The organism is Lelliottia nimipressuralis, assembly GCF_041464075.1.
GTDB lineage: Bacteria > Pseudomonadota > Gammaproteobacteria > Enterobacterales > Enterobacteriaceae > Enterobacter > Enterobacter nimipressuralis.
Genome location: NZ_CP167172.1, coordinates 3,035,433 through 3,150,775 on the forward strand (window position 1 = coordinate 3,035,433; position 115,343 = coordinate 3,150,775).

The 115,343-nt window shown below is 55.3% G+C and carries 103 protein-coding genes and 1 tRNA gene (2 of these 104 cut by a window edge); 37 read left to right on the forward strand and 67 right to left on the reverse strand.

The window, feature by feature from the left end; genetic code table 11:
- The 8 genes from ACB496_RS14535 to yejF form a co-directional block, all read left to right on the forward strand.
- Positions 1-507: the 3' portion of a GTP-binding protein gene (locus tag ACB496_RS14535; RefSeq protein ID WP_312068774.1), read on the forward strand. It extends 480 nt beyond the left edge of the window; only the last 507 of its 987 coding nucleotides appear in the window; the start codon falls outside the window, past its left edge; its stop codon occupies positions 505-507.
- Positions 508-540: 33 nt separating this feature from the next.
- The gene (locus ACB496_RS14540) at positions 541-1,254 is read left to right on the forward strand and encodes a phosphatase PAP2 family protein (protein ID WP_371975238.1); all 714 of its coding nucleotides are present in this window, start codon (positions 541-543) and stop codon (positions 1,252-1,254) included.
- Positions 1,255-1,670: 416 nt separating this feature from the next.
- Positions 1,671-2,240 carry a bifunctional murein DD-endopeptidase/murein LD-carboxypeptidase gene (mepS, locus tag ACB496_RS14545; RefSeq protein WP_100779505.1) on the forward strand — a complete coding sequence of 190 codons (570 nt, stop codon included), beginning with the start codon at positions 1,671-1,673 and terminating at the stop codon, positions 2,238-2,240.
- A 201-nt stretch (positions 2,241-2,441) separates the two neighbouring features.
- Positions 2,442-3,998, forward strand: a complete 1,557-nt coding sequence (locus ACB496_RS14550) for a cyclic di-GMP phosphodiesterase (RefSeq protein WP_371972921.1) — start codon at positions 2,442-2,444, stop codon at positions 3,996-3,998.
- An 89-nt stretch (positions 3,999-4,087) separates the two neighbouring features.
- Positions 4,088-5,893 (forward strand): extracellular solute-binding protein, encoded by a 1,806-nt coding sequence (locus tag ACB496_RS14555; protein ID WP_371972922.1) that lies wholly within the window; start codon positions 4,088-4,090, stop codon positions 5,891-5,893.
- A 9-nt stretch (positions 5,894-5,902) separates the two neighbouring features.
- Positions 5,903-6,997: a microcin C ABC transporter permease YejB gene (locus tag ACB496_RS14560; RefSeq protein WP_100779503.1), complete on the forward strand. Its 1,095-nt coding sequence runs from the start codon at positions 5,903-5,905 to the stop codon at positions 6,995-6,997.
- Positions 6,997-8,022, forward strand: coding sequence for an ABC transporter permease (locus ACB496_RS14565; RefSeq protein ID WP_371972923.1), 1,026 nt, complete (start codon positions 6,997-6,999; stop codon positions 8,020-8,022). The genes ACB496_RS14560 and ACB496_RS14565 overlap by 1 nt, the downstream gene beginning before the upstream one ends.
- Position 8,023: 1 nt before the next feature.
- Entirely contained in the window at positions 8,024-9,613 is a 1,590-nt protein-coding gene (yejF, locus tag ACB496_RS14570) for a microcin C ABC transporter ATP-binding protein YejF (RefSeq protein WP_371972924.1), read from the forward strand.
- Between the two features lie 3 nt (positions 9,614-9,616).
- On the opposite strand, the gene ACB496_RS14575 is transcribed toward yejF, so the two are convergent.
- The 3 genes from ACB496_RS14575 to rsuA form a co-directional block, all read right to left on the reverse strand.
- Positions 9,617-9,961, reverse strand: coding sequence for a YejG family protein (locus ACB496_RS14575; RefSeq protein WP_100779500.1), 345 nt, complete (start codon positions 9,959-9,961; stop codon positions 9,617-9,619).
- A gap of 335 nt (positions 9,962-10,296) precedes the next feature.
- Positions 10,297-11,493, reverse strand: a complete 1,197-nt coding sequence (locus ACB496_RS14580) for a Bcr/CflA family multidrug efflux MFS transporter (RefSeq protein WP_100779499.1) — start codon at positions 11,491-11,493, stop codon at positions 10,297-10,299.
- 15 nt (positions 11,494-11,508) lie between these two features.
- Entirely contained in the window at positions 11,509-12,216 is a 708-nt protein-coding gene (rsuA, locus tag ACB496_RS14585) for a 16S rRNA pseudouridine(516) synthase RsuA (RefSeq protein WP_371972925.1), read from the reverse strand.
- A 150-nt stretch (positions 12,217-12,366) separates the two neighbouring features.
- On the opposite strand from rsuA, the gene ACB496_RS14590 reads away from it, so the two are divergent.
- Together ACB496_RS14590 and rplY are read left to right on the forward strand one after the other, a co-directional pair.
- Positions 12,367-14,127 (forward strand): DEAD/DEAH box helicase, encoded by a 1,761-nt coding sequence (locus ACB496_RS14590; protein WP_371972926.1) that lies wholly within the window; start codon positions 12,367-12,369, stop codon positions 14,125-14,127.
- 124 nt (positions 14,128-14,251) lie between these two features.
- A complete protein-coding gene (gene rplY / locus ACB496_RS14595; protein ID WP_100779496.1) occupies positions 14,252-14,536 on the forward strand; it encodes a 50S ribosomal protein L25 in 285 nt (94 codons plus the stop codon).
- 50 nt (positions 14,537-14,586) lie between these two features.
- Here the strand turns inward: rplY and yejK are convergent, their stop codons facing one another.
- Positions 14,587-15,594 carry a nucleoid-associated protein YejK gene (gene yejK, locus ACB496_RS14600; protein WP_231276643.1) on the reverse strand — a complete coding sequence of 336 codons (1,008 nt, stop codon included), beginning with the start codon at positions 15,592-15,594 and terminating at the stop codon, positions 14,587-14,589.
- Positions 15,595-15,728: 134 nt separating this feature from the next.
- Between yejK and ACB496_RS14605 the strand changes: the two genes are divergently transcribed.
- From ACB496_RS14605 to ACB496_RS14625, 5 genes are all read left to right on the forward strand, one after another.
- Positions 15,729-15,956: a YejL family protein gene (locus ACB496_RS14605; protein ID WP_100779494.1), complete on the forward strand. Its 228-nt coding sequence runs from the start codon at positions 15,729-15,731 to the stop codon at positions 15,954-15,956.
- Between the two features lie 19 nt (positions 15,957-15,975).
- Entirely contained in the window at positions 15,976-17,736 is a 1,761-nt protein-coding gene (yejM, locus tag ACB496_RS14610; protein WP_371972927.1) for an LPS biosynthesis-modulating metalloenzyme YejM, read from the forward strand.
- A 72-nt stretch (positions 17,737-17,808) separates the two neighbouring features.
- Positions 17,809-17,885: transfer RNA gene (locus ACB496_RS14615), tRNA-Pro, on the forward strand.
- 123 nt (positions 17,886-18,008) lie between these two features.
- Positions 18,009-18,248, forward strand: a complete 240-nt coding sequence (locus ACB496_RS14620; RefSeq protein WP_100779492.1) for a DinI family protein — start codon at positions 18,009-18,011, stop codon at positions 18,246-18,248.
- Between the two features lie 162 nt (positions 18,249-18,410).
- The gene (locus ACB496_RS14625) at positions 18,411-19,055 is read left to right on the forward strand and encodes a helix-turn-helix domain-containing protein (protein ID WP_129036033.1); all 645 of its coding nucleotides are present in this window, start codon (positions 18,411-18,413) and stop codon (positions 19,053-19,055) included.
- 70 nt (positions 19,056-19,125) lie between these two features.
- Here the strand turns inward: ACB496_RS14625 and ACB496_RS14630 are convergent, their stop codons facing one another.
- Both ACB496_RS14630 and ACB496_RS14635 read right to left on the reverse strand, forming a co-directional pair.
- Complete coding sequence (locus ACB496_RS14630; protein ID WP_371972928.1) at positions 19,126-20,052, reverse strand: hypothetical protein; 927 nt, start codon at positions 20,050-20,052, stop codon at positions 19,126-19,128.
- Between the two features lie 351 nt (positions 20,053-20,403).
- Positions 20,404-20,664 carry a DUF2534 family protein gene (locus ACB496_RS14635; RefSeq protein WP_100779489.1) on the reverse strand — a complete coding sequence of 87 codons (261 nt, stop codon included), beginning with the start codon at positions 20,662-20,664 and terminating at the stop codon, positions 20,404-20,406.
- Between the two features lie 204 nt (positions 20,665-20,868).
- Here ACB496_RS14635 and eco point away from each other — a divergent pair, with 204 nt between their 5' ends.
- Complete coding sequence (gene eco, locus ACB496_RS14640; protein WP_100779488.1) at positions 20,869-21,378, forward strand: serine protease inhibitor ecotin; 510 nt, start codon at positions 20,869-20,871, stop codon at positions 21,376-21,378.
- Between the two features lie 46 nt (positions 21,379-21,424).
- Here the strand turns inward: eco and mqo are convergent, their stop codons facing one another.
- The gene (gene mqo / locus ACB496_RS14645) at positions 21,425-23,080 is read right to left on the reverse strand and encodes a malate dehydrogenase (quinone) (protein WP_102104882.1); all 1,656 of its coding nucleotides are present in this window, start codon (positions 23,078-23,080) and stop codon (positions 21,425-21,427) included.
- Positions 23,081-23,270: 190 nt separating this feature from the next.
- Here mqo and ACB496_RS14650 point away from each other — a divergent pair, with 190 nt between their 5' ends.
- On the forward strand, positions 23,271-24,572 hold the full coding sequence (locus ACB496_RS14650) for a SulP family inorganic anion transporter (protein WP_371975239.1): 1,302 nt from the start codon (positions 23,271-23,273) through the stop codon (positions 24,570-24,572).
- Here ACB496_RS14650 and mgtE read toward each other — a convergent pair.
- From mgtE to ACB496_RS14680, 6 genes are all read right to left on the reverse strand, one after another.
- Positions 24,535-25,971 (reverse strand): magnesium transporter, encoded by a 1,437-nt coding sequence (gene mgtE, locus ACB496_RS14655; RefSeq protein WP_102104884.1) that lies wholly within the window; start codon positions 25,969-25,971, stop codon positions 24,535-24,537. The genes ACB496_RS14650 and mgtE overlap by 38 nt on opposite strands.
- 158 nt (positions 25,972-26,129) lie before the next feature.
- Complete coding sequence (locus ACB496_RS14660) at positions 26,130-27,773, reverse strand: multidrug ABC transporter permease/ATP-binding protein (protein ID WP_100779484.1); 1,644 nt, start codon at positions 27,771-27,773, stop codon at positions 26,130-26,132.
- A 75-nt stretch (positions 27,774-27,848) separates the two neighbouring features.
- Positions 27,849-28,499, reverse strand: a complete 651-nt coding sequence (gene alkB / locus ACB496_RS14665; RefSeq protein ID WP_371972929.1) for a DNA oxidative demethylase AlkB — start codon at positions 28,497-28,499, stop codon at positions 27,849-27,851.
- Positions 28,499-29,563: a bifunctional DNA-binding transcriptional regulator/O6-methylguanine-DNA methyltransferase Ada gene (gene ada / locus ACB496_RS14670; protein ID WP_371975240.1), complete on the reverse strand. Its 1,065-nt coding sequence runs from the start codon at positions 29,561-29,563 to the stop codon at positions 28,499-28,501. Before ada ends, alkB begins: the two co-directional genes overlap by 1 nt.
- A gap of 72 nt (positions 29,564-29,635) precedes the next feature.
- A complete protein-coding gene (apbE, locus tag ACB496_RS14675) occupies positions 29,636-30,691 on the reverse strand; it encodes an FAD:protein FMN transferase ApbE (RefSeq protein WP_371972930.1) in 1,056 nt (351 codons plus the stop codon).
- A gap of 116 nt (positions 30,692-30,807) precedes the next feature.
- Entirely contained in the window at positions 30,808-31,926 is a 1,119-nt protein-coding gene (locus ACB496_RS14680; protein WP_100779480.1) for a porin OmpC, read from the reverse strand.
- Positions 31,927-32,679: 753 nt separating this feature from the next.
- Between ACB496_RS14680 and rcsD the strand changes: the two genes are divergently transcribed.
- Positions 32,680-35,352, forward strand: coding sequence for a phosphotransferase RcsD (gene rcsD / locus ACB496_RS14685; protein WP_102104889.1), 2,673 nt, complete (start codon positions 32,680-32,682; stop codon positions 35,350-35,352).
- A gap of 16 nt (positions 35,353-35,368) precedes the next feature.
- The gene (gene rcsB / locus ACB496_RS14690; RefSeq protein WP_015959795.1) at positions 35,369-36,019 is read left to right on the forward strand and encodes a response regulator transcription factor RcsB; all 651 of its coding nucleotides are present in this window, start codon (positions 35,369-35,371) and stop codon (positions 36,017-36,019) included.
- 49 nt (positions 36,020-36,068) lie between these two features.
- Here rcsB and rcsC read toward each other — a convergent pair whose 3' ends face one another.
- Positions 36,069-38,915 (reverse strand): two-component system sensor histidine kinase RcsC, encoded by a 2,847-nt coding sequence (rcsC, locus tag ACB496_RS14695; RefSeq protein ID WP_371972931.1) that lies wholly within the window; start codon positions 38,913-38,915, stop codon positions 36,069-36,071.
- Positions 38,916-39,046: 131 nt separating this feature from the next.
- Positions 39,047-41,683, reverse strand: a complete 2,637-nt coding sequence (gene gyrA / locus ACB496_RS14700) for a DNA topoisomerase (ATP-hydrolyzing) subunit A (RefSeq protein WP_102104891.1) — start codon at positions 41,681-41,683, stop codon at positions 39,047-39,049.
- Positions 41,684-41,829: 146 nt separating this feature from the next.
- On the opposite strand from gyrA, the gene ubiG reads away from it, so the two are divergent.
- The 4 genes from ubiG (at position 41,830) to yfaE (ending at position 46,704) form a co-directional block, all read left to right on the forward strand.
- Positions 41,830-42,558 carry a bifunctional 2-polyprenyl-6-hydroxyphenol methylase/3-demethylubiquinol 3-O-methyltransferase UbiG gene (ubiG, locus tag ACB496_RS14705; RefSeq protein ID WP_371972932.1) on the forward strand — a complete coding sequence of 243 codons (729 nt, stop codon included), beginning with the start codon at positions 41,830-41,832 and terminating at the stop codon, positions 42,556-42,558.
- A gap of 357 nt (positions 42,559-42,915) precedes the next feature.
- Entirely contained in the window at positions 42,916-45,201 is a 2,286-nt protein-coding gene (nrdA, locus tag ACB496_RS14710; RefSeq protein ID WP_371972933.1) for a class 1a ribonucleoside-diphosphate reductase subunit alpha, read from the forward strand.
- Positions 45,202-45,319: 118 nt separating this feature from the next.
- A complete protein-coding gene (gene nrdB, locus ACB496_RS14715) occupies positions 45,320-46,450 on the forward strand; it encodes a class Ia ribonucleoside-diphosphate reductase subunit beta (protein WP_100779473.1) in 1,131 nt (376 codons plus the stop codon).
- Complete coding sequence (yfaE, locus tag ACB496_RS14720; RefSeq protein ID WP_015959801.1) at positions 46,450-46,704, forward strand: class I ribonucleotide reductase maintenance protein YfaE; 255 nt, start codon at positions 46,450-46,452, stop codon at positions 46,702-46,704. The genes nrdB and yfaE overlap by 1 nt, the downstream gene beginning before the upstream one ends.
- Before the next feature lie 41 nt (positions 46,705-46,745).
- Here the strand turns inward: yfaE and glpT are convergent, their stop codons facing one another.
- Positions 46,746-48,098, reverse strand: coding sequence for a glycerol-3-phosphate transporter (gene glpT / locus ACB496_RS14725; protein ID WP_100779472.1), 1,353 nt, complete (start codon positions 48,096-48,098; stop codon positions 46,746-46,748).
- Between the two features lie 256 nt (positions 48,099-48,354).
- On the opposite strand from glpT, the gene glpA reads away from it, so the two are divergent.
- From glpA to glpC, 3 genes are read left to right on the forward strand one after another with little or no spacing between them, the layout of a single operon-like run.
- Positions 48,355-49,983, forward strand: coding sequence for an anaerobic glycerol-3-phosphate dehydrogenase subunit A (gene glpA / locus ACB496_RS14730; protein ID WP_371972934.1), 1,629 nt, complete (start codon positions 48,355-48,357; stop codon positions 49,981-49,983).
- The gene (gene glpB, locus ACB496_RS14735) at positions 49,973-51,232 is read left to right on the forward strand and encodes a glycerol-3-phosphate dehydrogenase subunit GlpB (RefSeq protein ID WP_371972935.1); all 1,260 of its coding nucleotides are present in this window, start codon (positions 49,973-49,975) and stop codon (positions 51,230-51,232) included. Before glpA ends, glpB begins: the two co-directional genes overlap by 11 nt.
- Positions 51,229-52,419 carry an anaerobic glycerol-3-phosphate dehydrogenase subunit GlpC gene (gene glpC / locus ACB496_RS14740; RefSeq protein WP_129036043.1) on the forward strand — a complete coding sequence of 397 codons (1,191 nt, stop codon included), beginning with the start codon at positions 51,229-51,231 and terminating at the stop codon, positions 52,417-52,419. The genes glpB and glpC overlap by 4 nt, the downstream gene beginning before the upstream one ends.
- Positions 52,420-52,448: 29 nt before the next feature.
- Here the strand turns inward: glpC and ACB496_RS14745 are convergent, their stop codons facing one another.
- The 10 genes from ACB496_RS14745 to ACB496_RS14790 all read right to left on the reverse strand — a co-directional run bounded on the left by ACB496_RS14745 (position 52,449) and on the right by ACB496_RS14790 (position 62,364).
- Positions 52,449-53,648, reverse strand: a complete 1,200-nt coding sequence (locus ACB496_RS14745; RefSeq protein ID WP_100779468.1) for a nicotinamide mononucleotide deamidase-related protein YfaY — start codon at positions 53,646-53,648, stop codon at positions 52,449-52,451.
- A gap of 93 nt (positions 53,649-53,741) precedes the next feature.
- The gene (locus tag ACB496_RS14750; RefSeq protein WP_100779467.1) at positions 53,742-54,284 is read right to left on the reverse strand and encodes a YfaZ family outer membrane protein; all 543 of its coding nucleotides are present in this window, start codon (positions 54,282-54,284) and stop codon (positions 53,742-53,744) included.
- A 159-nt stretch (positions 54,285-54,443) separates the two neighbouring features.
- Positions 54,444-55,805, reverse strand: coding sequence for an o-succinylbenzoate--CoA ligase (gene menE, locus ACB496_RS14755; RefSeq protein ID WP_371972936.1), 1,362 nt, complete (start codon positions 55,803-55,805; stop codon positions 54,444-54,446).
- The gene (gene menC, locus ACB496_RS14760; RefSeq protein WP_371972937.1) at positions 55,802-56,767 is read right to left on the reverse strand and encodes an o-succinylbenzoate synthase; all 966 of its coding nucleotides are present in this window, start codon (positions 56,765-56,767) and stop codon (positions 55,802-55,804) included. Before menC ends, menE begins: the two co-directional genes overlap by 4 nt.
- The gene (gene menB / locus ACB496_RS14765; protein ID WP_100779464.1) at positions 56,767-57,624 is read right to left on the reverse strand and encodes a 1,4-dihydroxy-2-naphthoyl-CoA synthase; all 858 of its coding nucleotides are present in this window, start codon (positions 57,622-57,624) and stop codon (positions 56,767-56,769) included. The genes menC and menB overlap by 1 nt, the downstream gene beginning before the upstream one ends.
- On the reverse strand, positions 57,621-58,397 hold the full coding sequence (gene menH, locus ACB496_RS14770; RefSeq protein WP_371972938.1) for a 2-succinyl-6-hydroxy-2,4-cyclohexadiene-1-carboxylate synthase: 777 nt from the start codon (positions 58,395-58,397) through the stop codon (positions 57,621-57,623). Before menH ends, menB begins: the two co-directional genes overlap by 4 nt.
- Positions 58,394-60,064 carry a 2-succinyl-5-enolpyruvyl-6-hydroxy-3-cyclohexene-1-carboxylic-acid synthase gene (gene menD, locus ACB496_RS14775; protein WP_371972939.1) on the reverse strand — a complete coding sequence of 557 codons (1,671 nt, stop codon included), beginning with the start codon at positions 60,062-60,064 and terminating at the stop codon, positions 58,394-58,396. Before menD ends, menH begins: the two co-directional genes overlap by 4 nt.
- Before the next feature lie 88 nt (positions 60,065-60,152).
- Positions 60,153-61,448, reverse strand: coding sequence for an isochorismate synthase MenF (gene menF / locus ACB496_RS14780; protein WP_371972940.1), 1,296 nt, complete (start codon positions 61,446-61,448; stop codon positions 60,153-60,155).
- A gap of 96 nt (positions 61,449-61,544) precedes the next feature.
- Positions 61,545-61,850, reverse strand: a complete 306-nt coding sequence (gene elaB, locus ACB496_RS14785; RefSeq protein WP_100780844.1) for a stress response protein ElaB — start codon at positions 61,848-61,850, stop codon at positions 61,545-61,547.
- Between the two features lie 52 nt (positions 61,851-61,902).
- Positions 61,903-62,364: a GNAT family N-acetyltransferase gene (locus tag ACB496_RS14790; protein WP_100779460.1), complete on the reverse strand. Its 462-nt coding sequence runs from the start codon at positions 62,362-62,364 to the stop codon at positions 61,903-61,905.
- A 71-nt stretch (positions 62,365-62,435) separates the two neighbouring features.
- On the opposite strand from ACB496_RS14790, the gene rnz reads away from it, so the two are divergent.
- Complete coding sequence (gene rnz, locus ACB496_RS14795) at positions 62,436-63,353, forward strand: ribonuclease Z (protein ID WP_371972941.1); 918 nt, start codon at positions 62,436-62,438, stop codon at positions 63,351-63,353.
- A 64-nt stretch (positions 63,354-63,417) separates the two neighbouring features.
- Positions 63,418-64,422, forward strand: coding sequence for a chemotaxis protein (locus ACB496_RS14800; protein WP_100779458.1), 1,005 nt, complete (start codon positions 63,418-63,420; stop codon positions 64,420-64,422).
- Positions 64,423-64,503: 81 nt separating this feature from the next.
- Here the strand turns inward: ACB496_RS14800 and nuoN are convergent, their stop codons facing one another.
- The 14 genes from nuoN to lrhA all read right to left on the reverse strand — a co-directional run bounded on the left by nuoN (position 64,504) and on the right by lrhA (position 81,108).
- Positions 64,504-65,961 (reverse strand): NADH-quinone oxidoreductase subunit NuoN, encoded by a 1,458-nt coding sequence (nuoN, locus tag ACB496_RS14805; RefSeq protein WP_100779457.1) that lies wholly within the window; start codon positions 65,959-65,961, stop codon positions 64,504-64,506.
- Positions 65,962-65,967: 6 nt separating this feature from the next.
- A complete protein-coding gene (gene nuoM / locus ACB496_RS14810; RefSeq protein ID WP_100779456.1) occupies positions 65,968-67,497 on the reverse strand; it encodes an NADH-quinone oxidoreductase subunit M in 1,530 nt (509 codons plus the stop codon).
- Between the two features lie 165 nt (positions 67,498-67,662).
- Positions 67,663-69,504 carry an NADH-quinone oxidoreductase subunit L gene (nuoL, locus tag ACB496_RS14815; protein WP_371972942.1) on the reverse strand — a complete coding sequence of 614 codons (1,842 nt, stop codon included), beginning with the start codon at positions 69,502-69,504 and terminating at the stop codon, positions 67,663-67,665.
- Complete coding sequence (nuoK, locus tag ACB496_RS14820; protein ID WP_003861496.1) at positions 69,501-69,803, reverse strand: NADH-quinone oxidoreductase subunit NuoK; 303 nt, start codon at positions 69,801-69,803, stop codon at positions 69,501-69,503. Before nuoK ends, nuoL begins: the two co-directional genes overlap by 4 nt.
- Positions 69,800-70,354 carry an NADH-quinone oxidoreductase subunit J gene (gene nuoJ, locus ACB496_RS14825; protein WP_100779454.1) on the reverse strand — a complete coding sequence of 185 codons (555 nt, stop codon included), beginning with the start codon at positions 70,352-70,354 and terminating at the stop codon, positions 69,800-69,802. The genes nuoK and nuoJ overlap by 4 nt, the downstream gene beginning before the upstream one ends.
- Positions 70,355-70,364: 10 nt before the next feature.
- On the reverse strand, positions 70,365-70,907 hold the full coding sequence (gene nuoI, locus ACB496_RS14830; RefSeq protein ID WP_000172742.1) for an NADH-quinone oxidoreductase subunit NuoI: 543 nt from the start codon (positions 70,905-70,907) through the stop codon (positions 70,365-70,367).
- 13 nt (positions 70,908-70,920) lie between these two features.
- The gene (gene nuoH, locus ACB496_RS14835; RefSeq protein ID WP_095282746.1) at positions 70,921-71,898 is read right to left on the reverse strand and encodes an NADH-quinone oxidoreductase subunit NuoH; all 978 of its coding nucleotides are present in this window, start codon (positions 71,896-71,898) and stop codon (positions 70,921-70,923) included.
- The gene (gene nuoG, locus ACB496_RS14840) at positions 71,895-74,621 is read right to left on the reverse strand and encodes an NADH-quinone oxidoreductase subunit NuoG (RefSeq protein ID WP_123427200.1); all 2,727 of its coding nucleotides are present in this window, start codon (positions 74,619-74,621) and stop codon (positions 71,895-71,897) included. The genes nuoH and nuoG overlap by 4 nt, the downstream gene beginning before the upstream one ends.
- A 57-nt stretch (positions 74,622-74,678) precedes the next feature.
- Entirely contained in the window at positions 74,679-76,016 is a 1,338-nt protein-coding gene (nuoF, locus tag ACB496_RS14845) for an NADH-quinone oxidoreductase subunit NuoF (RefSeq protein WP_100779452.1), read from the reverse strand.
- Positions 76,013-76,513, reverse strand: coding sequence for an NADH-quinone oxidoreductase subunit NuoE (gene nuoE / locus ACB496_RS14850; protein WP_095282749.1), 501 nt, complete (start codon positions 76,511-76,513; stop codon positions 76,013-76,015). The genes nuoF and nuoE overlap by 4 nt, the downstream gene beginning before the upstream one ends.
- A 2-nt stretch (positions 76,514-76,515) precedes the next feature.
- Positions 76,516-78,318: an NADH-quinone oxidoreductase subunit C/D gene (gene nuoC, locus ACB496_RS14855; protein ID WP_100779451.1), complete on the reverse strand. Its 1,803-nt coding sequence runs from the start codon at positions 78,316-78,318 to the stop codon at positions 76,516-76,518.
- Between the two features lie 89 nt (positions 78,319-78,407).
- Positions 78,408-79,082: an NADH-quinone oxidoreductase subunit NuoB gene (nuoB, locus tag ACB496_RS14860; protein WP_003861482.1), complete on the reverse strand. Its 675-nt coding sequence runs from the start codon at positions 79,080-79,082 to the stop codon at positions 78,408-78,410.
- A 15-nt stretch (positions 79,083-79,097) separates the two neighbouring features.
- Positions 79,098-79,538 carry an NADH-quinone oxidoreductase subunit NuoA gene (gene nuoA, locus ACB496_RS14865; protein WP_102104904.1) on the reverse strand — a complete coding sequence of 147 codons (441 nt, stop codon included), beginning with the start codon at positions 79,536-79,538 and terminating at the stop codon, positions 79,098-79,100.
- Between the two features lie 631 nt (positions 79,539-80,169).
- Complete coding sequence (gene lrhA, locus ACB496_RS14870; protein ID WP_100779449.1) at positions 80,170-81,108, reverse strand: transcriptional regulator LrhA; 939 nt, start codon at positions 81,106-81,108, stop codon at positions 80,170-80,172.
- An 883-nt stretch (positions 81,109-81,991) separates the two neighbouring features.
- Here lrhA and alaA point away from each other — a divergent pair.
- Positions 81,992-83,206: an alanine transaminase AlaA gene (alaA, locus tag ACB496_RS14875; protein WP_100779448.1), complete on the forward strand. Its 1,215-nt coding sequence runs from the start codon at positions 81,992-81,994 to the stop codon at positions 83,204-83,206.
- A gap of 94 nt (positions 83,207-83,300) precedes the next feature.
- A complete protein-coding gene (yfbR, locus tag ACB496_RS14880) occupies positions 83,301-83,900 on the forward strand; it encodes a 5'-deoxynucleotidase (RefSeq protein ID WP_102104905.1) in 600 nt (199 codons plus the stop codon).
- Positions 83,901-83,972: 72 nt separating this feature from the next.
- Here the strand turns inward: yfbR and ACB496_RS14885 are convergent, their stop codons facing one another.
- From ACB496_RS14885 to yfbV, 4 genes are all read right to left on the reverse strand, one after another.
- Positions 83,973-85,805, reverse strand: coding sequence for an SLC13 family permease (locus ACB496_RS14885; protein WP_231276628.1), 1,833 nt, complete (start codon positions 85,803-85,805; stop codon positions 83,973-83,975).
- Positions 85,806-85,881: 76 nt separating this feature from the next.
- Positions 85,882-86,541: a sugar phosphatase gene (locus tag ACB496_RS14890; protein WP_100780843.1), complete on the reverse strand. Its 660-nt coding sequence runs from the start codon at positions 86,539-86,541 to the stop codon at positions 85,882-85,884.
- A 10-nt stretch (positions 86,542-86,551) separates the two neighbouring features.
- Complete coding sequence (locus ACB496_RS14895) at positions 86,552-87,046, reverse strand: YfbU family protein (protein ID WP_095282756.1); 495 nt, start codon at positions 87,044-87,046, stop codon at positions 86,552-86,554.
- A gap of 90 nt (positions 87,047-87,136) precedes the next feature.
- Entirely contained in the window at positions 87,137-87,592 is a 456-nt protein-coding gene (gene yfbV, locus ACB496_RS14900; RefSeq protein WP_100779445.1) for a terminus macrodomain insulation protein YfbV, read from the reverse strand.
- 337 nt (positions 87,593-87,929) lie between these two features.
- Here yfbV and ackA point away from each other — a divergent pair, with 337 nt between their 5' ends.
- A complete protein-coding gene (gene ackA, locus ACB496_RS14905) occupies positions 87,930-89,132 on the forward strand; it encodes an acetate kinase (RefSeq protein ID WP_100779444.1) in 1,203 nt (400 codons plus the stop codon).
- A 76-nt stretch (positions 89,133-89,208) separates the two neighbouring features.
- A complete protein-coding gene (pta, locus tag ACB496_RS14910) occupies positions 89,209-91,353 on the forward strand; it encodes a phosphate acetyltransferase (protein ID WP_100779443.1) in 2,145 nt (714 codons plus the stop codon).
- A gap of 80 nt (positions 91,354-91,433) precedes the next feature.
- Here pta and ACB496_RS14915 read toward each other — a convergent pair whose 3' ends face one another.
- The 5 genes from ACB496_RS14915 to ACB496_RS14935 all read right to left on the reverse strand — a co-directional run bounded on the left by ACB496_RS14915 (position 91,434) and on the right by ACB496_RS14935 (position 95,427).
- A complete protein-coding gene (locus ACB496_RS14915) occupies positions 91,434-92,387 on the reverse strand; it encodes a transketolase family protein (protein ID WP_371972943.1) in 954 nt (317 codons plus the stop codon).
- Positions 92,380-93,210 (reverse strand): transketolase, encoded by an 831-nt coding sequence (locus tag ACB496_RS14920; RefSeq protein WP_123427189.1) that lies wholly within the window; start codon positions 93,208-93,210, stop codon positions 92,380-92,382. The genes ACB496_RS14915 and ACB496_RS14920 overlap by 8 nt, the downstream gene beginning before the upstream one ends.
- A complete protein-coding gene (locus ACB496_RS14925) occupies positions 93,207-94,598 on the reverse strand; it encodes a PTS ascorbate transporter subunit IIC (protein WP_107703186.1) in 1,392 nt (463 codons plus the stop codon). The genes ACB496_RS14920 and ACB496_RS14925 overlap by 4 nt, the downstream gene beginning before the upstream one ends.
- Before the next feature lie 27 nt (positions 94,599-94,625).
- Entirely contained in the window at positions 94,626-94,904 is a 279-nt protein-coding gene (locus ACB496_RS14930; RefSeq protein WP_371972944.1) for a PTS sugar transporter subunit IIB, read from the reverse strand.
- 79 nt (positions 94,905-94,983) lie between these two features.
- The gene (locus ACB496_RS14935) at positions 94,984-95,427 is read right to left on the reverse strand and encodes a PTS sugar transporter subunit IIA (RefSeq protein WP_107703185.1); all 444 of its coding nucleotides are present in this window, start codon (positions 95,425-95,427) and stop codon (positions 94,984-94,986) included.
- A gap of 237 nt (positions 95,428-95,664) precedes the next feature.
- Here ACB496_RS14935 and ACB496_RS14940 point away from each other — a divergent pair, with 237 nt between their 5' ends.
- Entirely contained in the window at positions 95,665-96,684 is a 1,020-nt protein-coding gene (locus ACB496_RS14940) for a LacI family DNA-binding transcriptional regulator (protein WP_100779437.1), read from the forward strand.
- 3 nt (positions 96,685-96,687) lie between these two features.
- Here ACB496_RS14940 and yfcD read toward each other — a convergent pair whose 3' ends face one another.
- From yfcD to yfcF, 3 genes are read right to left on the reverse strand one after another with little or no spacing between them, the layout of a single operon-like run.
- Entirely contained in the window at positions 96,688-97,242 is a 555-nt protein-coding gene (gene yfcD, locus ACB496_RS14945) for an NUDIX hydrolase YfcD (RefSeq protein ID WP_100779436.1), read from the reverse strand.
- 55 nt (positions 97,243-97,297) lie between these two features.
- Positions 97,298-97,849, reverse strand: a complete 552-nt coding sequence (gene yfcE / locus ACB496_RS14950) for a phosphodiesterase (RefSeq protein ID WP_371972945.1) — start codon at positions 97,847-97,849, stop codon at positions 97,298-97,300.
- A gap of 55 nt (positions 97,850-97,904) precedes the next feature.
- Positions 97,905-98,549, reverse strand: coding sequence for a glutathione transferase (yfcF, locus tag ACB496_RS14955; protein ID WP_371972946.1), 645 nt, complete (start codon positions 98,547-98,549; stop codon positions 97,905-97,907).
- 138 nt (positions 98,550-98,687) lie between these two features.
- On the opposite strand from yfcF, the gene yfcG reads away from it, so the two are divergent.
- The 4 genes from yfcG (at position 98,688) to ACB496_RS14975 (ending at position 101,231) form a co-directional block, all read left to right on the forward strand.
- Positions 98,688-99,317, forward strand: a complete 630-nt coding sequence (gene yfcG, locus ACB496_RS14960; protein ID WP_100779434.1) for a GSH-dependent disulfide bond oxidoreductase — start codon at positions 98,688-98,690, stop codon at positions 99,315-99,317.
- A 72-nt stretch (positions 99,318-99,389) separates the two neighbouring features.
- Positions 99,390-99,752: a dihydroneopterin triphosphate 2'-epimerase gene (gene folX / locus ACB496_RS14965; RefSeq protein ID WP_100779433.1), complete on the forward strand. Its 363-nt coding sequence runs from the start codon at positions 99,390-99,392 to the stop codon at positions 99,750-99,752.
- An 18-nt stretch (positions 99,753-99,770) separates the two neighbouring features.
- Positions 99,771-100,664 (forward strand): TIGR01777 family oxidoreductase, encoded by an 894-nt coding sequence (locus ACB496_RS14970; RefSeq protein ID WP_371972947.1) that lies wholly within the window; start codon positions 99,771-99,773, stop codon positions 100,662-100,664.
- A gap of 57 nt (positions 100,665-100,721) precedes the next feature.
- Entirely contained in the window at positions 100,722-101,231 is a 510-nt protein-coding gene (locus ACB496_RS14975) for a GNAT family N-acetyltransferase (protein WP_371972948.1), read from the forward strand.
- Between the two features lie 81 nt (positions 101,232-101,312).
- Here the strand turns inward: ACB496_RS14975 and hisP are convergent, their stop codons facing one another.
- The 15 genes from hisP to pdxB form a co-directional block, all read right to left on the reverse strand.
- Positions 101,313-102,086 (reverse strand): histidine ABC transporter ATP-binding protein HisP, encoded by a 774-nt coding sequence (gene hisP / locus ACB496_RS14980; protein WP_102104912.1) that lies wholly within the window; start codon positions 102,084-102,086, stop codon positions 101,313-101,315.
- A gap of 7 nt (positions 102,087-102,093) precedes the next feature.
- Positions 102,094-102,810, reverse strand: a complete 717-nt coding sequence (locus tag ACB496_RS14985) for an ABC transporter permease (RefSeq protein WP_100779429.1) — start codon at positions 102,808-102,810, stop codon at positions 102,094-102,096.
- Positions 102,807-103,493 (reverse strand): histidine ABC transporter permease HisQ, encoded by a 687-nt coding sequence (locus tag ACB496_RS14990; RefSeq protein ID WP_102104913.1) that lies wholly within the window; start codon positions 103,491-103,493, stop codon positions 102,807-102,809. The genes ACB496_RS14985 and ACB496_RS14990 overlap by 4 nt, the downstream gene beginning before the upstream one ends.
- A gap of 85 nt (positions 103,494-103,578) precedes the next feature.
- A complete protein-coding gene (gene hisJ, locus ACB496_RS14995) occupies positions 103,579-104,361 on the reverse strand; it encodes a histidine ABC transporter substrate-binding protein HisJ (RefSeq protein WP_100779427.1) in 783 nt (260 codons plus the stop codon).
- Between the two features lie 210 nt (positions 104,362-104,571).
- Entirely contained in the window at positions 104,572-105,354 is a 783-nt protein-coding gene (gene argT / locus ACB496_RS15000) for a lysine/arginine/ornithine ABC transporter substrate-binding protein ArgT (RefSeq protein ID WP_095282776.1), read from the reverse strand.
- A 290-nt stretch (positions 105,355-105,644) separates the two neighbouring features.
- The gene (locus ACB496_RS15005) at positions 105,645-106,214 is read right to left on the reverse strand and encodes a UbiX family flavin prenyltransferase (RefSeq protein ID WP_102104915.1); all 570 of its coding nucleotides are present in this window, start codon (positions 106,212-106,214) and stop codon (positions 105,645-105,647) included.
- An 88-nt stretch (positions 106,215-106,302) separates the two neighbouring features.
- On the reverse strand, positions 106,303-107,820 hold the full coding sequence (gene purF / locus ACB496_RS15010) for an amidophosphoribosyltransferase (RefSeq protein ID WP_100779425.1): 1,518 nt from the start codon (positions 107,818-107,820) through the stop codon (positions 106,303-106,305).
- Positions 107,821-107,856: 36 nt separating this feature from the next.
- Complete coding sequence (gene cvpA, locus ACB496_RS15015; protein WP_100779424.1) at positions 107,857-108,345, reverse strand: colicin V production protein; 489 nt, start codon at positions 108,343-108,345, stop codon at positions 107,857-107,859.
- Positions 108,346-108,578: 233 nt separating this feature from the next.
- On the reverse strand, positions 108,579-109,274 hold the full coding sequence (gene dedD, locus ACB496_RS15020) for a cell division protein DedD (RefSeq protein ID WP_123427178.1): 696 nt from the start codon (positions 109,272-109,274) through the stop codon (positions 108,579-108,581).
- The gene (gene folC / locus ACB496_RS15025) at positions 109,264-110,532 is read right to left on the reverse strand and encodes a bifunctional tetrahydrofolate synthase/dihydrofolate synthase (RefSeq protein ID WP_102105009.1); all 1,269 of its coding nucleotides are present in this window, start codon (positions 110,530-110,532) and stop codon (positions 109,264-109,266) included. Before folC ends, dedD begins: the two co-directional genes overlap by 11 nt.
- A gap of 138 nt (positions 110,533-110,670) precedes the next feature.
- Positions 110,671-111,576, reverse strand: a complete 906-nt coding sequence (accD, locus tag ACB496_RS15030) for an acetyl-CoA carboxylase, carboxyltransferase subunit beta (RefSeq protein ID WP_100779422.1) — start codon at positions 111,574-111,576, stop codon at positions 110,671-110,673.
- A gap of 154 nt (positions 111,577-111,730) precedes the next feature.
- Positions 111,731-112,390, reverse strand: coding sequence for a DedA family protein (locus tag ACB496_RS15035; RefSeq protein WP_107703177.1), 660 nt, complete (start codon positions 112,388-112,390; stop codon positions 111,731-111,733).
- Positions 112,391-112,417: 27 nt separating this feature from the next.
- Positions 112,418-113,230: a tRNA pseudouridine(38-40) synthase TruA gene (gene truA / locus ACB496_RS15040; protein WP_107703176.1), complete on the reverse strand. Its 813-nt coding sequence runs from the start codon at positions 113,228-113,230 to the stop codon at positions 112,418-112,420.
- A 2-nt stretch (positions 113,231-113,232) separates the two neighbouring features.
- Positions 113,233-114,243, reverse strand: a complete 1,011-nt coding sequence (locus ACB496_RS15045; RefSeq protein WP_371972949.1) for an aspartate-semialdehyde dehydrogenase — start codon at positions 114,241-114,243, stop codon at positions 113,233-113,235.
- A gap of 67 nt (positions 114,244-114,310) precedes the next feature.
- Positions 114,311-115,343: the 3' portion of a 4-phosphoerythronate dehydrogenase PdxB gene (pdxB, locus tag ACB496_RS15050; RefSeq protein WP_371972950.1), read on the reverse strand. It continues 104 nt past the right edge of the window; the window shows 1,033 of its 1,137 coding nt (coding positions 105-1,137); its start codon lies beyond the right edge, outside the window; its stop codon occupies positions 114,311-114,313.

Below are 115,343 nucleotides of genomic sequence, written 5' to 3' on the forward strand. Positions count from 1 at the left end.
AGCCGTGATGCCTTTGACTTCTGGTGGCAGAATTTTGGTCACGATCGCCAGTTCGTGCTGGCCACCCAGGGGAAAATTGATAATGCCCTGCTCGACCTGCCACGTCGGAATTTGACCGAACTGCCTGCCAGTGCCGCGCACTCACACGCGCATGTGGCGCAAAAAGGGCTGGCAGCCCTGAGCCTGCCTGAACATCAGCGCTGGCGTCGCAGCCTCAACAGCGGGCAGGGTTATCAGGCCTGTGGCTGGATTTTTGATGCCGATACCTGCTTTGACACCATAGGCATTCTGGAATGGGCACGCCTCGCGCCGGTGGATCGCGTGAAAGGCGTGATGCGCACACCGGACGGGCTGGTGCGCATTAACCGTCAGGGTGCCGATTTTTTCATTGAAACGCAAAATGTCGCCCCGCCCGACAGCCGAATAGAGTTAATTAGTGCGGTTAATACGGACTGGAACGCACTTCAGGCCAGCTTGTTGAAGCTTCGTTTAAGTTCGAGCCACTAACGTTGCCGGGACTTAACTGCTATGCATATGACGATGATTAAAAAAATCCCCCTGATATTACTGCTTAACGCCGCCGGTCTGGCGCTCTTCTTATCCTGGTATTTACCAGTGAACCATGGTTTCTGGTTCCCGGTGGATTCCGGTATTTTCCACTTCTTCAATGAACAGCTGGTGAAGAGCAAGGTGATCCTGTGGCTGGTGGCAATCACCAACAATCGCGCCTTCGATGGCTGTTCTCTGCTGGCTATGGGCTGCTTAATGCTCTCATTCTGGCTGAAAGAAGATACGACAGGACGCCGCCGAATCATCCTGATTGGCCTGGTGATGCTGCTCACCGCCGTGGTGATTAACCAGCTGGCGCAAGGTCTGATGCCGGTCAAGCGCTCCAGCCCTTCACTCTTCTTCCCAAATATTCATCGGGTGAGTGAATTACTGAATATCTCGACCAAAGACGCATCGAAAGACAGTTTCCCGGGCGATCACGGAATGATGCTGCTTATTTTTGCCTCTTTCATGCTGCGCTATTTTGGCAAAAAAGCCTTTGCGGTTGCCCTGATTATTGTTGTGGTTTTTGCCTTCCCGCGCGTAATGATCGGCGCTCACTGGCTAACGGATATTGTCGTGGGTTCACTTTCTGCTGTGCTGATTGGTGTACCGTGGGTCTTAATGACACCACTCAGCGACCGTCTGATTGCGCTATTTGATCGCTATCTTCCGGGCAAAATGCAACAAACAGAAAACAAATAACCAACCTAAATTAACATCATCCATCAGGGATCATTTTCGATCCCTGATGTTTTTCCCGCCACCGCCGCCCTATTTTGTCATCTTCTCGTAATATCATTCATCAGCTAAATGAATGCGTTGCGTGAGTTTTAACCTAAACTGCCGCTATTTTAAGCAATCCCGGTTAATCACTTTCTCTATCACAATTTCTTATAAAAAATCGGATATTTTTGCTCGCATTGACTAAGGCGATCGGGTAATCTCGAACTCGTTTTGCCTCACAGAGATAATTATTCTCAGGGTGAATAAGTTTGTGCGTTAGAGCACAGATTTGACCATAAAGAATTGTCTCATTGTGCGCAGGTATTTAGTCTCGTCACGTTTGGCATTTTTATAACGATATTTATCGTTAAGGACTTCAAGGGAAAATAATCAAAATGGTCAAATCTCAACCGATTTTGAGATATATCTTGCGGGGAATCCCGGCAATAGCAGTTGCGGTACTGCTGTCTGCATGTAGTTCGACAAACACCGCGAAGAATATGCATCCTGAGACGCGTGTTGTGGGCATGGAAGATGCCTCGTCACTGCAAGCCTCTCAGGATGAATTTGAGAATATGGTACGTAATCTGGACGTGAAGTCCCGCATTATGGACCAGTATGCTGACTGGAAAGGTGTGCGCTATCGTCTTGGCGGCAGCACCAAAAAAGGTATCGATTGTTCCGGTTTTGTACAGCGTACATTCCGCGAGCAGTTTGGCTTAGATCTGCCTCGTTCGACTTACGAACAGCAGGAAATGGGTAAATCCATCTCGCGTACAAAATTGCGTACCGGTGATTTGGTTCTGTTCCGTGCAGGTTCTACGGGCCGACACGTGGGTATCTACATCGGCAACGACCAGTTTGTTCATGCCTCCACCAGCAGCGGTGTCACGATTTCAAGCATGAATGAGCCCTACTGGAAGAAGCGCTACAACGAAGCGCGCCGTGTACTGAGTCGCAGTTAATCTGTTGTGTTGTTGGTTATCCCTTGGCTGGCAACACAATAAAAAATAAGCACTGCTTCGGCAGTGTTTTTTTTTGCCCGTTTAACCCCGTGCGCTCTGCCTTCACAGATGACTGGTTGCAAAAAACCAGGCTATAGTCTTGTAAATAAGTAAGATTAGTCGTCCTGCCGGAATCACGACGATCCAGGAACAATGACGTTTATGCTCACTCGTTTCTTTTCCACCAGCCGCAAAGTTCTGACAGGCAGCATCCTCGCGGGCATTATCGTTGCCCTTCTCTGCGGAATGTTGCAGTTTTTTCTGAGCTATCATAAGCGGGAAGCGAAATTCGATACCCTGATCGTTGACCTTCGGGTCTACATGGAGAGCTATTTCTCTGAGCTGAAAACCTCGATTGATACCCTCCAACCCTTCACGCTGAGCAGTTGCCAGGATGTGAGTGCGGAGCTAACGTCCCGCGCCGCCTTTAGCGTTAACGTGCGCGCATTTTTACTGGTCCGCGATAACATCGCATTTTGTTCTTCCGCCACCGGGCCAATGCGTGTCCCGATGAAGGAGCTGATACCCGATCTGGATACCACCAAATCCGTTGATATGGCCCTGCTGCCCGGCACGCCAATGCTGCCAGACAAACCCGCTATCGCCATCTGGTATCAGAACCCGCTGGTCAAAGGCGACGGGGTATTTACGTCAATCAACATCAATTTAACGCCCTATTTGCTCTATACCTCACGTCAGGATGAGTTTGCCGGTATTGCGGTGATGATTGGCAATAAGGCGTTATCCACCTTCTCGAACCATCTGCTGAACGTTCAGGATATGCATGAAACCGCTATCCGCACCGCTATGCTGAAAACGGTTCCGCTCACCATCAAGGTGTATGCGCAAAAGTGGACGCCCTATGAAATTCTGTTCGCCCTGCTCTTCGGCCTGATATGCGGTATTGCGGCGGGAACCCTCTCTTTTTATATTCTCACCATCCGTTTGCATCCCGGGAAAGAGATCCTTTCAGCTATCAAGCACGGTCAGTTCTATGTGGTGTATCAGCCGGTTGTTGATACAAAAGAGCTGAAGATGCAGGGCTGCGAAGTGCTGATGCGCTGGAAACACCCGACGATGGGTGAAATACCGCCGGATGCCTTTATCAATTTCGCTGAAGCGCAAAGGCTGATTGTCCCGCTGACGCTGCACCTTTTCGATCTGATCATCCGCGACGCGGCGCTGCTGCAAACCGTGCTGCCGCCGGGCGCCAAGCTGGGCATTAACATCGCACCGGGCCATCTGCATTCGGACAGTTTTAAAGATGACATGCGCAACTTCGCGGCGTCGCTGCCGCCAGACCACTTCCAGGTGGTTCTGGAAATTACCGAACGCGACATGATTAATCAGCTCGAAGCGGCCCCGTTATTCGAATGGTTGCATCATGAAGGCTTTGAAATCGCGATAGATGATTTTGGTACTGGCCACAGTGCGCTGATTTATCTGGAGCGGTTCACGATGGATTACCTGAAAATCGATCGCGGTTTTGTGAACGCTATTGGTACGGAAACGGTCACGTCTCCGGTGCTGGATGCCGTGCTGACGCTCGCCCGACGGCTGAACATGGTCACCGTTGCTGAAGGTGTCGAAACGCCGGAGCAGGCCGCCTGGCTGCGCCAGCATGGGGTAAACTACCTTCAGGGCTACTGGATCAGCCGCCCAATGCCGCTGGCACAATTCCTGAAATGGCAGCCCGATTTCGTCAAGGACAGTGAATAATTTCACAATGACCGTTTCGTCACTTATGATTCAGCTACATCAGACGCCTCACTATGGGTGAGCCAGAATAAAAGAGGGATACGCTGCCAATGACTATGCGCTTTGTTTTGCTGTTAATGGCGTTATTCAGCGTGACGTGCCAGGCGCAGAGTATTAAAGAGAGCTACGCGTTCGCCGTGCTCGGCGAGCCGAAGTATGAAGCGAACTTTACCCACTTCGATTACGTCAATCCTGCGGCTCCTAAAGGCGGAACCCTCACCCTCTCCGCCCTCGGGACGTTTGATAACTTTAACCGTTTCGCCCTGCGCGGTGTCGCCGCCGAACGCACCGATGCCCTGTATGACACGCTGTTTGTCACTTCAGATGATGAGCCAGGCAGTTACTACCCGCTGATCGCCGATTCCGCGCGCTACGCGGATGATTTTTCCTGGGCGGAAGTCACCCTCAACCCGCGCGCCCGTTTTCACGACGGTTCCCCGGTAAAAGCCAGCGATGTGGCCTTCACCTTCCATAAGTTTATGACCGAAGGGGTGCCGCAGTTCCGCCTGGTATTCAAGGGGGCGACCGTAAAAGCCATCGCCCCGCTGACCGTGCGCATCGAGCTGGCAGAGCCGGGTAAAGAGAGCATGCTGAGTCTTTTCTCACTCCCGGTAATGCCTGAATCGTTCTGGAAAAATCATAAGCTGAGCGACCCGATCGCCACGCCTCCGCTGGCGGGTGGCCCTTACCGCATCACCCACTGGAAGATGGGGCAATATCTGGTCTATTCCCGCGTCAAAGACTACTGGGCGGCTAATTTGCCGGTCAACCGGGGGCGCTGGAATTTCGATACGATTCGCTACGACTACTATCTGGACGATAATGTCGCCTTCGAAGCCTTCAAGGCCGGGGCGTTTGACCTGCGTGCAGAAGTCAGCCCGAAAAACTGGGCGACGCGCTATATAGGCAAGAATTTTTCTAACCATTTCATCGTCAAAGACGAGCAAAAAAATGAATCCGCGCAGGACACGCGCTGGCTGGCATTCAATATTCAGCGTCCGGTCTTTGCCGACCGGCGCGTGCGTCAGGCAATCACGCTGGCGTTTGACTTTGAATGGATGAACAAGGCGCTGTTTTACGGGGCTTACAGCCGCACCAACAGCTATTTCCAGAATACGGAATACGCAGCCCGCCAGTATCCCGATGCCGCCGAGCTGACCTTGCTTGCGCCGCTGAAAGCTGAAGTGCCGCCGGAAGTTTTCACCAGCATCTTTGAGCCACCAACCTCAAAAGGGGATGGCTACGACCGTGACAACTTGCTGAAAGCCAGCAAACTGCTCGACGATGCGGGCTGGGTGCTTAAAAATCAGAAACGGGTGAATACCCAGACCGGTAAACCCCTCAGCTTTGAGCTGCTGCTCTCCTCCGCCGGTAATAATCAGTGGGTATTGCCGTTCCAGCACAATCTGGAGCGTTTGGGCGTCACCGTGGAGATTCGTCAGGTCGATAACGCGCAAATCACCAACCGAATGCGCAACCGCGATTACGACATGATGCCGCGCGTCTGGCAGGCACAGCCGTGGCCAAACACCAATCTGCGCATCTCGTGGGCGTCGGAATACATCAACTCGACCTACAACGCACCGGGCGTTAAAAGCCCGGTCATCGACAACCTGATAAACCAAATCATTGCCGCGCAGGGCGATAAGTCGAAGCTGGTCCCTCTGGGCCGCGCGCTCGATCGCGTCCTGACCTGGAACTACTACATGCTGCCGATGTGGTTTATGGGGGAAGATCGACTGGCCTACTGGGACAAATTCTCTCAGCCATCCATTCGCCCGATCTATTCTCTGGGGCTAGATAACTGGTGGTATGACGTCAATAAAGCCGCCAAACTGCCCGCTGAACGGCGTTAAGGAATACATATGGGTGCTTACCTGATTCGCCGTTTACTGCTGATAATCCCCACCCTGTGGGCGATTATCACCATTAACTTTTTCATTGTGCAGATTGCGCCGGGCGGCCCGGTCGATCAGGCCATTGCCGCCATTGAGTTTGGCAACAGCAGCGGCTTACCGGGCGGCGGAGGCGAAGGCCTGCGCGCCAGCCACGCACAAACCGGCACCGGAAATATCAGTGAAAGCCATTATCGCGGGGGGCGCGGATTAGATCCTGAGGTGATCGCAGAGATCACTCACCGCTACGGTTTCGACAAACCCATTCACGAGCGCTATTTCAAAATGCTCTGGGACTATATCCGCTTCGATTTCGGCGACAGCCTGTTCCGCAGCGCCTCGGTGATCCAGCTTATTAAAGACAGCCTGCCGGTGTCGATCACCCTCGGATTGTGGGGGACGCTGATTATCTACCTGGTGTCGATTCCGCTTGGGATCCGCAAAGCGGTGCACAACGGCAGCCGTTTCGATATCTGGAGCAGCACCTTCATCATTATCGGGTACGCGATCCCGGCATTTCTGTTCGCCGTGCTGTTGATTGTCTTTTTCGCCGGCGGCAGCTATTTCGACCTCTTCCCCCTGCGTGGACTTGTGTCAGCTGATTTCAGCTCGCTGCCCTGGTATCAGAAAATAACCGATTATCTCTGGCATATCACCCTGCCGGTGCTGGCGACGGTGATTGGCGGATTTGCCGCCCTGACGATGCTGACCAAAAACGCCTTTCTGGATGAGATCCGCAAACAATACGTGGTCACCGCGCGGGCTAAAGGGGTGAGCGAAAAACAGATCATGTGGAAACATGTGTTCCGCAACGCCATGCTGCTGGTCATCGCCGGCTTCCCGGCCACTTTTATCAGCATGTTTTTCACCGGCTCGCTGCTGATTGAGGTGATGTTCTCCCTCAATGGCCTCGGCCTGCTCGGCTACGAAGCCACCGTGTCGCGCGACTATCCCGTGATGTTTGGCACACTCTACATTTTCACCCTGATTGGCCTGCTGCTGAATATTGTCAGCGATATCAGCTATACGCTGGTCGATCCTCGTATTGATTTTGAGGGCCGCTGATGCCGCATTTAAGCCCCGTCAACCAGGCCCGCTGGGCACGTTTTCGCCACAATCGTCGCGGCTACTGGTCGCTGTGGATCTTCGCCATCCTGTTTATCCTGAGCCTCTGTTCAGAGCTGATTGCCAACGACAAACCGCTGCTGGTGCATTTCAACGATCGCTGGTACACGCCGGTACTCACCAACTACAGCGAAAGTGATTTTGGCGGGCCCTTTGCCACACCGGCTGACTATCAGGACCCGTGGCTGCGCGATCAGCTCGACAACCACGGCTGGGTGTTGTGGGCGCCCATTCGCTTTGGCGCGAACAGTATCAACTTCTCCACCTCTACTCCCTTCCCTTCTGCGCCCTCCGCGCAAAACTGGCTGGGGACGGATGCCAACGGCGGCGATGTGCTGGCACGCATCCTTTACGGCACGCGGATATCTATTCTCTTCGGCCTGATGCTGACGCTGTTTTCGAGCGTAATAGGAGTTGTCGCGGGCGCGGTACAGGGTTATTACGGCGGTAAAATCGATCTCTGGGGCCAGCGTTTTATCGAGGTCTGGTCGGGCATGCCGACGCTGTTTTTGATTATTTTGCTCTCGAGCGTGTTACAGCCCAACTTCTGGTGGCTGCTCGGTATCACTGTGCTGTTTGGCTGGATGGCGCTGGTGGGCGTGGTGCGCGCCGAGTTTTTGCGCACCCGTAACTTTGATTACATTCGTGCGGCGCAGGCGCTGGGGGTGAGCGATCGCAGCATCATTTTCCGCCACATGCTGCCCAACGCGGTGGTCGCGACCCTGACCTTCCTGCCCTTTATTCTGTGCAGTTCGATCACCACCCTCACCTCTCTTGATTTTCTCGGTTTCGGCTTGCCGCTTGGCTCACCGTCACTGGGCGAGCTGTTGCTGCAGGGGAAAAACAATCTCCAGGCGCCCTGGCTTGGCATTACGGCGTTTCTGTCGGTGGCCATACTGCTCTCGTTACTGATTTTTATTGGCGAAGCGGTCCGCGATGCCTTTGATCCTAATAAGGCGGTATAAGATGACGCAGCCTCTGCTTAGCATCGAAAATCTCTCCATCGCGTTCACTCAGCAAGGTGAAACGCGCGAAGTGGTGAGCGATTTATCCCTGCAAATCCAGGCAGGAGAGACGCTGGCGCTGGTGGGCGAATCCGGCTCTGGCAAAAGCGTCTCGGCGCTGTCTGTTCTGCGCCTGCTCCCCTCTCCGCCGGTGGTCTATCCGCAGGGCGATATTCTGTTTCACGGCCAGTCACTGCTTCACGCCGATGAACACACTCTTCGCGGCGTGCGCGGAAACAAAATCGCGATGATTTTCCAGGAGCCGATGGTCTCCCTCAATCCGCTGCATACTCTGGAAAAACAGCTCTACGAGGTGCTATCCCTGCACCGGGGAATGCGCAAAGAGGCCGCACGCGGCGAGATTCTGGACTGCCTTGAGCGTACCGGGATCCGCAACGCCGCCAGACGCCTGACCGATTTCCCCCATCAGCTGTCGGGCGGTGAGCGCCAGCGCGTGATGATTGCGATGGCGCTGCTGACGCGCCCGGAGCTGCTGATTGCCGATGAGCCGACGACTGCGCTGGATGTCACCGTGCAGGCGCAAATCCTGCAGCTTTTGCGCGAGCTGCGCGAAGAGCTGAATATGAGCCTGCTGTTTATCACTCATAACCTCAGCATCGTGAAGAAACTCGCGGATAACGTGGCGGTGATGCAAAACGGTCGCTGTGTGGAGCAGAACACGGCGACCGCCCTGTTCCACGCGCCGCAGCACCCTTACACCCAGCGTTTGCTCGACAGCGAGCCGTCGGGCGATCCCGTCCCGCTGACCGCGGGCAGCAAACCGCTGCTGAACGTCGAAAACCTGGCCGTCGCGTTCCCGGTGCGTAAAGGCATTTTCCGCCGCGTGGTGGCGGAGAATACGGTGCTGAAGAACGTCAGCTTTTCTCTGCGCCCAGGCGAAACGCTGGGGCTGGTGGGGGAATCGGGTTCGGGAAAAAGCACCACCGGTCTGGCGCTGTTACGCCTGATCAATTCTCAGGGGACGATTCTGTTCGATGGCAAACCGCTTCACAGCTGGAACCGTCGCCAGATGCTGCCCGTTCGCCCACGGATGCAGGTGGTGTTTCAGGACCCGAACTCGTCTCTCAATCCGCGGCTGAACGTACTGCAAATCATCGAGGAGGGGTTGCGCGTTCATCAGCCTGCGCTGAGCGCCCGCCAGCGGGAAGAGGAAGTGATTCGGGTGATGCAGGAGGTGGGGCTGGATCCGGAAACGCGCTATCGCTACCCGGCGGCTTTTTCCGGTGGTCAACGCCAGCGCATCGCCATCTCAAGAGCCCTGATCCTGAAACCGGAACTGATCATTCTGGATGAGCCGACATCGTCCCTGGACCGCACCGTGCAGGCGCAGATTCTGGCGCTATTGAAGGGACTCCAGGAAAAGCATCGCCTGGCCTATATTTTTATCAGCCACGATCTGCAGGTGGTGCGGGCGTTATGCCATCAGGTGATAGTGCTGCGACAGGGAGAGGTGGTCGAGCAAGGGGATTGTCAGCGCGTGTTTGCCGCGCCGACGCATGACTACACGCGTCAGCTGTTAGCGCTGCGCTGACGCTCAGAAAGGATGCTGGCCGGAGAACGGCTCGGCGATCGCGACGCCAAAGTTTTTCAGGCGGCAGGTCGCCGCAAATTCATCCTGGCTGTTCACAAACAGGCAGGGTTCGCCTTCACACTCCAGCACGGAGCTGACGACTTCGATATCGGTCAGTGCCTGGCTCAAACGCTCCATCACCGGCCATGCGTTTTCATCGTCCGGGCTGAGCAATTTCAGCGCCACCAGACAGTTATCGCCCTCTTTTCCACTTTGCGGAATCGGTTCAACTTTCGAACCTGCAAAACCCGCCGACCAGCGATAGCTCTGGGGCAAGCGATGGACTATGGAGAGTTGTAATGTATTCACGTTCTTTCCCCGGAAGCCAAAAAAGCCTTCACAATTTATTTACATTTATAGTAACACATCGTTGCTAACCTGCCGTTATTTTCCTGAAAAACCGTTCACAGCCGTATGTTACGGGCTTTAGCGTCTCATTTTTCAGGGCATTATTTAGTGAGTTACAGGCTCGCTTTGGCGGTATATGTACCCGTTTCTGCGATCTAACTCAACCTTTTTAACTACAACGATGTGACTTTTTACATAAATAGATTTTACATAAAAGAAACAAACAAGGGGTAAACAAACGCAGGTTTGGTTGACGCGTATCAAAAAAAGGGGCCGCATTGGCCCCTTTTCTGTTATCAGCTTGCCGTTTTTCGCGGCCGACTGGCGTAGAGATAGAAGAGAATGGAGCAGGTCGCGCAAAAAGCGATTGACCAAATCATCGGCCAGGCGGTGTTAAAGGTCGCCATGGAGAGCAGCGCCCCGACAATCGCACCAATCCCGAAGCGGAAGGTTCCCGCCAGCGATGAGGCCGTCCCCGCCATATGCGGAAACTCATCAAGGATAACGGCCATCGCATTGGATGACACCATTGACACGCAGCCGACAAACGCCGCCACGCCGACAACCAGCGCCCAGAAACCGACGCCAAAGAAGGCGCTGAGCACCATCCAGACAGCCATCACAAACTGGATCCACAGCCCGGCGCGGAACATATTCAGCGCCCCTGCCCGGCGAACAAAGCGGCTGTTAATGATGGTCATCACAAACAGGAACACGATGTTCAGGGCGAAGTAGTAGCCAAAATGCTGCGGCGAAACGTGGTTGATCTCGATGTAAACAAACGGCCCGGCGCTCAGGAATGAGAACATCCCCGCAAAGCTGAAACCGCTCGCCAGCATATAGCTCAGCACACGTTTATGGCGAAACAGTGAGGCGAAGTTGCCGATGGTGGTGCGAATATGAAACTTCTGCCGACGTTCCACCGGCAAGGTTTCGTCGATAAAGAAGAAGATCATCGCCGACGCCAGCAGCGCTGCGATCGCCAGGATCCAGAAGATGGCGTGCCAGCTAAACCACACCAGCACCGCGCCACCGATCATCGGCGCCAGTAGTGGCGCGATGGTAGTGACCAGCATGACGAAGGACATCATGCGCGAGAACTCTTCTTTCGGATAGATATCGCGCATCAGGGCGTTAATCACCACGCTCGCCGCCGCAGCCGCCAGGCCGTGGAAGAATCGCATGATTATCAGATGATCGATGGTCTGCGCCAGCGCACAGGCCACCGCCGCCCCAGCAAACACCAGCGTTCCCCCGAGGATCACCGGCTTACGGCCAATGCTGTCTGCCATCGGGCCGTACAATAACTGACCGACGGCGAAACCGAGGATATAGGTACTGAGCGTCATTTGCGCGCTGCCTGCCGGAACGCCAAACTGCGCGGAAATCACCGGCAGTGCGGGCAGGTACATATCGATCGACAGCGGCATCAGCATGGCCAGCAGGCCAAGAATAAATACGATGCTAATTGACGAGTGTGGCCTGGTGGTCACAGTGTGCTCCTGAAATTAGCGGGAAGTCATGCCAACGCTGGCAATCTCTTCTTCCGTCAACGGGCGGTATTCACCGGGTTCAAGCTCGGGATCGAGGGCGATTTCACCAATACGTTCGCGGTGCAGCCCAACCACACGGTTGCCGACCGCGGCGAACATACGCTTCACCTGATGGTAACGGCCTTCGCTGATGGTCAGACGCACTTCGGTCGGGGTGATCACGTCCAGCTGCGCGGGTTTGGTCAGATCTTTTTCATTATGCAGCTGCACGCCTTTGGTAAACTGCTCGGCGGTATCGTCAGACACCGGTGATTCGAGCGTAACCAGATAGGTTTTTTCGCAGTGATGACGCGGAGACGTAATGCGGTGCGACCACTGGCCGTCGTCGGTCATCAGCACCAGACCGGTGGTATCAATATCCAGACGCCCCGCCGCATGCAGCTTGTGCGCGACAGGTTCATCCAGGAAATAGAGCACCGTCGGGTGATCCGGGTCATCCGTCGAGCACACGTACCCTTCCGGCTTGTTGAGCATGAAATAGCGCGGGCCATTCTGCTGGGTCAGCGTGTTGCCGTCGTACTCCACCTCATGTTCTGGCTGGAGTTTGAAAGCGCTCTCTTTCACAATATCGCCATCCACGGTAACGCGGCTGGCGCGAATTTCACGCCCGGCAATAGCGCGGCTTACGCCGAGTTGCTGAGCGATAAACTTATCAAGTCGCATGAAATCTTATAGCCTTTATGGTGCTGGAAGTCGGACAACATGTCCGAAAAAGAAGCAGTCAAGAACGGTCCAGTATAGCGGTCTGGTTGCGCCACTCAAGGGAAAAAGTTTCGTGGCATACTATGTGCGTGATAACAAAATCGAGAGCTCATGACTTTTACACTTCGCCCCTATCAGCAAGAAGCCGTTGACGCCACCCTCGCCTGGTTTCGCAAGCACACTGAACCTGCCGCCATCGTCCTGCCCACCGGAGCGGGCAAAAGCCTGGTAATTGCCGAACTGGCACGGCTGGCGCGTGGCCGGGTGCTGGTGCTGGCCCACGTCAAAGAGCTGGTAGCGCAAAACCATGCCAAATACTGTGCTCTGGGTCTTGAGGCAGATATCTTCGCCGCCGGGCTGAAACGCAAAGAGAGCCACGGCAAAGTGGTGTTTGGCAGCGTGCAGTCGGTCGCACGAAACCTGGCGCATTTTCGCAGTGAATTCTCACTATTGATTGTCGACGAGTGTCATCGGATCAGCGATGACGATGAGAGCCAGTATCAGCAAATCCTTAATCATCTGAAAACAGTAAACCCGCAGGTTCGCCTGCTGGGGCTGACCGCTACGCCCTTCCGCCTCGGCAAAGGCTGGATCTATCAGTTCCATTATCACGGCATGGTGCGTGGCGACGAAAAAGCCCTGTTTCGCGATTGCATCTATGAGCTGCCCCTGCGCTACATGATTAAGCACCGTTATCTGACACCACCCGAGCGGCTGGACATGCCGGTCGTGCAGTATGATTTCAGCCGTTTGCAGGCCCAGAGTAACGGGCTGTTTAGCGAAGCAGATATGAACCAGGAGCTGAAAAAACAGCAGCGCATCACCCCGCATATTATCAGCCAGATCGAAGAGTTCGCCCAGACGCGCAAAGGGGTGATGATTTTCGCGGCCACCGTCGAGCACGCCAGAGAGATAACCGGCCTGCTTCCGGCCGACGACGCGGCGCTGATCACCGGGGAAACGCCAGGGCCCGAGCGCGACACGCTGATTGACGCCTTTAAAGCACAGCAGTTCCGCTATCTGGTGAATGTCTCGGTGCTGACCACCGGGTTTGACGCCCCGCACGTGGATCTGATTGCCATTTTGCGCCCGACCGAATCCGTCAGCCTCTATCAGCAGATTGTCGGCCGTGGGCTGCGGCTGTCTCCCGGCAAGACCGACTGTCTGATTCTCGATTACGCCGGGAACCCGCACGATCTCTATTCACCGGAAGTGGGTACGCCAAAGGGCAAAAGCGGGAACGTCCCGGTGCAGGTTTTCTGTCCGGGCTGCGGTTTCGCCAATACCTTCTGGGGAAAAACCACTGCCGATGGAACCTTGATCGAGCATTTTGGCCGCCGCTGCCAGGGCTGGTTTGAGGATGATGACGGTCATCGCGAGCAGTGCGATTACCGTTTTCGCTTTAAAAACTGCCCGCAGTGTAACGCCGAAAATGATATTGCCGCGCGGCGCTGTCGCGACTGTGACACGGTGCTGGTCGATCCCGATGACATGCTGAAAGCCGCGCTGAAGCTGAAAGACGCGTTGGTGCTACGCTGCTCGGGCATGGCGCTGCAACCCGGCGCCGACGAGAAAGGCGAATGGCTGAAAATCACCTATTACGATGAGGACGGGGCGGACGTCAGCGAGCGTTTTCGTCTGCATACGCCCGCCCAGCGCACGGCTTTTGAACAGCTGTTTATTCGCCCGCATACCCGCACGCCAGGTGTGCCATTGCGCTGGATAACGGTCGCCGACATCGTCCATCAGCAGGTATTGTTGCGCCATCCGGATTTTGTCGTCGCGCGCAAAAAAGGCCAGTTCTGGCAGGTGCGCGAGAAGGTCTTCGATTACGAAGGGCGTTTCCGTCGGGCCAATGAATTGCGCGGTTAAGGGCACTTTTGATTGATGTGACGGGCGTTTGAGTATAAAATGCCGCCCGCTTCACATCCGTGAGGCAGAACACTCACCTGCTGCTGGGTCGCCTGTAGCAGGACTTATTTACAGAGAGAAATCAATGTTTACTATCAATGCAGAAGTACGTTCTGTGCAGGGTAAGGGTGCGAGCCGCCGCCTGCGCGCAGCTAACAAATTCCCGGCTATCATCTATGGTGGCGATGCTGCTCCAGTAGCAATCGAGATGGACCAGGACAAAGTCTGGAACCAGCAGACTAAAGAAGGTTTCTACACCGAAGTTCTGACTATCGTTATCGATGGCAAAGAAGAAAAAGTGAAAGTTCAGGCTGTTCAGCGTCACCCGTTCAAGCCAAAACTGTCTCACGTCGACTTCGTTCGCGCTTAATCGCCAACAAGTTGAGAAAAACCCCGCATTGCGGGGTTTTTTTATGGCTGTTATTTACCGCCAGACGTACGGCGTTGCAGCTGATCGCGCAGGTTCGGCGGTGTACCTTTGATGGTTAAGGTGTCCGTCGCCGGGTCCCAGAAAATGCGCTCGCCCAGCAGCATGGCATCGAAGTTCACCGTTAACCCGCCGCCGCTACCGGCAAATTTGGTGAGCTGACGCAGGGTGCTGCGATCCGCCGGGAAGCTCTCTTCCAGCTCGTAGCCTTTATCCGCCGTAAACTCGTGGAAGCTGACCTCGCTAACGCCAGAAAGCTCTTTCGACAGCGACTCCAGCTCAATCTCTTCGCCCGCCTGCAGCTGTTCGTTGCAGTAGCTGTAAACCTGCTGACGCACGTTCTGACGCTCGGATTTATCGAGCTGCGCTTCTGCGGTGAAATCATCTACGGCCTGCAGCAGCCCTTTGTTCTGCGCTTTCGCGTTCAGACCTTCGCTGGCGCCGAGGAAGTCCATGAAGAAATCGGCGACTTTACGGCCCACGCGCCCTTTCAGGAACGTCAGATATCGCGTCGATTCCGGGTTGGTTTCCCATTCGGTCAGATCGATTCGCGCCACGATATCGGCGTGGTTGATATCCAGATAATGTGTGGAGCTGATATCCATCTGCTCGTTAACGCGCATGCTGCTCAGATTGCTGAGCACCGTGACCAGCAGGTACTCCACGGCGAGATAGCGGTACTGACAAAACAGTACGATACCGCCGTCAGCAAACGGATATTTTGCCAGCTCGTCACGCAGACGCCCGGTTGCCGCGCGGCTAAACGCCAGAAAATCCTCTTCGCCCTGGCGTTGCAGACGCAGGCTTTCGGCCAGCTCACTCTCGTCGTTGAACATGCCATAGGCTTTATTTTTAGCGCTGTAGACGCGGTGTAGCTCCGCCATCATTTCCGTAACGGTAGGCGATGGTTCCAGTAACGAATCGCGAAGCACCAGCTCCAGGGTTTGCTCATCACGCTTGATAAGCTGGTGCAAGGCAATCTGGTTGATATCCAGACTCATGATAAACTCTCCTTTAAGACCGGGCGGTATTCAACCACCACCCACGCATGTGTGCAATAGAAGATAAAAAAGGGGAAAAAAAGCTGTTGCTACGGTAATATGTTGCCCTCTCATCAACAAACTGATTTCGATTTATGCCACAACATTCCCGCTATAGTGATGAACACGTTGAACAACTGCTCAGTGAGCTGGTCAACGTACTTGAAAAACATAAAACGCCGACCGATCTCTCCCTGATGGTTCTGGGAAATATGGTCACCAACCTTATCAATACCAGCGTTGCTCCGGCCCAACGTCAGGCGATCGCAAAATCATTCGCCCACGCGTTGCAGTCCTCCGTCAGCGACGACCAGGCGCATTAAGGGAAACGAACGACAGTCTATGGTGACGAATCGTCAGCGCTACCGTGAAAAAGTCTCCCAGATGGTTAGCTGGGGGCACTGGTTTGCCTTGTTCAACATTCTGTTGGCCATGGTACTCGGCAGCCGTTATCTGTTAGTGGCCGACTGGCCGACGACCTTAACCGGGCGCATTTACTCCTGGATAAGCGTTGTCGGGCACTTTAGCTTTTTGGTCTTCGCCACTTATCTGCTGATTCTGTTCCCTCTGACGTTTATCGTGATGTCGCAGAGGCTGATGCGGTTTTTATCCGCAATTCTCGCCACTGTCGGCATGACCCTGCTGCTGATCGACAGCGAAGTTTTCACCCGTTTTCACCTCCATCTCAATCCCATCGTCTGGGAACTGGTGATCAATCCCGACCAGAACGAAACCGCGCGTGACTGGCAGCTGATGTTTATCAGCGTGCCGATTATCCTGCTGATTGAGATGCTGTTTGCCACCTGGAGCTGGCAAAAACTGCGAAGCCTCACCCGCCGTCGCCACTATGCCCAGCCCGTTGCGGCGCTGTTTTTCGTCGCGTTTATCAGCTCCCATATTATGTACATCTGGGCGGATGCGAACTTCTATCGCCCGATTACTATGCAGCGCGCCAACCTGCCGCTCTCTTATCCGATGACGGCACGCCGCTTCCTGGAGAAACACGGCCTGCTGGATGCGCAGGAATATCAGCGCCGTCTGGTGGAACAAGGTAATCCGGAAGCCGTGTCGGTCCAGTATCCGCTGAGCGAGTTGCGTTATCGCGATATGGGTCAGGGCCAGAACGTTCTGCTTATTACCGTCGACGGTCTGAACTACTCCCGTTACGAGAAGCAGATGCCTGCGCTTGCACAGTTTGCCGAGCAGAACATCAACTTCACCCAGCATATGAGCTCGGGAAATAGCACCGACGCCGGTATTTTTGGTCTGTTCTACGGCATCTCCGCCGGCTATATGGACGGCGTGCTTTCCGCCCGAACGCCTGCGGCGCTGATTACCTCCCTGAACCAACAGGGTTACCAGCTGGGACTGTTCTCCTCTGACGGTTTCAGCAGCCCGCTCTATCGCCAGGCACTGCTGTCTGATTTCTCACTGCCGCCTGCGCAAAATCAGACTGACGAACAGACTGCCGGTCAGTGGGTAAACTGGCTCAATCGTTACGCGCAAGAAGATAATCGCTGGTTCTCATGGGTGGCCTTCAACGGCACTAACCTTGATGACAGCAATCAAAAAGGCTTTGTCCGCCGCTACAGCCGCGCGGCCGGCAATGTCGATGATCAGATTGCGCGCGTGATTAACGCCCTGCGCGAATCCGGCAAGCTGGATAATACCGTGGTGATTATCACTGCGGGCCACGGCGTGCCGCTGGGCGATGAAGCGACGGACATGAACTGGTCGCGCCCTAACCTGCACGTTCCGCTGGTCGTACACTGGCCGGGCACACCGGCGCAGCGCATCAATATGCTGACAGATCACAAAGATGTGATGACCACGCTGATGCAACGTCTGCTGCACGTCAGCACACCGGCGAATGAGTATTCTCAGGGTCAGGATCTGTTCAGCGCCACGCGTCGCCATAACTGGGTGACGGCAGCCAGCAACAACACCCTGGCAGTGACTACGCCAGCACTGACGCTGGTGCTCAACAGCAACGGCAATTACCAGACGTATAACCTGCAGGGTGAGAAGATTCACGACCAAAAACCGCAGCTGAGCCTGTTGCTACAGGTGCTCACTGACGAGAAACGGTTTATCGCTAACTGATTAATTTTAAATCAGTTAGCGTGGTACACTCTTGCATTCAGAATGCAAACAGGTAGTATCTTTTTCATACGTCGGCACGTAGCGCAGCCTGGTAGCGCATCGTCATGGGGTGGCGAGGGTCGAGAGTTCAAATCTCTCCGTGCCGACCAAAATAGTAAAAAAAACCAACCTTTTACGGTTGGTTTTTTTATGCCTGAACATCCGGACTGCTTGACTCTTAAGGGCGTAACCGCGAAGATGCTGTATATAAAAACAGTTATCATGAGGCAGTTATGTTTGTTGAACTCGTTTATGACAAGCGCAACGTTGCAGGTTTACCGGGCGCCAGTGACATCATCCTGAATGAATTAACAAAACGCGTGCACCGGATCTTCCCGGAGGCAGTGGTGAAAGTGAAACCTATGCAGGCGAACGGTTTGAACAGCGATGCCAGCAAAAGCGATCGCGAGAAACTCAACCGTATGCTGGAAGAGATGTTTGAAGAAGCGGATATGTGGATGGTTTCTGAGTAACCCCCTGCACTTCTTTCTTACGACTATGACCCCTGGCGATTCATTCCAGGGTTCATTAAACAATGCTCACCATTCGTATAGTTGTTTTATGTCGCAGTGTGAGCATGTGATTGCGCGTTTCACAGCTTCTGCGATAATTACTTAAAAACGCCGGGCACCATCATGAATCCCAAAGCTGCCATGCCAATCCACACACTGACGCGTTTTAAACCGCACGCGCAGATTGACCGATTGATCCATCGCTTTCTTCCCCACGCACAGCTTAAACAATTTTCCGCACACCGTATCCTGCATCTCGATAGCCAGGGTGAGCGTCTGTGCTTAATTCTCCTCGAAGGGCTGGTGGATATTTCTCGTATTGATAACGGAACGCTAAAAGGAACGCTGAAAGCGCCCTTTGTCGCCGGAATATCACATCCAGAATATATGGGGAATGCGTTCCGATTGATGAGCGTCACCGCGGTGAATGTCGCGATTCTGCCTTATAAAACCGCCATGACGATCATTAAAGAGCAGAAAATGTGGGAAGATTACAGTAACTATCTTCTCTACATTATGGGCCTGCACTCTGCCTTGAGTCATTACAGTATAGGGCTACGCTCGCGGGAGATTATCCGTGACTGTCTGGTTGACTTAATGAACGAAAGTGAGCAATACCGGCTGAAAACAAACTCGTGCAAATATATTATGGAAAAGACAGGGCTATCCCGCAGTGGCGTAATGAGTATTCTGGCTGAAATGAAAAGTGAAAATATCATTGGTATTCAGCGAGGTGTATTGACCTTTATTAACGACACCACGCGTTAGCCCTTATTTATTTTTTCTGTCATTAAAAAGGCCATCAATCGATGGCCTTTTTAATTTACATTGATTCCCGTTACATATGGAATCCACCGCCCGCACCCACATGCCCGCCAAAGGCATGGTCATGCGCATTGTCCGCACCGGTTCCGGTTCCATGTTCGGATTGGGAAGAAGCGGTATTACGGTTATTGCCGCCTTTCTTCGCATGCTGGAAAGCACTGTGGAACGGGATACTTACCTGAGTGGATGGGGTCAGCGTCGAAGCCTTAACCACACTTTTATGGCCTGCCGTATCCGTAATCTGGACCTGAGTATCTGGTTTCAGGGTATTTGCCGCGACGTTAATGGTTGCGCCAGTAATGGTTGCGCCAGTGTTTGGGCGCGTCGACGGACCAGAATAGCTGATTACACGCGCTGGTTCCGAATAGGTGGCCGTTCCGGAGCGTTTTACACCGTAATTCGACAGCTCCGCTTCGTGCTGTGCCATCTCCGCTTTCGCCACCGCTGCCGCCTGCTGATCCGCGACACTGCTGTCCAGATGCGTCGCAGGCCCAATCTGATGCGTTGGATAACCCGCAGGATTAGACTCTTTGATGATGCCTGGTGCCATTACCCAGCCCTTGCTGTGGCTGGCAGTGGCAGACGGAGAATTTAAACGCGCTTCAGCGATTTTCGCATCACGTTCAGCATTGGCCTGTGCTTTCTCCGCAGCGGCCTGCGCTTTCTCCGCAGCATCTTTTTGGTTCTGCGCTTCTTGCTCTGCTGCGCGCTGATCGGCATAAGCCTCCGCGCGCATTTGGCCCGCAACATTCATCAGATCACGATCGTCTTGCATTGTAGTGTGAGTCACACTGTGGTTATTGTGAATAACCTGATCGTGGGCTGACTCCACGGCATGCTCAGCTTGAGCGACTTCAGCCTTCGCCTCATCAACTGTCATCGCATGAGCTGAAACAGAAAAAGAATACAGGACCACCAGAGAAATAATTGTTTTTTTCATCACATCACTCACTAAATTTATTCAACAGTAAACCCCGCCTTTAATTAGCGTTACAGGTTTATGATTATTTACGAAGCCAGAAATGTTTACATTTAATCTTTTACGAAACAGAATTAAATTTGTGTGACAGAGGCTATAGATATTAATAACAGAAAGCAATTACGTACCCTAATACAATCAATGAAAGTTTTTTATAGGATTGACTTTATTTAATGTATACATAATACATGTTAATTAATGATATTTTGACATGCATGAGATTAACGCAAACGTAACGTTTTAACATTTTCAGAACGATTCAGGCATAAAAAAACCAACCCGAAGGTTGGCTTATTTATCATGGGCGATTATTCAATGCTTATCAGGGCCACCGAGGAAAAAGATCCCCAGCGGAATCGCCAGTAAAATAGTGAAGACCATGCTGTAAACAAAAATCATCGCCGACTGCAGAACGTACATGCTGGTCGTCCACTGTGAGAGCGGAATATTGTACTGCTCAATCACACCGACGATTGTTGCCCGTCCGACGCCTGCGGCGGCAATCAGAAACACCACAAACAGCGCCAGTAAAAACTTCCTGCCTTCGGGGGTTTTAAGCTTTGCGCGGACCATGTCTCTCTTTCCTTTACAGATGAATAACATTATTTAGCGCTAACCCTAACACGATCTCTCCTTTCATTCCATATCAGCATTTATCTCTGCCATACAACCACAAAAGCAGTGTGATCAACCGAGTGAAATCAAAATATAGGTAAATCCCACCAGGCAGCCGTCTGCACTATGCTAATCTTGCATCGATTGTTTGACATAAAAGGAATGACTGTGAAAAACACACCTAAATTTGCCATCGCCCTTCTGGCTGCTGCCTGCATGAGCACCAGCGCCTTCGCAAGCGAAACGCCGAAAGCGCAGCCTCTGGAAAAGATTGCGCCGTACCCGCAGGCGGAAAAAGGCATGAAGCGTCAGGTTATCCAGCTCCCGGCTCAGGAAGATGAGTCCGCGTTTAAAGTAGAGCTGCTGATTGGACAGAACCTGGAAGTGGACTGCAATCGTCATCGCCTTGGCGGCAAACTGGAAAGCAAAACCCTGGAAGGCTGGGGCTACGACTATTACGTCTTCGATAACGTGACGTCGCCGGTTTCCACGATGATGGCCTGCCCGGACGGGAAAAAAACGCAGCAGTTCGTGACAGCGTATCTCGGCGATAACAGCCTGTTGCGCTACAACAGCAAATTACCGATTGTGGTTTACACGCCCGAGAATATCGACGTGAAATACCGCGTCTGGAAAGCCGACGAGAAAGTCGAAAACGCAGTCGTGCGTTAAAAAAAAGCCGGGTAGTGATACCCGGCTTTTTTGTCCTTCATAGTATTTACAGCGCGATATCCGCGACCGGTTTAGATTCCGGCTGTGGTTTTGCCTGCGGTTGCGCCTGCGGTGCCACATCTGCTGCCTGCGGTTTTTCGTATTTGAGCTGCAGAACACCGCTGGTGTATTCCAGCTCTTGTTCCGTCGCTGCCACGTTACCGTTCAGTTTGGTGCCATAAGACGGAATAATGTTTTTCAGCTTCGCCTGCCATTCCGGGCTGGCAACTTTATCCTTAAACACTTTTTCCATCAGATGCAGCATGATCGGTGCCGCAGTGGATGCTCCAGGCGATGCGCCCAGCAGCGCGGCAATGGTCCCGTCTTTGTCGCTCACCACTTCCGTACCCAGACGCAGAACGCCGCCCTCTTTCGGATCGCGCTTGATGATCTGCACGCGCTGACCCGCCTGCCATAAACGCCAGTCGGCTTTTTTCGCCTGCGGGTAGTACTCTTGCAGGGCAGCAAAACGGTCATCATCGGAGAGCATCACCTGGCTAATCAGGTATTTCACCAGATCGAAGTTATCCAGGCCCACATCCACCATCGGCATAAAGTTCGAGGTGGTGGTGGAACTCAGCAGATCCCACAGGGAGCCGTTTTTCAGGAATTTCGTGGAGAAGGTCGCAAACGGCCCAAACAGCACCACGCGTTTGCCGTCCAGAATACGGGTATCGATATGCGGAACAGACATCGGCGGAGCACCAACTGAAGCCTGACCATACACTTTCGCCAGATGACGGTTCACCACTTCCGGGTTATCAGAGACCAGGAACTGGCCGCCAACCGGGAAGCCCGCGTAGTCGTCGGCTTCCGGAATACCGGACTCCTGCAACAGTTTCAGCGCAGCACCACCGGCCCCGATAAAGACGAACTTCGCCTTGATCACGTGCTCGGCTTCATTGTTTTTCAGATCGGCAACGGTCACGCTCCAGCTGTTATCCGCGTTACGCTTAAAGCCGCGCACTTCGGTGCTGACCTGCAGTTTGAAGTTGTCTTTCTTCTGCAATGCGCCCACCAGCTGACGGGTGATTTCACCGTAGTTTACGTCGGTCCCGATTTCAGTACGGGTCGCGGCCACTTTCTGGTTCGGGTCACGCCCTTCCATCACCAGCGGCGCCCACTCTTTAATCTGCGCATGATCTTCGGAATATTTCATGCCACGGAACAGGCTGCTCTGCTGCAACGCGGCGTAGCGCGCGCGCAGGAAGTTGACGTTGTCGTCGCCCCACACAAAGCTCATGTGCGGAACGGTATTGATAAAGGAGTGCGGGTCGTGCATCACGCCGCTGTTCACCTGATGTGACCAGAACTGGCGGGAGATCTGGAAGGCTTCGTTGATCTCTACCGCCTTCTCGATACTAATGGAACCGTCCTTTTTCTGCGGCGTATAGTTCAGTTCCATGAGTGCCGAGTGGCCCGTACCGGCGTTGTTCCAGCCGTTCGAACTCTCCTGCGCCACGCCGTCGAGGCGTTCAACCATGGTCATCGACCAGTCTGGCTGTAATTCCTGTAAATAGGTGCCCAGCGTGGCGCTCATAATGCCGCCGCCAATTAAAAGGACGTCCGTTTCCTGCTCTTTAGGCGTATCCGCTTTCGCCGCCATTGAGATGGCGCTCAGCCCTACGGCCATAGAAAAGAGCATGGCAGTCATTTTTTTCATCATTTATGCCTTACTTGTAGTCGTGCTTTTTACGTGGAAATTGCAGGTGAAATAAGCTGCGGGGGAACGTTAACAATTTTTAAACATTGTTTAAAGGTTAAGAAATTATTGTAATTGTGAAATTAAATGTTTGAATAATTGTGTGGGTATCAGGATTGCTGGCTGGCACCGCGCGGTTTTTCTGGCTACTATGCTGCACTTTGTGATCGCGCGCACGGAAGCCTGCCCTAACCTGCGAATAGCTATGTCATTACCACACACTTCTGCCCTGACGCCTGACGATGGTCGCGTCTCGAGCGTACTGCGCTCACCTAAAATGTTGATGCGCGAAACCTTAGCCGGCGTGATTACCGCCCTGGCACTTATCCCCGAAGTGATCTCGTTCTCCGTGGTCGCCGGAGTGGACCCGAAGGTGAGTCTCATCGCCTCGGTGGTGCTCTGTCTGGCGATGTCCTTTTTAGGCGGCCGTCCGGCGATGGTTACCGCTGCTGCCGGTTCCGTCGCCCTGGTGATCGGCCCAATGGTGCATCTGCACGGGGTTCAGTACATTTTGCCCGCCGTGATCCTCGCCGGTCTCATTCAGATCCTGTTTGGCGTGCTCGGCATGGCGCGTCTGATGCGCTTTATTCCCCAGTCGGTGATGACCGGGTTTGTGAATGCCCTCGGCATTTTGATTTTCTTTGCCCAGGTGCCCCATTTCTGGACCAAAAGCCCGCTGATCGTCGGCCTGTTTGTGCTGACGCTGCTGATAGTCCTGTGGGCGCCTCGGGTTATCAAAAGCGTTCCCTCCCCGCTTATCGCCATTGTCGTTTTAACCCTCTTTACCGTGACCAGTGGGCAGATTCTGCCGACCGTCGGCGACGAAGGCTCCATGAGCGGCGGGCTGCCGGGTCTGACGCAGCTGCTGGTGCCGCTGAACCTGCACACCCTGAGCATTATCTGGCCCTGCGCGCTCAGCATCGCCTTTGTCGGTCTGATGGAATCGTTGCTGACGGCAAAACTGGTGGATGAACTCACCCTGACGCCGTCGAGTAAACGCCGGGAGAGCATCGGGCTGGGGGTTGCGAATATGATGTCCGGCTTTTACGGCGGTATCGCCGGTTGCGCAATGATTGGGCAAACCATCGTAAACGTGGAGATGGGGAAAGGACGCAGCCGCATATCTACGCTGGCGGCGGGTGTGGTTCTTCTGATTCTGGTCACCGGCTTGAGCGAAGTCATGGCGCACATTCCAATGGCGGTACTGGCCGGGATTATGGCGATTGTGGCGTTCAAGACCTTCAACTGGCACAGCATTCAGCCGGGAACCGTGAAAGACGCACCGATTGCTGAAACCCTGGTCATGGTGGTGACCGTTGCGGCCACCGTCTCAACCGGCAATCTGGCGATAGGCGTACTGGGCGGGATCATCGTGATGGTGATAATCCCGGCCCGACTGAAGCGCAAGCACGCGGCTACAGCAGGAAAATCGTCGCCAGACCAAGGAAAATAAAGAAGCCGCCGGTATCGGTAATGGCGGTGATCATCACGCTCGACCCCACCGCGGGGTCGCGCCCGAAGCGGGTCATCGTCAGCGGAATGATCACCCCCATCATCGACGCCACCAGCAGGTTGAGCACCATCGCCAGCATCATCACGCCACCCAGCGCCATATCGTCGTACAGCCACCAGGTGATGCCGCCCATAATCCCGCCCCACACCAGGCCGTTAATCAGCGCCACGCCCATCTCCCTGAAGATCAGGAACGTAAAGTTCCCAGGCTGGATTTTCTCCAGCGCCAGGGCGCGTACGATCATGGTGATGGTTTGATTCCCGGTGTTACCGCCAATCCCTGCCACGATTGGCATCAGAGAGGCCAGCGCCACCAGCTGTGAAATCGTGTGTTCAAAGCCGTCGATCACCCGGGAGGCAATAAAAGCGGTGCAGAGGTTAATCGCCAGCCACGCCCAGCGCGTTTTGACCGCTTTACCGACGGAGGCATGGACGTCATCTTCGGCGCTCAAACCGCCTAACGCGCGAAGATCGTTGTCGGTCTCTTCGTAGACCACGTCAACGATTTCATCGATCGTCACGCGGCCCATCAGTTTGCCAACGGAATCCACAACTGCGGCGCTGATCAGATTGTCACGTTCGAAGGTACGTGCTGCCTTTTCAGCGTCATCTTCCGGGGAGAAGACCATTGGCTCGTTATTCATCACCTCACTCACCCGACGCTGTGCATCGTTGAGCAGGATGGATTGCAGCGACAGCTCGCCAAGCAGGGTTTTGTCGCGCGCCGTGACAAACAGCTTATCGGTGTTTTCCGGCATTTTCCCTTTGCGGCGCAGATAGCGCTGCACGGTGGCCAGCGTGACGTCCGGGCGCACCATGATCACTTCGAACTCCATGATCGCGCCGACGCTGTCCTGAGCGAAATCCATCACCTGGCGTACGCGAGCACGCTCTTCCGCTGGCAGCGACGCCAGCAGGCGGCCCGTCAGGTTACGCGGCAGGTGTTGAACCAGGTAGATCTGCTCGTCAATATCCAGCGTCTGCACGGCATCAAGCAGTTCGCGGTCGCTCATATCATCGATGAGATCGTCCCAGACGTTCTCCGAGGCCTCCAGGAGTACCTGACCACGCTCATGATCCTGCACCAGTCGCCACAGGGCGTGACGCTCTTCCGAAGGGAGAGACTCGAGGGTATCCGCCAGGTCCGGCGGTGGCAGATGGGCAACCAGCGCCCCTACCTCAGCAATATCGTCGGACAAGGTACCGACGTCATATTGCTCAGCCAGGGTCAATTTTCCGAGTAACGCCGACGTGACCGCTTTATCAGTGGTCAGAAGCCAGATAAGTCGGGCACGCTCCTGATCGCGCAGCCTTGCGCTGTTTTTGTTTATCAACGACATCAATCATAAATCCATGAAATAAGGTGATATCAAGCATAGCGTGGGGGAATGTAAATGATAATAAACAAATGGGCGGAATGGATAAAAAAGGAGCGGATAGCAGGTTTTGTCGTAAAACATGCCGGGTAAGGCGTGGCCGCCACCCGGCATGTTTACCTTTACGCGGTACGCGCCACGGCATCTCGCGAGGCGGCATCGCGCTCCTCGCCGGTCAGCTCGCTGAGCTGTCCGTCACGCATCTCCAGCAATCGGTCGGCGTGAATGAAGTAGTGATCGTCGTGACTGATGGCGAAAATCGTTTTGCCCATCGCCTGCATCAGCGGCAGCAGCACCTGATAAAACTCGCGGCGGAAGTGAGGGTCCTGGTCGGCCGCCCACTCATCCAGCAGAATGATGTCGCGCTCTTCCGCTAATGCCAGCAGCAGCGCCACGCGTTTTTTCTGCCCTTTCGACAGTTTGAGATTGAGGATTTTGCCGTCCTGAAGCTCCAGCTTGTGCGACATTTTCAGCTGTTCCAGCCACTTAGCGACCAGCTCAGGATTTGCCTGTTTGCCTTCCGGCCCTAACAGCTGATCGAACAGCCAGACATCCGTAAAGACTGCGGAGAAGAGCTTGCGATAATCTTCTGGTTTCTCAACGGACAGCGCTTTTCCGTCCAGCAAGATCTCACCGGACTGCGGCTGATACAGCCCCGTCAGCAGCATCGCCAGCGTGGATTTTCCGCTCCCGTTGCCGCCAATCAGGAACAGCAGCTCGCCGCGATGAATTGTCAGATTGACCGGGCCAACGGCGAAGTTGTTATCCTGATAATGGAAAGTGACGTTGCGCAGCTCCAGCGTTTTCCAGTCCGGGAAGGCATCCGGGCGCGGGAACTCAGGGCGGAACGGCGCCAGCGCAAACTGATTCAGTTTTCTGAAGGCCACCTGAGCACTGAGTAGCGTCGGCAGCGCACCCACGGCGGAGAGCAGCGGCGTACGCAGGAACAGCAGCGTCAGGGAATAGGTCGCCGCCACGTTAGTGTCGGCCCAGCCGAGGCTGTTTGCCATCCAGAACACCAGACCGATTGCGCCCAGCATCATGATATTCGACCAGTTCACGGCGCTCAGGTGGAAGGTATCGGCGCGAATGATGTGATGGCGATATTCGCGCGCATCGGGAATATAGAGGTTGTTAAAGATGTGCTCGGCGCGCTCGCGGTTGAGGGTCAGCTCTTTGCGCCCTTCCAGCACTGTCTGGTAGTCGTTATAGAGCTTATCTTCTGTTTCACGCAGCACCGCCATGTGCTTATACACGCGTGCCACCAGCAGATAACCGCCCCAGATGGTGACCACAATCCAAATCGCGGTCACCGCCAGCATTTTGGTCGACAGCCATGCCAGATAGGCGGCTGAGCCAAAGGTCAGAATGATACCCTGCACCAGCTCCGGCAAACGCACAAAGGCAATCGTAATCGCCCGCACATCGCTGGTCAGCCCCGCCAGCAGTGACGCACTGCCCAGTTGCTCGATGCGTTCAACCTGCGTATCGAGAATACGTTTGATAAATTCGCCGCGCAGGCGATAGACGAAATGGTGCCCCAGGGCCGTCAGCGCCAGCTGCGAGGCCAGCGTGACCGCCATCAGCAGCAGCAGCAGGCCGAGAAACTCTGGCAATACCGACAGTTTCGTATCGACCATTTCAATCAGACGGACGTTAATAAAGGCGATAAGCCCAATGCCCAGCGCGGCGCTGGCAAGGCTGAGCGCCATAACCGCGACAAACGGCCAGCGGTACTGACGCCAGACAAGGAGAAGTAGTTGCATGCAAAGCAATCCGGACAAGAAAAACAGCCAGCAGTGTAAACTGCCCGACGGTTACATCAAGAATAATTCTTATTTTTATTCGCTATCCGATGCCTGGCGGAAGGTCAGATTGTAGCGGTACTCCCCTGCCAGCGGATGAATGCCAGGTTTAAGGGGTTGAATCCCGTGATAAAAAAGCCGAGATTCCCCACCCCACACCACAACGTCACCGTGCTCAAGCATCAGCCGCTTAAGCGGATCGCTGCGCTTCAGGCCGCCAAACTGGAAGACTGCAGGCAGGCCCAGCGAAACAGACACAATCGGCGCACGCAGATCCGGCTCGTCTTTGTCCTGATGTAGCGACAGCTTTGATCCCGGCGCGTAGCGGTTGACCAGGCAGGCGTCGGGCTGAAAGTGCGGATATCCCGCCGCGACTGCCGCGTCATGACAGAGCGTGCTGAACGCTGCGGGGATTAACGGCCAGGGCTGGCCCGTCACAGGATCGATGGGTGAATAGAGATAACCGCGATCGTTTGTCGTCCACCCAAGCGATCCGCAGTTCGTCATCGCCACGGACATGGTGTATCCGCCCGGCGTGACCATATGGCGGAACGGCGATAACGCAGCGACCTCAGCAATTGCCTGAAACAGCGCTTCGCCGCGCGCTAGGGCGAAGCGGCGCAAAATGGTGGCACCGGGTGCCAGCGGCTCTTGCCAGGGATCGCTATCCGCAAACAGATCCAGCATTACTCCTCCTGATTTTTCGCTTCACGCTGCAGCAACTGCGCTTTGCGCGCCGTTCCCCAGCGATAGCCGGACAAGGCGCCGTCGTTTCGCACGACGCGGTGACAAGGAATAACGATCGCCAGCTTGTTGGCCGCGCAGGCGCTTGCCACCGCCCGCACCGCGTTGGGTTTACCGATGGCACTCGCGACCTGCTGATAGCTCGCGGTTTCACCGCAGGGGATCGCGCGCAGTGCCTGCCAGACCTGCTGCTGAAAGGCGGTGCCGCGAATATCCAGCGGCAGCGCCAGAGCCGTGCCGCTGTTATCCAGACTCGTAATCACCTGATGCAGCCTGCCCGCAAAGGTCCCCTCGGGCATTTCCTGCTGTGCGTGAGGAAAAAGCGTATGAATCTCTTCTGTCAGGGCATCGTCATTATCGCCGAGTAAAATCGCACAGATCCCGCGCTCACTTTCCGCCACCAGGCAACGGCCCAGCTCGCAGTCGCTAATGGCGTAGCGCACGGTCACGTCATTCCCGCCATTGCGGTACTGTTTTGCGGTCATGCCTAACACGTCGTCTGCTTTTCGGTAGTAGCTGCTGCTGTCAGGGAAACCGGCGGCCAGTACGGAATCGGTAATGGTATCGCCCTGCGTCAGTGCGGCCCGTAAACGTCGCGCGCGTGCCGCCTGCTGCCAGGATTTCGGCGTCATCCCGGTGTGGGATTTAAACAGCCTGTGAAAATGGAACGGGCTCATCGCCACCGCTTCTGCCAGCGCAGTCAAGGTCAGCGCGGAGTCCTCTTCCAGCAGGCGGCAGGCTTTTTCGATTTTGGCCATTTTTGCAGCCTGAGGATCGGCTTTGTCCGGCGCGCAGCGTTTACAGGGGCGAAACCCGGCCTGTTCAGCATGACAGGCATCGGGGAAGAAACGGACATTCTTGCGCAGCGCGTGGCGCGCCCGGCAGGAAGGGCGGCAAAAGATGCCGGTTGTCTGGACGGCAAAGACAAACTGGTTATCGGCACTGGAATCGCGGGCCAGCACTGCCAGCCAGCGTTCCTCATCGGTATTCAGGATCAGGTTTTTCATCATCGGCTCCTCTTACAAGCATACTCACACAATGCCGGAGTGCCACTGAACAAAAACCCGCAACCTTGCTTTTTAATTTTGTTCGCTAATTAAGAAGCTCTGGAACTGCGGCGACATCCAGGTTTTAAACGTCTCGCCCTCTCGGGTGATCATATACACTGCCAGCCCTTCCTGGCGCACCACCTCTTTCGCCTTCTCTGGCCCCAACACCATCAGCCCCGTATCCCAGGTATCAGCTTCCAGGGCCGTGGGAGCGATGACGGTAACGGAGACCAGGTTATGTTCGATCGGGCGACCGGTCTGCGGATCGATGACGTGAGAGAGGCGTTTCCCGTCCAGCTCGTAATAATTCCGATAGCTTCCGGAGGTACTGATGCCGTGGCCGTTAATATCCACCACCGCCTGGACTGCGTTCTGGGTGTCGGTCGGTTTTTGGATCGCCACGCGCCAGGGCTGATCGCTGGCATTCAGGCCACGGCTGACCAGCGCGCCACCGACGGAGACCAGATAGCGTGAGATCCCTTCCTGGGTCATCAGCGCGGCCAGATGATCCGCCGCGTAGCCCTCCCCGACCGTTGAAAGATCCACAAACAGATCGGGAATGTCTTTTTGCAGATACTGCTGCCCGTATTGGTTGATCACCGTCAGATGTTGCAAGCCGGTGCGGGCGCGGGCATCGTCGATTTGCGCCTGATCGGGGATTTTCTCCGGCTGTTTGGTTGGGCCAAAGCCCCATAAATTCACCAGCGGCCCGACGGTAATATCCATCGCCCCGTTGGTTTTATAGCCAATATGCAGCGCCTCGGTGACGATGTCGGCCATCGCCTCGCTTACCGGCCACAGGGAGGTGCTGTTGGACAGATTGAAGCGCATCAGCGCAGAGTCATTTTTATAGGTCGAGAGCAGCTGATCGTCAGCGTCGAGCTGAGATTGGATTTTAGCGCGCAGTTCGTCGGCGCGTCTGGCATCAACATTCATGATGCTGACGCGCCAGAAGGTTCCCATGGTTTTCCCTTCCAGCACCGTGGCTGCAGGCGCAGCAGGTTTCACCGAAGGGGTGGAAGAGTCGCATGCCGCCAGTAAGAAAAAGCTCGCCAGAATGCCAGCGCGCCAAAAAGTCATGTCCATTCGTTATCATCCTCATGCCTGGGCGGCAAGAGTATATCAAACCCGGTCGCAGGTAAGGCCCTAAAAAGAGAATAGAAAAAGGGGCCATAAGGCCCCTTTGTGTTACTGAGCGTGTCTTAGAACTGGTAAACCAGACCCAGAGCGACGATATCATCAGTACCGATACCAGCCTGACGGGTGAAGTTGTTTTCATCCAGCAGGTTGATTTTGTAATCCACATAGGTGGACATGTTTTTGTTGAAGTAGTAAGTCGCGCCAACATCAACATATTTCAGCAGATCCTGATCGCCGAAGTTAGTGGTGTTGTTGCTTACGTCCTTACCTTTAGACTGCAGGTAAGCCACGGATGGACGCAGACCGAAGTCGAACTGGTACTGAGCAACCACTTCGAAGTTCTGTGCTTTGTTAGCAAAACCGTAGATGTCGCTGCTGCTCTGGGAGTCGCCGAAACGGGTAGCGTTGTAAGTCTGGGAGTACTGTGCTGCCAGGTAAATGTTGTTGGCATCATATTTCAGACCACCGCTGTACACTTCTGCGTGATCGCCTTCACCGTACACGCCTGCTGCATTCTGGTCAGCAGTACGTTTGGAGGAAGACATCGCACCACCCACGCTGAAGCCTTCGCCCAGGTTGTAGGTCAGGGACGCGCCGTAGCCGTCGCCATTCTGTTTCAGGGTGCTACGACCGGTGTCGTTTTCGCCGTCAACGCTGCCGTTTTTACCCTGATACTGCAGAGCAAAGTTCAGGCCATCAACCAGACCGAAGAAGTCCTGGTTACGGTAGGTTGCAACGCCGTTAGCACGGGACTGCAGGAAGTTGTCAGCACCGTAGGTGTCGCCGCCGAATTCTGGCAGTACGTCAGTCCAGGAGGTGACATCGTAGATAACGCCGTAGTTACGACCGTAGTCGAAAGAACCTGCGTCAGCGAATTTCAGACCCGCGAAGGCCACACGAGTCCAGGACTGGTTGTCGCTCTCGTCGGTGTTACCCTGAATCTGGTATTCCCACTGGCCGTAACCGGTCAGCTGATCGTTAACCTGAGTTTCGCCTTTGAAGCCGATACGCATGTAGGTCTGATCGCCATCAGCGCCTTTGTCATCGGAGAAATAGTGCAGACCGTCGACTTTACCGAACAGATCTAATTTGTTGCCGTCTTTGTTATAAATTTCAGCCGCATTTGCTGCGCCTGCTACCAGCAGAGCTGGTACCAGGAGGGACAGGACTTTAACTTTCATTTTATTAACCCTCTGTTATATGCCTTTATATGCCTTATTATTACCACTGCTTACTGATTAACCCTCTTAACCAGTCGGCAACTTCATTCTCCGCAAAATTACAGAATAATCCAATAAGAATATGATACGAAAACTTTGAAGATGTTTCATTCATCTACAAACATGTTTCAATTTGTAAATAAATGGGAACTTTTTGATAGCACTAAGAGCTAAAAAATAAAGCACATTAAATCAAAAATTGAAAATAGATGATATATATCAGAGAGATAGCCAAAGTAATCATTACCGCACTGATTGTCAAAACAAAAACCGTCGAGATCACTAAAATAACTCCCGCTATCATCATTAACTTTATTTATTACCGTCATTCAGTTTTGAATGTCTGTTTATCCCTAATTCAGCCGAGTGCACTGCATTCGGTTTTTTTTTACGCTTCTTTACGTAAACTGAATTTATCTGTGCTACCGCAGTGAAATTATAACAACTATTAATTAATTCGATTATGTCCCTAAATTTCCTTTCCCGTCGCTTTAACAAATTTTAATTTCTTGTTAATTAGTGCTATTTTTTACATTCATTGCCAGTTATTTGTACAATCCGATCGCGTTTGTACACTTTTAAATCTGCCCCGCCCTGCGTTATTTAAAGTCGAAAAAGTCCCGTCTGCTCTGGCTACGATGCTGGAAATTCAGGTATTACCCTTTATACTGCCCACTCCCCCTTACGTGCGGCCATATCGGGTTAAACATATCAATGAGTCAGTCTGAAACCACAGCAACAGGTAAGTTCTCCCTCCTTCCGGGGAGCATCACCCGCTTCTTCCTTCTCTTAATCATTGTGCTGCTGGTGACGATGGGAGTGATGGTACAGAGCGCGGTCAATACCTGGCTGAAGGACAGGAGCTACCAGATTGTTGATATCACCCACGCGGTGCATAAGCGTATTGATACCTGGCGTTACGCCACCTGGCAGATTTATGACAACATTGCCGCCGCACCGGGAACCTCGTCGGGTGAGAATCTGCAGGAGACGCGTCTTAAACAGGACGTGTATTACCTCGAAAAAACGCGCCGTAAAACCGAAGCCCTGATTTTTGGTTCGCACGATAGCGCCACGCTTGAGATGACCCAGCGGATGTCGACCTATCTCGACACGCTATGGGGCGCAGAAACGGTGCCGTGGTCGATGTATTATCTCAACGGTCAGGATAACAGCATGATCCTGATCTCCACGCTGCCGCTGAAAGATCTCTCATCCGGGTTTAAAGAGTCCACCATCGGCTCGATCGTCGATTCCCGTCGCGCCGAAATGCTCCAGCAGGCCAACGCCCTGGATGAGCGCGAAAGTTTCTCCTCTCTGCGCCGCCTGGCGTGGCAGAACGGGCATTACTTTACCCTGCGCACCACCTTTAACCAGCCGGGCCATCTGGCGACCGTCGTGGCCTTTGATTTGCCGATTAACGATCTGATCCCGCCTGACATGCCGCTGGACAGTTTCCGTCTGGAGCCAGACAGCTCCGCACAAAACCTGCGCGCATCAGCCGATAAGAAAGAAGGCCCGGAGAGCGCCACCATTACATTCAATGGCTCGAAGATTGAGATCGCCTCTGCGCTGAACTCCACCGGGATGCGCCTGGTCTGGCAGGTGCCGTTTGGTACCTTACTGCTGGATACTCTGCAAAATATTCTCCTGCCGCTGCTGCTGAATATCGGCCTGCTGGCGCTGGCGCTGTTTGGCTACAGCACCTTCCGCTTCCAGCCTGGCCGTCAAAGCGAAAGCGTGTCGTCATCCGGCTCAGGCAACGAACTGCGCGTCCTGCGGGCGCTGAATGAAGAGATTGTCTCCATCCTCCCGCTCGGGCTGCTGGTGCATGACCAGGAAGCCAATCGAACTATTATGAGCAACAAGATTGCCGATCATCTGCTGCCGCACCTGAATTTGCAGAACATCACGGCGATGGCCGATCAGCATCAGGGCGTCATTCAGGCCACCATTAATAATGAACTGTATGAAATTCGTCAGTTCCGCAGCCAGGTTGCTTCCCGCACCCAGATCTTCATCATCCGCGATCAGGATCGTGAAGTGCTGGTGAACAAGAAACTCAAGCAGGCCCAGCGGCTGTATGAGAAGAACCAGCAGGGCCGCGCGGTCTTTATGCAAAACATCAGCGATGCGTTTAAGCGTCCGCTGAAAGCGCTGGCAAGCCAGGCCGCAAACATCAGCACGCCAGAAAGCCATCAGCTCGCCACTCAGGCGGATACGCTCGTGCGGATGGTGGATGAAATTCAGCTGGCTAACATGCTGGAAAACGACTCCTGGAGAGGGAACCCTACCCTGTTCTCGATTCAGGATCTGATCAACGAAGTGGTGCCTGAAGTCCTGCCGGTGATTAAGCGTAAAGGGCTACAGCTGCTGATTAACAACCATTTGCCCGCTAACGATAAACGCCACGGCGACCGCGATGCCCTGCGCCGCATCGTGCTGATGCTGATTCAGTACTCCGTCACCACCACTCAAATCGGCAAAATTACGCTGGAAGTCAGCGCAGACGAATCCGCTCAAGACCGCCTGACGATCCGTATCCTGGATACGGGCGAAGGTGTGACGCTGAGCGAAGTCGATAACCTGCACTTCCCGTTCCTTAACGATACTCAGAGCGACAACTACGGCAAAGCCAATCCCCTCACCTTCTGGCTGTGCGATCAGCTGGCGCGTAAACTGGGCGGGCACCTGAATATTAAAGCCCGCGAGTCCCTTGGTACCCGCTACTCCCTGCACGTCAAAATGGCCGCGACCCCAGAGGAAGAGGACGAAGAGCGTCTTCTGGATGATGTGGTGATCATGGTGGATGTGACCTCGAACGAGATCCGCAACATTGTGGTTCGTCAGCTGGAAAACTGGGGCGCGTCCTGCATCACCCCGGACGACAGGCTCACAAGTCAAGAATATGATCTGTTTTTAACTGATAATCCGTCTAATCTTACTGCCTCGGGCTTGCTTTTAAGCGATGATGAGTCTGGCGTGCGCAAAATCGGCCCCGGCCAGATGCGCGTCAACTTTAATATGAGCAATGCGATGCAGGAAGCTGTACTACAACTAATAGAGGAACAGCTGGCACAAGAAGAGATCCTGGAGTCCCCGTTGGGTGGCGATGAAAATGCCGAACTCCATGCCAGCGGATACTATTCCCTCTTTGTAGATACAGTACCAGATGATGTTAAGCGGTTGTATACTGAGTCCGCTGCGAAGGATTTCGCGGCGCTGGCGCAGACAGCACACCGGCTTAAAGGGGTGTTTGCCATGCTTAATCTGGTTCCGGGCAAGCAGTTATGTGAAACGCTGGAACATCTTATTCGCGAGAAGGATGCTTCTGGCACAGAAAAATACATCAGCGACATTGACGCCTACGTCAAAAGCTTGCTGTAGCAAGGTAGCCTTATACATGAACAATATGAACGTAATTATTGCCGATGACCACCCGATTGTACTGTTCGGTATTCGCAAATCACTTGAACAGATCGAGTGGGTGAATGTTGTCGGTGAATTTGAAGACTCTACAGCACTTATCAATAACCTCCCGAAACTTGATGCCCATGTCCTCATCACCGATCTCTCCATGCCGGGAGATAAATACGGTGATGGGATCACGCTTATCAAATACATCAAGCGCCACTTCCCGAGCATTTCGATCATTGTTCTGACCATGAACAACAACCCGGCGATCTTAAGCGCCGTGCTGGAACTCGACATTGAAGGGATCGTTCTGAAACAAGGCGCGCCAACCGATCTGCCGAAAGCGCTTGCCGCCCTGCAGAAAGGCAAGAAATTTACCCCGGAAAGCGTCTCCCGTCTGCTGGAGAAAATCAGCGCCGGTGGTTACGGTGACAAGCGTTTGTCCCCGAAAGAGAGCGAAGTGTTGCGCCTGTTCGCTGAAGGTTTCCTGGTCACCGAGATTGCCAAGAAGCTGAACCGCAGCATTAAAACCATCAGTAGCCAGAAGAAATCGGCGATGATGAAGCTGGGAGTTGAAAATGACATCGCCCTGCTGAACTATCTCTCTTCTGTGACGCTGAGCGCGGTCGACAAAGACTGATTGCTCTTCGCTTAAAAAACCCGGCAGCGCTCGCGCTTGCCGGGTTTTTTTACGCCCTGTTTTTGCGCACGCGATCCGCGTAGACCGTCAGGGTCTGCTTGATCACATCCAGCGTGACCGGTTTCGACAGACAACTGTCCATACCCGACTCCAGGCAGCGCTGCTTCTCTTCGGCCAGCGCATTCGCCGTCACGCCAATGACCGGCAGAGTCAGCCCCTGCTCGCGGATACGCTGCGTCAGGCGATAGCCATCCATGTTCGGCATGTTGACGTCGCTGAGCACAATATCAATATGATTTTTGCTGAGCACGTTAAGCGCATCGACGCCGTCATTGGCCGTCAGACATTGATATCCCAGCGATCCGAGCTGATCGGCCAACAGACGCCGGTTAATCGGATGATCGTCGACCACCAGTATCATCATATCGTCATTCATTGCGACGGAAGAGTCCGGCGACGGCAGCGCTCTCACGCCGTCGCGCTCATCCACTTCAACGCGATAGATATGCGCCAGCAGATGCATCAGCTCGTGCGGCGTGGCGACGCTGTGCGTCCACTCTCCCGGCACACGCTCCTGCGGAATACCAATATGACGACGACAGAAGATAATCGCGGCTCTGCCTTTCCAGGACGGGTCCAGCTCCACGTCCGTAATCAGCGTGTCGTCGGCATCGGCGGGTTGCCCCTCGTAGCGCATCACATGAAGGCCACGGTTGGTCAGCATCGACTCGAGGAAGCTATACAGCGAGGCGTTATGCACCGCCAGCCAGATTGTTTTACCGCTCAGCCCATCCGCCGGGGCTTTCACCGGATACTTCGCCGAATAGAGCGGAATACGAATCGTAAACTGGCTGCCCATACCCGGCTCGGTATCCACCGAGATATCGCCGTCCATCATGCTGATCAACTGCTCACAGATCGCAAGCCCCAGACCTGTGCCCTGGAAGTTACGCTGTACGCCAGTTCCCACCTGGAAGAACGGGTCAAACAGTTTAACCACCTCTTTGGCCGGGATCCCGGTCCCCGTGTCGCGAACGCGGATACTTAAATAATCCCCGGCGCGGGAAACATGCAGGACGATACAGCCGATGTCGGTAAACTTGATCGCATTGCTCAGCAGGTTGGAAATTACCTGCTGCAGGCGCATCGGGTCGCCCTGCAAAGTCACCGGCACATCCGGCTCGATAAAGCAGTAAAGTCCAAGCTGTTTGCGCACCACCAGCGGCATATAGTTGGCGCTGATGTGGTTCATCACCTCACGCGGCGAAAACTCGCTCGGCTCGATTTTCAGCTGCTCAGACTCAATTTTGGAGAAGTCGAGAATGTCGCTGATAATTTTCAGCAGCAGGCTCGATGAGTTGTTCATCGCCGTCACCAGACGGTCGACGCCCTTCGGCAGCTCTTTGGTTTGCAGCAGATCGAGGTTACCGATGATGCCGTACAGCGGCGTGCGCAGCTCATGGCTGACGGTGGCGAGGAACATGGATTTCGACTGGCTGGCCTGTTCTGCCGCCTGCGCCATTTCCTGCAAAGACTCTTCCATTTTCACGCGCGAGGAGACATCCACCAGCACGCAAATCGCCACGTTTTCGTTGCGATAGCGCGAGTGAACAAAACTGATCTGCAGGTTCGTATGGTTGCTGGTGAGCACATCGACAAAATTGACCTGCTGCCCGCAGATGATTTGCGTCAGCCGCTGCCGGTCTTCGTGCGTCAGCATGTTCAGATAGTTATGCGCCAGCTCATTACTGAGGATATTCGTTCCGTCCTGGGTGCGCAGAATACAGATGCCGACGGGCGCCGAAGCGACGATTTTGCGGTTGAACTGCTCGTGCTCTTCCAGCCGCTGGGCGTCGCTCTCTGCCGGAATGAAAATCTTGCGCTCATACATCCGCGCCAGCGTAAACAGCGCAATGCCTACCAGCACGTTCAGCAGGATTGCGTTGAGGATCAGCATCCGGATGCGTTCCAGCACCATATCGACCGGCACGGAGTAGACAATACTCAGTGAAGACGGCGGCAGGCTTTTCTTAAGTACCAGGTCGCGGAACCCCGAGGTATAACCAAACCAGGAACGCTCCTGCATCCAGCGCGGATCGACTTTTAAACGATCCTCAGGACCGGTGAGTGAAATCAGCTTATGACCATTTTCATCGAGAATGGTCACCCCCATCGGCAGGCTGCCCGGCGTGAAGAAGTTCTCCATGCGAATCGTCTGCTCGGTGCCCAGCAGCGCCTGCAGACGGTTAGCCAGATAGACCGGCGTCAGGCCATAGAAATAGCCCACGCCTGGACGCGGGCCCTGGCTAATCCAGAAAATATTGTTGCCGCGCTCATCCTGAGGGGCGTTATGGTATTTGAGAATACGTTCATGGAGCTTTTTCAGCGCATCCTCGCGCTCGACGGGCATATCCCGCAGGCCGAAATCGGCCATGCAGAGGTTTTCGCTGCCGATGAGGAACACGCGGTTAAGATCGTAGGCCGCAGAGAAGTTATCGCGCCAGTAGCGCATAAACCAGGCCAGTGATTCGAGAGAACCTCGCCAGGAGTTGCCCATCGCTGAGCAGTCGGAATCCGGGAACAACGGCTCGAAATCCGGGACTTCCGATTTCTCGTCGCGCCCGCGGGACGCCATAATCCCGTTTTCCGCCGTCAGACGGTTCTCCGCAATGTACTTCAGCTCTTTCATCACGTCGGACGTGCGCTGGATATAGCGCTGGGCCTGATCGGAGCTTAGGTTGAACTCCTGACGGATCTCGGACTCCTTTTGGTGCAGCGTGTTGACGATGTAAAACACCGAAAACAGCGCGACCAGTAACCAGAGCAATAACGCCAGCGCCCGGAATAAATAGCGAGAGACTTTAAGCGTGGTACGAAAGGAGACGAGGTATTTCAAGGGGGCGAAGCTCCGCCATCAGGGTCAAAAAGAATGTGGTTAAGGTAGCGGTAAACGCCGCTTGCCGCAATGTTCGCTTGTCTGCAAAAAAGAAAGGGCCGGAATCCGGCCCTTTTTTCTGTCAGGAGACATTACTCTTCGGCATCATCAGCCGCATCGTCGTCGGTGTCAGCTTCCGGCGCGATTTCGTCATCGCCTTCTGCCACACTTCCGTCGATGGAATCGAGCTCTTCGTCATCCACCGGCTCTGCAACACGCTGCAGGCCGACCACGTTTTCGTCTTCCGCAGTACGGATGAGGATCACGCCCTGGGTGTTACGACCCACAACGCTAATCTCAGACACGCGGGTACGAACCAGGGTGCCTGCGTCGGTGATCATCATGATCTGATCGCAGTCATCAACCTGTACCGCGCCGACAACGGAACCGTTACGTTCGGTGACTTTAATAGAGATAACGCCCTGCGTACCGCGAGACTTGGTTGGGTATTCCCCTTCCGCCGTACGTTTACCGTAACCATTCTGCGTCACGGTCAGGATTGCCCCTTCGCCACGTGGAATAATCAGGGAAACAACGCTGTCTTCGCCTGCCAGTCGGATACCACGAACACCGGTCGCAGTACGACCCATCGCGCGCACGGCGCTCTCTTTGAAGCGCACCACTTTACCGGCGGCAGAGAACAGCATGACATCGTCAGTACCGGAGGTCAGATCCACGCCGATCAGTTCGTCGCCTTCGTTCAGGTTGACGGCAATGATGCCGGCAGAACGCGGACGGCTGAACTCTTTCAGCGCGGTTTTCTTCACGGTCCCGCTGGCGGTCGCCATAAAGACGTTTACGCCTTCTGCGTACTCGCGGACCGGCAGAATCGCAGTGATGCGTTCGTTCGGCTCCAGCGGCAGCAGGTTGACGATTGGACGACCACGCGCCCCACGGCTCGCTTCCGGCAGCTGATACACCTTCATCCAGTACAGACGGCCACGGCTGGAGAAGCAGAGGATCGTATCGTGGGTGTTGGCCACCAGCAGGCGGTCGATAAAGTCTTCTTCTTTAATGCGTGCAGCTGATTTGCCTTTACCACCACGACGTTGTGCTTCGTAGTCGGTCAGCGGCTGATACTTCACGTAGCCCTGGTGAGACAGGGTCACAACCACATCTTCCTGGTTGATCAGATCTTCGATGTTGATATCCGCGCTGTTGGCGGTGATCTCAGTGCGACGCTCATCACCAAACTGATCGCGGACCAGTTCCAGCTCTTCACGAATCACTTCCATCAGACGATCTGCGCTACCAAGGATATGCAGCAGTTCAGCAATCTGCTCCAGCAGCTCTTTGTACTCGTCGAGCAGTTTTTCATGCTCAAGGCCAGTCAGTTTCTGCAGACGCAGATCCAGAATCGCCTGTGCCTGCTGTTCGGTCAGATAGTACTGACCGTCACGCACGCCGAACTCCGGCTCCAGCCACTCAGGGCGCGCAGCATCATCGCCAGCGCGTTCCAGCATGGCCGCGACGTTACCCAGCTCCCACGGACGGGCAACCAGGCCCGCTTTCGCTTCGGCAGGCGTTGGCGCACGACGGATCAGTTCGATGATCGGGTCGATGTTCGCCAGCGCAACAGCCAGCGCTTCGAGGATGTGGGCACGATCGCGTGCTTTACGCAGTTCGAAAATAGTACGGCGAGTCACCACTTCACGGCGGTGACGCACGAACGCGCTCAGAATCTCTTTCAGGTTCATGATCTTCGGCTGACCATGGTGCAGTGCCACCATGTTGATACCGAAGGAAACCTGGAGCTGCGTCTGGGAGTAAAGGTTGTTAAGAACAACTTCACCCACCGCGTCGCGTTTGATTTCAATCACGATGCGCATACCGTCTTTATCAGACTCGTCACGCAGCGCGCTGATACCTTCAACGCGTTTATCTTTTACCAGTTCCGCAATTTTCTCGATCAGGCGCGCTTTGTTCACCTGATACGGAATTTCGTGGACGATAATGGTTTCGCGACCCGTCTTCGCGTCAGCTTCCACTTCCGCGCGGGCACGAATATAAATTTTGCCACGACCGGTACGGTACGCTTCTTCGATACCGCGACGACCATTGATGATGGCGGCAGTCGGGAAGTCCGGGCCAGGGATGTGTTCCATCAGCCCTTCAATGCTGATCTCTTCATCGTCAATAAAGGCCAGGCAGCCGTTGATCACTTCCGTGATGTTGTGCGGCGGAATGTTGGTGGCCATACCGACGGCGATACCGGAAGAACCGTTCACCAGCAGGTTCGGGATCTTGGTCGGCATCACGTCTGGGATGCGCTCGGTGCCGTCGTAGTTATCGACGAAATCTACCGTCTCTTTTTCCAGGTCGGCCATCAGCTCATGGGCGATTTTCGACATACGGATTTCCGTATAACGCATCGCCGCCGCGGAGTCGCCATCGACAGAACCAAAGTTACCCTGGCCATCTACCAGCATGTAACGCAAGGAGAATGGCTGCGCCATACGCACGATAGTGTCATAAACGGCGGTATCACCATGAGGGTGGTATTTACCGATTACGTCACCAACGACACGGGCAGATTTTTTGTAGGCTTTATTCCAGTCATTGCCCAATACGTTCATGGCGTAAAGTACGCGACGGTGTACCGGCTTCAGGCCATCTCGGACGTCTGGCAGCGCACGGCCAACAATGACCGACATCGCATAGTCCAGATAGGAGCTCTTAAGCTCTTCCTCGATGTTAACCGGTGTAATTTCTCTCGCAAGGTCGCTCATCTAACCGCTATCCCTCTACTGTGTCCCGGATTCAAAGGTCGCAAATTATAACACAACCGCTATGAGACAGGTAAACCTGTATGCTTTATTCGCGGGGAGAGCCTGATATACTCGATCCTCTTGCGAAATAAGGAGTAAAAGCGCCCATGAATGCCGAAAAATCCCCGGTAGCTCACAACATCGACCACGAAGAGATCGCCAAATTTGAAGCGGTGGCATCCCGCTGGTGGGATCTCGAAGGTGAGTTCAAACCTCTGCACCGCATTAACCCGCTGCGTCTGGGCTATATTGCGGAGCGTTCCGGCGGTCTGTTCGGTAAAAACGTGCTCGATGTCGGCTGCGGCGGCGGTATTCTGGCAGAGAGCATGGCGCGCGAAGGGGCCACGGTCACCGGGCTGGATATGGGCTTTGAGCCGTTACAGGTCGCGCGCCTGCATGCGTTAGAAACCGGTATTCAGGTGGATTACGTTCAGGAGACGGTCGAAGAGCACGCGGCGAAGCACGCCCATCAGTATGACGTGGTCACCTGCATGGAAATGTTAGAGCACGTGCCTGACCCGCAGTCGGTGGTCAAGGCCTGCGCTGCGCTTGTCAAACCCGGTGGACAGGTTTTCTTCTCGACCATCAACCGTAACGGCAAGGCGTGGCTGATGGCGGTCGTAGGGGCAGAATATGTCCTGCGCATGGTGCCAAAAGGCACCCATGACGTGAAGAAATTTATCAAACCGGCTGAATTATTAGGCTGGGTCGACGACACCTGGCTTAAAGAGCAGCACATCACCGGTTTGCACTACAATCCGTTAACGGACAAATTCAAACTCGCGCCGGGTGTAGATGTTAACTATATGTTGCACACAACCGCAAAAAACGACTAACGTCATCAACTATTCTTATAAAGATTGCGCGGCGTCATGTTGCGCAATTTTGACCTCTCGTTGAAGAAATCAGCACTCGATCAAATTTTGAATTTTTTTTCTTAATTATTGACATGTCGTCCAGGCCTTACAGCACGAGGACTTAGGCTTTTTTACCCTTTCACAACCTCAATTTAACCTCAAAATCAACCCTTGTACTGAAATGATTCGATACTAGAATACTCACCATATAGCGTTCTTTTAATCGCAAAACCCCTACATGTAGTATTTATCCACAGAGTTAGTCACAAGACCATTCTGTGGATAAGCGGGGGATATTTCTATTTCACGGTAATTCACGGACAGGTAAAAACCCACATGAATCAGAGTCTGCTGGTGACAAAGCGCGACGGTACCACTGAGCGTATCAATCTCGACAAAATCCATCGAGTTCTCGACTGGGCAGCAGAAGGACTGAATAACGTATCTATCTCCCAGGTTGAGCTGCGTTCTCACATTCAGTTCTACGACGGCATCAAAACCTCTGACATCCACGAGACCATCATCAAGGCGGCGGCCGATCTCATCTCCCGCGAAGCGCCTGATTATCAGTATCTCGCAGCACGTCTTGCCATTTTCCATCTGCGTAAAAAAGCCTACGGCCAGTTTGAGCCGCCAGCGCTGCATGATCACGTGGTCAAAATGGTTGAGCTGGGCAAATACGACACGCATCTGCTGGAAGACTATACGGAAGAAGAGTTCGAGCAGATGAACGGGTTTATCGATCACTGGCGTGACATGAACTTCTCCTACGCCGCGGTTAAACAACTCGAAGGCAAATACCTGGTTCAGAACCGCGTAACGGGAGAAATCTACGAAAGCGCGCAGTTCCTCTACATTCTGGTCGCCGCATGCCTGTTCTCCGGCTATCCGCGTGAAACCCGCCTGAGCTATGTGAAGCGTTTCTATGATGCGGTTTCTACCTTTAAAATTTCTCTGCCTACGCCGATCATGTCTGGCGTGCGCACCCCAACTCGCCAGTTCAGCTCCTGCGTTCTGATCGAGTGCGGCGACAGCCTGGATTCCATCAACGCCACCTCCAGCGCCATTGTGAAATACGTCTCCCAGCGTGCCGGTATCGGTATCAACGCGGGCCGTATTCGTGCCCTGGGTAGCCCAATTCGCGGCGGTGAAGCGTTCCATACCGGCTGTATTCCGTTCTACAAACACTTCCAGACCGCAGTGAAATCCTGCTCTCAGGGCGGCGTTCGCGGCGGTGCAGCCACGCTGTTCTACCCAATGTGGCATCTGGAAGTAGAAAGCCTGCTGGTTCTGAAAAACAACCGTGGCGTTGAAGGGAACCGCGTTCGTCACATGGACTACGGCGTTCAGATCAACAAACTGATGTATACCCGCCTGCTGAAAGGCCAGGACATCACCCTGTTCAGCCCGTCCGACGTCCCAGGCCTGTACGATGCGTTCTTCGCCGATCAGGATGAGTTCGAACGTCTGTACACCCAGTACGAAAACGACGACAGCATCCGCAAACAGCGCGTCAAAGCGGTCGATCTGTTCTCTCTGATGATGCAGGAACGTGCCTCAACTGGCCGTATCTACATTCAGAACGTGGACCACTGCAACACCCACAGCCCGTTTGATCCGGCCATCGCGCCAGTCCGCCAGTCTAACCTGTGCCTGGAGATCGCCCTGCCGACCAAACCGCTGTACGACGTTAACGACGAAAACGGTGAAATCGCGCTCTGTACTCTGTCTGCATTCAACCTGGGCGCAATCAAGAGCCTGTCCGAGCTGGAAGAGCTGGCTGTTCTGGCGGTTCGCGCGCTGGATGCCCTGCTGGATTATCAGGACTACCCAATCCCTGCGGCAAAACGTGGTGCCATGGGCCGTCGTACGCTGGGTATTGGCGTGATCAACTTTGCCTACTGGCTAGCGAAAAACGGTAAGCGTTACTCCGATGGCAGCGCCAATAACCTGACGCATGAAACTTTCGAAGCCATCCAGTATTACCTGATGAAAGCCTCGAACGAGCTGGCGAAAGAGCAAGGCGCGTGCCCGTGGTTCAATGAAACCACCTACGCGAAAGGCATTCTGCCGATCGATACCTACAAGAAAGATCTGGACGGTATCGTCAGCGAGCCGCTGCATCTCGACTGGGAAGGTCTGCGTGAATCGATCAAAACCCACGGTCTGCGTAACTCCACCCTTTCTGCGCTGATGCCGTCCGAGACCTCCTCGCAGATCTCCAACGCCACCAACGGCATTGAGCCGCCGCGCGGTCACGTGAGCATCAAAGCCTCGAAAGATGGCGTGCTGCGTCAGGTCGTGCCGGATTACGAAACGCTGGGGAATAACTACGAGCTGCTGTGGGAAATGCCGAATAACGACGGTTACCTGCAGCTGGTGGGCATCATGCAGAAGTTTATCGACCAGTCGATCTCTGCGAATACCAACTACGATCCGACGCGCTTCCCGTCAGGAAAAGTGCCGATGCAACAGTTGCTCAAAGATCTGCTGACCGCCTACAAATTTGGCGTGAAAACCCTGTACTATCACAACACCCGTGACGGTGCAGAAGATGCGCAGGATGATATGGCGCCTTCAATCCAGGACGATGGCTGCGAAAGCGGCGCATGTAAGATCTAGTTTTGCCTTTTGCCGGATGGCGGCGTAAACGCCGTATCCGGCCTACATAATTTCGAGGTGTTGTAGGCCGGATACGCAAAGCGCTGTCCGGCATTACACTCCTACAGGACTCACTTCAATGGCATATACCACCTTTTCACAGACGAAAAACGACCAGCTCAAAGAGCCCATGTTCTTCGGGCAATCGGTCAACGTGGCACGCTACGATCAGCAAAAATATGACATCTTCGAAAAGCTGATCGAAAAGCAACTCTCCTTCTTCTGGCGTCCGGAAGAAGTGGATGTTTCACGCGATCGTATCGACTTTCAGGCACTGCCTGACCATGAAAAGCATATTTTCCTCAGCAACCTGAAGTATCAGACGCTGCTGGATTCCATTCAGGGTCGTAGCCCGAACGTGGCGTTGCTGCCGCTGATTTCTATTCCTGAGCTGGAAACCTGGGTCGAAACCTGGGCGTTCTCCGAGACGATCCACTCGCGCTCTTACACCCACATCATCCGCAACATCGTGAACGATCCGGCGGTGGTGTTTGACGATATCGTTACCAACGAGCAGATCCAGAAACGCGCAGAGGGCATCGCCCACTACTACGACGAGCTGATCGAAATGACCAGCTACTGGCATCTGCTGGGCGAAGGCACCCACAACGTCAACGGTAAAACCGTGACCGTGAATCTGCGCGCCCTGAAAAAACAGCTGTACCTGTGCCTGATGAGCGTCAACGCGCTGGAAGCGATTCGCTTCTATGTCAGCTTTGCCTGCTCATTTGCTTTCGCCGAGCGCAAGCTGATGGAAGGTAACGCGAAAATTATCCGTCTGATCGCTCGCGACGAAGCCCTGCACCTGACCGGCACTCAGCACATGCTGAATCTGCTGCGCAGCGGCGTGGACGATCCGGAAATGGCAGAGATTGCCGAAGAGTGCAAACAGGAGTGCTACGACCTGTTTGTGCTGGCCGCTCAGCAGGAAAAAGAGTGGGCAGATTACCTGTTCCGCGACGGTTCCATGATCGGCTTGAACAAAGACATTCTGTGTCAGTATGTGGAGTACATCACCAACATCCGCATGCAGGCGGTGGGCCTTGAGCTGCCGTTTAAAACGCGCTCTAACCCGATTCCATGGATCAACACCTGGCTGGTGTCCGACAACGTGCAGGTTGCGCCGCAGGAAGTGGAAGTGAGTTCTTACCTGGTCGGTCAGATTGATTCCGAAGTCAATACTGACGACCTGAGCGATTTCCAGCTCTGATGAGCCGCGTCACGCTCAGCCTTTCCGGCACAGAAGTTCTGTGCCGCGAAGAGCACCCTTCTCTGCTGGTCGCGCTTGAGTCGCATCAGGTGGAAGTCGAATACCAGTGTCGCGCCGGTTACTGCGGCTCCTGCCGCTGCCGTTTAGTGGCAGGTCAGGTCGACTGGCTCACCGAGCCGCTGGCGTTCATCAATGAAGGGGAAATTTTGCCCTGCTGTTGCCGGGCAAAAGGCGATATCGAAATCGAGATGTAATGCCTGCACGCACTAAATGCCCGCTTTCGCGGGCATTTTTTTTATCCGCGTTTCTGCATCATCTCCGCGTGATGACGTTTTTCACCGAACATCACCACAATCAGCAGCAATACTGCCATTATGCTGCCGCCAATCATCACCATGAAGCCACCGTCCCAGCCGAAGAAATCGACCGTGTAACCGACGATAGCGCTGGCGGCAACCGATCCGCCGAGATAACCAAACAGACCGGTAAAGCCTGCGGCGGTCCCTGCTGCTTTCTTCGGCGCCAGTTCAAGGGCATGCAGGCCGATCAGCATTACCGGGCCATAAATCAGGAAGCCAATCACGATCATACAGGCCATATCCACACCCGGATTTCCCGGAGGGTTGAGCCAGTAAACGATCGTGGCGATGGTCACCAGCGTCATAAAGAATACGCCCGTTGCACCGCGGTTGCCTTTGAACACTTTATCCGACATCCAGCCGCAAATCAGCGTGCCCGGGATCCCGGCGTATTCATACAAGAAATAGGCCCAGGATGACTTATCCAGCGCGAAGTGCTTCACCTCTTTCAGATAGGTTGGCGACCAGTCGAGAATGCCGTATCGCAGCAGATAGACAAACACGTTCGCCACCGCGATGTACCACAGCAGTTTGTTCGGCAGAACGTATTTCATGAAGATTTGCTTCGCCGTCAGCTCCTCTTCGTGCTGTTCGCTGTAGTCGTCCGGGTAGTCGTTTTTATACTCTTCAATTGGCGGCAGGCCGCAGGATTGCGGGGTATCGCGCATCAGCGCAAAAGCAATCATCGCCACCAGAATCGCGCCAAATGCAGGCATGTACAGCGCCGCTTTCCAGTCGTTAAACCACGCCATCCCTAACAGGAACAGCAGTGGCGGAATACCGCCGCCGACGTTATGGGCGCAGTTCCACACCGACACAATCCCGCCGCGCTCTTTCTGCGACCACCAGTGGACCATGGTACGTCCGCACGGTGGCCACCCCATTCCCTGGAACCAGCCGCAGATAAACAGCAGCACGAACATCACTGCGATGCTGGAGGTCGCCCAGGGCACGAAGCCCATAAACAGCATTACCGCCGCAGCCAGAATCAGGCCCGCCGGTAAGAAGACGCGCGGATTCGAGCGGTCTGAGACCGACCCCATGATGAATTTCGAAAAACCGTAGGCAATTGAAATGCCGGACAGCGCGAAACCTAAGTCACCGCGCGAAAAACCCTGTTCAACCAGATACGGCATCGCCAGAGCGAAGTTTTTGCGCACCAGATAGTAAGCGGCATAGCCGAAGAAAATTCCGAGGAAGATTTGCCAGCGCAGGCGGCGATAAAGCGGGTCAACTTCTGCCTCTGGCAGACGTGCCCGATGCGGAGCAGGTTTGAAGATACTGAGCATAACAGCCTCCGTGGCCATATTGTTAATTGCCAGGGCTTTTACTGCACCCCAGCTCCAGAGAGGCTGGGGATGTTAAATAATCACGACGATTGTTACTGTGAATCAACGCACGAATTGTTACAGAAATATGACACAGTGCGCAAAAAGGCGCACGGAATCACGTTTCATTTTCGAATTGCGCTCGTTTGTGTTCGAAATCAAACAAACCACATTTTTGATGTGGCTAAATGGTAAAAAACGAACATGAGGGAAGACAATGGCAATCCGCGATCCCCGTTATAGCGATGTGATTATCATTGGCGGCGGCGCAACGGGCGCCGGGATGGCGCGGGACTGCGCCCTGCGAGGCTTAAGCGTTACGCTGCTCGAACGTCACGATATCGCCACCGGCGCCACCGGGCGCAATCACGGCTTATTGCACAGCGGCGCGCGCTACGCCGTGACCGACAACGAATCAGCGCGCGAGTGCATCGCCGAAAACCAGATCCTCAAACGCATCGCCCGCCACTGCATTGAACCCACAGACGGCCTGTTTATCACGCTGCCAGAGGACGATCTGGCGTTTCAGAAAACCTTTATTACCGCCTGCACTAACGCGGGTATCAATGCCGAAGCGATAGATCCTCTGCTTGCCCGGCGCATCGAACCGGCGGTAAACCCGGCCCTGCTGGGCGCAGTGAAAGTGCCCGACGGCACCGTGGACCCCTTCCGCCTGACGGCGGCCAATATGCTCGATGCCCGCGAACACGGCGCGACCATTCTGACCGCGCATGAAGTTACAGGGCTTATCCGTGAAGGCGACAGCGTACGGGGCGTGCGTATCTATGATCGCCTGTACGGGGAACACAGTGAGCTGTATGCAGGTGTGGTGGTCAACGCTGCCGGGATCTGGGGTCAGCACATTGCGGAGTATGCTGAGTTGTCCGTTCGCATGTTCCCGGCGAAAGGCTCGCTGCTGATCCTCGATCACCGTATCAACAATCACGTCATCAACCGCTGCCGCAAACCGTCCGACGCCGACATCCTGGTGCCGGGCGATACCATCTCCCTGATTGGTACCACCTCCACGCACATTGATTACAACGATATCGACTGTAATCGGGTAACCGCCGAAGAGGTGGATATCCTGCTGCGCGAAGGGGAAAAACTGGCGCCGATCATGGCGCAAACCCGCATTCTGCGCGCCTATGCCGGGGTACGCCCGCTGGTCGCCAGCGACGACGATCCGAGCGGGCGCAACGTCAGCCGTGGCATTGTGTTGCTCGATCACGCCGCGCGCGACGGGCTGGAAGGTTTCATTACCATCACCGGCGGCAAACTGATGACCTACCGGCTGATGGCGCAGTGGGCCACCGACGCCGTGTGCCGCAAACTCGGGAATACGCAGCCCTGCACCACTGCTGAGCGCCCGCTGCCAGGCTCGCAGGAGCCAACCGAAAAAACGCTGCAAAAAATCATCTCCCTGCCCGCGCCGCTGCGGGGATCGGCCATCTACCGTCACGGCGACCGCACGCCCGCCTGGCTGGGACAGGGCCGCCTCAGCCGCAGCCTGGTGTGCGAATGCGAAGCCGTCACTGCGGGCGAAGTGCAGTATGCGGTGGAAAATCTGGCGGTTAACAACCTGCTCGATTTACGTCGCCGCACCCGCGTCGGGATGGGCACCTGTCAGGGCGAGCTGTGCGCCTGCCGCGCGGCGGGCCTGTTACAGCGTTTCAATGTCACCACCTCCGCGCAATCACTGACGCAGCTCAGCGAGTTCCTCAATGAACGCTGGAAAGGGGTGCAGCCTGTCGCCTGGGGCGACGCGCTGCGCGAAAGCGAATTTACCCGCTGGGTCTACCAAGGGCTGTGCGGACTGGAAAAGGAGCAGCACGATGAAATTTGATACGGTGATTATTGGTGGCGGTCTCGCCGGGCTGCTGTGCGGCCTGAAGCTGACGCAAAGCGGCCAGCGCTGCGCCATTATCAGTCGCGGTCAAAGCGCGCTGCATTTTTCGTCCGGCTCCCTGGACCTGCTCGGCGCGATGGCCGACGGTTCGCCCGTCCAGAATCCGCTCACGGCGGTGCAAAACCCGGCGGCGTTGCCGCCTGAACACCCTTACCGCCGGGTGGGGGTTGAAAATATGGCCCGCTTCGCGCGAGAAACCGAAAGCCTGCTCGCCGCCAGCGGCGCGCGCTTAAAGGGCAATGCCGGGCAAAATCACGCCCGCATCACGCCGCTCGGTACCCAGCGCAGCGCCTGGCTCAGTCCGGAAGAGGTGCCGGTCGCCCCCAGCCAGAACCAGCGCGTCTGCGTCATTGGCATCAGCGGATTTCTCGATTTTCAGGCCCATCTTGCCGCTGCGTCGCTGCGTCACCAGGGGATTCACGCGGACACGGCGGAGATCGAGTTGCCGGAGCTGGATGTCCTGCGGGATAACGCCAGCGAGTTTCGCGCCGTGAATATTGCCCGGCTGCTGGACAACGACGTTCACTGGCCGATGATTTTTGACGCCTTACATCCTCTGGCGCAGGGCGTCGATGCCCTGTACATGCCGGCCTGTTTTGGCCTGACGGATAATCGTCTGTGGCGCTGGCTCAGCGATCGCCTCCCCTGCCCGCTCTGGCTGCTGCCGACGCTGCCGCCATCTGTGCCAGGAATTCGTCTGCACAATCAGCTTCAGCGGCAGTTTATCGCTCAGGGCGGCGTCTGGATGGCGGGAGATGAAGTCAAAAAAGTGTCGCTTGAAGCGGGCAACGCCCATGCCGTCTGGACACGAAACCATGAGGATATTCCGCTGCGTGCCCGTTTTGTGGTACTGGCGAGCGGCAGTTTCTTCAGCAACGGATTAATCAGCACCCGCGAAGGGATCCGCGAGGCGGTGATGGGGCTGGACGTGCGTCAGAGCGCCTCCCGCGCCGACTGGTATCAGAGCGATTTCTTCACACCCCAGCCGTGGCAGCAGTTCGGCGTCATCACCGATGAGCACCTGCGCCCGCAGCTTTCCGGCGTGGCGATCGACAATCTTTACGCCATTGGCTCGGTGCTGGGCGGTTTTGACCCGATAGCCCAGGGCTGCGGCGGCGGTGTCTGCGCCATCACGGCGCTGGCCGTTGCCGAACAGATTTGCCAGCGAGCGGGAGAACAACCATGAACGATACCCGTTTTGAAAGCTGCATCAAATGCACCGTCTGCACCACCGTTTGCCCGGTGAGCAGCGTGAATCCACGCTACCCGGGGCCGAAACAGGCCGGGCCGGACGGCGAGCGTCTGCGCCTGAAAGATGGCGCACTGTACGACGACGCGCTGAAATACTGCATCAACTGCAAACGCTGTGAAGTCGCCTGCCCCTCTGATGTCAAAATCGGGGACATTATCCAGCGCGCGCGGGCGCAGTACAGCACGCAAAAACCGACCCTTCGTGATGCCATTTTAAGCCATACGGATCTGATGGGCAGCGTCTCCACGCCGTTCGCCCCGCTGGTGAATGCGGCGACCTCGCTGAAACCGGTGCGAAAGCTCCTCGACGTGGCGCTCAAAATCGATCATCACCGCACTCTGCCCAAATACTCCCACGGGACTTTCCGCCGCTGGTATAAAAGCGTTGCCGAGAGACAGGCGCAGTACACCGACCAGGCCGCGTTCTTCCACGGCTGTTACGTGAACTATAACCACCCGCAGCTGGGCAAAGATCTGGTCAGCGTGTTGAATGCAATGGGCACAGGCGTACAGTTGCTGAATAAAGAGAAGTGCTGCGGCGTGCCGCTAATTGCCAACGGCTTTACCGACCGGGCGCGTAAACAGGCCCGGCACAACGTGACCTCACTGCGCGAAGCGATTGTCGACAAAGGGATCCCGGTCCTCGCCACGTCATCCACCTGCACCTTTACGCTGCGGGATGAGTATCCGCATCTGCTGGACGTCGATAACAGCGGGTTGCGCGAGCACATCGAGCTGGCCACCCGTTTTATCTGGCGCAAACTGGATAGCGGGCAGAGGCTGCCGTTAAAGAAATTACCGCTGAAAGTGGTGTATCACACACCCTGTCATATGGAAAAAATGGGCTGGGCGATTTATACGCTGGAGCTACTCAGGCTGATTCCGGGGCTGGAACTGACAGTGCTGGATTCGCGCTGCTGCGGGATTGCAGGGACCTACGGCTTTAAAAGCGAAAACTACCCGACGTCGCAGGCCATTGGTGCGCCGCTGTTCCGCCAGATCGAAGAGAGCGGCGCGGACCTGGTGGTGACCGACTGCGAAACCTGCAAATGGCAGATCGAAATGTCCACGAGCCTGCGCTGTGAACATCCAATCTCCCTGCTGGCGAAAGCGCTCAGCTAAGCAGACCGGGGCGTTTTGCCCCGGTTTTTTCACTCGATAAACAGTGTTTCCACCACCTCAATCCAGCCATGATCGCTGGCGACCTCTTTGCCATTCAGCCAGCGGCGCAGCATATTCAACGCCATCATCGCACACACCTCCTGGCGTACCTGCAGGCTGTAGCGCGTGGCACTCATTTTCACGCGCAGTGCGTGAGTGCCCTGCGGTGTGGCGAGGGCAAAGTTGAGATGCTCATCTTCAAGGCCAGTCACCGCCAGCGCCAGTCCGGCGAAATGGTTGACCCGACGATCGGCCGTCCAGTGGGCGGTTTGCGCGAGCGTCTCTTCCTGCGAAGGCACCACTTCACTCGCCAGCAGCGAGGCGTTAGCCCGCGAGAGTTGCAGCGCCAGCAAACCGCCGGTGAACTGCTCGCTCAGGGTCAGGCTCAATTGACGCTCCTGAAGATGACGGGCGATTTGCGCCGGTAATCCTTCCGTGCCTTCAAAGATCAGATTTTCACCCGCTACGCGCTGCACCTCAGGCCATGCCGCCAGCATCGCCGCTTTTTGCGTCGCCGGGCCGGTCAGTTTCAGCTCGATAATGGGCATTGAGGAGCGGTAGCCCATCGATACCCCTTCCGGCAGCTCAAGGGGATCGAGACTTTGCGCCAGATCGCTTTCCGAACGGCCAAAGGTGGTGAGGCGCAGGCAAATCGGCGGCTCTGGCAGTGTGAACCGCTCGCGCAGGCGCGGCATAATTTCCTGCTCGACCATCACTTTAAATTCAGAGGGAACGCCGGGGGTAAAGAACATCAGGCAGCGGTTCAGCTTGACCGCAAAACCGCAGGCCGTGCCGACTGGATTATTAATAAACTCGGCGCTGGCGGGGATTTCCGCCTGCTTGCGGTTGCTGGGCGCCATCACCCGGCCACGCTCGCTGAAGAAGCGCTCCATCTGCACCAGCCACTCTTTATGCAGCACCAGCCCTTCGCCTTTGGCCGTCGCCGCTGCCAGGGCGCTGAGGTCGTCGCTGGTTGGCCCGAGGCCACCGTTGACGATCAGGACATCCGCATGTTCGCTGCGCTCACGTAGCACGTTGACCAGCGACTCGAGGCTATCGCCGACGGTATTACGGCGCGTTAACGGTAAACCCTGCTCAAAGAAAAAATTGGCCAGCCAGGCCGCATTGGTATCGGTAATTTGTCCATGCAGCACTTCGTCGCCAGTGGACAACATTTCCACGCTTATCATCGTGTTCTCCCACTTATTTAGTGGAAACACTATAGCGCAATCAGATGTGGGGGGAAGAGAGAAACAGGTGCGGCAGGACGCCGCACCCTAAAATCAGAATCCTGCGCTCACGCCCACGTACGGGCCATCGGCCAGCGCGTTGTCGCGGTTGCCGTCTTTACCGGCGAGGTTCAGGTAGCGATAACCGGCTTCGATGGTGATCGGACGCATGATGGTCCAGCGCGCACCGGCGTTGGCTTCTTCATAGCTGTCGATACCGCTGGAGAGGGAATCCGGAGAGTAGTAGTACTCACCAAACAGACCGAAGCTGTCGCCGATTTTCCACTGCAAACCGCCGCCCACTGCTGCTGCGTAGCCTTCGTCGCCGTCGTTCGGGTTAGTGTAGATACCTTTCCCGCCAACGGTCGCCAGGAATGGACCCAGCGGGATGTTAAGACCCAGACCGAGGCTCGCGGCATCGCCGTCGTCATCGTTATGAGTCCAGCCGCCGGTCATCGCCAGGCCAGACGTCTCTGTGCCCATGCCAAAACCGAGGTGGGTGTAATCCTTACCCGCCTGGCCGCTAAAAGAGATTGCATTTGCCGCCGCAGATACAAACATCAGGCCGCTCAGGCCCAGTAATGCCACTTTTTTCATTGTCGTGATCCCGCACTCATTTAAAATAGATATCCCAAAACCGCGCGATTTTAACCCGAGAAATCCAGGGATCAATGCGCTATCGGTGCGTATGACGTTTAGATTGTAACGATTTGAAACTTTCTGGCGTTAGCCCGCCGCCGCCGCTGCCTGAAAACGCTAACCTTTCAGAAAAGCGTTCACCCACTGCTGCAGCGCCCGACGGGAGATTTTGATCCCGCCGCTTTTTAGCTCAGCGGGCAAAACCAGCCAGTGCCGCGGCTGCTGGAAACGCGCCAGCTTATCGCCCACCCACTCCGGGAAGGTCGTGATATCCGCGTTTTCTGCGCATTCGACCACCGCCACCGGTCGCTGACCAAATTCGGCGTCGTCCAGCGGCACGATGAAAACCTGATGAATCAGCGGATGCCCGCTAATGACGCGCTCCAGCTCTTCCGGCTGAATGCCTTCTCCGCCGCTGAAAAAGAGATTATCCATGCGCCCGACAAGAGTCAGACGGCCGTCATGTAACTCTCCGCGATCGCGGGTAGCGAACCAGCCTTGCGCATTGGCAAGCGGCGTTAATCCGCCGTCGCGCCAGTAGCCGCTGGCCATACTTTTTGCCCGGAGCCAGACCTCACCTTCAACAATCTTGACCTCGCGCCCCGGTAGCGCATTCCCGACATCCGGTTGCCCGTCGGCTTCTTTGGCACAAACTGTCGAGGCGAATTCCGTCAGCCCGTATCCGCACCAGGTTTTGATCCCCTGCTCTTGCGCCCGAAGGGTTAACTCAACGGGGATCGCCGCGCCGCCCAGCAGGACGGCCCTAAGAGCGACAGGATCAGGGTGATTCAGCAAACGCCAGAGCTGCGTCGGCACCAGCGAGGCATGCGTGCAGCCCTCCAGCATCCGCTCAAGGGGCTGTTTTTCACGCACGGTTAATCGCGCGCCGGCCAGCAGCCAACGCCACAAAATCCCCTGTCCGGAGACATGAAAAAGAGGCAGGGAAAGCAGCCAGTCTTCATCGTCGCCATAAGGCATCAGAGAGAGCACCCCCTGCGCGCTGGCAAGATGCGCGTCGCAGGTATGTACCGCCGCTTTTGGCAGACCGGTGGACCCGGAGGTGAGCGTCATGGACGCCAGCCGCGCGGGTTGCCAGGGGGCGGCGTAGTGACCTGCTGATTCGCGCATCAACACCGGTGGCAATCCGTCGAACTCGCCGTCCAGCACCAGCGCAAAACGTAACGTCATCTGGGGAATTAATACATTCAGCAGCGGACGTGGAAGCTGCGGGTTGACGGGTAAAATCCGCGCGCCGCATTGCAGTAATGCCAGCCAGGCCAGCAGAGTGCTGGGATGGTTTTGCGCCATCAGCATTACCCCGTCGCCATCCTGCACGCCCTGCTGACGGAAGCCGCTTGCCAGCGCATCAACGCGCTGGCACAGCTGATGCCAGGTCAGCGTGTCACTGTTCAGGCGCAGCGCGGGTTTGTCGGCTTTTTGCTGACACCAGTGCCGCCACGGCCAGTCGGTAAAGCTCATAGCAGTGGCTCCAGCGCCTCAACGTCCACCAGCGGGAGCGTATTCTCCGGCCAGCGACGCACCAGCTGGGCCTGCATCAGATTGAGCGTATCCAGCCCCGGAATGGTCTGCGGGGTGAGCCACGCGGCAATCCGCGCCAGTTGCGTCAGGCCAAGGCTCGACTCAATGGAGGAACTTATCACCGCCGTCAGGCCGAGAGCGTGGGCCGCAGCCACCTGCTTGCGCACCGTGTCCAGGCTGCCCGTCAGCGTCGGCTTGATCACCACCGCACTTACGCCCGGCTCGGCGAGAAACTGGAAATCCGCTTCACGCAGGCTTTCATCCCAGGCAATGGCAATTCCCGTCTCCTTAGCAAAGGCGCGCGAGTCGTCGCGGGTTTTGCACGGCTCTTCCATAAATGCGATGCGATCGCGATATGCCGGATTGACGTACTTCGCGAACTGCTGCGCCTTGAGCGGCGTCCACGCGCGGTTTGCATCCAGACGCAGACGCAAATCCGGAATCGCTTCGAGCAGCAGGTTGACCACCATGCCATCGCGTACGGCTTCGTACAGGCCCACTTTGACCTTGGCGACTTTCTCGCCGGGCATAGCGCTAAGGGCGGCAAACAGCTCGTCCGGATCGCCCGAGCAGAGCGGCGCGGCGCGGTAATCCGCCGCGTCCGGCAGCGTGCCGTCCAGCTCGGCCAGCGCGCAGCTAATACCGAAGGCGGCAGAAGGCACCTCCGGCAGTGCCGGAGAAGCCCCTTCGCGCCAGGCATTCACCCAGCTCAGCAGCGCGGCCTGGGCGTCCTCAAGGGACTCAAGGCTAAAGCCCGGCAGCGGCGAGATTTCGCCCCAGCCCTGCTTTTCGCCCTGCTGCAGATGGACGAAAAGACCGTCACGGGTTTTTAACCGCCGTTCACGCAGCACCACGCCCGCGTCCATGGGTATCTGCCAGCGGTAAACCTGCGCGCGACGCATTACGGATTCCGTTTGTATTTGCTGAAGTCCGGCTGGCGTTTTTCGTTAAACGCGTTGCGGCCTTCCTGCCCTTCTTCGGTCATGTAGAACAACATAGTGGCGTTACCCGCCAGCTCCTGCAGACCGGCCTGACCGTCACAGTCGGCGTTCAGCGCCGCTTTCAGGCAGCGCAGCGCCATTGGGCTGTTTTGCAGCATTTCGCGACACCAGCGAACGGTCTCTTTTTCCAGATCGGCAATGGGCACCACCGTGTTGACAAGTCCCATATCCAGCGCCTCTTTGGCGTCGTACTGACGGCACAGGAACCAGATTTCACGCGCTTTTTTCTGACCGACAATGCGCGCCATATAGGACGCACCCCAGCCGCCGTCGAAGGAGCCGACTTTCGGACCGGTCTGGCCGAAAATGGCGTTCTCTGCGGCAATCGTCAGATCACACATCATGTGCAACACGTGGCCGCCACCGATGGAGTAGCCAGCAACCATCGCCACGACAGGTTTTGGACAGGTGCGGATCTGGCGCTGGAAGTCGAGCACATTCAGGTGATGTACGCCGGAGTCATCCTGATATCCGCCGTAGTCGCCGCGTACTTTCTGATCGCCGCCCGCGCAGAAAGCTTTGTCGCCTTCGCCGGTCAGAACGATGACGCCGACGTTATCGTCGTAACGTGCATCGGCCAGCGCCTGCATCATCTCTTTCACGGTCAGGGGACGAAACGCGTTACGCACCTGAGGGCGGTTGATGGTGATTTTGGCAATGCCGTCCGTCGATTTGTGGTAACGAATATCCGTATAGCCTTCGGAGCAGTCTTGCCATTCAACGGGGGCATACAGCATTTGTTCATCAGGGTAGATCATGGGATGTCCTTTATTCGAAAACGCAGTATCTGCGCCAGACTCGCGGCAACCGCAGCGGAATTGTCCCGGTGGGCGTTGTGTCCGGCATTGGGAATCACATGGCGTTCGGCGTTAAGTTCAGCCGCGAGGGCTGCAAACTTCTCGTCGCGCTCGCCATACACATAGTGAAAAGGCGTTGTGCGGGCGTTCAGCGCCGCGCGTAAATCAGGTTGGTTCGCCAGGGATGTGGCCTGCAGCATGGAGGCAAGCGTCGCGCCGTTATTTTGGCTGCGCAGGGTGATGAGTTCGTCACGCTGCGCGTCAGTCAGCGAGGCAAAAACTGGCTGTTGATACCAGGCACGAAAAACTGACAGCAGTGGTTCATCGCGAAAACGTTGCGCCCAGCGGCGGTCAGATTCGGCTCGCGCCTCTCGCGCTTTCGCGTCGCACAGGCCCGGATGACCGCCCTCGACAATCAGCCCCGCCAGCCCTTTCGGCTGCTGACAGGCATGAACCATCGCAACGCGGCCGCCGAGGGAGTACCCCACCAGCCAGTAGTTAAGTATGTTGTAACTAAGTAGAGTATTGGTCAGCAGCTGGCTCACGTCGCTGAACCCAGAGACGGCAATATCCTGTGAACCGCCGTGCCCTGGGAGATCCAGATACAGCTGCGGATTGTCGGGCACCATCGCGCCCACCGTCTGCCATTCGCGACAGTCGCCGGAAAAACCGTGCAGGAAGACCAGCCAGGGCAACCCTGGCTTACCGGCACGCCTTTGACCGGCCAGAATCATAGATGGCTCACCTGGGCGAGCAGGCTTTGCAGCGTCTGCGCGCCGTCGGAATCGTTGACCACCAGCTCAATCAGCGTGGTGCCCGGCTGCCGCCAGGCGCGACTGAGCGCGTCGTCGAGATCGGCCCAGCTCTCCGGACGATGGTATTTGAGGCTAAACATCGCCGCGGCGTGTTCAAACTGTACGTTTTGCGGCATCAGATAGAAACGCTCGCGCTCGCTTTGCGGCGTCGGCAGCAGGGAGAAAATCTGCCCGCCGTTATTGTTCACCACAATCAGCACAAACGGCGCAGAGACCTGGCGCAGCAGTGCCAGCGCGTTCAGGTCATACAGCGCCGATAAATCCCCGACAATCGCCAGGGTCGATTTCGCGCTGGCGCGCTGCACGCCCGCCGCCGTAGAGATCAAACCGTCAATCCCGCTGGCGCCACGGTTGCTGTAGACCGGATACCCGGCCGGCAGTTTTGACAGGGCATCAATCAGACGCACCACCAGGCTGTTGCCGACAAACAGCTGGCCCTGCTCCGGCAGATAGTGGCGGATGCGGTGCGCCAGCTCAGCCTCGCCAAAGCCTTCGCACTGGCGGGAGGTTAACTCCCAGGCCTGACGCGACAAGGCCGGGATATCCGTCGCCCATGGCTGACGTTTTTCCGCCGGATGCGCATCCAGCCATTCGTCGATGGTGCTGACCAGACGACGCCCGCGATGGTGCGCTGGATCCAGCCGTCCTTCCAGCGGGTCCACCAGCCAGTACTCTTCCGGATCGCAGGTGGCCTGCCACTGTAACAGGCGTTTACCCGTGAGGCTTGAGCCGAGCTGAACCACGATTTGTGCCTGCGACAGTTCCGTTACCGCTTTGGCATTTCCCAGCCAGAGATCGGCGCACGGCAGCGGCTGCCCGGTTTGCGAAAGCACATCGCCAATTAGCGGCCAGCCCAGGGTTTGCGCCCATTCGGCCACCATCTTGCCTTCGGCGGCGCTCATGCGCCCGGCGAGAACGACGCCGCGCTTTTGTCGCCAGAAAAACCAGTCGCGCTGTCTGGCGCTTTCAAGATGAGTTTGTACGCGCAGCCAGGGTTTATCGCTGCGCCACCAGTTGCCGAGGGCTTGCTGCCACTCAAGGCCGGTGTCGTCCATTTCGCCGTACAGCGGTTCGGCGAACGGGCAGTTGATATGCAATGCGCCACTGCGCAGGGAGCCGAGCGCGTTATCAAGCGTCGAGACCACCCAGTTGGCGGGAATGTCCTGAGTCGGGCGCGGTAACGCGATCGACTGGGATGGATGAGAAGCAAAGATACCCGGCTGGCGGATCGCCTGGTTGGCGCCGCAGTCGATCAGTTCGGGCGGACGATCGGCGGTGAGAAGAATGAGTTTTTCGCCCGTCAGCCCGGCTTCAATCAGGGCCGGATAGAGATTCGCCACCGCCGTACCGGACGTCACAATCACCGCCACGGGTGCCTGGCTGACTTTTGCCAGCCCGAGCGCCAGATGACCAAGACCGCGTTCATCAAAATGGGTGTGATGAATAAACGCCCGGTTTTCTGCCGCCGCCAGCGTCAGCGGCGTAGAACGTGAGCCCGGCGCAATACACACATGCCTGACGCCATGGCGCGTCAGGGCTTCAAGAATGACCGTCGCCCAGCGGCGGTTAAAAGAACTTACTGACATGAAATTGTCCGGTATCAATATTAAGACACAGTATAAATAATAGAGAGTGATTGAATTTTGATATGAATCGGGAATGTGCGACTCAGTATTAATCCATAAGGAGCAGTGTTCTCAGCCCTGCGGCTTTGTTTTCTATCTCCTGCCACTCGTCCTCTGGCACGGACCCACTGACAATCCCTGCCCCGGCGTACAGTCTGACTGCTGAATCACTGACGCGCGCGCTGCGAAGCGCCACGCAAAACTCACTTTGTGCCAAAGAGAGGTATCCGGCCGATCCGGCGTACCACTCCCGGTCGAACGGTTCATGTGTCTGAATAAAATCGCGTGCTGACAGGCGCGGCAAACCGGCGACAGCGGCCGTCGGCTGCAATAGCTGGAGGCACTGCTCGTCATCGGGGTGTTTTAAATCGGTCCATATACAGCGGCGCAAATGCTGCACCTTGCGCAGACGAACGATTTGCGCCGGAAGCACTTCCAGCGCCTGGGTATGGTGCTGTAGCCGCTGACAGATGTCTTCCACCACCAGCATGTTTTCACGCTGGTTTTTGTCGTCGGCCAGCAGCCATTCGCCCAGATGCTGTGCCTGGCGATCGTCAGGATGACTAGCCACGGTGCCCGCCAGCGCTTCGGTGCGAAGGTGGTTGCCGCGTCGACGCCACAAGCGCTCCGGCGAGGAGCCCATAAACGCGCTGTGGGCGTCGAATACCATGCAGAAATGGTAGCAGTTGAAGTTCAGGCGACGGCTGGCTGCCATCAGAGCGATGGCGTTGATGCCCCGATCAAAGTGCAAATCCGTCGCCCGCGCCAGCACCACTTTTTCGAATGCACCGCTGGCAATGGTCTCGGTGGCCTGCGAAATCAGCCGCAGCCACTCCGGTTTTTCAGGTAGATGCGTTTCGCGCACCTTGTGCGGAGCAAGCGGGGTGATTGTTCTGGCGGGTGAGAGCTGCTGTAAAAAGGCTCTCGCCTGCTGCGCATCATCCGCAAGCGAATGGTCGCTCGACAGGTTCAGTCGCAGTGTCGCCACGCCCCCCAGACGCAGCCAGAGCAGGCGCGGCAGAAACAGGTGGCTCTTTTCAGGAGCAAACGCATTCAGGCCGCAAATACGGGTATCGTCGGAAAGTTCGTGAGTCTGGAGAAACTGACGGGCGAGCGTGAGTGACGAGAAATGGTGCACCGCGCCGAGGGCGGCCAGCTCTTCCTCACCACTACGCTGTTGCCAGTAAAACTGAGGATAGGCCACCTGAGCACCCAGCCAGGCCAGGGGATCGAAGGCATCGTTTAACGGGAAAGAGACGTCGACATGACGCGTGCCGGGTGTCGGCGGAAACGCTTGAGCCAGAAAATGACCAAGACGTTCAATCGCAATTGAAATCGAATGCACGCTGACCTCTCCCTGTTAAAACCTCACATTATACGGGGTACTTACCGTAAAAAGCAGTACCCACGTTTAGGGAGGGGTCACCGTTTTTGCATAAACTTAGCGGCGGGAGAGCAGAAGCCCCAGCACCAGGCCGGCAGCCGCCCCTACGCCAATGCCCTGCCACGGTTTTTCGTGCACGTAATCATCGGCACGATAGACCGCTTTTTTGGCGCGGTAATAGTAGTTGTCGGAGGCATTGCTGACGCGGTGTTTGACCTCTTCCAGCGCCTGTTCAGCACGCGCTTTCAGCTCAATATACTTTTGGTCTGCCGGGTCGCCTGAAGAGCGCAGCACCTCTTCCAGTGTTTCACTAAGCAGCGCCAGGTCGTCGTCGATACGAGAATCCCAGGATTGAAATGACATATTTTTCTCCATGTGAGTGCTTCAGTCCCTAACTATAGACAACGACAGGCTATTACGCCTGTTTCGCTTCCCTCGCCATGCCGATATGTGGAATACCATCTTCGTCGTACACCTCTGTCACCGGGGCGAACCCAAAGTGGGCATAGAATGGCTGCAGATGCGCCTGCGCGCCGAGATATAACGCCTTGTCTGGCCACTGTTTTTTGCAGGATTCGAGCGTCTGCTCCATCAGCTTATAGCCGAGTTTTTCACCTCGCGCGTTACTGCTGATGATCACCCGACCAATCACCACCGGGTCGAAATCGTCTTCACTTTTCAGAATCCTCGCATACGCCACCAGCGCGTCATCTTTCCAGCCGAGGATATGGCGGTTCTCACCGACCAGGTCATCGCCGTCGATATCCTGATAGGGGCAGGTCTGCTCGACGACAAACACTTCGCAACGTAATTTGAGTAACGCGTAAAGGGCGGAAACGGTCAGTTCACTGTGATGTAAATCTTGCCACTGGATCATGTCAGGCTCCTTCTTAAGTATCATCCCGTTATACTAAACACTTCTCGTGAGTCATAGAGTCTGATGATGTTATGGAACTGATTTTTCTCGGTACATCCGCCGGTGTGCCAACCCGATCACGAAATGTGACGGCAATCCTGCTCGATTTACAGCACCCGACGCACGCGGGTTTATGGCTTTTCGACTGTGGTGAAGGGACGCAGCATCAGCTGTTACACACCGCGTATCACCCCGGCAAGCTGGATAAAATTTTTATCACTCACCTGCACGGCGACCATCTGTTTGGTCTGCCAGGGCTGCTTTGCAGCCGCTCGATGGCCGGAAACGCCAGACCGCTGACGATCTACGGTCCGAAGGGCATTCAGGCTTTTGTCGAGACCACCCTGCGCCTGAGCGGGTCTTGGACCGATTATCCGCTGGAGGTGATCGAGATTGCTGAAGGCGTGGTATTCCAGGACGCGCGTTTTACGGTGACCGCGCAGCCGCTGAATCATCCGGTGGAGTGCTACGGCTATCGTGTGGATGAACACGACAAACCCGGCGCACTGGACGCCGCCGCGCTGATTGCCGACGGCATCAAACCAGGCCCGCTGTTCCAGCAGCTGAAAAATGGCGAAACCGTGACGCTGGATGACGGCCGCGTTGTTGACGGTCAGGCCTATCTCGCGGCCCCGGTTCCCGGTAAAAAAGTGGCGATATTTGGCGATACGGCGCCCTGCCCTGAAGCGCTGCTTCTGGCGCACAACGTTGACCTGCTGGTCCACGAGGCGACCCTTGAGACGGCGATGGAAGAGAAAGCCAACAGCCGTGGGCATAGCTCTACGCGTCAGGCGGCAACCCTTGCCAGAGACGCAGGCGTGCAGAAACTGATCGTCACCCACGTCAGCTCTCGCTACGATGCCCAGGGCTGCGCGGCGCTGCTGGCGGAGTGCCGGGAAGTGTTCAAAGAGTGCGAGCTGGCCCACGATTTCATGCAGGTTTGCGTTTAGCCCTTCACTTTTCCCTCGGCGTGCCGATAACGATTAAAAGGCAAGCATCTCACTTGAGGGTAAAATGGATAATTTCCAGAAAGATATTGATGACAGGGCCAATCTGACCCTGTCGAACCGGTTTGAACTGTTGCTGTTCCGCCTCGGTACCTCGTTGAATGAGAACAAGTCTGAGCTGTTTGGCATTAACGTTTTTAAGCTGCGTGAAATTGTACCGATGCCGGAATTCACCAAGCCCGCGGGCATGAAGTCGCCGCTGATGGGAATGGTGAATATTCGCGATCAGGTGATCCCGGTCATCGATCTTTCGGCGGTGGCTGGCTGTAAACCCGCCACCGGTTTGAACATTCTGCTGATCACTGAGTATGCCCGTAGCGTGCAGGCGTTTGCCGTGGAGTCGGTAGAAAACATCATGCGTCTGGACTGGAAGCAGGTCCATGCGGCGGAAACCGCCGTCAGCGGACGCTACATCACCAGCATCGCCTGCCTCGATGAAGAGACGGATACCAACGATCTGGCGATGGTGCTGGACGTTGAACAGATTTTGTATGACATCACCCCGGCGAACCACGATCTGCACGCCAATAACCTGAAAATCAGCAAATTCAACATCAAGCCTGGTGCGGTGGCGATTGTGGCGGAAGATTCTAAGGTTGCCCGCTCCATGCTGGAAAAAGGGCTGGAGGCGATGAACATCCCGGCCCAGCTGCATATTACCGGCAAAGAAGCGTGGGAAAAAATTGGCGTGCTGGCTGCACAGGCGCAGGCCGAAGGCGTGCCGATCACCGATAAAATCGCGCTGGTGCTGACCGACCTCGAAATGCCGGAGATGGACGGGTTTACGCTGACGCGCAAAATCAAATCTGACGAGATCCTCAAGCATATTCCGGTGGTGATCCACTCCTCCCTGTCCGGAAACGCCAACGAAGACCATATCCGCAAGGTGAAGGCCGATGGCTACGTGGCGAAGTTTGAGCTTAACGAGCTTTCATCGGTGATTGAGGAAGTGCTGGATCGGTCGATGAAGAAGATTGATGGGCCGTTGATTAGCCGCAAACAGCTGGCTTGATATGAGTCTGATTGCCGGGTGGCGCTTTGCTCACCCGCAATAAAAAACCCGCCGAGGCGGGTTTTTTTATGTCTGAGGCAATTACATCAGCGGCATCGCATGCTGCACCAGGGTGATCAGCGGCTGCGGATAGATACCGAAGATCAGTACCAGCAGCGCGGAGATCAGCACCACAATACCGCCGGCGCTGTACTGCCAGTTGGTTGGTGCATCGCGGTTCAGCTGCTGTGGCGCCGACAGATACAGGCTCACCGCCACACGCAGGTAGTAGTACAGACCGATTGCGGAGCCGATAACCACCGCAGCCGTCAGCCACCACAGGCCAGACTGTACACCGACGGCCAGCACGTAGAACTTACCGATAAAGCCCAGCGTCATCGGGATACCCGCCAGTGACAGCATCATCACCGTCATTACCGCAGACAGAATCGGACGGTGCCAGAACAGACCACGGTAGGAGAACAGTGAATCGGCATCCGGACCACGGTATGGGCTGGACATCAGACTCACGACGCCGAACGCGCCGAGGCTGCTGAACAGGTAACCGGCCAGGTAAACACCGACGGTTTCCATCGACATGGAGCCGCTCTGCAGGGCAATCAGCGCCACCAGCAGATAACCCAGGTGGGAGATAGACGAATAACCAAGCAGACGCTTGATGTTGGTCTGGCTCAGCGCCATCAGGTTACCGAAGATGATGGAGGCGAAGGCGATAATGCCGAGCACCACGCGCACCGCTTCGCTGTCACCCACTGGAGCGTACAGGAACAGACGCATTACCACACCGAAGATCGCGATTTTACTCGCTGTCGCCAGGAAGGTGGAGACAGGAGCCGGAGCGCCCTGATACACGTCTGGCGTCCACAGGTGGAACGGAACCAGAGAGAGTTTAAAGCCAAGACCGACAATCATCATGCCCAGACCCGCCAGCAGCAGCGGTTCGTGCAGCATGTTGTCGCCGAGGCTCTTACCGAGTGCCACGAACGACAGGTTACCGGACTGTGCGTACAACAGCGCCATACCAAACAGCAGGAAAGACGAGGCGGCAGCAGACAGAATCGTATACTTGATACTCGCTTCCAGAGAGCGCTTCTGACGGAACGCATAACCAATCAGGCCGAACAGCGGCAGTGAGATCAACTCAATACCGAGGAACAGGGCCGCGAGATGGTTCGCGTTCGCCAGCAGGATCCCGCCGAGGGCGGCAATCAGAACCAGCAGGTAAAACTCTTCTTTGTTGTCGTTGTAGCCTTCGAGCCAAGGGTAAGCAAAGGTACAGGTCGCCAGGCTCGCCAGCAGGACCAGCCCGGTGTACAGCATCGCAAAACCGTCAACGCGCATCAGCGGGGTGACATCCATTGCGCCCGCCTGGCCAACAAACCAGAGGGAGACTAACGCAGCGTTCAGACCTAAAACCGACAGTGTGGCATTCAGGAAGTGATTGCGTCGCCACGCAATGGAGAGCATCACAACCACCACCGTCAATCCGACGATCAGCAGCGGTAGCAGCGCGATCAGTTGTTGTGGAGTTATTGTCATGGCGATTTACAGCCTTGTATTAGAAGCAGAATTAACAAACCACTGCTGGATGTTACCCATCGCGGAATGCGAGGTATCCAGAATCGGCTGCGGATAGAAGCCCAGCAGCACCAGCAGTACGACCAGCAGCAGAACGATGAACAGTTCGCGCAGCGACATTCCCGGCAGTTCTTGCGCCGCGATTTGGCTCTTCGCTTTACCGAAGTAAGCGCGATGCAGCATCGCCAGCGAGTAAACGGACGCGAAGACCAGGCCGAAAGTGGAGATAACCGTAATGACCGGAACCACTTTAAAGCTGCCGAACAGAATCATGAATTCGCCGACAAAGTTACCGGTACCCGGCATACCCAGCGTCGCCACTGCGAAGAACATCGACAGAGCTGGCAACCACTTAATTTTGCTCCACAGACCGCCCATCATGCGCATGTCACGGGTATGCAGACGTTCGTACAGCTGACCACAGAGGATGAAGAGACCCGCCGCAGACAGACCGTGTGCAATCATCTGAATCACCGCCCCCTGGTACGCCAGCTGGCTGCCGGTGTAGATGGCAATCAGCACGAAGCCCATGTGGGAAACGGAGGTGTACGCGATAAGACGTTTGATGTCGTACTGCGTGAAAGCCATCCATGCGCCGTAGAAGATACCAATCACACCGAGCCACATCGCAATCGGTGCAAACTCCGCGGAGGCGTTCGGGAACAGCGGCAGCGCAAAGCGCAGCAGACCGTAGGCCGCGGTTTTCAGCAAGATCCCCGCCAGGTCAACGGAACCCGCCGTGGGTGCCTGGGAGTGCGCGTCTGGCAGCCAGCCGTGCAACGGAACCACCGGCATTTTCACCGCAAACGCAATGAAGAAGCCCAGCATCAGCAGGTATTCGACGCCATGAGACATTGGCGTTTTCAGCAGGTCCTGATAGTTGAAGGTCCAGACACCGGTCGCGTTGTAATGCACGAACACCAGCGCCAGGATGGCAATCAACATCACCAGACCACTCGCCTGGGTGTAGATGAAGAACTTGGTGGCCGCCGTGATACGCGTTTTACCGTCGGATGCCTTATGGCCCCACAGCGCGATCAGGAAGTACATCGGCACCAGCATCATCTCCCAGAAGAAGAAGAACAGGAACATGTCGATGGCAAGGAACACGCCGATAACGCCGCCCAGGATCCACATCAGGTTCAGGTGGAAGAAGCCCTGGTATTTTTGAATCTCGTTCCAGGAACAGAGCACCGCCAGAACGCCGAGCAGACCGGTCAGCACCACCATCAGCAGCGACAGACCGTCGATGGCGAGGTGGATTGTGATACCAAAGCGCGGTATCCACGGCAGGATAAATTCAGACTGCCACTGCGGAATACCCGCAGACTGGGTCAGAGAATAGCCGCCCTGCAACCACAGTTGCAGACCAAGCGCGAGCGTCAATCCCATGGTGATCAGCGCAATCCAGCGCGGCATCTTCACGCCAAAGCGTTCGGTCTGCCAGCACAGGAACCCACCAATGAAGGGAATTAATATTAGCCAGGGTAGTAACATGGCGATTTTTATTCCTTTTTAAGGCCCCAGCCGGGGCCGATTTTCAACGAATTCTCACGGAACATTCACTTCGGACTGGGTTTGTTATGTCGGGTGGCACTCACGCCTATCCGACCTACGCTCTTGTAGGCCCGGCTTGTACCACCGGGCAAACCCAATCTCAGATCAACGCAACACCATCAGCAGCGCCAGCACGACGACCGCACCAATGCTCATGGATGCCACATACCAGCGCAGATAGCCGTTCTCGCTCAACAGCAGGCCTTTACCTGCAAAGCGGGACAGCACTGCCGGGATGTTCATCATGGAGTTCATCGGATCGCGTTTCAGCAACCATGCAACGCCCAGGAACGGCTTAACGAAGATCATGTCGTACAGCCAGTCGAAGCCCCACGCGTTATACCACCAGGTGCCCAGCAGACGGCCTGGCGCACTGTTAGCAACAGCCGTCACCAGAGTACGTTTGCCAAGCCACAGCCATGCAGCAATCAGGATGCCTGCGATAGCGACCACACCGGAGGTGATTTCAAGCGTCAGAACGCGACCGTGCTCAAGCTCGGTGGTATCCGGCAGTACGCCCTGCAGCGGTGGCACAATCATCGCGCCAACGAAGGTAGAGAGCACCAGCAGAACCAGCAGCGGCAGGTGGTGAGTAATCCCCTTCCCTGCGTGAGCGTGAATTTGTTCTTTACCGTGGAAGACGATGAAAATCATACGGAAGGTATACAGGGAGGTCATGAACGCACCGACCAGACCTGCCACCATCAGATTGATATGACCATTTGCCATGGCGCCCGCAAGGATTTCGTCCTTACTGAAGAAGCCCGCAGTGATGATCGGCAGTGCCGACAGCGCCGCGCCGCCCACCAGGAAGCAGACATACACCAGCGGAATCGATTTGCGCAGACCGCCCATCTTGAAGATGTTCTGCTCGTGATGGCACGCCAGAATGACGGAGCCGGACGAGAGGAACAGCAGCGCTTTAAAGAACGCGTGCGTCATCAGGTGGAAGATCGCTGCGTCCCATGCCTGCACGCCCAGCGCCAGGAACATGTAACCAATCTGGCTCATGGTGGAGTAAGCGAGAACGCGTTTGATGTCTGTCTGAACCAGCGCGGCAAAGCCCGCCAGCACCAGAGTTACCGCACCGACGATACCGACAAGGTGCAGAATTTCCGGCGTCATCAGGAACAGGCCATGCGTACGTGCAATCAGGTAGACACCAGCGGTCACCATGGTCGCGGCGTGGATCAGCGCGGAGACAGGCGTTGGGCCTGCCATCGCGTCCGCAAGCCAGGTCTGCAACGGCAGCTGCGCGGATTTACCCACGGCACCACCCAGCAGCATCAGCGTTGCCCACGTCAGCATGTTGTTGCCTGCTTCGAAGTGCGCTGGCGCCAGTTCCACCATTTCGCGGAAGTTCAGCGTGCCCAGTTCGTTGTAAAGAATGAACAGCGCGAAAGCGAGGAACACGTCACCCACACGGGTCACGACGAACGCTTTCATGGCCGCTGCGCCATTCTTCGGATCGGTGTAGTAGAAACCGATCAGCAGGTAAGAACAGAGACCCACGCCTTCCCAGCCGAGATACATCAGCAGCAGGTTATCACCCAGCACCAGAACAACCATGCTGGCGATAAACAGGTTGGTGTAGGCGAAGAAGCGGGAGTAACCCTCTTCACCGCGCATATACCAGGAGGCGAACATGTGGATCAGGAAACCAACGCCGGTGACCACGGAGAGCATGGTCAGGGAGAGACCATCCAGTACCAGGCTGAAACCGATGTTGAAATCGCCGACCGACATCCAGGTCCACAGCGGCAGGCTGAACGCCTGCTTGCCGTTGTTAAAGAAGTCGATACCCGCGTAAGCGGTGACCAGCGCAGCCAGGCCGATAGAGCCGATGCCCACGGTGGCAGACAGATTTTCCGACCAGCGACCGCGGGAGAAAGCCAGCAGCATAAAGCCGATCAACGGGAAAATAATGGTTAAGGCAAGCATGTTCATCCACGCAACTCACTTACTGAATCGATGTTCAGGTTCTGGCGGCGACGATGGAGCTGCAGCAACAGCGCCAGGCCAATACTCGCTTCGGCAGCCGCAAGGCTGATGGCGAGAATATACATCACCTGACCATCGGTCTGGCCCCAGTAGCTACCGGCGACCACAAAGGCCAGCGCGGAAGCGTTGATCATGATTTCCAGACCGATCAGCATAAACAGCAGATTGCGGCGGATAACCAGACCGGTTAAGCCCAGAACGAACAAAATCGCGGCGAGGATCAGTCCATGTGTTAAGGGGATCATGCGCGCTCCTCCGTTTTTCTTTTCGCGCTGTCATTCGCACGGTTGCTCAGCACTTCGCCCGCACGATCTTCGCGGCCAACGTGGAAGGCAACAACCAGACCCGCCAGCAGCAGCATCGACGCCAGTTCAACGGCCAGTACGTACGGACCGAAGAGCGTGATACCAACCGCTTTCGCGCTGATCGGCGTACCGTCGATACCCTGATCGTTCACGCCGAGAATCGCGTAAACGATCACTGCCAGCATGATCGCCGACAGAATCGCCGGGCCAATCCATACCTGCGGTTTCAACCACTGACGCTCTTGTTCAATTTCAGAGCCACCCAGGTTCAGCATCATGACGACGAACACGAACAGAACCATAATGGCCCCGGCGTAGACGATGATCTCCAGCGCACCCGCAAAGTGGGCGCCCAGCGCGAAGAACACGCCGGAAATAGCCAGAAGCGAAATGATTAAGTAAAGCAACGCATGCACCGGATTGGTGTGCGTAATCACTCGCAGCGTGGCCAGGATGGCGATAAGGCCACAGATATAAAAAGCGAATTCCATTGCCCTCTCCTTACGGTAACAGGCTCTTGACGTCGATAGGCTTAGCTTCGTTCTCTGCTTCGCCCTTATCTTTGCCGTCGATTGCCATACCCGCCATCCGGTAGAAGTTATATTCCGGGTATTTGCCCGGACCGGAAATCAGCAGATCCTCTTTCTCGTACACCAGGTCCTGACGCTTGTACTCACCCAGTTCGAAATCTGGAGTCAGCTGAATCGCCGTGGTTGGGCACGCTTCTTCACACAGACCGCAGAAGATGCAGCGTGAGAAGTTAATGCGGAAGAACTCAGGGTACCAGCGGCCGTCTTTGGTCTCTGCTTTCTGCAAAGAGATACAGCCAACCGGACAGGCTACCGCACACAGGTTACAGGCAACGCAGCGCTCTTCGCCGTCCGGATCGCGGGTCAGCACGATACGGCCACGGTAGCGCGGCGGCAGATAGACCGGCTCTTCCGGATACATCTGGGTTTCGCGTTTTGCAAACGCGTGCAGGCCGATCATCCAGATACTGCGTACCTGGGTGCCGAAACCTACCAATAATTCTTTTAAGGTCATGGTCTATTGCCCCTTATGGCTGCTGCCAGAGAATGACAGCTGCCGTTACCAACAAGTTGACTAGCGTCAGCGGCAGGCACACTTTCCAGCCGAAGGACATTACCTGGTCATAACGCGGACGCGGTAATGAGGCGCGAATCAAAATGAACATCATCATGAAGAACGCGGTTTTCAGCGCGAACCAGATGAACGGCGGTAAGAACGGGCCATGCCAGCCACCAAAGAACAGCGTTACCATCAACGCGGAAATGGTGACGATACCGATGTACTCGCCCACGAAGAACAGACCGAATTTCATACCGGAATATTCAATGTGATAACCGTCGGCCAGTTCCTGCTCGGCTTCTGGCTGGTCAAACGGGTGACGGTGACACACCGCCACGCCCGCGATAGCAAAGGTGACAAAACCAAAGAACTGCGGAATGACGTTCCAGATGTCGGCCTGGTTGTTGACGATGTCGGTCATGTTGAATGAACCGGCCTGCGCCACTACGCCCATCAGGGAAAGACCCAGGAACACTTCGTAGCTCAGGGTCTGCGCAGACGCACGCATCGCACCGAGCAGCGAGTATTTATTGTTACTGGACCAGCCCGCAAACAGCACCGCGTACACCGCAAGACCCGCCATCATCAGGAAGAACAGGATCCCGATGTTCAGGTCAGCAACCACCCAAGTCGGACTGACCGGAACGATAGCAAAGGCCAGCAGCAGTGAGGTAAAGGCGATCATCGGTGCCAGAGTAAAGATGACGCGATCCGAGAATTTCGGGATCCAGTCTTCTTTAAAGAACATCTTGATCATGTCCGCGACCAGCTGGAGTGAACCACCCCAGCCCACGCGGTTCGGTCCGTAACGGTTCTGGAACAGACCGAGCAGACGACGTTCACCAAAGCTCATGAACGCGCCGCAGGTGACAACCACCAGCAGAATGACCACCGCCTTGAGAATGCTTAACAGAATTTCGATGAGATCCGGCGTTAACCAACTCATGCTTGTGCCTCCTGCAGATTATCAAGACGCGCGCCCGCCAGTACCGGAGCGATGCCCGGCAGACCCATCGGCAGACCCACCTGCCCTGCTGTCAGACCTTCGGCGATAACCAGCGGCAGACTGATGGTCTGGCCTTCATAGCTAAAGGAGACCTGGCTGCCCGCGTTGACGCCAAGCTTCGCGGCATCCGCCGGATTGAGCTTGATGTAAGGCTGCGGCATGCGCGTCTGGAATACCGGAGAGCGCTGGGACATCTCGTCACTACCAAACAGATGGTAGTACGGCGCGATACGCCAGTTGCCTTCCTGCGCTTCGAAACTTGCCGGAACGGTCGTGAAGTACTCCAGACCCGTTTCGCTCGCTTCGATCAGACGAACACCTGGGTCACCGTGGCGCAGAGAGCCGCCCACTTCCGCCTGGAACTTGTTCCATGCCTGCGGGGAGTTCCAGCCTGGTGCCCATGCGAACGGAACCTGAGAGCGCGGTGCAGACGGCTGGTTGTTCCCTTCCATTGAGAAGGCGAACATCGTGTCTTTATCCTGCGGCTGACGCGGTTCGTGCACGCTGATATTCGCGCGCATCGCGGTACGACCACTGTAACGATGCGGTTCACGGGCCAGTTTCTGACCGCGAATGCGGAAGCTCGCGTCCGGCGCGGCTTCTTTAATGCCAGCCAGCTGCGGCAGTTTTGCGACCACGGCATCGATCACATCATCGAGCTGCGTCCAGTCCACCTGACGGTTTTCTACGGTGCTGTGCAGCGAGTGCAGCCAGCGCCAGCTTTCCAGCATCACGGTGTTGCTGTCGTAATAAGACGGGTCATAAACCTGGAAGAAACGCTGTGCGCGACCTTCGTTGTTGATAACCGTGCCGTCGCTTTCGGCGAAGCTTGCCGCAGAGAGCACGAGGTGCGCTTTGTCCATAATCGCGGTGCGCTGATGGTCGATTACCATCACCAACGGCGCTTTAGACAGAGCGGCATCCACGCGAGCCGCAGAAGCATGACGATGCAAGTCGTTCTCAAGTACGATAACGCCGTCAGCCGCACCCGATTCGAGTTCGCTTAACGCCGCTTCCAGAGAACCGCCGCCAATCAGTCCCAGACCGACGCTGTTCACTGCGCGCGCAATCATGGTCACACCCACGTCTGCCCCACGCCCTTTGAGCGCTTTAGCCACGTTTGCCGCAGCCTGAATCACATCAGGGCTGCCGGCGTTGGTGCCGGAAATAATCAGTGGTTTTTTCGCACCGGCCAGAGCCTGAACGATCACATCGATCTTGTTTTGCAGGTCACGATCCAGGCCTTCAACGGCCGGAGCACTGTTATCCAGCGCGTGAGCAATAGCAAAACCGAGGCGCGCCTGATCTTCCACCGGTGCGCGATAGGTCCACGCCGCGATGTCGTCCAGACGGGTGTTGTCGACGTTCGTCACAAATAGCGGATGTTTGGCACGCTGGCCGATGTTCAGGATTGCCGCAATCTGCCAGTCAGCCACTTTCTGGGCTGCTGCCATTTCACGTGCTTTACCTTTCACCGCCTGACGAACAGCCAGCGCAACGCGCGCACCGGTCTGAGTCAGATCTTCGCCCAGTACCAGCACCGCGTCATAGGATTCGATTTCGCGCAGCGCCGGGGTACGAATACCGCCTTCACGCAGCACTTTCAGCACCAGCTGCAGACGTTCCTGCTCGCCGTTGGCGATACCGGTGTAGAAGTTATCCGCACCCACCAGCTCACGCAGCGCAAAGTTGCTTTCGACGCTGGCGCGCGGGGAGCCGATACCGATCACTTTCTTCGACTGGCGCAGAATATCTGCCGCGCCCTGCATCGCTTGTTCAGCGTTGAGGGTGATCAGGTCATCGCCACGACGCTGAACCGGCTGACGCGGACGGTCTTTCAGGTTCACATAGCCATAGCCGAAACGACCACGGTCGCAGAGGAAGTAGTGGTTTACGGTACCGTTGTAACGGTTTTCGATACGACGCAGTTCACCATAGCGTTCGCCCGGGCTGGTGTTACAGCCAAGGGAACACTGCTGGCAGATGCTTGGCGCAAACTGCATGTCCCACTTACGGTTGTAACGCTCGGAGTGCGTTTTATCGGTGAAAACGCCGGTCGGGCAGATTTCTACCAGGTTACCGGAGAATTCGCTTTCAAGCGTACCGTCTTCCGGACGACCAAAGTAGACGTTGTCATGTGCGCCATACACGCCCAGATCCTGACCGTCTGCGTAATCTTTGTAGTAACGCACGCAGCGATAGCAGGCGATGCAGCGGTTCATTTCGTGAGAGATGAACGGCCCCAGATCCTGATTACGGTGGGTACGTTTAGTAAAGCGATAGCGACGGAAGCTATGACCGGTCATCACGGTCATATCCTGAAGATGGCAGTTACCGCCCTCTTCACAAACCGGACAGTCGTGCGGGTGGTTGGTCATCAACCATTCCACGACGCTCTCGCGGAACTGTTTCGCTTCTTCGTCTTCAATCGAAATAAAGGTGCCTTCGGTCGCTGGTGTCATACAGGACATCACCAGGCGCCCACGCGTGTCTTCCGCGTTTTGATATTGCTTCACCGCACACTGGCGGCAAGCACCGACGCTGCCCAGCGCCGGATGCCAGCAAAAATACGGAATATCAAGGCCGAGAGACAGACAAGCTTCTAGCAGGTTGTCGGCCCCGTTGACCTCGTATTCTTTGCCGTCTACATGAATCGTAGCCATTAGCATGCTTCCAGTTGGCTCAGTCAGAGACTGAGCGTTAATCAAAATTCAGTATCGCTACCAGCGCGCTTTCAGCAGGTTCGGCTGAATACCATTAATCAAATGGGTATTGCTGAACTGCTGCTTGATGCCTGCTTCGAATTCGTCGCGGAAATATTTAATCGCGCTCTGCAATGGCTCAACGGCACCTGGTGCGTGGGCACAGAAGGTTTTGCCCGGACCGAGGAATCGACACAGTTGCTCAAGTGTCTCGATATCGCCCGGCTGACCTTCGCCGCGCTCGATAGCGCGCAGAATTTTCACGCTCCATGGCAAACCATCACGGCATGGCGTACACCAGCCGCAGGATTCGCGCGCGAAGAACTCTTCCAGGTTACGCACCAGCGACACCATGCCAATTTCATGGTCAACGGCCATCGCCAGCGCCGTACCCAGACGGCTGCCTGCTTTACCAATGCTTTCAAATTCCATTGGCAGGTCGAGGTGGGCTTCGGTCAGGAAGTCGGTCCCTGCCCCACCCGGTTGCCAGGCTTTAAATTTCAGGCCATCGCGCATCCCGCCCGCATAGTCTTCGAGGATTTCGCGTGCGGTAGTACCGAACGGCAGCTCCCAAAGACCAGGGTTTTTGACGCGGCCGGAGAAGCCCATCAGCTTGGTGCCCGCGTCTTTGCTGGTCGAAATGTTCTGATACCACTCCACGCCGTTAGCGAGAATAGCCGGTACGTTACACAGGGTTTCGACGTTGTTGACACAGGTCGGTTTACCCCAGACGCCGGAACTTGCCGGGAATGGCGGCTTGGAGCGTGGGTTTGCGCGGCGGCCTTCGAGGGAGTTAATCAGTGCGGTCTCTTCACCACAGATATAACGCCCTGCGCCCGTGTGCACGAACAGCTCAAAATCAAAACCGGTGCCGAGAATGTTTTTGCCCAGCAGGCCCGCTTCGGTCGCTTCTGCAATCGCGCGGCGCAGGTGCTCTGCCGCTTCGATGTATTCACCGCGCAGGAAGATGTAACCACGATAGGCTTTCAGCGCGAACGCGGAGATCAGCATGCCTTCCACCAGCAGGTGCGGCAGCTGCTCCATCAGCAGGCGGTCTTTATAGGTGCCTGGCTCCATTTCATCGGCGTTACACAGCAGGTAACGGATGTTCATGGATTCGTCTTTCGGCATCAGGCTCCACTTAAGACCGGTGGAGAAGCCTGCACCGCCGCGCCCTTTCAGGCCGGAATCTTTAACCGCGTTAACGATCTCATCTGGCGCCATGCCTGAGAGCGCTTTACGCGCCCCTTCGTAACCGTTTTTGCTCTGGTATTCTTCGAGCCAAACCGGCTGTTTGTCATCGCGCAGACGCCAGGTTAGCGGATGGGTTTCAGCAGTGCGAATGACTGTTTTCATTTGTACCGCTCCAGCAGGTCAGGAATTGCTTCCGGCGTCAGATGGCTGTGAGTGTCCTCATCAATCATCATGCTCGGCCCCTTGTCGCAGTTACCCAGGCAGCAGGTTGGCAGCAGCGTGAAACGACCGTCAAAGGTCGTCTGTCCTGGCTTGATATCGAGTTTCTTCTCGAGTGCAGCCTGGATGCCCTGATAACCGGTGATATGGCATACGACGCTGTCGCAATAGCGAATAACGTGACGGCCCACCGGCTGGCGGAAGATCTGGCTGTAGAATGTTGCCACCCCTTCCACGTCGCTTGCCGGGATACCCAGCACGTCGGCGATCGCATAGATCGCGCCATCGGGTACCCAACCACGCTGTTTCTGGACGATTTTCAGCGCTTCAATGGATGCCGCACGCGGGTCTTCGTAGTGGTGCATCTCGTGCTCAATTGCCGCACGTTCTGCCGCACTCAGCTCAAAAGCCTCGGTTTGTGGTTGTTGATTCTCGTGCATAATTAGCGGTCCACATCTGACATAACAAAATCGATACTACCCAGATACACAATCAGGTCGGAGACCAGACTGCCGCGAATGGCGGACGGGATCTGCTGCAGGTGCGCATAGCTCGGCGTACGGATACGCGTACGATAGCTCATGGTGCTGCCGTCACTGGTCAGGTAGTAACTGTTAATACCCTTGGTCGCTTCAATCATCTGGAAGGATTCGTTGGCCGGCATGACCGGGCCCCAGGAAACCTGCAGGAAGTGAGTGATCAGGGTTTCGATATGTTGCAGCGTGCGCTCTTTCGGTGGCGGCGTTGTCAGCGGGTGATCCGCTTTGAACGGGCCTTCCGGCATGTTGTTGAGGCACTGCTCAAGGATGCGCAGACTCTGGCGCAGCTCTTCTACTTTCAGCATCACGCGGGTGTAGCAGTCGGATACACCGCCGCCAACCGGGACTTCGAAGTCGAAGTTTTCGTAGCCAGAGTATGGACGGGCTTTACGCACGTCGAAATCAATACCCGTCGCACGCAGGCCAGCACCGGTGGTGCCCCACTCCAGCGCTTCTTTTGCGCCGTAAGCGGCCACGCCTTTGGAACGGCCAATCAGGATGGTGTTACGCAGCGCGGCTTTCTCGTAAGAGGCCAGACGCTTCGGCATCCAGTCGAGGAATTCGCGCAGCAGACGATCCCATCCGCGCGGCAGATCGTGTGCCACGCCGCCGATACGGAACCAGGCCGGGTGCATACGGAAACCCGTAATTGCTTCAACCAGATCGTAGATTTTCTGACGGTCGGTAAACGCGAAGAACACCGGCGTCATCGCCCCGACGTCCTGAATGAACGTGGAGATGTAGAGCAGGTGACTGTTGATACGGAACAGCTCTGACAGCATCACGCGGATAACGTTAACGCGATCCGGTACGGTGATACCCGCCAGTTTCTCAACGGCCAGCACATAAGGCATTTCGTTCACGCAGCCGCCGAGGTACTCGATACGGTCGGTGTAAGGAATGTAGCTGTGCCAGGACTGACGCTCGCCCATCTTCTCAGCACCACGGTGGTGGTAACCGACATCAGGCACACAGTCAACAATCTCTTCGCCGTCGAGCTGAAGAATAATACGGAACGCACCGTGCGCAGACGGGTGGTTTGGACCGAGGTTGAGGAACATGAAATCCTCGTTGTCGGTACCGCGCTTCATGCCCCAGTCTTCCGGCTTGAAAGTCAGCGCTTCCATCTCCAGATCCTGCTTGGCTTTGGTCAGCTCAAACGGATCGAATTCGGTGGCGCGCGCCGGATAGTCTTTACGCAGCGGGTGGCCGGTCCAGGTCTGCGGCATCATGATGCGCGTCAGGTGCGGGTGGCCATCGAAGGTCATGCCGAACATTTCCCAGGTTTCACGCTCATACCAGTTGGCGTTAGGGAAAAGTTTGGTGAGCGTCGGCAGATGCATGTCGTTTTCAGACAATGCCACCTTGAGCATGATATCCCGGTTGCGGTCTATTGAGATCAGGTGGTAGAAAACGGAAAAATCCGCCGCGGGTAAACCGTGACGGTGGGTGCGAAGACGCTCATCCATGCCGTGTAAGTCAAACAGCATGACGTAAGGTTTAGGTAATTTCTTTAAGAAATCAACTGCTTCCAGCAATTGTTCACGCTTCACCCAAACAACGGGTACCCCGGTGCGGGTGGCCTGAACAGTAAAGGCATCCGGCCCAAAACGGTTGCGCAGTTCGCCAATGACCGGGTCATCGAGATGATCCCGGGTTTGCCATGCGGCATCTTGCGCGGTTAAGTCGGTCATATTGTTCACCATTGCAAATGGTCCGTGGTGACTGTTAAGCCTGGCTTCGCGCTATTTGTATAGTGATATGCGAAGGTTTGCCCCAGGCCCACAGGCGCAAATTAAATTTCGTCAGGCGTACGCAGATTGGTGACTGCAATACGTTCTCCGCGTTTACGCTCGCGCTCAGACTGCATATTGGCGCGGTACACGCCCTGGTCGCCCACGACCCAGGAAAGCGGACGGCGTTCTTTACCGATCGACTCCTGCAGCAGCATCAGCGCCTGCATGTAAGCTTCCGGACGCGGCGGGCAGCCAGGGATGTAAACATCCACCGGGATAAACTTATCGACGCCTTGCACAACGGAATAAATGTCGTACATACCACCCGAGTTTGCACAGGCACCCATGGAGATAACCCACTTCGGCTCGAGCATCTGGTCATAAAGACGCTGAATGACTGGCGCCATTTTGGTGAAGCAGGTTCCGGCCACCACCATCAGGTCAGCCTGACGAGGGGAAGCACGCAGTACCTCGGCACCAAAACGCGCAACGTCATGCACCGCAGTGAATGACGTCACCATTTCAACGTAGCAGCAAGAAAGACCAAAGTTGTATGGCCAGATGGAGTTCTTACGACCCCAGTTGACCATATCGTGCATGGCATGTTCGAGCTTGCCCATGTACACGCTTTTGTTGACTTCTTGCTCCAGGGGGTCGGTTACGATCTCCTGTTTTTGCAGGGGGTAACGGTCATTCTCACCGTTAGGATCTATGCGGGTGAGCGTATAATCCATCTTATTGCCTCGCTGTTACTGCTGACGATTAGAGTTACTGTTTTCCGGATTAACCAGTTCACGGCGTGAACGCACAGGTGTCCAGTCCAGCGCGCCGATGCGCACCAGGTACACCAGACCGGCCAGTAGCACTAAAATGAAAATTGCGGCTTCGACAAAGCCAGTCCATCCACTTTCGCGGATTGACGTTGACCATGCGAACAGGTAGAGCGCTTCAACGTCGAAAATGACGAAGAACATGGCCACCAGATAGAACTTGGCGGACAGGCGTAAGCGAGCAGTACCTACCGAATCGATACCCGATTCAAATGGGGTGTTTTTGTGCCTTGCGCGGGCGCGACCGCCCAGGAACCAGCCGCCGATTAACATCAGGCAGCACAGGCCAATGGCAACAATAAGAAAGATTGCGAATGCCCAGTGATGAGCGACGACTTCTGTGGATGTTGACATACTCATTGCTTACTCATCAAAAGTGATATCTACAGCTCTGCTCTTGCTGGCAGATGGACATCACATCGATTCATGGGGAGGAACAAATAACCTTACACCGACTGTCAGAAATGAGACATAGACAGCAAAATGATGTGGTTTTTTACTCCTTTCTATAACCTTTTGTCAACTTTAACAAAGGTTTCTTCACATTAAATCACATAGATCGATTCTCATTAACATTTCATGCCCTTTAACCCTGGTGGGTCGATGACTTTACGTCAACTGCATGCTGTTGAATCGTGTCCGTTTTGAAGTAAAAGAAATATTACCCTCCTATTTTGACAGGATTTGCTGCTGATTCCTCCCCCCAAATGGGAGTATTTTCTTGATCTGAGACACGCTTTTGTTAATCCAATCAAAAAAACGGCAACATTTTTGCTGGTTTTTTAACATCAGTGCCGCAGAGAAGATAACAAAACGCATTACGTTCAAAAATCGAGCAGAACCATACATCGCGATGATAATTAAGACTTATTTACAATAACCTCAAAGAGTATGGCGCTATTGTTGTCAAAAAAAAACCACTCCGCGGAAATACCGCACGAGTGGTTCTTTTTTACACTTACAAATTGTTACGACAATTATCGGATCGGGATCACTCAAAATCCCCTTCAACCACCAGGGAATCGCCCCCCCCTTCAGGAGTAACATTCTCGAATTGCCATGGGTTGTGGTAGTTCACCATCGCTTCAAACACGATTTTTGCCAGCTCGTTGTTGCTGGATGAGTTATGGCAAAGCAGATATTCCGTGTCCGGCAGCGCAGGTAAACCATTTGATTTACCTAAGACGCGTAAATCCGGGCTCATCATCTCAACAGGGCGAGCGGTCACACCAAGGCCGGCTTTAACGGCGGCACGCACTGCAGGTAATGTGGAAGCCACGTACGCTAAACGCCACGGAATATTCGCTTCATTTAGAGCCGACAACACCATATCGCGGAACGGACTAGGATCGTCCAGCAATACCAACGGAATAGGCTCGCCTTTTTGCAGCACATATTCTGCCGCGCAATACCAGTGCGTTGGCGACGTTCGCAATGTCAGACAATCAAATTGTCCAGGACAGTGCGTGGTAACAACCAGATCAACTTCATGGTCTTTAAGCATATCAATCATGAAGGCATTTCGTTTTACGCTGACATCCAGCGCAAGCTTCGGATAAACCGAACTGATCCGATTAAGTAAAAACGGCAATATCGTATCAGCAGATTCATCAGAAGCGCCTAACGTTAAAACGCCCTGAAGATTGCTAAACATTAATGACATACATGCTTCATCATTGAAGCGTAAAATCTTCCTGGCGTAACCCAGTAACTGGATCCCGTGCTCAGTTAACAGTTTATTACGACCGTGGCGTGCAAAGAGTTCTTTGCCCACCAGTTGCTCCAGTCGCTGCATCTGTTGGCTGACCGCCGATTGCGTACGGCAGACAGCGGCAGCAGCGGCTGCAAAGGTGTTGAGATCAGCGACCGCAACAAACGTTCTCAGCAGATCGAGATCGAGATTTAGTATCGGACGATTTGCATTTATCATATCTATTCACTTACAAGTTGCTCGTGCGGAGCTGCCGACCGGCAGACTACCTGACAGATAGTTATTGGCTGGTGTATAGCAGAAGTCAGAAACAACGTTCCATGACGATATTTTTATTCTCTTAAATGTTCAGGATATTTTTAGATTTTGCTGATTTCAGTAAATTCCATTAAAGAACTTACTCATCATCACTCTTTTACTCGCAACACGGGCACAGCAGTAAAGGTGTTGCCTATCCAGTATAGTAGAGATAATTCTAACAATAACAATCAACTAATTCAGAAAAATCGAGGCAAAATACACAGTAATGTAAACATTCCTCTCTTTTCCTGAGACAACATCTTAACCCAAATCCACTTTATTTATAAGTATTATTACACCATTACTGATTAATCCATGTTGATTAACGGCTAAACTAATTTTATTAAAATTAACGAAAGTTAAGATTTAGGCATCATTAATAAATAAACATTAATGTAGATTAGGTTTATCCATTAATATTGCTTAACAATATTTTCACACGCGCAACCTCTGGCAGAATCCATCATTCACCAAAGATATTAAGAAGCATTCCGGTTTTACGAAAGGTCACCGGGAGAAATCATTGCGATCTCATCGTTTCTCTGTCGCACAGCGGTTTTTGGCAGGGTAAAATACATTAAAAACCATCTGGTGCGAGATAATAGACTGCACAAGCCTCTCAACGCAATGCTTTACACGACCAAATCCCCATTCTGACAGATAAAAAGATTGCCTCTTATTTTCGCATCCCGGCAAAATTTTCTTCTGTACACCCTTCAAAACGCAGCGCGGTGGGAGTACATTGTTCCGTGCTGACTTCCACGGCAGGGAGTGGCAATAACAGCTAAAAGGTCAACGATTCATGTCCCCTATCGAAAAATCCAGCAAATTAGATAACGTCTGTTACGACATTCGCGGTCCGGTTCTTAAAGAGGCTAAGCGCCTTGAAGAGGAAGGCAACAAAGTCCTGAAACTCAACATTGGTAACCCCGCGCCCTTTGGCTTTGACGCGCCGGATGAAATCCTCGTTGATGTGATCCGTAACCTGCCGACAGCGCAAGGCTACTGTGATTCAAAAGGACTCTATTCCGCCCGTAAGGCCATCATGCAGCACTATCAGGCCCGTGGGATGCGCGATGTCACCGTTGAAGATATCTATATTGGTAACGGCGTTTCTGAACTGATCGTCCAGGCGATGCAGGCTTTGCTTAACAGCGGCGATGAAATGCTGGTGCCTGCGCCGGACTATCCGCTGTGGACAGCGGCCGTTTCCCTTTCCAGCGGCAAAGCGGTGCACTATCTGTGCGATGAATCGTCCGACTGGTTCCCGGATCTCGACGATATCCGCGCCAAAATCACCCCGCGCACGCGCGGTATCGTGATTATCAACCCGAACAACCCAACGGGTGCCGTCTATTCTAAAGAGCTGTTGATGGAGATCGTTGAGATCGCCCGTCAGCACAACCTGATCATCTTTGCCGATGAGATTTACGACAAGATCCTCTACGATGCGGCGCAACACCACTCTATTGCTACGCTGGCTCCGGATCTGCTGACCGTCACCTTTAACGGCCTGTCGAAAACCTATCGCGTTGCCGGTTTCCGTCAGGGCTGGATGGTTCTGAACGGCCCGAAAAAACACGCCAAAGGCTATATCGAAGGACTGGAAATGCTCGCCTCGATGCGCCTGTGTGCTAACGTTCCGGCGCAACACGCCATTCAGACCGCGCTAGGCGGTTATCAGAGCATCAGCGAATTTATCGTACCCGGCGGGCGTCTGTATGAGCAGCGTAACCGCGCATGGGAGTTGATCAACGATATTCCTGGCGTCTCCTGCGTGAAGCCGAACGGCGCGCTGTATATGTTCCCGAAAATCGATATTAAACGTTTCAATATTCACGACGACCAGAAAATGGTGCTCGACTTCCTGTTACAGGAAAAAGTCCTGCTGGTGCAGGGAACCGCGTTTAACTGGCCGTGGCCGGACCACGTTCGCATCGTCACCCTGCCGCGCGAGGACGACCTCGAAATGGCGATTAGCCGGTTCGGACGCTTCCTCTCCGGTTATCATCAGTAAACCTCCATCAGGCTGCCGCGGGCAGCCTGATTTGCATCTTGCCTCCCCTCGCCGCACAATGAAATCTGTCGCAGTGCAAGACAAAAGGTTATCTATGAGTCAGAGTCATTTTTTTGCCCATCTCTCCCGCCTGAAGTTAATCAACCGCTGGCCGCTGATGCGCAACGTGCGCACAGAGAACGTGTCTGAACACAGTTTGCAGGTCGCCATGGTCGCGCACGCGCTGGCCGCTATCAAAAACCGTAAATTTAACGGGCAGGTGAATCCTGAGCGCATCGCGCTGCTGGCGATGTATCACGACGCCTCCGAAGTCCTTACCGGGGATTTACCGACACCGGTTAAATATTTCAACTCACAGATTGCGCAGGAATATAAGGCTATCGAGAAGATCGCCCAGCAGAAACTGGTGGATATGGTACCGGAAGAACTGCGGGATATTTTCGCGCCGCTGATCGACGAACACCAGTGCACGGAAGAGGAAAGATTGCTGGTGAAACAGGCGGATGCCCTTTGCGCCTATCTCAAGTGTCTGGAAGAACTCTCCGCCGGAAATAATGAGTTTTTACTGGCGAAAACGCGGCTGGAAAAAACCCTCGAATCGCGTCGCAGCGAAGAGATGGATTATTTCATGGAGGTGTTCGTGCCGAGCTTCCATCTGTCGCTGGATGAAATCAGTCAGGATTCACCGCTGTAAGCCTTTGCCAGGTGTACAGCTGATACACAAATGCAGCCGGGTCAGGCGAAGCCGCCGCCCGGCGCAAACAGGTCAGAACGGGAACAGCACCGGAATCAATACCACGCACACCAGCATTACCAGGATAGTGAACGGCACGCCGAGCTTCACGAAATCGCTGAATTTATAGTTTCCCGGCCCCAGCACCAGGGTATTCACCGGTGACGAAACGGGCGTCATAAACGCCGCCGACGCGGCCATTGCGACCATCATCGCAAACGGATACGGCGACACCCCCATCGATTTAGCCATCGCCAGCGCAATCGGCGCCATCAGCACCGCCGTCGCGGTATTGGAGATAAACAGCCCAATGGTCGCGCACATGACAAACAGACAAATCAGCATCATGTACGGGCCGTATCCCCCGCCGACGTCCATCAGCCCTTTAACCACCAAATCGACACCACCCGTTTTTTGCAGCGCCAGCGCAAACGGCATCATCCCGACGATCAGAATAATGCTCGGCCAGTGAATGGCTTTATAGGCACTTTCCGCGTCGATGCAGCGGAATTTCCCCATCAGCAGACAGGCAATAATGGCCGCGATCGGATTCGGAATTTCGTCCGTGAGCATCAATGCGACCATCAGCACCAGACAGAAAATGGCATGCGGTGCCTGGCTGTGGGCCGGCGACGCGTCGCTCTCTTCGATGGGCATATTGAGCACCACAAAATCACGCCCTTTTTGCCCGAGCAGGCTGATCAGTTTCCAGTTACCGACCACCAGGAAGATATCGCCCAGCTGCAGCGGCTCATCTACTACCGCCCCTTCCATGGCCACCCCGTCGCGTTTCAGGCCAACCACGTTCAGCCCATAGCGGGTACGAAACCCTATCTCACGGACGGTTTTACCCAGCAATTCCGATTCGGGGATAAGAGAGACTTCCGCCATTCCCACGTCCAGCGCCTGGTCGGAGAAATACTCACCGCGCAACACCATGGGCTCCAGCAGTTGCTCGGTGCAGAACTCACGCAGATCGACGTCCGCCGTCGACATATCAATCAGCAGAACATCGCGGGCACGAAACTCAGACACCCCGTTCACATTTACAATCACGCGACGGAACCGGCGCCAGCGCTCGACCCCGATGATATTCGCGCCGTAGCGCTCGCGCAGCTTGAGATCGTCAAGACGCTGACCAATCAGCGGCGAACCGGGGCGAATCGCCAGACGACGCGCCCGACCCGTAAGACGATACTCTTTGATCAGATCGCGGAAGGTACGTCTGCGCCAGCCATCGCGGTGTTTATGCTGGTTATCGCCCTTGAGGGCAAAGCGGGTCAGGAGCATATAAATCACGCCGAGCACCAGCACCACCAGGCCAATCGGCGTCACGCTGAAGAAACTAAACCCGGCATAGCCTTCGCGCAGCAGTTCACTGTTAACCACCAGGTTCGGCGGCGTGGCGACCAGAGTCATCATGCCGCTAATCAGCCCGGCAAAACTCAGCGGCATCATCAGTCGCGACGGTGAGGTCTGCATGCGCATGGAGACGCTTAATACCACCGGAATAAAGATCGCAACGACGCCGGTGGAGCTCATAAAGGCACCCAGCCCGGCGACCGTCAGCATCAGGTAGATGAGCATTTTGGTTTCGCTGCTGCCCGCCACTTTCACCAGCCAGGCCCCCATCACCGTGGCGACGCCGGTGCGCACCAGCCCGTCACCGATGATAAACAGCGCGGCAATCAAAATAACGTTGGGATCGCTAAAACCCGAGAAGGCTTCCGGGAGCGTTAAGGTGCCGCTCAGAACAAACGCGACGATAACCAGTAAAGCGACGGCGTCCATGCGCACTTTGCCGGTTGCAAAGAGAATGATGGCGATAGCAAGCAGGCTGAGCACCCAAATCAGTTCACCGTTCACAACATGTCCTTGTCAGGGAAAGGGAGTGGAATTTTGCCATAAAAAGGCCCCAACAATGTGGGGCCAAATCATGGGATTACATTTTTAAGGAGACGGTAACATTTCCGTCTGCGCCCTTGTGAACGGACAGCGCGGCAAGCGACGTGAGCACAAAGTCGACCTCGTCGAGCCGGGGCGAACCGGCGGGGACATTCACGGCAACCACATGGCTTCCGGCGTTCAGCCCGGCCAGCACACCGGCGGCGGCATCCTCTACCACGACGCACTCGGCCGGATGGATGCCCAGCAATTCCGCCCCTAATAAGAAGGCGTCCGGTTCCGGTTTCCCGCGCTTCACGCGTTCGGCGGTGACGAACACTTCAGGCGTCGGCAGACCAGCAGCCTTATGGCGGGCGTGCGCGACGGGAATCGAACCTGAGGTCACGATAGCCCACGGAATCTGCGCTTCTTCAAGATGATTGAGCAGCTCAAGCGCGCCCGGCAAGGCGACAATCCCTTCAACATCTGTTGCTTCGATCTGCTCCAGATACTTGAACTCCGCCTGAATCTCTTCTTCGGTTCGTCCTGGCAAGAAGTGACGTAAAGAGGTAATGGCCTGTTTGCCATGGATGAAATTCAATACGTCCTGATGGTCAATGCCATGCCTGTCGGCCCAATGGCACCACGAGCGCTCGACTACCGGCAGCGAATCCACCAGCGTACCGTCCAGATCAAACAGAAAACCTTTACACTGCACACTTACCCCCTCAGGCATTGATAATTTGCTGAATTTCGTTACTGCTTAAATGGTACTGACGCGGGCAGGCGTGCCACGCGCTTAACATACGCTGATATTTTTCCCACATCGGCGTCTGGGAATTAAAGCCATGGGTTCCGGCATCAAAATGGGTGTAACGCCCTTCGGTGTTGACCATGAAACGAACATAGCTCAGGTAACGCGATTCGGTCGCCACGTCAAAACCGAGGAATGTCACGCGACGCTCATCAATGGTTTGAGCATCTTTCAGGTTGGTCCAGGAAACATGCAGCGCGTGGTACATCTCCATAATGTCGATGACGGTGCGGCACGTCTCTTCCTTCAGCTCGCCAAACTCGCGGTCCAGCTCGCGCATCTGCAAGCCAAAGCCACGTTCAACGATAGTCTGCAAGCGGCGATAGCGCTCCGCGTTGTCGGGATCAAGCATAGTCATCATCTTGTACTGATTGGACAAAATCAGACGTTGAGCATTGGTCATTTCCATCTTTCGACTCCTGTTGCGCGTTGCACTAAAAAAAAGACACGGTAACTGGTGGTTACTGTGCCTTCTTTTCGTGACCGTTTCGATGATCAATCACAAGTCATCAAGGAATGTTTTATCAAGTTGCTTGAAAGCCCGCTTGAGCGTATCCGCCAGCGCCTGATAATCCGGTTTGCCTTCAACCGGGGCCAGCGCCTGGCCTGCTTCCTGAAGTTTCCCGCGCACTTCATAAAACCAGTGTAAAATAGTAGGTGGCAGCGGCGTGACAGAACGTTTACCCAACCACCACAATCCCTGCATCGGGAGACTGAGTGCAAACAGCGCGGTTGCCACTGCCGGGCCAAGCTGACCACCCAGCGCGATTTGCCAGCACAGGGTAAAGACGGCAATCGGCGGCATAAAACGGATCGCATAGCGGGTGATGCGGATAACGCGGTTATCTACAAACACCGGCGCAAGGCGCTTCTCCAGGGGCCACGTCTTTGCGTAATGCTGGCCCCGACGAAACAGACTCAAGAAGCTCACGGAGGGGTTCTCAGGTGTCGACATGGCTGTACCTCAACTTCACATATAAAAATTAAAATTTTCGTGCAAATCCACAACAAGCCATGACAACGTTCAAAATATTTTGTCATCGCTACCCAGTATCGGGTATTCTGTGCCAGCCTGATTGGGCCTTAGACGAGAATCGTTAACTCGTCAAATTATCGCATATTATGCCATTGTCTGAAAATCGTTCAAAATGGCATAAAATCATATGGATTTCTTTCATCATGCCAGAAAGTTCGTTTGGCATGATGTTAATCATAAATGTCTGGGTCATCTTGCGCTACGCTACGAGACTCACTGACGTTTTTTTAGCCACGTATCAATAATAGGTACTTCCATGTCGAGTAAGTTAGTACTGGTTCTGAACTGCGGTAGCTCCTCACTGAAATTCGCCATCATCGATGCGCTCAACGGTGAAGAGTACCTCTCTGGTTTGGCCGAATGTTTCCATCTTCCTGAAGCACGTCTGAAATGGAAAATGGACGGCAGCAAACAAGAAGCGGCTTTAGGTGCAGGCGCCGCTCACAGTGAAGCGCTGAACTTTATCGTTAACACTATTCTGGCACAAAAACCAGAACTGTCTGCTCAGCTGACTGCGATCGGCCACCGTGTAGTTCACGGCGGCGAGAAGTACACCGGCTCTGTAGTGATCGACGATTCCGTTATTCAGGGTATCAAAGACGCAGCCTCTTTTGCACCGCTGCACAACCCTGCACACCTGATCGGCATCGCGGAAGCGCTGAAATCCTTCCCGAATCTGAAAGACAAAAACGTCGCTGTCTTCGACACCGCGTTCCATCAGACCATGCCAGAAGAGTCTTACCTCTATGCCCTGCCGTACAGCCTGTACAAAGAGCACGGCGTTCGTCGTTACGGCGCACACGGCACCAGCCACTTCTATGTTACTCAGGAAGCGGCCAAGATTCTGAACAAACCTGTTGAAGAGCTGAACATCATCACTTGCCACCTGGGCAACGGTGGTTCTGTTTCTGCTATCCGCAACGGCGAGTGTGTTGATACTTCTATGGGTCTGACCCCGCTGGAAGGTCTGGTGATGGGTACACGTTCCGGTGACATCGACCCGGCGATCATCTTCCACCTGCACGACACCCTGGGCATGAGCGTTGATGCAATCAACAAAATGCTGACCAAAGAGTCTGGCCTGCTGGGTCTGACCGAAGTCACCAGCGACTGCCGTTACGTTGAAGACAACTACACCACCAAAGCTGACGCTAAACGTGCAATGGACGTTTACTGCCACCGTCTGGCGAAATACATCGGTTCTTACACTGCACTGATGGATGGTCGTCTGGATGCGGTTATCTTCACCGGTGGTATCGGTGAGAACGCGGCAATGGTTCGTGAACTGTCCCTGGGCAAACTGGGCGTTCTGGGCTTCGATGTTGATCACGAACGTAACCTGGCTGCCCGTTTCGGCAAGTCTGGCTTCATCAACAAAGAAGGCACCCGCCCGGCTCTGGTTATCCCAACCAACGAAGAGCTGGTCATCGCGCAAGACGCGAACCGTCTGACTGCCTGATTCCACACCGCCAGCAATGCTGGCGGTGCTGTTTTGTACCCCGCCCACTGCGGCGGTAACCAAAAGAGGATAAACCGTGTCCCGTACTATTATGCTGATCCCTACCGGAACCAGCGTCGGCCTGACCAGCGTCAGCCTTGGCGTTATCCGTGCTATGGAACGCAAAGGCGTTCGCCTGAGCGTCTTTAAGCCTATCGCCCAGCCTCGTGCCGGTGGCGATGCGCCAGACCAGACCACCGCCATCGTGCGTGCGAATTCCGGTCTGCCAGCGGCTGAACCGCTGAAAATGAGCCACGTTGAGTCTCTGCTCTCCAGCAATCAGTCCGATGTGCTGATGGAAGAGATCATCGCTAACTACCACGCGAACGCGAAGGACGCGGAAGTGGTTCTGGTTGAAGGTCTGGTTCCGACGCGCAAACATCAGTTTGCTCAGTCTCTGAACTACGAAATCGCCAAAACCCTGAACGCTGAAATCGTGTTCGTGATGTCCCAGGGTACCGATACTCCGGAACAGCTGAACGAGCGCATTGAGCTGACTCGCAGCAGCTTCGGCGGCGCGAAAAACAGCAACATCACCGGCGTTATCGTTAACAAACTGAACGCACCGGTTGATGAACAAGGCCGTACTCGCCCTGACCTGTCTGAAATTTTCGACGACTCTTCCAAAGCGAAGATCGTGAAAGTGGACCCTGCTCAGCTGAGCGCAAGCAGCCCGCTGCCAGTGCTGGGCGCGGTGCCGTGGAGCTTCGATCTGATCGCTACCCGTGCGATCGACATGGCGCGTCACCTGAATGCGACCGTGGTTAACGAAGGCGACATCAATACCCGCCGCGTGAAATCTGTGACCTTCTGTGCGCGCAGCATTCCGCACATGCTGGAACATTTCCGTGCAGGTTCCCTGCTGGTGACCTCCGCTGACCGTCCTGACGTGCTGGTTGCCGCCTGTCTGGCTGCGATGAACGGCGTTGAGATCGGTGCGATCCTGCTGACCGGCGCATACGAAATGGACCCTCGCGTTAGCAAGCTGTGCGAACGTGCGTTCGCCACCGGCCTGCCAGTATTCATGGTAAACACCAACACCTGGCAGACCTCTCTGAGCCTGCAGAGCTTCAACCTCGAAGTCCCGGTTGATGACCATGAGCGTATCGAGAAAGTTCAGGAATACGTTGCAAGCTACATCAACGCTGACTGGGTTGAGTCTCTGACCGCGACCTCCGAGCGTAGCCGTCGTCTGTCTCCACCAGCATTCCGCTACCAGCTGACCGAGCTGGCGCGTAAAGCCGGTAAACGCGTTGTTCTGCCAGAAGGCGACGAACCGCGTACCGTTAAAGCGGCTGCTATCTGTGCAGAGCGCGGCATCGCGACCTGCGTGCTGCTGGGTAACCCAGATGAAATCACCCGCGTTGCAGCGTCTCAGGGCGTTGAGCTGGGTTCAGGTATCGAAATCGTCGATCCAGAAGTGGTTCGTGAGAGCTACGTTGCCCGTCTGGTTGAGCTGCGTAAGAGCAAAGGCATGACCGAAGCCGTTGCGCGCGAACAGCTGGAAGACAACGTGGTACTGGGTACCCTGATGCTGGAGCAGGACGAAGTTGACGGTCTGGTTTCCGGTGCAGTTCACACCACCGCGAACACCATCCGTCCACCGCTGCAGCTGATCAAAACTGCACCAGGTAGCTCGCTGGTCTCTTCTGTGTTCTTCATGCTGCTGCCTGAACAGGTTTATGTTTACGGTGACTGTGCGATCAACCCAGACCCAACTGCAGAACAGCTGGCTGAGATTGCTATCCAGTCTGCGGACTCCGCAATTGCCTTCGGTATCGAACCGCGCGTTGCGATGCTCTCCTACTCCACCGGCACCTCTGGTGCAGGTAGCGACGTAGAGAAAGTGCGTGAAGCGACGCGTCTGGCGCAGGAAAAACGTCCTGACCTGATGATCGATGGCCCGCTGCAGTACGACGCCGCCGTGATGGCTGACGTTGCGAAATCCAAAGCACCGAACTCTCCGGTAGCAGGTCGCGCGACCGTGTTCATCTTCCCTGATCTGAACACCGGTAACACCACCTACAAAGCGGTACAGCGTTCTGCCGACCTGATCTCCATCGGGCCGATGCTGCAGGGTATGCGCAAGCCGGTGAACGACCTGTCCCGTGGCGCGCTGGTTGACGATATCGTCTACACCATCGCTCTGACCGCGATTCAGTCTTCACAGCAACAGCAGTAATGTTCTGAACGTTCTGTAAGCCCGGTAAGCGTTTGCACCACCGGGCAACAAAAAGGCGACCTTCTGGTCGCCTTTTTTAATTACAGCAGCTCTCGCGCCGCCGAAACAATATCGTGTGCCGTCAGGCCATACTCTTTCTGCAGGAAGTCCTGCGTGCCCACCTGACCATACCGCTCTTTCACGCCGACACGACGCATCGGGACCGGACAGGTTTCCACCAGCACTTCCGCCACCGCAGACCCCAGCCCGTTGTGAATACTGTGGTTTTCACAGGTCACAATCCGCCCGGTTTTCTCGGCGTAGTTTTTCACCAGCATCCGGTCGATAGGTTTCAGGGTAAACATGTCGATTACCGCCGCGCTGACCCCCTCCTGTTCCAGCTGACGAGCCGCTTCCAGCGCTTCCGCCACCATGATGCCGTTTGCAATCAGGGTGATATCGCTCCCCTCACGTAAAACGTTCCCTTTGCCAATGGTAAAGGTCGAACCCGGCGCATAGACGCTTGGTGCCTGCTTACGAATCGTACGCACCCAGTAGAAACCGTCGAGATCGATCAGCTGGCGCAGCACGTCTTCGAACATCACCGCATCGGTCACTTCCAGCACTACCGAATGCGCCAGGCCGCGCACGATCCCCATATCCTCAAACGACATATGGGTGCCGCCGTTGTGACAGGCCGTGACACCCGCATCCGAGGCAATGACCTTGACGTTATTGCGCTGATAATCCAGCGACATAAACAGCTGGTCAAAGCAGCGGCGGCTGGCGAAGGCCGTAAACGTATGCACAAAGGGTTTGCGCCCGGTGAGCGATAGCCCGGCGGCTGTACCGATGACGTTGGCTTCCATAATGCCGCAGTTAATCACATGCTGCGGGTAATCACGCGCCACGCCATCCATTGCCATTGAGCTCATCAGATCCGCTTCGAGAGCGATAATCTCACTTCCGGCTTCAATCTGGTTTGCCACGAAACCGGCGTAGACTTTACGCATCTCGATGGCATCTTTTTGTCCTGCGGGTGCAACCTTAATCATGTGCGGCCTCCAGTTGGCGAATCGTCTCATTCAGCGCGGCTTTGACGTCATCCGTCAGTCGCAGGTGGTGGGAGTTGCTTAGCTGCTCCAGATACGGCACGCCCTGCCCTTTGATACTGTCGAGGATCACCACCAGCGGGCGGGCACCGGCGGCAGGCGGCAGTGAAACCGCCTCCAGCAGTCCGGCCACGTCGTCCCCCTTGACCGTCACCACGTCAAAGCCAAAGGCGCGGAACTTCCCTTCGAGATCGAACGCACAGATGATCTCATCCAGCTCGCCGTCGAGCTGCTGTTTGTTCCAGTCAACAAAAATGGTCAGATTGGTCAGCCGGTGGTGGGCGATAAACTGGAAGGCTTCCCAGCACTGCCCCTCGTTTAGCTCGCCGTCACCGACGATACTGAACACCCGGTTAGGACGCCCCGCCAGCTTATGCGACAGGGCCATCCCGCCGGCGATTGAAATTCCCTGCCCCAGCGAACCGGTAGTGGCATCCACACCGCGCGTTTTCAGGCGATCCGGGTGGCTCGGCAAACGCGTGCCGTTCTGGTTCAGCGTGCTCAGTTCTTCCACCGGGAAATAGCCTTTGATCGCCAGCGTGCTGTAAAGGGCCGGGCCAGCGTGCCCCTTAGAGAGCACGAAGTAATCGCGCTCTGGCCAGTCGGGATCGGCCGGGTCGATTTTCATCACCGCGCCGTACAGCACCGCCAGCGTTTCCACCACCGACATACTGCCGCCGTAATGTCCGAACCCCAGCTGCGTTAAAGATTTGAGCGTTTCCAGGCGGATCTCACGCGCCAGTCGGGTGACTTCTTTCACATTCATGATTTAGCTCCGGTGTTTTCCTGCGCGTTACCGCCCGCAGAGTTGTTTTTAGCGAACACGTTGTAGGCCACCAGCGCGGCGAACAGCGCAACGACGAGACCGGTAATGGCGAACGGAGACAGGTAGCGCGCCAGATTGCCCAGCACGATGCCCACTGCGCCAAAATCGGCGTCTGAGAAAGTGGTGTTAGCGAAACCAATCGCCCCCAGCACCGGCAGCAACATCACCGGCAGGAAGGTAATCAGCAGGCCGTTGGCGAAGGCCCCAATCATAGCACCGCGACGCCCGCCCGTAGCATTCCCGAACACCCCGGCAGTGGCACCGGTGAAGAAGTGAGGAACCACACCCGGCAGGATCAGCACCCAGCTAAACTGCCCACACAGGAACAGACCGACCAGACCGCCAAGGAAGCTGAACAGGAAACCAATCAGCACGGCGTTAGGCGCATAGGGATAGACCACCGGGCAGTCGAGGGCCGGACGCGCATTCGGGACCAGTTTTTCGGAAAAGCCGGTAAAGGCCGGGACAATCTCCGCCAGAATCAGACGCACACCCTGCAGGATGATGAACACCCCTGCCGCGAAGGTGATCGCCATGATAATTGCGTAAACCAGGTAGTTTTGACCGCCGCTGAAGGTCGCTTCGACATACTCACGCCCGGCGCTGACGGCCATAATCAGGTAGATGATCATCATGGTCAGCGAGATAGAGATTGAGCTGTCGCGCAGGAAGCTGAGGTTCTTTGGCAGATTCATCTCTTCCGTTGAGCGCGAGCCTTTCCCGCATTTGCTGCCGATCCAGCCGGAAAGCACGTAGCCCAGCGTACCGAAGTGGCCAAATGCGATATCGTCATTACCGGTGATGCGCTTCATGTAGCGTTGCGCCAGCGCCGGGAAGAACGCCATGACCAGACCGAGAATCAGCGAGCCGGTAAAGACCAGGCCGATCCCCTCAAACCCGGCGACGGTCAGGATCACGCCGATCATGCAGGCCATGTAAAACGTGTGGTGCCCGGTCAGGAAGATGTACTTCAGTCGGGTAAAGCGAGCGACAATAATATTCGCTACCATCCCGAAGGCCATAATCAGCGCCGTAGATGCGCCATATTTCTCCAGCGCAATGGATACAATGGCTTCGTTATTCGGAATAATGCCCTGAATATTAAAAGCGTGTTCAAACATTCCCCCTAAGGGATTTAAGGAGCCGACCAGCACCGTGGCGCCGCCGCCCAGAACAATAAAACCGAGAATGGTTTTAATGGTACCTTTCACCACATCCGAAAACGGTTTTTTCTGGGCCACCAGTCCAATTAATGCAATTAAGCCCACCAGCACTGAGGGTACTTTTAAAATATCAACAACGAAATTCAACGTTTCGAGTATAAACATATCCACCTCACCGTTTACAGGGTGTTATCAGGATGATTGTTTTGCGAACCATGCGCTGAGTTGCGCTTCCAGTTCATTGATATCAATAATGTTGTTGATGACCACCAGCTGGCTTTCCGGCACGCTCGCGCTGGCAGCAATGTCTTTCGCCATCATGAACACGTCGGCAGCACCAGGGGTTGCCGAAGAGAGATCGGAGTGCTCAACCTCAGCCTGGATATTTAATTTTTTTAGCACTTTTTTGATATTCATTTCGACCATGAAACTACTGCCCAGGCCGGAGCCGCAAATCGCCATAATTTTCATTGTTATGCCTTTTTTGAGTAGAGTGCGCCCGCATCACGCCTCAGCGTAATGAGTTAATTAATCGGAATGGGTAATAACGTCAGAAGCGTTCGATAATGGCTTTTATTTCCTCCCGCGTATTTACGTTATGCAGTTCGGCCAAATCATCGTCACTGGAAAATAACTCGGCCAGCGCGGAGATCATTTCGATATGGCTGTGTTTATCGGGTGCAGCCAGCATGATAATAATATCTACCGGATCGAACTCTCCGGCACCGAATGCAACTCCCTGCTTAAGTTTTAATAATGAGAGGCCAAGCCCTTTCGCCCCTTCTTCTGGCCGCGCATGCGGCATGGCCAGCCCTGGTGCCAGCACGTAATACGGTCCTAACTTATGATGCTGTTCGACAATTGCCGTCACATACTCCGGGGAGATCACGTTCATCTCCAGCAGCGGTCTGGCGCAAAGCTCCAGCGCCTGCGGCCAGTTTTCAACGCTCTCTTCCAGGGTAATGGTTGCATCATGTATCCATTTTTTGAGCATGTTTTCCTCCCGGCCTGATATCAACAATGAGCAAACTTTATGCAAGGCTATCACGGATAGCTGCGATCAAGATCACAAAGATAGCGCTACCAATTTCTAACGTTCAAAATTGTGATAGCGCTATCAAATTACAAACCGCACCTTAAATCACAGTAAAAAAAGGGAGTTAAGGCGTATACTGATTTTTACGTGAAGTGAAGGAAGATAACAAAACGCGACTGGTCACCAGGAATTTGTATGTCTCTAACCCGAAAACGACGTAGTACCGGCAAAGTGACAATCTCTGATGTCGCTCAGCTTGCCGGAGTGGGTACTATGACGGTGTCCCGCGCATTGCGCACGCCAGAGCAGGTTTCCGATAAGCTACGAGAAAAAATTGATGCGGCGGTGCAGGAGCTGGGTTATATGCCTAATCTTGCAGCCAGTGCGCTGGCGTCAGCCTCATCCAGAACCATCGCCATGGTCGTCCCCAATCTTGCAGAAGACGGATGTTCCGATATGTTCGCCGGACTGCAGCAAATCCTGCAACCGGCCGGATACCAGATTATGCTGGCCGAATCTCAGCACCGTCCTGAGCAGGAAGAGAAACTGCTCGAAACGCTGCTCGCCTCTAACATTGCGGCCGCCATTTTGCTCAGCGCGGAACACACGGATACCGTCCGCCACTGGCTGAAAAACGCCTCTATACCGGTGATGGAAATGGGGGCGATGCGCGCCGATCCGCTGGATATGAATATTGGAATCGATAACGTCGCAGCGATGTACGAACTCACCGAACTGGTGATTCAGCGCGGCTATCAGAACATCGGGCTGCTGTGCGCGAATCAGGAGCAGTGGATTTTCCAGCAGCACCTGCAGGGCTGGTATAAGGCGATGTTGCGCCACCATATGTCGCCGAATCGGGTGATTAATGCCGCACTGCCGCCGAATTTCTCAACGGGGGCGTCGCAGCTGCCGGAGTTTTTACTTGCCTGGCCGGAACTGGATGCGCTGGTCTGCGTCTCCGACGAACTGGCGTGCGGCGTGCTGTATGAGTGTCAGCGCCGGCGCATCAAAGTACCGGATGACCTGGCGGTAGTGGGATTTGGCGATAGCGACGTCAGCCGCGTCTGTCAGCCGCCGCTGACGACGATGGCGGTGCCACATCGTAAGATTGGTGTTGAAGCGGGACGCGCGCTGCTGGAGCGCTTGAACGACAGCGACTGGCGCGATCAGAAACCGATCGCCTCCAGTCTGTGTTTGCGGGAGAGTTGCTGAGGTTTACTCAGCCTGCTCCTGCTTCTCAGGTTTTGCGGACTCGTTTTTGGCGTTGCGGCTCATCCACAGCGCCAGAGCTTTCAGTGAATCCGGAGTGAACTCATCACAACGTGCGGTGATCTCTTCTGGCGTCATCCAGCTTACTTCGCTCACCTCTTCTTCCTGAAGGGCGAAGGGGCCGTGGGACACGCAGCTAAACAACCCGCCCCACACGCGACAATGCGGGTCTTCAAAGTAGAACAGACCGTGCTCGGCAAAAGGCACACCGGCAATGCCCAACTCCTCTTCTGCCTCACGACGCGCAGAGTCCAGCAGAATTTCATCGGCCTGCACTACGCCACCTGCCGTAGCATCGAGCATGCCCGGGAGAAAATCTTTCGTGTCAGTACGTCGCTGTACCAGGATCTTGCCCATTCCATCGTGAACAACGATGTAAGTTGCGCGGTGACGCAGACGTTCAGCCCGCATTTGCTCGCGGCTCGCCTGTGCGATCACTTCATTGTCTTCGCTGACAATATCAACCCACTCTGTACTTGCCAAATGACTCTGCTCCACCATCGGGAACCCTTCTCGTTAAGCGCTCTTTTGGCGCGTTTGACTTTTGAGGTGTAACTTACGGATTAATGCTGACCTGCGCAATAACTTGCTGATCATTAAGTGCGATAACGCGTAATAGATTCTCCTCCAGCATGCCGTAGCTGGGGACATTCCCCCCTTTCGGAATACTGACGGACCCAGGATTGAAATGCACGGTATCCCCGTGCCTCGACGCCACCGGAATATGAGTATGACCGTAAACCAGCACATCGCCAGTCGAGAGCGGCGGCAAATTATCCGGGCTAAAAAGATGTCCGTGGGTCAAAAACAGGCGGTTCTGTTCCAGCAACACCTGCTGCCAGGGAGCAGTCATCGGGAAGTGAAGTAACATCTGATCGACTTCACTGTCGCAGTTGCCGCGCACCGCGATGATTTTATCCGCATACTGATTCAGTTTGTCCGCCACCTGCGCGGGAGCGTAGCCGTCCGGAAGCGCATTACGCGGCCCGTGGTTAAGCACATCGCCGAGGATAATCAGCCACTGCGCCCCGCTTTGCGCAAAGCGTTCAAGCACGTGCTCCGTCGCGGGCAGCGATCCGTGAATATCCGATGCAAACATGAGTTTCATCAGTGACTCCTTTCAAATGATCACGGCCCTATCATACCTGAACCCACGGGGTTTATCAGCCTGTACGCTTTGCTGACAGCGCGACAAAACGCTGCACGGAGGCGCGCTGCCACTGGAAAGAGGCATAGTCGGCCAGCGCCTGTGGAACGGCGTCGCCATTCAGTACCAGGCGGTTAAGCATGAGTGCCAGATCCGCATCGGCAATACACCATTCGCCAAACAGGTTCGGATTGCCATGATCCAGCAGTTTCGTGGCCGTTTCAAAGAGCTTACTGGCGCTCGCCTCACCCGCTTCGTTGAGCGCAGGCATTTTCGCGCCGCCAAAGATCACGTCTGTCGCACGCTGCTCACGAATCGGCACCAGATCGCTCCTGAGCCACGCCTGGATCTGTCGCGCCCGCGCGCGTTTATGCAGATCGTGGGGATAGATACGCTCCCACTCCGGCGGCGCAAAGCGGTCTTCGAGATACTCATCAATGGCTGAAGATTCACTCAGCTCAAACCCGTCGATTTCCAGCACCGGCACACGACGCGTCAGCGCATAACCCTGCCACTGCGGTTTAAGGTGATCGCCGCGATCCAGATCAACGGTTTTGAGGTTGAACGTCAGCCCCTTCTCCGCCAGCGCGACATACACACTCATGACATACGGCGAAAAAAAGTTGGCATCGGACCACAGGGTAATCGCAGGTTGGCTCATAACATCCTCATCGGCTGAACGGTTTTCATCCAACATATAATCTCTTTGCGTTCCTGTCACTTGATGAAAACTCACGATTTATGCGCAGCGCCTATACTCTTTTTTAAGGCCTGAAATAATCTAATGACAGGAGTTGAGATGATAGACCTCTATTTTGCCCCGACCCCTAACGGTCACAAGATCACGCTCTTTCTGGAAGAAACTCAGCTGGATTATCGCATTATCAAAGTGGATATCAGCAAAGGCGATCAGTTCCGGGCTGATTTTCTGGCCATTTCGCCCAACAATAAAATTCCCGCGATTGTCGATACCTCCCCTGTGGATGGCGGCAGGCCGCTGAGCCTGTTTGAATCGGGTGAGATCCTGCTCTATCTGGCGGAAAAAACCGGCAAGCTGCTGAGCGGTGAGCTGCGTGAGCGCCACCACACGCTGCAATGGCTGTTCTGGCAGGCGAGCGGTCTGGGGCCGAGCCTGGGACAAAACCACCACTTTAACCATTTTGCCCCGCAGCCCATTCCTTACGCCATTGAGCGCTATCAGGTGGAAACCCAGCGTCTTTACGGGGTGCTGAACAAGCGGCTGGAAAAATCCCCGTGGCTTGGCGGCGATCATTACAGCATCGCGGATATCGCCTGCTGGCCGTGGATCAACGCCCATCTGCGCCAGCGAATCGATCTGGCCACTTACCCTGCCGTGAACAACTGGTTCGAGCGGATCCGCACCCGCCCGGCGACGGAGCGCGCGATGCAGAAGGCTCAGCAAATTTAGGTACCCGCCGAATTGGGCGCGCCCAAAATCCTCATGTATTATGGTGCGAATAACAAACAGAGGAAGCCTGCAATGTCTCAGCATGACGCTATTATTCGTATAAAAAACTTACGCTTACGCACTTTTATCGGTATCAAAGACGAAGAGATCGAAAATCGTCAGGACATCGTGATTAATGTCGTTATTCACTACCCGGCCGACAAGGCCCGCGCCAGTGAAGATATCAACGATGCCCTGAACTATCGCACCATTACCAAGAACATCATTAAGTACGTGGAGAATAACCGTTTCTCTTTGCTGGAAAAATTAACTCAGGATGTGCTCGATATCGCACGCGAACATCACTGGGTCACTTATGCTGAAGTAGAAATCGACAAACTTCACGCGCTGCGTTACGCCGACTCGGTCTCTATGACCCTAAGCTGGCAACGCTAAGCGCCTCCAGGAGGTGGTATGAAGATTCTGGTGACTGGCGGTACCGGCCTGATTGGCCGTCATCTCATTTCGCGCTTGCAGGTGCTGAAACACGACATCACCGTGGTGACGCGCAACGCGGATAAAGCGCGTCAGGTGCTCGGCAATCACGTCGGCATCTGGAAAGGGCTGGCTGAACAGCAGAATCTGGACGGTTTCGACGCCGTCATCAACCTCGCCGGTGAGCCTATCGCCGACAAACGCTGGACCGAAGAGCAGAAACAGCGGCTGTGCGACAGCCGCTGGAACATCACTCAAAAGCTGGTCGATCTGTTCCACGCCAGCGCAACGCCTCCGTCGGTGCTGATTTCCGGCTCGGCGGCAGGCTATTACGGCGATCTCGGCGAAGTCGTCGTTACCGAAGAAGAGCCACCGCATAACGAATTTACCCACAAACTCTGCGCCCGCTGGGAGCAAATCGCCTGCGGGGCGCAGAGTGACGCCACCCGCGTTTGTCTGCTCAGAACCGGCGTGGTGCTAGCACCGAAGGGCGGAATTCTGGCGAAGATGCTCCCGGTATTTAAACTTGGCCTGGGCGGTCCGATGGGTAACGGGCGCCAGTATCTGGCCTGGATTCATATCGACGATATGGTTAACGGAATTCTGTGGCTGCTGGATAACGATCTGCGCGGCCCGTTCAATATGGTTGCGCCCTACCCGGTGCGAAACGAACAGTTTGCCCATGCGCTGGGCCACGCCCTGAAACGCCCGGCAGTGCTTCGCGCCCCTGCCACGGCCATCCGCCTGCTGATGGGGGAATCGTCAGTGCTGGTGCTGGGCGGGCAGCGCGCCCTGCCAAAACGGCTGGAGGCGTCGGGATTTGCCTTCCGCTGGTACGACTTAGAAGAAGCCCTGGGAGATGTGGTGGGTTAAATCTGCCGTGTCGCTTATGGTAGAGTCGTACGTCAGACTCCCCAGAATGGCGACACTATGGCGACAATCACCACTCCCCGACTTCAGCTTTCCCCCTTTAAACCCTCCGACTGGGCGTTCTTCCGCTCCCTGCGCGAAGATCGCGCGATCATGCGTTATATGGCGGCCATTGCGCCTGAAAAAGAGACCCGACGCCTGTTCGCCATTCGCCTGGCAGCGCCCCACACCTTTGTGATTCGCGCCCACGGCAACGACACACCGCTCGGCGATATTGGCCTGCAAATCAGCGCGAAGTTCCGTGAAGAAGCAGATATTGGCTATACGGTGATCCCTCAGGCCCAGGGCAAAGGCTATGCCAGCGAAGCGCTGCGAGCAGTGTGCGACTATGCGTTCAGCCAGGCGGGCGTGAAAGCGATTAATGCCTATGTACTGGCGGAGAACGCCGGTTCGGTGCGGGTGCTGGAGAAGCAGGGATTTGTGCGTACTCAGGTGCTGGAAAAGGCCTATGAGATTAACGGCCTGCGCTATGACGACTGGGTGTATCGGCTGGAGTGTGGTGCGGTCTGAGCTGCCGGGCGGCACGGTCTTTACCCGGCGATGATATGCATTCTGCATGCCCGGTAAACTCAACGCCACCGGGCACCGACATTACTTGAGCGAGCCTTTCAGGAACTGCTGCAAACGCGGGCTTTTCGGGTTCGCCAGCACCTCATCAGGATGCCCTTGCTCTTCGATGACGCCCTGATGCAGGAAGATAACGTGGTTCGAGACGTTACGGGCAAAGCCCATCTCGTGCGTCACCACCACCATCGTTTTCCCCTCTTCGGCCAGCTTCTGCATAATGCGCAGCACTTCGCCCACCAGCTCAGGATCGAGCGCCGAGGTCGGCTCATCAAACAGCAGAACTTCCGGCTCCATCGCCAGCGCACGGGCGATGGAGACACGCTGCTGCTGACCGCCGGACAAATGCACCGGATACTTAATCTGCTGACGTTCGTCGATACCCACTTTCGCCAGGTATTTCACCGCACGTTCACGCGCTTCCTGTTTGCTTAAGCCCAGCACCTGAATCGGCGCTTCCATGACGTTCTCCAGCACCGTCATATGGCTCCAGAGGTTAAAGTGCTGGAACACCATCGTCAGACGCGTGCGCAGCAGACGCAGCTGATTCTTATCCGCCACTTTCAGCTGCCCGTCTTTGTCGCGCACCAGGTTGATATTTTGCCCGCTGACGATAATCGACCCTTCGCTCGGCTTTTCGAGGAAGTTAATGCAGCGCAGGAAGGTACTTTTTCCCGAACCGGATGAGCCAATAATACTGATCACATCGCCCGCATTCGCCTGCAGCGATACCCCTTTCAGCACTTCATGTTCGCCGTAGCGTTTGTGCAGATCGATAACGTTTAATTTATTTTCAGACATCGTTTTCTCAGTGCGTCGAAGTAGGTTTCATGTGCTGCAACCAGCGTTTTTCTGCCTTGCGGAACAGGCTAATCAGGACGTACGAAATAATCAAATACAGCACCGCGGCGATGCCGAAGGCGGTAAAGGGCTGGTAAGTCGCCGAGTTAATATCACGCGCGATTTTCAGCAGGTCCGGCACTGTCGCGGTAAACGCCAGCGCGGTGGAGTGCAGCATCAGGATCACTTCGTTGCTGTACGCCGGCAGCGCGATACGCAGTGCGGAAGGCATAATAATGCAGCGATAGAGCTTCACCGATGAGAAACCATAGGCGCGCGCCGCTTCAATCTCACCGTAAGGCACAGAACGAATGGCACCGGCGAAGATCTCTGTGGTGTACGCGCAGGTGTTTAGCGTCAGCGCCAGCACGGTACAGTTCAAGCCGCTGCGAAAGAACGCGTTCAGCATTTCTGTGCCTTTGACTATTTCCAGCGTGTACATGCCGGAGTAAAAGACCAGCAGTTGGACGTACAGCGGCGTGCCGCGAAAAATATAGGTAAACAGCCAAATCGGGAAGCGAATGTATTTGTTTTCCGATACGCGGCCAATGGATAAAAACACCGCCAGAATCCCGCCCATCACCACAGACGAAATCAGCAGCCACAGGGTAATCGCCACGCCGGTAAAGCGATAGCCATCGGTCCACAGCAGCGATTTCCAGTATTCCTGAATAATCTCAATCACAGGTCAGCCCTCTTCACACCCACGGAGTAGCGACGTTCGAGAAGAAGCAGCACACCATTGGAGACGGTAGTAAACACCAGATAAATCACGCCGCACACGACGGCAAAATAGAAGGGTTCCCAGGTGCTCTTACCCGCAAGCTGCGTGGCTTTCACCACATCTTCCAGACCGAGGAGGGACACCAGTGCCGTCGCTTTGAGGATCACCTGCCAGTTGTTACCGATGCCCGGTAAAGCAAAGCGCATCATGGCCGGGAACATAATCCGACGGAAAATTTGTGAGGAGGTAAAACCGAAGGCGGTGGCTGCCTCGATATGGCCTTTTGGTACGGCCATGTATGCGCCGCGGAAGGTTTCCGTGAAATAGGCGCCGTAAATAAAGCCAAGGGTGATAATACCGGCCACCATCGGGTCGATATCAATCTGCGACATTCCCACGGCATCCGTCACGCCGTTGAGCGCAATCTGCAGACCATAGAAAATGAGCAGCATCAGGACCAGATCGGGCACACCGCGAATCAGCGTGGTGTAGCCTTCAAAAATTAATGCCAGTACCCGATTACTTGAGAGTTTCGCTCCCGCACCCGCCAGGCCTATCAGCACCGCCAGCACCACTGAACTGATGGCCAGTTCGAGGGTGACAAGCGCGCCTTGTAAAATAACGCCAGAAAATCCGTACAGCATAAGGCCTGCCCTGTCGTGAGTGGTCACACCGTGTCTTTTCCCCTCCCGGAACGCGGGAGGGGCCGCACGTTATTTAACGGGGCGATTAGCCGCCGTAGACATCAAAGTCGAAGTATTTCTTCGCCAGTTTTTCGTAAGTGCCGTCTGCGCGCATTTCGGCAAAGGCTTTGTTCAGTGCTTCGCGCAGTTCGTTGTCCTCTTTACGCAGGCCCATGCCGGTGCCGACGCCAAAGAGTTTCTCGTCCTTAATGGACGGACCGCCGAACTTGTAATCTTTCCCTACAGGCTGCTTCAGGAAACCTTCGCTGGCGGCCACTTCGTCCTGGAACGCCGCATCGATACGGCCAGCAGTCAGGTCAGCGTAGATATTTTCCTGGCCCTGGTAGGAGACGATCTCGATGCCTTTCGGCGCCCAGTGCTCATTGCCGTAGGTTTCCTGGGTGGTGCCCTGCAGCACACCCACGCGTTTGCCTTTCAGTGACTCAAGCGTTGGCTGAATGTCAGAAGACTTCGCGACCACCAGACGAGAATCCGCCGCATAGAGTTTGTCGGTGAAGGCAATCTCCTGCTGACGTTTTTCGGTGATGGAGAGTGAGGACATAATCACGTCGATTTTCTTTGCTTTCAGCGACGGGATCAGCGCATCCAGTGGGTTCTCAACGTAGGTGCATTGGGTTTTGATGCGTTTGCACAGCTCATTGGCGATATCGATGTCAAAACCGACCAGTTCACCTTTCGAATTCTTCGATTCGAACGGGGCATAAGTCGGATCGGTACCGATACGGATTTTTTGTGGAATGGCGGCAAAAGCTGCGGTAGCGCTGGAAAATGCCAGCACCAGAGAAAGCGACAACACCAGTTTTTTCATGTTTATCCTCAACAGACTGTCTTCTTACGGGATTTTACAACGGGGGAGTGCCATTAATGTGCCATTAATCCCCCTGGCAAGGCAAAGTATAAAGCCCGCCAGATGGAAATTTTTGCATCATAAATGCTTAACTATGCACTCAGCGACCCAAAATGGTGCGTCTTTTGCACCATTTTGGATCATGCAGACGCAGTGCCCCGTCAGTGACGATCAATCCCCGTAGACGTTGAAGTCGAAGTACTTCTTCGCCAGCTTGTCGTAGGTGCCGTCTTTGCGCAGTTCGGCAAAGGCTTTGTCGAATGCCGCTTTCAACTCTTTGTCGTCTTTACGTAAGCCAATCCCGGTGCCGTCACCGAAGTATTTTTTGTCTTTCACCGACGGGCCGGCAAAGGCGAACTCTTTACCTGCAGGTTGTTTCAGGAAGCCTTCGCTGGCGGCCACTTCGTCCTGGAATGCGGCATCCAGACGCCCTGCTGCGAGGTCAGAGTAGATCAGATCCTGGTTCTGATAGGCAACCACATCGACGCCTTTTTCGCGCCAGTCAGCATTAGCAAACCCTTCCTGAGTGGAGCCTTGCAGCACACCCACGTGTTTACCTTTCAGCGACTCAATGGTCGGCTGAATCGGAGAGCCTTTCGCCGCGATCAGACGGGAATCTGCCGCGTAGAGCTTGTCAGAGAAGGCGATTTCCTGCTGACGTTTTTCGGTAATGGAGAGCGAGGAGATAATGGCATCGATTTTCTTGGCTTTCAGCGACGGGATTAACGCATCAAAATCGCTGCCCACCCATGTGCATTTCACCTGCATGCGCTTGCACATTTCATTTCCCAAATCGATATCAAAGCCGACAAAGTCGCCTTTCGCATCCTTGGACGAGAATGGCGCGTATGTGGCGTCTGTACCGATGCGCACTGTCTGAGGAAGTGCTGCATAGCTGCTCGCTGCCGCACTTAATCCCACCAGCAGAGACAGAGCCAGAACCGTCTTCTTCATACATTTACCCTCAAGTGTCGTGATTTTATTATGGTTTGTGTTGTGTGTTGGATAGCAGGCGTTCTCTTGCAGGTCTTATGCCATATTGCCGACTGGTCAAAAAATCGACGTTAAATATGTTAATAAAACGTTGCGATATTGCCTTAATAGTGAAGATAGCAGGTCTGCCAAACGAACCGGAGGGGGAAAAAGGGAAAAAAGGAATTAAATGTCGAGGATATGATCGCGGTTGCATAATTGCCCCGAGAAGGGGCAACCAGGCTTATCATGCACCCAAACGAGGCAACGAGTTATGCGCCCTGCCAGCGCGCGAAGAGATCTTCCGGCAGGTCGATATCAAACTGATCCAGTACGCGGTTTACGGTCTGGTTAATGACGTCGTCGAGGGTTTGCGGGCGATGATAGAACGCCGGAACCGGCGGCATAATGACCGCGCCAAGCTCCGCCGCCTGCGTCATCAGACGCAAATGGCCGAGATGCAGCGGCGTTTCGCGCACGCACAGCACCAGCGTGCGGCGCTCTTTCAGCACCACGTCGGCCGCGCGGGTCACGAGAGTGTCCGTATAGCTGTTGACGATGCCTGAGAGGGTTTTAATGGAACAGGGCAGGATAACCATGCCGGCAGTTTTAAACGAGCCAGAGGAGATGCTGGCGGCGATATCGCGGGCATCGTGCACCACGTCGGCCAGAGCCTGAACATCGCGCAGAGAAAAATCGGTTTCGAGGGAAAGGGTCTGACGCGCCGCCTGGCTCATCACCAGATGGGTCTGGACATCCGCCACGTCGCGCAGCACCTGGAGCAGACGTACGCCGTAAATGGCGCCACTGGCACCGGAGATCCCTACAATGAGTTGTTTCATGATTTCGCCCTTTCTTGCTTCAGGGCAGACTTTGCAGGATTTTGCGGGGAGTTGCAAGTGAGGGCATCCGCCCTCACTTGCCGGGGCGTTAGCCTTCGTTGTGCATCTCTAAGCTTTCGAGATCGTTTTGCATCTGTACGGCTTTGGCATCGTCGTTACGCAGCGAGTCAAGGTAGTCGAGATACTGCTGATCGACGTCTTTGGTCACATAGATGCCGTTGAACACGGAGCACTCGAACTGCTGAATGTCCGGGTTTTCAGCGCGTACTGCGTCAATCAGATCGCTGAGATCCTGGAAAATCAGGCCGTCAGCGCCAATGATCTGGCGAATCTCGTCCACTTCACGACCGTGTGCGATCAGCTCGTTGGCGGTCGGCATGTCGATACCGTAGACGTTCGGGAAACGAATTTCCGGCGCAGCAGAGGCCAGATAAACTTTCTTGGCACCGGCTTCACGCGCCATCTCAATAATCTGCTCGGAAGTGGTGCCACGTACGATGGAGTCATCCACCAGCAACACGTTCTTATCGCGGAACTCAGCGCGGTTGGCGTTGAGCTTACGACGCACAGACTTACGACGCAGCTGCTGACCAGGCATGATAAAGGTGCGGCCAACGTAGCGGTTTTTCACAAAGCCCTGACGGTACGGTTTACCCAGAATACGGGCCATCTCCAGTGCGATATCGCAGGAGGTTTCCGGAATCGGGATCACCACGTCGATATCCAGATCGTCCCACTCGCGGGCGATCTTCTCACCGAGTTTGGTACCCATATTCACGCGCGCGCTGTACACGGAAATTTTGTCGATGAACGAGTCCGGGCGTGCAAAGTAAACATATTCGAACAGGCACGGATTGCTGACCGGGTTTTCCGCACACTGACGGGTAAACAGCTGACCTTTCTCGGTGATGTAGACGGCTTCGCCCGGGGCGACATCGCGCAGGAACTCAAAGCCCAGGGTATCCAGCGCTACGCTCTCGGAGGCGACCATATACTCGGTACGGCCATCACCCAAATCACGCTTACCCAGCACCAGCGGACGGATGCCGTTAGGGTCGCGGAATGCCACCATACCGTGGCCGATAATCATCGCCACGCAAGCATACGCGCCACGGATCTGGCGGTTAGTCGCGGCAATGGCGGCAAAAATGTTGTCTGCTTCCAGCGGATAATGGCGGAAGTTATCCAGCTCGCTGGCAAAGATATTGAGCAGGATTTCAGAATCAGAGGTGGTGTTAATGTGGCGACGCTTCTCTTCGAACAGCTTTTTACGCAGCTCATGCGCGTTGGTCAGGTTGCCATTGTGGGCAAGCGTGATGCCATACGGTGAGTTGACGTAGAACGGCTGTGCTTCAGAGGCGCTGGAACTGCCAGCAGTAGGATAACGAACGTGGCCAATCCCCATATTGCCTTGCAGGCGCTGCATATGGCGGGCTTCAAATACATCGTTGACCAGGCCATTCGCTTTGCGTAAACGGAAACAGTTGTTGGCATCAATGGTGATGATGCCTGCTGCATCCTGGCCACGGTGCTGAAGCACCGACAACGCGTCATAAATAGACTGGTTTACCGGCATGAAACCGGCGATACCGACAATACCGCACATTCGTCTTTTCCTCGTTAAGCCACATCTCAAAGCGTTTTACACTTTGGGCAAGAAACTCGACGAGCTTTGCAGATAGTCAAAGAACCATCTGATGATGAAGCTGAACTGTGGAATCAGCTGGGACTTGCTCCAGTCTTCGCTTTTTGAAAACCCGGTAAAGGTATCAAGGAAGAACAGTATCGCAGCCACGATCAGCGCGCCTCGCAGCGCACCAAAACAGATCCCCAGCACCCTGTCCGTTCCTGACAGACCGGTTTTCTCGACCAGCTGACCTATCACGTAGTTCACGATAGCGCCGACGATTAGCGTCGCGATAAACAGCACCGCGATGGCGATTCCATTTCGGACCAGTTCATCTTCAAAGCCCGTGAACCAGACAGACAGGTAAGTGTAGTAATGACTGGCGACAAAGAAAGCACAACCCCATGTCACCAGCGATAACGCTTCACGAACAAAGCCACGGATCAGGCTAACCAGACAGGAAAAACCTATCACCGCAATGATGGCGTAATCAATCCAGACCATATGTGTCCCACGATTAAACGCCCTGTCATCCAGTTCGGGGCGAATTCTAACAGAAAAAGAAAACGTTTGCGTAGGGATTTCCTTCCCGCGCGTAAATAAAAAAGGCGCTGAAAAAATGTTCAACGCCGCTGGGTTATTGCGCCTCTTTGGACGAATTCCCGCCTCTCATCCCGGCCCTCAAGACCGTATGGAGCAATCCCCTCACCCGTCGGGACGAGGGGTATGCGCACACATCAGTTCGCGCTGTAACTCATCACCACACCGCTCAGCCCGGAAATCTGCTTCAGCTCGCCGAGCGAGCCTTTCAGCTTATCTTTCGACGCATCCGGGCCCACCAGAATGCGGGTTATTTTACCCTGCACCGGGGTGGTAGGAGAAGTGTAAACCCGATATCCGGCACCGCGGAGTTTACCGACCACTTCATTGACTTTATCGGCATTTTTTAGCGCACCAAGCTGCACCACATACGCTTTACCGGTTGGCGCAGGCTTCTCTTCCTGAACCGGTTTTTCCGGTGGCGCTTCCGTCGCGGCGGCGATCTGCTCGCTGGCTTTATCGCGCTGCGGTTTCGGCTGCGGTTTTTCTGCCGGTTTCACGGCAGGCTTTGGTTGTGCAACGGGTTCTGGAACCGGGTCCAGCTCACCGGCGTTACTCGCCACCAGACGAGAAGGATCGAGCGACGGCGCCGCCGCATCACCGGCGCGCACCTCTTCCGCCGCCCCTTCAGGAGGTTGAGCAGGCAGCGCCTGCGTGGCCGCAGGCAGCATGTCTGGCTCGTCGCGATCGCCGGGTTTTGGCACCAGCGGGATCGCCGCAAACTCATCCTGATAATGTTTTTTCTGCCCGTCGAGCAGTCCCGGGAGGAGAATCACTCCCAGCGCAACCAGCACAATGGTTCCTGTTAAACGGTTCTGAAACTTACTTGCCACCGGTTCTCCCCGCCTCCATTACTTCCATGACATGTGCCACCGTGTGGAATGATCCACACACCAGCACGGTATCTTCAGGTTTAGCATCCGCCATCGCGGCGCGCCATGCCAGCGCCACGTTTTCATAAGCTTCGCCCTTCGCGAGATGTTCCATCAGCTGCTCAGCCGACGCGCCTCGAGGCCCTTCCAGGGGAGCACAATACCAGCAATCGACCACAGTCTCCATGCAGGCCAGCGTGCCCGCAATATCTTTATCATGAAGCATACCGATAACCGCAAGTACGCGCCCTGTTTTTGGCAGGGATTTGAGGCGCTCAGCAAGATAGGCCGCTGCATGGGGGTTATGCGCCACGTCCAGAATCAAACGCGGTGATTCGCTGACAATCTGAAAACGCCCCGGCAAAAGCGCGTTCTGAATGCCGTCTCGTATCGCCTGTTCGCTCACCGCCAGACCACTGGCGCGGATAGCCGCCAGTGCGGTCGCCGCGTTCGGTTGCGGCACCTGTGGCAGCGGCAGATGGTCCAGCTCGCCCTGCGCGTCGCGAAAACGCCAGCTGTCGCCCGTTACGTCATATTGCCAGTCAACGCCACGACGCATCAGCTGTGCGCCCTTCTCCTTCGCCACGTCGGCGATTGTGTGCGGCATATCCGGTTCACCGACTACGGCAGGTTTATTGGCACGGAAAACACCCGCTTTTTCACGGCCAATGCTTTCGCGGTCCGGTCCCAGCCAGTCCGTATGGTCGAGTGCAATACTGGTCACCACCGCGACATCGGCATCAACCATGTTAGTCGCATCTAAGCGTCCCCCTAAACCGACTTCGAGAATGACCACATCCAGCTGCGCCTGTTTAAACAGCCACAGGGCGGACAGTGTGCCGTACTCAAAATAGGAGAGCGAAATCTCGCCGCGCGCCGCTTCGATTTGCGCGAAAGAGGCTGTGTGGGCGGATTCCGGCAGTTCGCTATTCTGCACGCGCACGCGTTCGGTGTAGCGGACCAGATGCGGCGAACTGTAAACACCCACTTTGTAACCGGCGGCCATCAGCATGGACTCCAGCGTGCGGCAGGTAGTGCCTTTGCCGTTCGTTCCCGCTACGGTGAACACGAAGGGCGCGGGCTTGAGGACATCAAGACGCGCACCCACCTCGCTCACGCGATCGAGGCCCATATCGATGGTTTTACTGTGCAGATTTTCCAGATAAGAAAGCCACGTGACCAGGGGTGACGTGGCTTGGGGAAGAGTATTTTTTTCCATGATACGCACTTTCATTTATGTATACACTTCGGCCTTTAAGCGGTCTCTGCGTTGGCGACGCCCTGATACTGCTCTGATGGCTTGTGTATCAAATAAGTGAAAAGGGCAGCGCCGTCTGGCCCTGCCCTTTTTGAGTTATCAGGCTTCGGGTTCCTGATCCGGCACAACCACGCCTTCACGCGGCTCGTCCGGGCTTGGCGACGGCAGATTCATCAGCTTCGCCAGGATGCTCGCCAGTTTCAGGCGCATTTCTGGACGGCGAACGATCATGTCGATAGCGCCTTTTTCAATGAGGAACTCACTGCGCTGGAAGCCCGGCGGCAGTTTTTCACGAACGGTCTGTTCGATAACGCGTGGGCCGGCAAAGCCGATCAGCGCTTTCGGTTCAGCGATGTTCAGATCGCCCAGCATCGCAAAACTCGCAGAGACGCCACCCATGGTTGGGTCGGTCAGCACGGAGATATACGGCAGACCGCGCTCCTGCATTTTGCCCAGAGCCGCAGAGGTTTTCGCCATCTGCATCAGGGACATCAGCGCTTCCTGCATACGTGCACCACCGGAGGCGGAGAAGCAGATCAGCGGGCAGTTGTCTTCCAGCGCCTGTTCAACGGCACGGATGAAACGCGCGCCGACGACAGAACCCATTGAGCCGCCCATAAAGGAGAACTCAAAGGCCACAGCGACAACCGGCATCTCGTGCAGAGTGCCTTTCATCACCACCAGCGCGTCTTTCTCGCCGGTCTCTTTCTGAGCAGAAGCCAGTCGATCTTTGTATTTTTTGGAGTCACGGAACTTCAGCACATCTTTTGGCTCAAGTTCGCTACCCAGTTCCACAAGCGAACCTTCGTCCAGCACGCTATGCAGGCGATTACGCGCCGACATACGCATGTGGTGGTCACACTTCGGGCAAACCTCAAGATTGCGTTCCAGCTCAGCGCGGTACAGGACCTGGCCGCAGCTGTCACACTTGGTCCACACCCCTTCAGGAATACTCGCCTTACGGGTTGGGGCTATGTTGCTTTTAATTCGTTCAATCCAGCTCATTGATAACCTTTCTGCCTGAACCTGGTCGTATGCCAGTTTTGCTGTAAGCGGCGCATAATGCCATTTTTGCCGCAAACAGACCATGAATGTTGCACATTAAAACATAACAGCCCGAAACTTTGGATAAAAAAGTGGTCGAACCGCAAATGCGTCTTTATTTCGCTTGCTTAGCCGCCGCGCGTTTGTGACGAATAATTTCGATCACACCCGGCAAGACTGAGAGCACAATAATGGCAACAATCAGTAACTTAAGATTTTCCTGCACAATAGGCAGATCGCCAAACAGGTAGCCCGCGTAGGTAAACAGCAGCACCCACAGCAGTGCGCCAATCACGTTATACGCCGCGAAATGACGATAGGACATATGCCCCATACCCGCCACAAACGGTGCAAAGGTGCGGACGATCGGCACAAAACGCGCCAGAATGATGGTTTTGCCACCATGACGTTCGTAGAACGCGTGCGTTTTGTCTAAATAGCTGCGACGGAAAATCTTCGAGTTCGGATTACTGAAAAGCCGTTCACCGAATACCCGCCCAATAGTGTAGTTCACCGCATCGCCGACGATAGCCGCAATAATCATCAGCACCACCATCAGGTGAACGTTGAGATCGTTGGTCGGCAGCGCAGAGAGTGCGCCCGCGACAAACAGCAGCGAATCGCCCGGCAAAAACGGCGTGACGACCAGACCGGTTTCACAGAACAAAATCAGAAAAAGAATGGCATACACCCAGACGCCGTACTGCGCGACCAGCTCCGCCAGATGAACATCGATATGCAGGATGAAATCAATGAGAAATCGTATTAAGTCCATATTGTCTAAGCCTTAATTGCAACTGCGTTAGTCCGCTAAAAACAGCGGGCCCATTGGCGGTTTTGGAAGGTCAAATCGATCCGGATAATCCACCGAGACCAGATACAGCCCTTCCGCTTTCGCCGTTGCTGCCGCAAGCGTTCTGTCCTTCGCTGCCAGCAGTTCTGCAATCCAGCTCTCCGGCTGGTGTCCGGCGCCTACTTCCATCAGGCTGCCAACGATATTCCGCACCATATGATGTACAAAGGCATTTGCTTTGATGTCCACCACCACATACGCGCCATAACGACTGACGTTAATGTGCATCACGTTTCGCCACGGGGTGCGCGACTGGCACTGAACCGCACGAAACGAGGTAAAGTCATTTTCGCCGAGCAACTGCTGCGCGGCACGGTGCATACGCTCTGCATCCAGCGGCTCATAAAAATGGGTCACGCCCTGGCTTAACACCGCCGGACGCAGACGCTGGTTGTAGATGATATAACGGTAGCGACGCGCCGTGGCACTAAAGCGCGCGTGAAAATCATCGGGCACATCTTTGACCCAACGCACCGCGATGTCACCAGGCAAATTCGCATTTACACCGAGCGTCCAGGCCGCGTCTTTACGCACCGCAGTGGTTTCGAAATGCACTACCTGACCCGTGCCGTGAACGCCCGCATCGGTACGACCGGCACACAGCACGTTGATCGGTTCGTTCGCCACCTGAGAGAGCGCTTTTTCCAGCTTTTCCTGAACGCTGCGCACTTCATTCTGACGCTGCCAGCCATAATATTTGCTGCCGTCGTATTCTATTCCGAGGGCAATTCTATGGACTGGCTTTTGCTCCACTTCAGACATCCTTACAGATACTCCTGCACCAGCTTCTCAGCGATTTTAACCGCCATCAGCGCGCCGCCGAAACGGACGTTGTCCGCCACAGACCAGAACTGCACCTGTTCAGGCATCCCGTAGTCGTTACGCACGCAGCCGATGGAGAGACGCGCGTTACCCGTCGCATCGCCCACCTGGGTTGGGAACTCTGTCTCTTCGCTGAGGGAGATATCTTCGCCGCGCTCAAACGCATAGCGCGCCTCTTCCGCCGCCAGCGGGCGCAGAGCCTCAAAGCACACCATCTGCGCGTGCCCGTAGAAGACCGGGGAACGCACGCAGCTGGCAGAGATCATCAGACCGTCGTCCTGCAAAATTTTGCGGGTTTCATCGACGATACGACGCTCTTCGCGCACGCTGCCTTCACGATCGGCAAGCATTGGCATCAGGTTGAAAGCCAACTGGCGACCGAAGAAGTCGTCATCGTCCACCGGGATACCGTTCAGCAGTTTCGCGCTCTGCCCTGCCAGCGCGTCGACCGCTTTTTTGCCCTGCGCGGAAACAGAAAGCAGACTGGTTACGCTAATACGCGACAGACCACCGTCGTCGATCAGCGGTTTCAGTGCCGTCAGCAGCTGGCTGGTCAGGCTGTCCGGGACAGCAATAATGTTGCGGTTGCGGTAGTCGGCCAGCACGAACGGGTTCACGTCCGGCACCACCAGCGGCACGTCAGACTCGAGGGCAAACAGACCGCTCAGGTCGATCACCAGGCAACCGGCGTTCGCCGCTTCTTCAGCGTAAGTCGCCGAGGCTTCAACGCCTGCCGCAAAGAACGCCAGTTGCACCTGCGTCCAGTCAAATTCTGCTACGTCCTGCGCGCGAACGGTTTTACCTTCGTAGCGCAGAGAGGTGCCCGCGCTTTCGGCGCGCGCCAGAGCATAGATTTCTCCCACCGGGAACTGACGCTCCGCAAGTGTTTCGAGCAGGGCTTCGCCCACAGCGCCAGTGGCACCCAGTACGGCAATATTCCAGCCTTCAGACATGGTGGTTTACTCCAGAAATGAAACAGCGTCCCTGCCAGATTATCCGGCAGAGAGCATGAGGAAAACATTAACGCGCCGGGTTATGCGTGGCAGTAAAACCCAGTTTATTCAATAACGCCGCCGCATCGGCGTCGTCACAGATGACATACAGGGAGGACCACTCACGGCGCTCAAGATAATTCTTGCGAAGCCGGTCGAATTCCCCCGGAATGCCGGCCACTTTTCGCAGCAGCGCGTCATCGCGGCGCACATCATACACTAAATGCACCAGCCTTTTTAGCGAAGACTCATCAAGCGGACCGTGCAGCGTAATGCGGCCAAATTCCGGCGCAGGCAGCAGTGTATCCAGCGCCACCTGCTGCGCCTGGCCGATAAAAGCGCTATAGGCTTCAAACACCTGCGTCGTGCCGCGCGCTTTGCCTTCAAGCGTATAGCCCGCGATGTGCGCGGTAGCGACATCCACGCGATTCAGCAGCGCCACGTTGAGATCCGGCTCCGGCTCCCAGACATCCAGCACCACGCTCAGCTCCTGCCCCTCTTCCAGACATTTCAGCAGCGCGGTGTTATCCACCACCGGGCCACGGCAGGCATTTATCAGAATAGTGCCAGGCTTCAGGCGGCGAATTAACGCCTCATCGGCCAGATGCAGGGATTTGTACGGTCCGTCTTTAAACAGCGGCGTATGGAAGGTGATCACATCCGCCTGCTCGACCAGTTCATCCAGCGCGCGGAAGTCGCCTTCATCACCGCGATCGGCGCGTGGGGGATCGCACAGCAAGGTGCGGATACCGAGGGCTTCCAGACGTTTTTGCAACCGCCCGCCGACGTTACCGACGCCAACAATACCCACCGTGCGATCTTTCAGCGCAAAGCCGTCGCGCTCGCCCAGCATCAACAGTGAAGAGAAAACGTATTCCACCACGGCGATAGCGTTGCAGCCCGGCGCGGCCGAGAATCCGATACCGGCCTGTGCCAGCCAGGCATCGTCTACGTGATCGGTTCCTGCCGTCGCTGTCCCTACAAATTTGACGTTTTTACCCGACAGCAGCGCCTCATTCACTTTGGTGACCGAGCGCACCATCAGGGCGTCCGCATCGGTA

Bases quoted from the DNA above. Each gene is read 5' to 3' on its own strand.
- ACB496_RS14540 (WP_371975238.1), top strand. From the start codon at position 541: ATGATTAAAAAAATCCCCCTGATATTACTGCTTAACGCCGCCGGTCTG.
- mepS (WP_100779505.1), top strand. From the start codon at position 1,671: ATGGTCAAATCTCAACCGATTTTGAGATATATCTTGCGGGGAATCCCG.
- ACB496_RS14550 (WP_371972921.1), top strand. From the start codon at position 2,442: ATGCTCACTCGTTTCTTTTCCACCAGCCGCAAAGTTCTGACAGGCAGC.
- ACB496_RS14555 (WP_371972922.1), top strand. From the start codon at position 4,088: ATGACTATGCGCTTTGTTTTGCTGTTAATGGCGTTATTCAGCGTGACG.
- ACB496_RS14560 (WP_100779503.1), top strand. From the start codon at position 5,903: ATGGGTGCTTACCTGATTCGCCGTTTACTGCTGATAATCCCCACCCTG.
- ACB496_RS14565 (WP_371972923.1), top strand. From the start codon at position 6,997: ATGCCGCATTTAAGCCCCGTCAACCAGGCCCGCTGGGCACGTTTTCGC.
- yejF (WP_371972924.1), top strand. From the start codon at position 8,024: ATGACGCAGCCTCTGCTTAGCATCGAAAATCTCTCCATCGCGTTCACT.
- rsuA (WP_371972925.1), bottom strand. From the start codon at position 12,216: ATGCGACTTGATAAGTTTATCGCTCAGCAACTCGGCGTAAGCCGCGCT.
- ACB496_RS14590 (WP_371972926.1), top strand. From the start codon at position 12,367: ATGACTTTTACACTTCGCCCCTATCAGCAAGAAGCCGTTGACGCCACC.
- rplY (WP_100779496.1), top strand. From the start codon at position 14,252: ATGTTTACTATCAATGCAGAAGTACGTTCTGTGCAGGGTAAGGGTGCG.
- yejK (WP_231276643.1), bottom strand. From the start codon at position 15,594: ATGAGTCTGGATATCAACCAGATTGCCTTGCACCAGCTTATCAAGCGT.
- ACB496_RS14605 (WP_100779494.1), top strand. From the start codon at position 15,729: ATGCCACAACATTCCCGCTATAGTGATGAACACGTTGAACAACTGCTC.
- yejM (WP_371972927.1), top strand. From the start codon at position 15,976: ATGGTGACGAATCGTCAGCGCTACCGTGAAAAAGTCTCCCAGATGGTT.
- ACB496_RS14620 (WP_100779492.1), top strand. From the start codon at position 18,009: ATGTTTGTTGAACTCGTTTATGACAAGCGCAACGTTGCAGGTTTACCG.
- ACB496_RS14625 (WP_129036033.1), top strand. From the start codon at position 18,411: ATGAATCCCAAAGCTGCCATGCCAATCCACACACTGACGCGTTTTAAA.
- ACB496_RS14630 (WP_371972928.1), bottom strand. From the start codon at position 20,052: ATGAAAAAAACAATTATTTCTCTGGTGGTCCTGTATTCTTTTTCTGTT.
- ACB496_RS14635 (WP_100779489.1), bottom strand. From the start codon at position 20,664: ATGGTCCGCGCAAAGCTTAAAACCCCCGAAGGCAGGAAGTTTTTACTG.
- eco (WP_100779488.1), top strand. From the start codon at position 20,869: ATGACTGTGAAAAACACACCTAAATTTGCCATCGCCCTTCTGGCTGCT.
- mqo (WP_102104882.1), bottom strand. From the start codon at position 23,080: ATGAAAAAAATGACTGCCATGCTCTTTTCTATGGCCGTAGGGCTGAGC.
- ACB496_RS14650 (WP_371975239.1), top strand. From the start codon at position 23,271: ATGCTGCACTTTGTGATCGCGCGCACGGAAGCCTGCCCTAACCTGCGA.
- mgtE (WP_102104884.1), bottom strand. From the start codon at position 25,971: ATGTCGTTGATAAACAAAAACAGCGCAAGGCTGCGCGATCAGGAGCGT.
- ACB496_RS14660 (WP_100779484.1), bottom strand. From the start codon at position 27,773: ATGCAACTACTTCTCCTTGTCTGGCGTCAGTACCGCTGGCCGTTTGTC.
- alkB (WP_371972929.1), bottom strand. From the start codon at position 28,499: ATGCTGGATCTGTTTGCGGATAGCGATCCCTGGCAAGAGCCGCTGGCA.
- ada (WP_371975240.1), bottom strand. From the start codon at position 29,563: ATGAAAAACCTGATCCTGAATACCGATGAGGAACGCTGGCTGGCAGTG.
- apbE (WP_371972930.1), bottom strand. From the start codon at position 30,691: ATGGACATGACTTTTTGGCGCGCTGGCATTCTGGCGAGCTTTTTCTTA.
- ACB496_RS14680 (WP_100779480.1), bottom strand. From the start codon at position 31,926: ATGAAAGTTAAAGTCCTGTCCCTCCTGGTACCAGCTCTGCTGGTAGCA.
- rcsD (WP_102104889.1), top strand. From the start codon at position 32,680: ATGAGTCAGTCTGAAACCACAGCAACAGGTAAGTTCTCCCTCCTTCCG.
- rcsB (WP_015959795.1), top strand. From the start codon at position 35,369: ATGAACAATATGAACGTAATTATTGCCGATGACCACCCGATTGTACTG.
- gyrA (WP_102104891.1), bottom strand. From the start codon at position 41,683: ATGAGCGACCTTGCGAGAGAAATTACACCGGTTAACATCGAGGAAGAG.
- ubiG (WP_371972932.1), top strand. From the start codon at position 41,830: ATGAATGCCGAAAAATCCCCGGTAGCTCACAACATCGACCACGAAGAG.
- nrdA (WP_371972933.1), top strand. From the start codon at position 42,916: ATGAATCAGAGTCTGCTGGTGACAAAGCGCGACGGTACCACTGAGCGT.
- nrdB (WP_100779473.1), top strand. From the start codon at position 45,320: ATGGCATATACCACCTTTTCACAGACGAAAAACGACCAGCTCAAAGAG.
- yfaE (WP_015959801.1), top strand. From the start codon at position 46,450: ATGAGCCGCGTCACGCTCAGCCTTTCCGGCACAGAAGTTCTGTGCCGC.
- glpT (WP_100779472.1), bottom strand. From the start codon at position 48,098: ATGCTCAGTATCTTCAAACCTGCTCCGCATCGGGCACGTCTGCCAGAG.
- glpA (WP_371972934.1), top strand. From the start codon at position 48,355: ATGGCAATCCGCGATCCCCGTTATAGCGATGTGATTATCATTGGCGGC.
- glpB (WP_371972935.1), top strand. From the start codon at position 49,973: ATGAAATTTGATACGGTGATTATTGGTGGCGGTCTCGCCGGGCTGCTG.
- glpC (WP_129036043.1), top strand. From the start codon at position 51,229: ATGAACGATACCCGTTTTGAAAGCTGCATCAAATGCACCGTCTGCACC.
- ACB496_RS14745 (WP_100779468.1), bottom strand. From the start codon at position 53,648: ATGATAAGCGTGGAAATGTTGTCCACTGGCGACGAAGTGCTGCATGGA.
- ACB496_RS14750 (WP_100779467.1), bottom strand. From the start codon at position 54,284: ATGAAAAAAGTGGCATTACTGGGCCTGAGCGGCCTGATGTTTGTATCT.
- menE (WP_371972936.1), bottom strand. From the start codon at position 55,805: ATGAGCTTTACCGACTGGCCGTGGCGGCACTGGTGTCAGCAAAAAGCC.
- menC (WP_371972937.1), bottom strand. From the start codon at position 56,767: ATGCGTCGCGCGCAGGTTTACCGCTGGCAGATACCCATGGACGCGGGC.
- menB (WP_100779464.1), bottom strand. From the start codon at position 57,624: ATGATCTACCCTGATGAACAAATGCTGTATGCCCCCGTTGAATGGCAA.
- menH (WP_371972938.1), bottom strand. From the start codon at position 58,397: ATGATTCTGGCCGGTCAAAGGCGTGCCGGTAAGCCAGGGTTGCCCTGG.
- menD (WP_371972939.1), bottom strand. From the start codon at position 60,064: ATGTCAGTAAGTTCTTTTAACCGCCGCTGGGCGACGGTCATTCTTGAA.
- elaB (WP_100780844.1), bottom strand. From the start codon at position 61,850: ATGTCATTTCAATCCTGGGATTCTCGTATCGACGACGACCTGGCGCTG.
- ACB496_RS14790 (WP_100779460.1), bottom strand. From the start codon at position 62,364: ATGATCCAGTGGCAAGATTTACATCACAGTGAACTGACCGTTTCCGCC.
- rnz (WP_371972941.1), top strand. From the start codon at position 62,436: ATGGAACTGATTTTTCTCGGTACATCCGCCGGTGTGCCAACCCGATCA.
- ACB496_RS14800 (WP_100779458.1), top strand. From the start codon at position 63,418: ATGGATAATTTCCAGAAAGATATTGATGACAGGGCCAATCTGACCCTG.
- nuoN (WP_100779457.1), bottom strand. From the start codon at position 65,961: ATGACAATAACTCCACAACAACTGATCGCGCTGCTACCGCTGCTGATC.
- nuoM (WP_100779456.1), bottom strand. From the start codon at position 67,497: ATGTTACTACCCTGGCTAATATTAATTCCCTTCATTGGTGGGTTCCTG.
- nuoL (WP_371972942.1), bottom strand. From the start codon at position 69,504: ATGAACATGCTTGCCTTAACCATTATTTTCCCGTTGATCGGCTTTATG.
- nuoK (WP_003861496.1), bottom strand. From the start codon at position 69,803: ATGATCCCCTTAACACATGGACTGATCCTCGCCGCGATTTTGTTCGTT.
- nuoJ (WP_100779454.1), bottom strand. From the start codon at position 70,354: ATGGAATTCGCTTTTTATATCTGTGGCCTTATCGCCATCCTGGCCACG.
- nuoI (WP_000172742.1), bottom strand. From the start codon at position 70,907: ATGACCTTAAAAGAATTATTGGTAGGTTTCGGCACCCAGGTACGCAGT.
- nuoH (WP_095282746.1), bottom strand. From the start codon at position 71,898: ATGAGTTGGTTAACGCCGGATCTCATCGAAATTCTGTTAAGCATTCTC.
- nuoG (WP_123427200.1), bottom strand. From the start codon at position 74,621: ATGGCTACGATTCATGTAGACGGCAAAGAATACGAGGTCAACGGGGCC.
- nuoF (WP_100779452.1), bottom strand. From the start codon at position 76,016: ATGAAAACAGTCATTCGCACTGCTGAAACCCATCCGCTAACCTGGCGT.
- nuoE (WP_095282749.1), bottom strand. From the start codon at position 76,513: ATGCACGAGAATCAACAACCACAAACCGAGGCTTTTGAGCTGAGTGCG.
- nuoC (WP_100779451.1), bottom strand. From the start codon at position 78,318: ATGGTGAACAATATGACCGACTTAACCGCGCAAGATGCCGCATGGCAA.
- nuoB (WP_003861482.1), bottom strand. From the start codon at position 79,082: ATGGATTATACGCTCACCCGCATAGATCCTAACGGTGAGAATGACCGT.
- nuoA (WP_102104904.1), bottom strand. From the start codon at position 79,538: ATGAGTATGTCAACATCCACAGAAGTCGTCGCTCATCACTGGGCATTC.
- lrhA (WP_100779449.1), bottom strand. From the start codon at position 81,108: ATGATAAATGCAAATCGTCCGATACTAAATCTCGATCTCGATCTGCTG.
- alaA (WP_100779448.1), top strand. From the start codon at position 81,992: ATGTCCCCTATCGAAAAATCCAGCAAATTAGATAACGTCTGTTACGAC.
- yfbR (WP_102104905.1), top strand. From the start codon at position 83,301: ATGAGTCAGAGTCATTTTTTTGCCCATCTCTCCCGCCTGAAGTTAATC.
- ACB496_RS14895 (WP_095282756.1), bottom strand. From the start codon at position 87,046: ATGGAAATGACCAATGCTCAACGTCTGATTTTGTCCAATCAGTACAAG.
- yfbV (WP_100779445.1), bottom strand. From the start codon at position 87,592: ATGTCGACACCTGAGAACCCCTCCGTGAGCTTCTTGAGTCTGTTTCGT.
- ackA (WP_100779444.1), top strand. From the start codon at position 87,930: ATGTCGAGTAAGTTAGTACTGGTTCTGAACTGCGGTAGCTCCTCACTG.
- ACB496_RS14915 (WP_371972943.1), bottom strand. From the start codon at position 92,387: ATGATTAAGGTTGCACCCGCAGGACAAAAAGATGCCATCGAGATGCGT.
- ACB496_RS14920 (WP_123427189.1), bottom strand. From the start codon at position 93,210: ATGAATGTGAAAGAAGTCACCCGACTGGCGCGTGAGATCCGCCTGGAA.
- ACB496_RS14925 (WP_107703186.1), bottom strand. From the start codon at position 94,598: ATGTTTATACTCGAAACGTTGAATTTCGTTGTTGATATTTTAAAAGTA.
- ACB496_RS14930 (WP_371972944.1), bottom strand. From the start codon at position 94,904: ATGAAAATTATGGCGATTTGCGGCTCCGGCCTGGGCAGTAGTTTCATG.
- ACB496_RS14935 (WP_107703185.1), bottom strand. From the start codon at position 95,427: ATGCTCAAAAAATGGATACATGATGCAACCATTACCCTGGAAGAGAGC.
- ACB496_RS14940 (WP_100779437.1), top strand. From the start codon at position 95,665: ATGTCTCTAACCCGAAAACGACGTAGTACCGGCAAAGTGACAATCTCT.
- yfcD (WP_100779436.1), bottom strand. From the start codon at position 97,242: ATGGTGGAGCAGAGTCATTTGGCAAGTACAGAGTGGGTTGATATTGTC.
- yfcE (WP_371972945.1), bottom strand. From the start codon at position 97,849: ATGAAACTCATGTTTGCATCGGATATTCACGGATCGCTGCCCGCGACG.
- yfcF (WP_371972946.1), bottom strand. From the start codon at position 98,549: ATGAGCCAACCTGCGATTACCCTGTGGTCCGATGCCAACTTTTTTTCG.
- yfcG (WP_100779434.1), top strand. From the start codon at position 98,688: ATGATAGACCTCTATTTTGCCCCGACCCCTAACGGTCACAAGATCACG.
- folX (WP_100779433.1), top strand. From the start codon at position 99,390: ATGTCTCAGCATGACGCTATTATTCGTATAAAAAACTTACGCTTACGC.
- ACB496_RS14970 (WP_371972947.1), top strand. From the start codon at position 99,771: ATGAAGATTCTGGTGACTGGCGGTACCGGCCTGATTGGCCGTCATCTC.
- ACB496_RS14975 (WP_371972948.1), top strand. From the start codon at position 100,722: ATGGCGACAATCACCACTCCCCGACTTCAGCTTTCCCCCTTTAAACCC.
- hisP (WP_102104912.1), bottom strand. From the start codon at position 102,086: ATGTCTGAAAATAAATTAAACGTTATCGATCTGCACAAACGCTACGGC.
- ACB496_RS14990 (WP_102104913.1), bottom strand. From the start codon at position 103,493: ATGCTGTACGGATTTTCTGGCGTTATTTTACAAGGCGCGCTTGTCACC.
- hisJ (WP_100779427.1), bottom strand. From the start codon at position 104,361: ATGAAAAAACTGGTGTTGTCGCTTTCTCTGGTGCTGGCATTTTCCAGC.
- argT (WP_095282776.1), bottom strand. From the start codon at position 105,354: ATGAAGAAGACGGTTCTGGCTCTGTCTCTGCTGGTGGGATTAAGTGCG.
- ACB496_RS15005 (WP_102104915.1), bottom strand. From the start codon at position 106,214: ATGAAACAACTCATTGTAGGGATCTCCGGTGCCAGTGGCGCCATTTAC.
- purF (WP_100779425.1), bottom strand. From the start codon at position 107,820: ATGTGCGGTATTGTCGGTATCGCCGGTTTCATGCCGGTAAACCAGTCT.
- cvpA (WP_100779424.1), bottom strand. From the start codon at position 108,345: ATGGTCTGGATTGATTACGCCATCATTGCGGTGATAGGTTTTTCCTGT.
- folC (WP_102105009.1), bottom strand. From the start codon at position 110,532: ATGGAAAAAAATACTCTTCCCCAAGCCACGTCACCCCTGGTCACGTGG.
- accD (WP_100779422.1), bottom strand. From the start codon at position 111,576: ATGAGCTGGATTGAACGAATTAAAAGCAACATAGCCCCAACCCGTAAG.
- ACB496_RS15035 (WP_107703177.1), bottom strand. From the start codon at position 112,390: ATGGACTTAATACGATTTCTCATTGATTTCATCCTGCATATCGATGTT.
- truA (WP_107703176.1), bottom strand. From the start codon at position 113,230: ATGTCTGAAGTGGAGCAAAAGCCAGTCCATAGAATTGCCCTCGGAATA.
- ACB496_RS15045 (WP_371972949.1), bottom strand. From the start codon at position 114,243: ATGTCTGAAGGCTGGAATATTGCCGTACTGGGTGCCACTGGCGCTGTG.